We start from the raw sequence: 111191 nt of genomic DNA, 5'->3' as shown, positions 1-111191 counted from the left end.
AACGCCGTGGCAGAGTCCTTCTTTCACAGTCTGAAGAAGGAGCGTATCCGCAAACGGATTTACAAAACCCGCGACTTGGCCAAGTCAGATGTATTCGATTACATCGAAGTTTTTTTACAATCGAATCCGCCGCCATAGTTACCTGGGTGGCATCAGCCCCGAGGCCTTTGAACGGGCTTCGGCGTGAGGCAGAAATTTGTCAACGGTAACGCTCACTTGGAAAGTTTTAAGGTCGGTTCCGGTCGGAATGCTTGAACCAGCATGCCTTCCGCAACCTGCTTGATGTCCGGCTGAAAATTGAAGCTTGGCGCCTGAATTACAACGCCGCCAGGCCGTATAGTGCGCTGGGTTATATGACCCCGGTCGAGTACCGGAAAAAACACCAACCCCAACCGGTCCAGGTCGCTAACTCATGACTGGGATACCAAGCGGGGGAAGGTCAAGAAATTAATAGTATTGCTAATAGTGTCCATACTACGCTAACTTATTGATTTGGAGTTTATAGTATGTATTTCGGGGGACAGTCCTCTGGATTTATTCGACGCGCTCCCCGTGCAGGATCACATCCAGTCCCTCGCGTTCTTCGTCTTCCGCGACGCGCAGTCCAATCGCTACATCGATTAGCTTCAGCAGGATGAAGGTGACGACGGCGCAATAGGCCGCGGTGACGCCCACGCCTAGCGCTTGAGCCGCGAGGCTGCCTTCCGCGCCGCCGATTTCTTTTACCGCGAAGACACCGGTGAGCAAGGCGCCCAGGATGCCGCCGATGCCATGTACGCCGAAGGCGTCCAAAGAGTCGTCATAGCCCAGCATGTGCTTGAGTCCGGTGGCGCCCCAGAAGCACACCACGCCGGCTGCCAGGCCGATAATCAGAGCGCCTTTGACGTCGACGAAGCCGGCCGCGGGCGTGATGGCGACCAAGCCGGCGACAGCGCCCGACGCAATGCCCAGCACCGAAGGCTTTTTCTTGGTAAGCCATTCGGCAAACATCCAGGCCAGCGCGGCGGCGGCGGTGGCTAGCTGGGTAGTGACCATGGCCATGCCGGCGCGGCCGTCCGCAGCCGCGGCGGAACCCGCGTTGAAGCCGAACCAGCCCACCCACAGCATTGATGCCCCCACCAGGGTCAGCACCAGGTTATGGGGGGGCATCGCTTCCTTGCCGAAACCGACGCGCTTGCCCAGTACCAAGGCGGTTACCAAGCCGGCGATACCGGCGTTGATGTGCACTACGGTTCCGCCGGCGAAGTCCAGCACGCCCTTGTCCGCCATCCAGCCACCCGGCGCCCAGACCCAGTGCGCCACCGGCACGTAGACCAGCAAGGACCACAGGGCCATAAAGACCAGCATGGCGGAAAACTTCATTCGCTCGGCGAAGGCCCCGGTGATCAGCGCGGGGGTGATGATGGCGAAAGTCATCTGAAAGGTCATGAACACCGATTCCGGTATGGTCCCGGCCAGCGGATGTACCGCCAATTTGCCGGCGTCTTTCAGGTAAACCATGCCGTCCAGCATCACGCGGCTCAAGTCGCCGAGATAAGGCGTGCCGACGGTGAAGGCCAGGCTGTAGCCGATGACGGCCCACAACACCGTGATCAGCGCGGTGATGGCGAAACTTTGCATCAGCGTCGCCAACACGTTTTTCTTGCGCACCATGCCGCCATAGAACAGCGCCAGGCCGGGAATCGTCATGAACAGCACCAAGGCGGTGGAAATCAGCATCCAGGCGGTGTCGCCGGCGCTGATGCTCTTGGCGTCGGCAATCGCCGGGCCTGCCGGCGCGGCGGCGAACGCCAGCGGGGCCATTAGGCCCAAGCCGGCGAGCTGAATGGTTGCGAGCAGTTTTTTCATTGTCGTTTCCCCTAAGTCTCTATTGCGGTTCAGACCGCGTCGGCGCCGGTTTCGCCGGTGCGGATGCGCACCACTTGCTCCAGGTCGTAGACGAAGATCTTGCCGTCGCCGATCTTGCCGGTGCGGGCGGATTTTTCGATGGCTTCCACGACCTGATCGAGCAAAGCGTCGTCTATGGCGATCTCCAGTTTGACCTTGGGCAGGAAGTCCACCACGTATTCGGCGCCGCGGTAGAGTTCGGTATGCCCTTTCTGGCGACCGAAGCCTTTGACTTCGGTGACGGTGACGCCTTGCACGCCGATGGCGGACAAGGCTTCGCGGACTTCGTCCAGCTTGAAGGGCTTGATGATGGCAGAAACGAGTTTCATGACTGCTCCTTGGGTCTGATGATCCGGTGTCTTGAGGTGAGCGCTGCTGTCGCGTCAATACGCATGAATCGTGCCAGGCCGGATTGGCGCAAAAGAAAACGCTAAGATCATGTTGCAATGCAAAAAAGGTCTGTACTGGCCTTTTTGGCACTTTCCCGGTGCATGCGGCGCTGAGGTGCCGCACTGATTTGGTGCCGCGAAGGGCGCGGAGTTGGGATGGGGGATGCCAATGGGTACGCGCTGGCGGGTGGCGGACTTGGCTTTTTGCTACACTCTGCTCTGTTATCACTTATTCATTCAAGGAGCCGCGTCATGTTGAGCCAAAAGCTGTTCGAGGAAATCGGCAACAAGATCAGCGAAACTATTGCCGCCAGTCCGGCCAAGGACATCGAGAAAAACGTCAAAGCGATGATGGCCTCCACATTCAGCAAAATGGATCTGGTGACGCGCGAAGAGTTCGACGTGCAGCAGGAAGTGTTGGTGCGGACCCGAGAGAAGCTGGCTCAGCTGGAGCAGAAGCTAGCGCGCTTAGAGGCGCAGGTGTTCCCGGATGAGGCGCGAGCCACGGTAGAGGCCCAGTCAGAACTCGGTCACTCCTAAGCGACATGGCGCTGGCCGTGGTTGCAAGCCGGGCGCTGGCCGGAGTGGACGCGCCTGAGGTTGCGGTGGAAGTACATTTGGCCAACGGCTTGCCCGCTTTCACCATTGTCGGCTTGCCTGACCTGGAGGTGAAGGAAAGCCGGGAGCGGGTCCGCGCGGCAATCTTGACCTCTGGTTTTGAGTTCCCGGCCCGGCGCATCACCGTCAACCTTGCCCCGGCCGATCTTCCCAAAGACTCCGGCCGTTTTGACCTGCCCATCGCCATTGGCATTCTTGTTGCCAGCGGACAGGTACGTTGTCCCAAGTTGGCGGAATATGAAATTGCCGGAGAGCTGGCCTTGACCGGGGCTTTGCGGCCGGTGCGCGGGGCCTTGGCGATGGCGTGCAAGACGAGGGAAGCGGGGCGCGCCTTCATCTTGCCGGTAGCCAGCGCCAGGGAGGCTGCCGTGCTTGAGGGCATGCCTTTATATGGCGTGAGCAGCCTGGTTGAGGCCTGCGCCTTTCTCAACGGTCTCTCCGAGCTGGAGCCGTATCGACAAGAGGGTGGCCCATCCCGCTCGCTGCCTGATTACCTTGATCTGTTGGATATCAAAGGCCAGTCCTTGGCGCGCCATGCGTTGGAAGTGGCTGCGGCCGGGCGGCATAGCCTCTTGTTGATCGGGCCACCCGGCACCGGTAAATCCATGTTGGCCGCCCGCCTGCCCGGCATCTTGCCGGGCATGCCGGACGAAGAGGCGCTGGAAAGCGCGGCCGTGCGTTCTTTGGGGACCGATGGCTTCGCCCTGGACGATTGGGGCGTAAGGCCTTTCCGTGCCCCGCACCATACCGCGTCCGCGGTGGCGTTGGTGGGTGGAGGCAGTGACCCCCGGCCAGGGGAAATTAGCCTGGCGCATCATGGCGTTTTGTTTCTGGACGAATTGCCGGAGTTCGATCGCAAAGTGCTGGAGGTCTTGCGCGAGCCGCTGGAGGCCGGCGTGATCCACATCTCGCGCGCCGCGCGCCAAGCCAGTTTTCCCGCGCGATTTCAGCTGATTGCGGCAATGAATCCCTGCCCGTGTGGCTATCTTGGGCATTTCAGCGGAAAATGCCGGTGCACGCCCGAGCAAGTGGGGCGCTATCGAGGTAAAATCTCCGGTCCCTTGTTGGATCGCATCGATTTGCATGTTGAAGTGCAGTCCTTGCCTGCCGAGGCCTTGGTGGATGGGGCCGCCGGCGAGCCCAGCGCTTTGGTGCGTGAACGGGTGGAGTCGGCGTATCGTCGACAATTGGCTAGGCAAGGAAAGGCGAATGCGGGCTTGAGCGGGGCGGAGCTGGAGGCGCTTGGCGATTTTCACGCCGAAGGGCTGGCATTATTGCGGCAAGTTTTGGACAAGATCGGCTTGTCGGCGCGCAGTTATCATCGGATACTTCGGGTTTCCAGAACCATTGCCGATTTACAGGGTCAGGCTATGGTCATGCGGGAGCATGTGTTGCAGGCGATTCAATTACGACGCGCGGCAATGCCTAATGGCTAACAATAAATAAAGAATTGATCAATCCAGATAGTTTGTTGAACTATTTGATTAGTTAAAAGCGTAAGTGCTGCATGGCAAATCGAGATTTAAAAAATTCCTCCCGTAGTTCCCGTGGCCGTTCATCCAGCTCCAAAAGCGGAGGCGGCGGCATGGTGGCGGGCATCGTCATCGGTCTGATCGTCGGCGTTGCCGTCGCGGTTGGCCTCGCCATGTATCTGAATAAGTCCTCTACGCCGTTCAGCAACTTGGAAAAGTTGGATCGCAAAGCGGCCGGCGCTTCCGCGCCGCCGACGGAGCTGCTGGCCCCGGGCACGCGTATTGCGGACGCCGCTTCGGAAACCGTTACCGCGCCGGCCCCGGTGGCCAAGCCGGCTCAAGAGCCCCCGTCCGCTCCACCGCCGATGCCGGCGGAAGTTCCCGCCAAGCCGGCCGCCGCGCCGGCGGTCAAGGACGCGGGCAAGGAAGAGCAGCGCTTTGACTTCTACAAAATCTTGCCTGGCCAGGTGGACGCGGTGCCCGGCAAGAACGGCAAGGCGACGGAACCTTCTGCTCAGCAGGCGGCCAAAAAGGTCTACTTGCAGCTGGGGTCCTTCCAGAATCAGGACGAGGCGGACAACCTCAAGGCCAAGCTGGCTTTGTTGGGCGTGGAGGCCAAAATCCAGTCGGTGACTGTGCCGGAAAAGGGGCTGGTGCATCGGGTCAGGGTGGGGCCGTACAACCGTCAGGACGAGGTGGATCGGGTGAAGGCTCAGTTGAAGCAGGATGGCATTGGCGCGACAGTCGTCAAGGCGGAATAAACTCTTCCTCTATTTAGGGAATCGATAATGAAAAAGTGGTTATTGCTTTCGTTGATGCTGTTCAGCGGGCTGGCAAACGCGGCGATTGAGCTGGGCAAGGATTACACCATGCTGGCTACGCCGCAGCCGGTGGCGGATCCGAAAAAGGTGGAGGTCATCGAGTTCTTCTCTTACCACTGCATTCACTGCCTAGAACTTGAGTCGGCGATGAGCGCTTGGGAAAAGAGCAAGCCCGCGGACGTGGCGTTCTCCAAGGAACAGATCGTGTGGCAAAAGTCGATGGAAGGCTTCGTGCGCATGTTCTCCGCTTTCAAAACCACCGGCACCTACGACAAACTGCACCGCCCGGCTTTCGAGGCGGTGGTGAAGTCGCGCGTCAATCTGTCTGACGAGGGCGTGTTCGCCAACTGGCTCAAGCAGCAGAAGGGCGTTGACGCTGCCAAGGTGATGCAGGCGTACAAATCCTTTGGTGTGAACGCACAGGTGGCCAAGGCGGCCAAGATGACTCGCGATTATGCGATTCAGGGTACCCCGACAGTGATTATCAACGGTAAATACGTAGTGACACCGGTGGCGCCGGAGCGCATGGTGCAGGTGATCAACGAGCTGGTGGTCAAGGCGCGAGCCGAGAAAAAATAAGAATCGAGCAAGACGCTTGGTGAAGAAGGCAGCCCCGGGGCTGCCTTTTGCGCATATTAAACCTTGATGGGGGATGGATGGACATGGACTTGATGCTGTTGGCCAAGGCTTTATTGCTGGGCATCGTCGAAGGGGTGACGGAGTTTTTTCCGATTTCCAGCACCGGGCACTTGATTGTGGTGGGGGATCTGATCGGTTTTCAAAACAATGCGGACGTGTTTGAGGTGGTGATTCAGCTGGGAGCAATCCTGGCAGTGGTTTGGGAGTACCGCCAGCGTTTTCTGAGCGTGGCGCAGGGCGCTTTGCAGCGGGATGCCCAGTCGTTGCGCTTCATCAGCAACTTGTTGGTGGCCTTTATGCCGGCGGCGGTCATCGGTTTCTTCGCGATCAAGGCGATCAAGCACTATTTGTTCAACCCGCTGACCGTGGCGCTGGCCTTGGTGGTGGGCGGCATCATCATTCTGCTGGTTGAGCGCAGGCAGCGCGTGCCGCGGGTGAACAGCGTGGATGCGATGAGCTGGCAAGACGCCTTGAAAGTGGGGGTCGCTCAGGTGTTTGCCATGGTGCCCGGCACATCGCGCTCCGGTTCCACCATTATCGGCGGCATGTTGTTTGGCCTGGATCGCAAGGTCGCCACGGAGTTTTCCTTTTTCCTGGCGGTGCCTACCATGTTCGCGGCCACGTTCTACGATGTGTACAAGCATTGGCACCAATTCACCGCCGCGGATGTGCCGGTGATAGGCGTTGGTTTCATCGCGGCGTTCATCAGCGCTTTCTTCGCGGTGCGTGGTTTGATCCGCTATGTGTCCAGCCACAACTTCAATGCGTTCGCCTGGTATCGCATCGTATTCGGCTTGGTGATATTGGCCACATGGCAGTTGGGCTGGGTGGATTGGAGTGTTTGAATTGGCTCAAGATAGAAATATCTTGACAGCCAGGAGTGGCTTGTATAATATGCAACCTCTCTGACGCGGGGTGGAGCAGTCTGGTAGCTCGTCGGGCTCATAACCCGAAGGTCGTAGGTTCAAATCCTGCCCCCGCAACCAAATTCAAAAACCCAGCTTTCTTTTGAAAGCTGGGTTTTTTGTTTTCCTTCCAGTGGTCTGTCCGATCAATGGCCGCTGAATTAAAAAAACCGCCGGGTAACGGCGGTTTTTTTATTGCTCGAGCAGGCGTGATTAAATGCGCTTGGCCAGTTCCGATGCCTTGCCGATATAGCTGGCCGGGGTTAATTCCAGCAGGCGGGCTTTTTCCGTTTCCGGTAGTTCCAGGTTTTTGATGAAGGCATGCAAGGTTTCACGGGTGATGCCGCCCTTGCCGCGCGTCAATTCCTTCAACTGTTCGTACGGATTGGGCACGCCGTGGCGCCGCATTACGGTTTGCACCGGCTCCGCCAACAGTTCCCAACTGTTGTCCAGATCGGCGGCAATCGCCTGCGGATTGATTTCCAGCTTGCTCAAGCCCTTCAGGCAGGCTTTGAGGCCAAGAAGGGTGTAGCCGAAGCCCACGCCCATATTGCGCAGAACCGTGGAGTCGGTCAGGTCGCGCTGCCAGCGCGATACCGGCAGTTTTTCCGCCAAGTGGCCCAGGATGGCGTTGGCCATGCCCAGATTGCCCTCGGCGTTTTCGAAGTCGATCGGGTTGACCTTGTGCGGCATGGTGGAGCTGCCGACTTCGTCCTTCTTCACCTTCTGCTTGAAATAGCCAAGCGAGATATAGCCCCAGATATCGCGGTTCAGGTCGACCAGGATAGTGTTGACCCGCGCCAGAACCTGATACAGCTCGGCCATATAGTCGTGCGGTTCGATCTGGATGGTGTAAGGGTTGAAGGTCAGACCCAGGCCGGTGACGAAGCGGCCGCAGAAGCTTTCCCAGTCGATGTCGGGGTAAGCGACCAGATGGGCGTTGTAGTTGCCCACCGCGCCGTTGATCTTGCCGAGGATTTCCTGGTGTACCAGTTGTTCGCGTTGGCGTTTCAGGCGGTAGACCGTATTGGCCAGTTCCTTGCCCATGGTGGACGGTGTCGCCGGCTGGCCGTGGGTACGGCACATCATCGCGGTGTCGGCCAGCTCATGCGACAGTTTTTGCAGCTTGTGGATGACTTCGTCGATGGTGGGCAGCACTACGGTGTTGCGCGCGGTTTTCAGCATCAGCGCGTGCGACAGGTTGTTGATGTCTTCGGAGGTGCAGGCGAAGTGGATGAACTCGCTGGCCGCCATGACTTCCGGGTTGCCGGACAGACGTTCCTTCAGCCAGTACTCGATGGCTTTCACGTCGTGATTGGTCCGCGCCTCGATGGCTTTGACCTCTTCGCCGTGCTGTACGTTGAAGTTGGCGATCACGTCGTCGATTTCACGGATGGTGGCTTCCGAGAAGGAAGGCACTTCCTCGATGCCTGGCTCGGCGGCCAGCATCTTCAGCCATTCCAGCTCCACTTTAATGCGGAACTTCATCAGGCCGTACTCGGAAAACAGATTGCGCAAGGCCTCGACTTGGCCGGCGTAGCGGCCATCCAGGGGGCTTAGGGCGGTCAGCGTGGTCAGGTTCATGCTGGGTAGTTCCAAACGTGGGTTGCCGGTGTTTTGGCGGGTTGCGGTACAAAATCCCTTAATGCTCAACGCAGGCGTCGCGCGAGCGCCGCGGCCAACTCCTCCGCGGCTTGCGGCCGGAAGCGGAAAAACAGCTCCGGTTCGATCATTTCCAACTCCATGACCGCCAGGCGGCCATGGTTATCGCGAATCACGTCGACGCGCGCGTAAAGCACGTCGAAAGGCACTGCTTGCACGGCGGCTTCTGCAAAGGCGATTTCTTGCGCGTCGGCCTGATGCGGGTGCACCTGGCCGCCGTGGTCGTCCTGCACGCGGAAGTCGCCGGACTTCGGCGTTTTGCGGATGGCGTGGCTGAAATGACCATCGATGACGATCAGGGACAGCTCCCCCTGGGTCAACACGCTGTGTTGCATGGGTTGCAGCAACATGGCTTCTTGTTGGATCAGCTCGGCATACACACATTCCAGCGTTTCAGCGTTCGCCGGGGCGACGCGATAGGTGTGTCGGGCGGCGCCGGAGACGACCGGCTTCAAGATGGCGTCGTTCCAGCCTCGTTCCGCCAGTAGTTGGCGCAGTGTTTGCGGCGCGCCTTTCTCAATGTAGTGCGTGTCCACCGTATGAACAGCGTTTTGTTGCAGTTCGGCCAGGTAGTGTTTGTCCAGATTCCAGCGAATGAGCCCAATCTCGTTGAATAGCCGCGTTTGGCCGGCCGCGCGCGCCAGCCAGTCGGAAAACACGGGCAGGCGCTCGAAGTAATCCCAAGTGGTGCGGAACAGCGCGCAGCGCGCGCCGGCCCAGTCCATGTCTGGGTCGTCCCAGGCCAGACGACGAACAAGCAAACCCTGGCGCTGTAGCGCTGCCAGGACCAAGCCGTCCTCATGATGAACCTGGCGGCGATACCAGTCGCGGTCGTCCGGCAGCAGCAGGCGCGAATCGGTCAGAACGGCAACATCGAGCGACATCGAAATCCTTTTACATCAAGAAAAACGGGTGCCAGGCACCCGTTTCAGCTTACATGCCGGGCATCATGCCCTTCATGCCGCGAAGCATTTTCATCATGCCTCCCTTGGAGGAGAACTGCTTCATCATTTTCTGCGTCTGCTCGAACTGGTTCAGCAGCTTGTTGACTTCCTGCACCGTCACGCCGGCGCCGGCGGCGATGCGTCGCTTGCGGCTGGCTTTGAGCAACTCTGGTTTGTGGCGTTCTTGCGGCGTCATCGAGTTGATGATGCCTTCAATGCGGCGCATGGCTTTTTCCGCCTCCGCGCCCTGCACGCCTTTGGCCATCTGGCCCAGTTGCCCCGGCATTTTCTCCAGCAGATTGCTCATGCCGCCCATTTTCTTCATCTGCTGCATCTGGGCCTTGAAGTCCTCAAGGTCGAAACCCTTGCCGGATTTCAACTTCTTGGCCATGGCGGCGGCTTCGTCCTGATCGATGCCTTTTTGCACTTCCTCGATCAGTGACAGCACATCGCCCATGCCCAGAATGCGGCTGGCGATGCGGTCCGGGTGGAAGGGTTCCAGGCCGGACACCTTTTCGCCGACGCCGATGAATTTGATTGGCTTGCCGGTGATGTGGCGGACCGACAGCGCCGCGCCGCCGCGCGAGTCGCCGTCCATCTTGGTGAGGATGACGCCAGTCAGAGGCAGCGCTTCATTGAAAGCCTGGGCAGTGTTGACCGCGTCTTGGCCCTGCATCGCATCGACGACGAACAGGGTTTCCACCGGATTCAGCGCCGCGTGCAGCGCCTTGATCTCGGCCATCATCGCCTCGTCGATGGCCAAGCGGCCGGCGGTGTCGACCATCAGGACATCGAAGAAATGGCGCTTGGCGTGATCCACCGCGGCGCGGGCGATGTCGACGGGATTCTGGTCGCCGGAAGAGGGGAACCATTCGACTTCGACCTGCTGGGCCAGCAGTTTCAACTGTTCGATCGCGGCGGGACGGTAGACGTCGGCGGAGACGACCAGCACTTTTTTCTTCTGGGTCTCTTTCAGCAGCTTGGCGAGTTTGCCCACCGTGGTGGTTTTACCGGCGCCCTGCAGGCCGGCCATCAGTACGATGGCAGGGGGCACGGCCGCCAGATTGAGGGCGTCGTTCTTCTCGCCCATCAGTTTGGTCAATTCTTCATTGACCACGCCCACCAGGGCCTGGCCCGGAGTCAGGCTGCCGGCCACGTCCTGGCCCAGGGCGCGTTCCTTGACCTGGGCGATAAAGGTTTTGACCACGGGGAGGGCGACGTCGGCCTCCAGCAGGGCCATGCGCACTTCTCGCATCGCGTCCTGGATATTGGCCTCGGTCAAGCGCGCATTGCCGCGCAGATTTTTCATCACGCCGGACAGGCGGCTGGTCAGGTTGTCTAGCATGGTGCGTCCTTACTTCTGCCAACGGCTTGCCGGTTGGTGTAGACTCTCAAACTACTGATTTTACCACGAGCGGCCGGGCTGCACCCGGTTTTGATAAAACACCCGCCATGACCAGCTTCCTGCTCATACTTTCTATTGCGCTGATCCTCTCTTACGGGGTCTTCACCTGGCATTACTTCGCCAACTGGCGCGGCTTGGCTTGCTGGCCGCGCAAGCCGCGGCTGGAACACAGCCTATTGGGCGTGCTGCTGCTGCTGCAGGCGATTGCCGTGCTGTTGCCGCTGACTCAGGGGCCTTTGCTGTCTCTTGGCGTGGGCCGCGCGCTGTCGGTCATGGTGTGGATCATGCTGCTGATTTACTGGACCTGCAGTTTTTTCTATCGCGTGGAAGGTTTGCAGCTGTTCATGATGCCGCTGGCGATGGCAGCGCTGGGCTTCGCCTTGCTGTTTCCCGGCCAACACGTGGTTCAGGATCTGAGCAATCCGGCTTTTGTGCTGCATATTCTGGTGTCCTTGTTCGCCTATAGCCTGTTCGCCATCGGCGCCCTGATCGCCACTTTGATGCTGTTTTTGGAAAAGGCCCTGCATGATAAACGGGCGTCTCCGCTGCTTAGACAATTGCCGCCTTTGCTTTCCCTTGAAAAAATGATGTTCCAAGTGATTGGCGTGGGCTTTTTGTTGTTGACGGTTTCTTTGTTGACCGGGGTGGTGTTTTCCGAGGAAGTGCTGGGGCACGCCGCGGCGCTGACGCACAAGACCGTTTTCGCCGTGTTGTCCTGGCTGCTGTTTGGCGGCTTGTTGATCGGCCGTAAGTTGCAAGGCTGGCGTGGTCGGGTGGCGATTCGTTGGACTTTGGCTGGTTTCCTGTCCTTGGCGCTGGCTTACATTGGCAGCAAGGTCGTCATAGAATTGATCCTGCAACGCGGTTGAGGTTGCTCAGTCCTGTCTCACAAGGAGATCAATGATGAAAAAATTGTTAGCCCTGTTTGCCGCCCTGATGCTGATTTGCGGCACCGCTTTTGCCGCCGTCAATATCAACACCGCTAACCAGCAGGAGTTGGAGGCGTTGAACGGCATCGGCCCGGTCAAGGCCAAGGCCATTGTGGAATACCGCGCCAAACACGGAGCGTTCAAGAGTGTCGACGACCTGAAGAATGTCAGTGGGATCGGCGACAAGACCTTGGAAAAACTGCGCAGCGAGATCGCGGTCAGCGGAGCGTCCAGCGCTGCTCCGAAAGCGGCGGCCAAGCCCGGTGCCGCCGCCAAACCGGCTGCAGCGGCTGCCAAGCCGGTGACCGGCGCCAAGAAAGAAGCTTCTAAGCCGGCGGCCAAGAAAAAGTCCTGATGCTTGTCTGGCAACGGTTTGCAGGAAACAACGCCCGCTGATGCGGGCGTTTTTCATTGCTTGCCGAAGAGTGCCAACGCCAGCTGCCGCTGCTCGGCGTGGTCGACGATGGGAAGCGGATAGTCTCGGCCCAGTTTGAAGCCTTCCGGCAGCGCCTTGGCTTGCCAGGGGGCGTGAATCGCCTGATCGTTTAGCGCCGCCAGCTCCGGTACGTATCGGCGGATGAAGCGCCCATCCGGGTCGAATTTCTGCGATTGAGTGACCGGGTTGAAGATGCGGAAATAGGGCTGTGCGTCACAGCCGGTGGAAGCGGCCCATTGCCAGCCGCCGTTGTTCGACGCCAGATCGAAATCCAGCAGTTTCTCCGCGAAATAGCGTTCTCCCAGGCGCCAGTCAATCAGCAGATCCTTGACCAGAAAGCTGGCGGCGATCATGCGCAGCCGGTTGTGCATATAGCCGGTTTGGTTCAGTTGTCGCATGGCCGCATCAATCAGCGGATAACCGCTTAGTCCTTTCTGCCAGCTTTCCAACCAGTCCAAGCGATTGGGAAAGGGCAGGTCGCGGTATTGCGGCTTGAAGCTGTGAGTGGCCGCATCCGGGAAGTGCCACAGCAGTTGCTGATAAAACTCCCGCCAGATCAACTCCTTCAGCCAGCACATTGCGCCTTCGCCGCCGTCGAAGTTGGCGAATTGCACCAATTGGCGAATCGAGATGGTGCCGAAACGCAAGTGGGTGGAGAGGTAGGACACGCCCTTTACGCCTGGATAGTCTCTCTGTTGATGGTAGCGTTGGATGCGTTGCTGGCAAAAATCGGCAAACAGTTCTTTTGCACCGGATGCGCCCGCTGCCAGCAAGCAAGGCTCGGTCTGGGCAAATCCTAGTTCTTCAAGGCTGGGCATGGCCGGCGTACCCGCTGGGGAGCGTAGTCGGCCGGTCAGCGACGGCACCGTCAGCGCTTGGCTGTGCTGTGGGCTCAGCTTCTTGAGCCAGGCATTGCAATACGGGGTAAACACGGTGAATGGCTTTCCGCTGGCCGTGAGCAACTCGTCCCGGGCGAAAATGACCTGGTCCTTGTAGGCGTGAAAGGTCTTGCCCATCGTCGCCAAGGTTTGGGCAACCATGGTGTCTCGCCGGCGCGCATAAGGCTCGTAATCCTCGTTCGCGTAAACGGCATCGGCACCTAGCTGCGCTGCCAGCCTGGGGATAATGTCCTCGGCGGGTCCCGTTTCGCACCACAGATCGCCGCCCGCCGCGCGCAGGGTATCCTGAATCTCCCGCAAGGACTGCCAGATGAAGCCGAGGCGTCGATCGGTGGGGGGGAGTGTGTTGAGAATATTGCTATCGAAAACAAAGACGCATTGAACCGGCTGCCCCGAGGCAAGCGCTTGCCGCAACGCGTGGTTGTCTTCCAGGCGCAAATCGCGTCTGAGCCAGTAAAGCACGGCGTTGCTGGCAGGGGGATTTTTTTCGGTTTGATTGTCTGACAATGTGTGGTCCATTTGTATGCCTGATAGTTTGTTGCTTTTTTGCACCAAGTTACCGCTTGTGTTGCATAATTGCATCTGAATGGTTGCGGTGTTTAGGGGGTAGGTTCATGTAAAACAATGCCTTGTGATGATGGTGTTGTTTTTTTGAGTGATTTTTTGTCGAAAGTACATGCTGTTTTTGTTTTTTCGCAACGTCGGTCTTATATTGAGGCTAGCGATCACCGAAGCATATCGGTGGCACATAAATGTCCGGGTTCTCTGGCTTTAGAACAGCGAAATCAACAGGACAACATCAACTGACTTGAAAGGAACTGCAATGAACAAGACGCATATCGCTCTTGCAATCGCCGCCCTGATGCCGGCCGCCGCCGCGATGGCCGACGTCACCATCTACGGTGAAATCCGTGGTGGTTACGAGTACAACAAGACCTACAGCTCCACAATCAGCTTGGATGGCAACAACAAGCTGCAAGGCGGCTCTGAGATCAACGACTGGACTTCCCGCATTGGTTTCAAGGGCAACGAGGACTTGGGCAACGGTTTGAAAGCCATCTGGCAGGTCGAGAACCGCGTGCATATCGATGGAGCCTCCAATAGCGGCGATACTTTCGCGACGCGCGACAGTTTCATCGGCTTGGCCGGCGACAGCTGGGGTAAGGTTCGCTTGGGCCGCCTCTCCAACTACGCCAACGATATGATGGAGCAAGTTGACCCTGGCTACTACAGCAACCAGAGCGTTGGCGGTTTGGGTTACTTCACCCGCTTGGATGATCGTGTTAATAACGCAGTGCGTTATGATAGCCCGAACTGGAATGGCTTCAGCTTTGCCTTGCTGTATGGCACCGATGAAAGTCGCAAGGTTGTTAACGGCTCCACTACCAATAACCAGACTTGGAACCTGGGTCTGAGTTATGAAAACTCCGGTTTCTTTGGTAAGTACAACTACCAGAACTGGAACGACGCTGACAAAGTTGGCGGCAACAAAGACTGGCATCGTCTTGAAGCTGGTTATATGGCCAACAACCTCTACGTAGCTTTGGGCTATCAGCAAATTCAGGGTTATGGCTTCGGCAGTTTCTACAATGGTAAAGTCGGCACGGCAGTAAGTGATATCGTTGCTGCGAATTTGGTCGCGAATAATCCTGGCCTGACTTTGGCTCAGGCTAACGCGGCAATCAACTCGCTGAAGTTGAAAACCAAAGAAGCGGCTCTGACCCTCGGTTACACCTTTGGAGCCTTTACCCCGTACTTCTCTTATGTCAAAGGTTACGATGCCAGCTTGAACGGCAATACCATCGACAAGTCCGGCTACGATCAGTTTGTTTTGGCTCTGGACTATGCTTTGTCCAAGCGTACCGAGGTTTACACCTCCTACGGTCACGTGAAGTGGAAAGACGGTACTCTGGACAAGGAAAACTCCTTTGGCCTGGGCCTGATACACCGCTTCTAAGCATATTTGAACTTGAGCTTGAAAGGACTGCTTCGGCAGTCCTTTTTGTTTTGGCGTGGATGCTTGGCGTAATCCGGCCACGCCGGGATTTAAGTCAAAGTAGCCCCCGCATTTTGCATATAATGTTGTAACGGTAGTGCGGTGGTCTTCAAGGTGGCGAGCTCTGACTCAGGAGCGCCGCGCGGTGTTGTCTAATCTGTTCACTGGTGAGTTGCAAGCGTATGGAAGCTTCGGCTGGCATTTCCGGCTTGGGTCGGGCCTTGGTGCAAAACAATATGCTGTTGCAGCAGGATGCGGACGCAATCCTGCGCCAGTCTCAGGCATCGCACATCAGCTTTGTCGAGCAGCTGATTCAGAGCAAGAAGATGACGGCGCAGGATGTGGCGATGTTCGCGTCCAAGACCTTTGGTTACCCTTTGCTGGATATGTCGGCCATTGATCTTGATCAGTTGCCCAAGGGTGTGGTTGATGACGAGCTGATCGCCAGCCGGCGCTTGCTGCCCCTGCTCAAGCGTGGCAACAAGCTGTATGTAGGCACTTCCGACCCCACCCAGACCTCCGCCTATCACGCCATCACCTTCAAGACTGGGATGACGGTGGAAATCGTGGTGGTGGAGGACGATAAGCTGGGCAAGATGCTCGGCAAGTACAGCGAGGATGCCACCGCCGCGATCAAGGCCCTGGAGAACGAGGATTTTGGCGATCTTGAATTCGCCGATCCGGATGCGCCGACCGATGCCGGCCCACAGCCGGATGTCGATGATGCGCCTGTGGTCAAGTTCATCCATAAGGTGTTGTTGGATGCGATCAATGGCGGCGCGTCCGATATTCATTTCGAGCCCTATGAGAAGTTCTATCGCATCCGCTACCGGGTAGACGGGGTGTTGAAGGAGATTTCGCAGCCGCCCCTGGTATTGAAGGAAAAGATCGCCTCCCGGATCAAGGTGATTTCCAAGCTGGATATTTCGGAGAAGCGAGTGCCGCAGGATGGCCGGATGAAGCTGGTCATCTCCAAGGCGCGGGCAATCGACTTCCGGGTCAGCACCTTGCCCACCTTGTACGGCGAGAAGATCGTCATGCGTATTCTGGATTCGTCGGCGGCGAATCTGGATATTGAGCAGTTGGGTTTTGAGCCGGAGCAGAAACGCCTACTGCTGGACGCGATTGCGCGGCCCTACGGCATGGTGCTGGTCACCGGACCTACCGGTAGCGGTAAAACGGTGTCCTTGTACACCTGCCTCAATCTGTTGAACAAGCCGGATATCAATATCGCCACCGCCGAAGACCCTGTGGAAATCAACTTGCCGGGCATCAATCAGGTCAACGTCAACGAGCGTGCCGGGCTGACCTTCGCTTCGGCCTTGAAGGCCTTCCTGCGTCAGGATCCCGACGTGATCATGGTGGGTGAGATCCGGGATTTCGAAACGGCGGACATCGCGATCAAGGCGGCTCAGACCGGCCATATGGTGTTTTCCACTCTACACACCAATAACGCGCCGGCGACTTTGACCCGGATGCTGAATATGGGGGTGGCGCCGTTCAACATCGCCAGCTCGGTGTTGCTGATCATGGCGCAGCGTTTGGCGCGCCGTTTGTGCGCGCATTGCAAGAAACCGGCGGAGATTCCGGAGGAGGCATTGCTGCGGGCGGGATTCAAGCAAGAGGAGTTGGATGGAAGCTGGAAGCCCTACGCGCCGGTGGGTTGCGAGGAGTGTCGCAACACCGGCTACCGTGGCCGTACCGGTATTTACGAAGTGATGCCGATTACCGATGCGATGACGCGTTTGATCATGCAAAACGGCACCGCCATCGATATCGCCGACCTGGCGCGCAAGGAGGGCATGGTGGACTTGCGCCATGCCGGTTTGCTGAAGGTGAAGGCGGGGTTGACGTCGTTGACGGAGATTGAAGCGGTGACTAACGAGTAAGAACCTGTTCACGACCTGCGCGCGTCGGCGATGCGGCGTTGAAAATCGCTTCGAAATGCTCATGTACCACTTGTACACTCCGCTTTCTCAGCCCTTTTCGCCTTGTGTCGCTCTTGCTTTCGAGACTTTGAACAGGGTCTAAGAGCGGTTTTGCGCCTCCGGCGGCCGCCGGAACGCTGACTTAACGGCTTGGAATAAGAAAGAGGCCATGGAATGGCAGTCACGGTAGCAAAAAAAGCGACGCCGGGCTTTGTCTGGGAATGGGAAGGCAAGGACAAGGCGGGTAAGGCGATACGCGGGGAACTGCGAGCGGAGTCCGAGGCGGTGGCCAAGACTCAACTGCGGCGTCAGGGCATCAATGTCGTCAAGATCAAGCGTCGGCGCGGAGGCTTCGGCAAACGCATCACCGAACGGGACATCACCTTGTTCACCCGGCAACTGGCGACCATGATGCGCGCCGGGGTGCCCTTGTTGCAGGCTTTCGATATCGCGGCCAAGGGTCACAGCAATCCAGCCGTGACCAAGATGCTGCTGGAGGTGCGCGCCGACGTTGAAACCGGCTTGTCGCTGGCGGAGTCCTTCCGCAAACGTCCCTTGTACTTTGACAAGCTGTTCTGCAACATCATCGCCGCGGGCGAAACCGGCGGCGTGCTGGACTCCTTGCTGGACAAATTGGCCACTTACAAGGAAAAAGTGATGGCGATCAAGGGCAAGATCAAGTCGGCCCTGATCTACCCGTCTGCCATTGTCGGCACTGCCTTCATCATTACCGCCGTAATCATGATTTACGTGATTCCGGCATTCAAGGATTTGTTCTCTAGTTTCGGCGCCAATTTGCCGGCGCCGACGCTGTTCGTGATCTGGTTGTCGGATGGCTTTGTCCATTACTGGTGGCTGATCTTCGGGGTGATTTTCGGCGGCCTGTTCGGCTTTCTCTACGCCTTCAAGCGAACGCCCAAGTTGCAAGAGCAGATGGATCGCATCCTGCTGCGCCTGCCGGTGATCGGCGATATCATCCGCAAGGCCACTATCGCGCGTTGGGCGCGCACCTTGTCTACCTTGTTCGCCGCCGGGGTGCCCTTGGTGGAAGCGCTGGATTCGGTGGGCGGCGCCTCCGGCAACCAGGTGTACGCGGATGCCACCAAGCGGATTCAGAACGATGTCAGCACCGGTTCCAGCCTCAACTATTCGATGCAGCGGACCGACTTGTTCCCTAATATGGTGCTGCAGATGACCTCGATTGGGGAGGAGTCCGGCTCGCTGGACCAGATGTTGGACAAGGTGGCGGATTTTTACGAAGAAGAAGTCGACAATGCGGTTGCCGCGCTGTCCAGTTTGCTGGAGCCGGCCATCATGGTGATTCTGGGGGTATTGATCGGCGGTTTGATCATTGCGATGTATATGCCGATTTTCAAAATGGGTCAGGTGGTTGGATGATTGAGGAGTGGCGCTGGATCGCCGGCTCGTACCCGCTGGCTTTCGCCGGCGCGGCGCTGGCGCTGGGTTTGTTGGTTGGCAGTTTTTTGAATGTGATCATTCATCGCTTGCCCAAGATGCTGGAGGCCGAGTGGCGGCGCAATTGCGTTGATTGTCTGCAGCTGGAAGAGGGCGAGACGTCCGAGCCCTACAACTTAATGCGGCCTGCCTCGCACTGCCCGCAATGCCGGGCCGCGGTGCGTCCGTGGCAGAATATCCCGGTGTTGAGCTTTGTGTTGCTGCGCGGACGCTGCGGCAGTTGCCGAGCCAAGATCCCTTGGCGCTATCCGGTCGTGGAGCTGTCGACCGGGCTGTTGTTCGCTTTCCTGGCCTGGCGTTTCGGCTGGTCGGAACAGCTGCCGGCCTATATGGGTTTGACCGCGGTGCTGCTGGCCCTGACTTTTATCGACGCGGATACGCAGCTGCTGCCGGACAACCTGACTTTGCCCTTGCTGTGGGGGGGCTTGTTATTCAATTTGCTGACTGGCACCGTGCCGCTGGTGGACGCGGTGATCGGCGCGATGGCGGGTTATCTGTGCCTGTGGTTGCTGTTTCACGGCTTCAAGCTGGCCACCGGCAAGGAGGGCATGGGCTATGGCGACTTCAAGCTGCTGGCCGCTTTGGGCGCGTGGTTGGGGTGGACTTTGCTGCCCTTGGTGATTTTGCTGTCTTCGCTGGTGGGGGCAGTGGTGGGCGTGATCTTGATTTTGCTGTCCAAGCACGGACGCGGTCAGCCGCTGCCGTTTGGCCCTTATCTTGCGGCCGCCGGCTGGATCGCTTTGATCTGGGGGCAGGACATTGTGAATTGGTATTTGCATGCCTATTAAAGTCGTGGGTTTGACCGGCGGCATTGGTTCCGGCAAAAGCGCGGCGGCTGATCGTTTCGCTGAATTGGGCGTGCCGGTGATTGATACCGACGCCATCGCGCATGAGTTGACCGGCCCGTGCGGCGCGGCGATGCCGGCCTTGGAGGCGGAGTTCGGCGCGGAGGCGGTGCGAGCGGATGGTGGTTTGGATCGGGGCTGGATGCGCGAGCGGGTGTTCGCCGACTCAAGCAGCCGGCAGCGGCTTGAGAGCGTGTTGCATCCGCTGATCCGACGGCAGAGCGAAGCCGGGGTGGCCGCTGCGCGCGGGCCGTATTGCGTGCTGGTGGTGCCCTTATTGTTCGAAACCGGGCATTATCTGCCGATGCTGTCGCGTACCTTGCTGGTGGACTGCGACGAGTCGGTGCAACTAGAGCGGGTGATGTGGCGCAACGGCATGGACGAAAAAGCCGTGCGCGCGATCATGGCGGCGCAATGTTCGCGAGCGCAGCGACGTGAACGCGCCGACGATATAATTTGTAATAATGACAGCTTGGCTGCATTGAGGCTTCAAGTCGACGCCAAACACGATTATTATCTTGCCAGCCTAGCCGATAGATCATAACCGGGCTCTCGCGAGCCAAGCAGAAGGGCCGATGCGCCGTGATCAGTTTTGAGTTTCCCGTCACCGAGCGAACCCGCATCCTGCTCCGCCTGGAGCATCTCTACGCACGTCTTGGGTATTTCATCGGCAAGGACCATCCGTATGATCATCATGCGGCCCTGCTGGTGTTGTTCGAGCTGATGGAAACCGCCTCGCGCGCGGATTTGAAGGCGGATCTGCTGCAGGAGCTGGAGCGGCAGAAACAGATGCTGGAAGCGCTGCGCGAGAATCCGCAGGTGGCGGAGGAGACCCTGGAGGGGGTGCTGGAGGACATTGAGCACGCGTCCAGCCGTTTGCTGGCGCTGACCGGCAAGTTTGGTCAACACTTGCGTGAAAACGAGTGGCTGATGGCGATCAAGCAGCGCGCTGGCATTCCCGGCGGCACCTGCCAGTTCGATTTGCCGTCCTATCACCAGTGGCAGCAGAAGTCGGCTGAAGTGCGGCGCCAGGATATCAAGCGCTGGGCGTCGCCATTGATGCCCACCGCCGAGGCGGCGGGCATTCTGTTGACCCTGTTGCGCGATAGCGGCAAGACCCATCATTACGTGGCGCGCCGAGGCGTGTTCCAGCAGATGTCCGGCGGCAAGGTGGTGCAGCTGATCCGCGTGGCCTACGACGGCGGCCTGGAACTGCTGCCCGAGCTGTCCGCCAATAAATATGCGCTCAATATCCGCTTTGTCAGCGCGGTGACCGGGGAGTCCCGGCCGCGGCAGACCGAGCAGGATGTCGAGTTTCACCTGACCAATTGCAAGTTCTGACCGGCGTGCGCTGGTCTTTGCCCCGTTTTGAGAAGCCATGTCTGATTCTGTTCGCGTTGTCGCCTGTCCCACTTGTCGCGCTCCGGTGCGCTGGGAGCCGCAAAGCCAGTTCCGTCCGTTTTGCAGCAAGCGCTGCCGTTTGATTGATTTGGGCGAGTGGGCGTCGGAAAGCTACCGGGTGCCGGCGCAGGAAGAGTCGCCGAGCGAGGCGAGCCGCGGCGAGTGAGCGCCCGGCCTCAATGAAAAACAGGTCCCATCAGGGACCTGTTTCGTTTGGTGGGAGGGAGCGGCTCAGGCTCGGGCGGCCAGCGCCGCGCCTTGCGAAAAATAACCCTTCATGCCGGTGAAGATGGCATTGGCCATTTGCTGCTGGAAGTCGCTGCTGAGCAGGCGCTGTTCTTCTTCCGGGTTGGAGATGAAGGCGGTCTCCACCAGGATGGACGGGATGTCCGGCGCTTTCAGCACCGCGAAGCCGGCTTGCTCCACCGCGCTCTTGTGCAGCTTGTTGAGGCCGCCCAGATGCCCCAGCACGGTCTTGCCCAGTTTCAGGCTGTCGTTGATGGTGGCGGTTTGGGTCAGGTCCAGCAGGGTGTGCGCCAGGTATTTGTCCTTGCTGCCAATCTTGACTCCGCCGATCAGGTCGGCGTCGTTCTGGCTTTGCGCCAGTGCCTTGGCGAAGGCGCTGGTAGCGCCTTTTTCCGACAGCGCGAACACCGAGGATCCGCGCGCGGCGCGGTTGGGCGCGGCGTCGGCATGGATGGACACAAAGAGGTCGGCGTTCAGCTTGCGGGCCTTGGCCACGCGCACGCCCAGCGGGATGAACACGTCTTCCTCGCGGGTCATATAGGCCTTCATATTGCTTTCCGCGTCGACCAGCCGTTTCAACTGTTTACCGATGCGCAGCACCACGTCTTTCTCGCGAGTGCCGTTCAGGCCGACGGCGCCGGGGTCTTCGCCGCCGTGGCCCGGGTCCAGCATCACGATGATGGGGCGGTTGCTGTCTTTTTTCTTGGGCTTGATCTGCGGCCCAGGCTGTTCCAGCTTGCCCTTGTTGTAGTCCTGCAGCAGGGCGAGCAGGGGATCGTCTTGCTGGCCGCCGGCCGGGTAAAGATCCACCACCAGCCGGTGTTTGTATTCGGCCACCGGCGCCAGGGTGAAGGCTTGCGGCTTGACGTCGGCTTTCAACTCCAGCACCAGGCGCACGGTTTCCGGGTCGAACTGGCCGGCGCGGGCGGTCTTGATATAGGGATCGGCGGCGGAAATCTGGCCGCCGATGTCTTTCAGCACGCTGTTGAGCTGCACGCCTTGCAGGTCAATCACCAAGCGGTTGGGGTTGGGGATGGTGAACTGCTTGTACTGAATGGCCTCGCTGGCTTCCAGCGTGATGCGGGTATAGGTCGACGCAGGCCATATGCGCAAGGCGACAACCTGGCTGCCGGAGGCGAAGCCGACGCGGCTCACCGACAGCATGAAGGTGGCGGCCGCGGCGCCGATCAAGCGGCGGCGGATGGGGTCGAAAGTCGAATCAGGCATGACTGTCCGGTTTCTGAGTGGGCAAGTAAACGATAATTGCGACCATTTCCGGCCACGGCTAGTTCCAACACGATGTCGGCGCGCGGCAGCAGGTCCGCGGCCTTGTCCGGCCATTCGACCAGACACAGGCTGTCCGGACCGAAGTATTCGCGGAAGCCGGCATCCTCCCATTCCTCGGGATCGGCGAAACGGTACAGGTCGAAATGGTGCACGCTATAGTGAGGAAAAGAATAGCTCTCCACCAGAGTATAGGTGGGGCTTTTGACCTTGCCGGCATGGCCGAGCGCGGTCAGCAGGCCGCGCGTGAACGTGGTCTTGCCTGCGCCCAGGTCGCCTAATAGATAGACGACGAGGCCGGCTTGCGCCGCTTCGGCGAAGGCTTTGCCCAGCGCCAGAGTGGCGGTTTCATCTTCCAGGTAGCCGCAGCGAACGCTGGTATCATCCATGGCCATGACCGAAAACTCTTTACAAAAAACGGATTATCCCGAATTGGCGCGCCAAATCAAAGCCTGGGCGCGCGAATTGGGTTTCGCCGACGCCAGAATCGGTCGCGCCGGCCTGCCGCCGGAGGCGGAACAGAAGTTGAACGCCTGGCTGGCCGCCGGTTATCACGGCGAGATGGACTATATGGCTCGCCACGGCTCCTTGCGGGTCAAGCCGGCTGATCTGGTGCCCGGCACCCTGTCCGTTATTTCTCTGCGCATGCATTACTGGCCGCAGGCCCGCGCTTCGGCCGAAGTGCTGGCAGACGGCGGCAAAGCCTATTTATCGCGTTACGCGCTGGGACGCGATTATCACAAGGTCTTGCGCAACCGGCTGCAGGCGCTGGCGGAGCGGATCAAGCGGGAAATCGGCGATTTCGGTTACCGGGTGTTCACCGATAGCGCTCCTGTGGCAGAGGTGGCGCTGGCGGCCCAGGCTGGATTGGGCTGGCGAGGCAAACATACTCTGCTGCTGACCAAGAACGAGGGCTCCTTGTTTTTCCTGGGGGAGGTCTTCACCGATCTGCCCTTGCCGGAGGACGAGGCGGAGGACGGTCATTGCGGCCGCTGCACCCGCTGCATCGATGTCTGTCCCACGGCGGCCATCGTCGCGCCCTATACCGTGGACGCGCGGCGCTGCATTTCCTACCTGACGATAGAATTGAAGCGGGCGATTCCGGAGGAGATGCGGCCCTTGATCGGCAACCGTGTTTACGGTTGCGACGATTGTCAGTTGTTCTGTCCGTGGAACCGCTTCGCGGTCGATAGCCGTGAGACGGATTTTGCGGTGCGTCATGGTCTGGACGACGTGAGCTTGCTAGAGTTGTTCGCTTGGAGCGAGGCCGAGTTCAAGGAAAAGATGGCTGGCAGCCCGATTTACCGCATCGGCTACCTTAAGTGGCTGTCTAACTTGGCGGTGGGCCTGGGCAACGCGCCCACCACGCCGGAAGTGGTGGCGGGGCTGCGGGCGCGTTTGGATTTTCCCGACGAAATGGTGGCCGAGCCGGTGCGCTGGGCGCTGGGCCGGCACGGCGTCATCGTCTGAAGCTCAGGGTTTGCTGGGCGCCTTGACCAAGGATTCGCCTTCCAGCACCACCTTGCCGCGGACCGAGCATTGAGTCGCCAATTTGACGAAGTGTTTGTCCGGGTTCAGCTCTATCACGGTGGCGCGGGCGGTCACGGTGTCGCCGATGCGCACCGGCGCTTTGAAACGGGTGGATTGCGATAGATAGATGGTGCCGTGGCCGGGCAATTGGGTGCCCACTACGGTGGAGATCAGGCTGGCGGTCAGCATGCCGTGCGCGATGCGTGTCTCGAACGGCGTTTGTTCCGCGTATTCCTGATTGATGTGCACCGGGTTGTTGTCGCCGGATACGGCGGCGAACATCAGCACGTCGGCTTCGGTGATGGTCTTGCTGAATTCGGCGAAATCGCCGAGCTGAAGATCTTCAAACCAAACAGTCATGACCGCTCCTGACTTGATATGACGATAAAATGCTGCGGTGCATTGTGACAGCTTTTGGCCGAAATGCAAATTGCCGAGAAATCACGTACTATCGGCGATAAGTTGCGTTTTTGCCACGCTGTATGCAATACAAATCAACCAAACGCTCGTTTGAATTTGTCCTTGGGGCATAATCAGGCTTGCTTCGGCAATTGCTGCTTCCGCGTTCGATCAATCCAGACGGCGGCATTTCTGAAACGGCCGCGCTTGGCGGCGCGGCGGCAGCTATAAGCCGCTCCAGGTTTCTTTTGAGAGATGTCCAGAGGTTTGTTGGAGGAATATGAAAGTTCTAGTCGCTGTGAAACGCGTTGTGGATTACAACGTGAAGGTTCGGGTCAAGGCCGACGGCACTGACGTGGATATCGCCAACGTCAAGATGTCGATGAACCCGTTTGACGAAATCGCGGTGGAAGAGGCGGTGCGCCTCAAGGAAGCCGGCAAGGTCAGTGAAATCGTGGCGGTGTCGCTGGGCGTGAAGCAATGCGAGGAGACGCTGCGCACCGCGCTGGCGATGGGCGCGGATCGCGCCATCCTGGTGGAAACCGACGTGGAGCTGCAGCCGCTGGCGGTGGCCAAATTGCTGAAAGCCGTGGCGGAAAAAGAACAGCCGCAGCTCTTGATCGTGGGCAAGCAGGCGATTGACGACGACGCCAACCAAACCGGCCAGATGGTGTCCGCGCTGCTGGGCTGGGGCCAGGGCGCTTTCGCCTCCAAGGTGGAACTGTCGGCGGAGACCGTGGACGTGACCCGCGAGATCGACGGCGGTTTGGAAACCGTCAAGCTGCGCCTTCCTGCGGTGGTCACTTCCGACCTGCGCTTGAACGAGCCGCGTTTCATCAAGCTGCCCAACATCATGGCGGCCAAGAAAAAGCCGCTGGACAAGACCACGCCGGCGGAGCTGGGCGTGGACGCCGCTCCCCGTCTGAAGACGTTGAAGGTGGCGGAGCCTTCCAAGCGCAGCGCCGGCATCAAGGTGGCCAACGCCGCCGAGCTGGTCGCCAAACTGAAAACCGAAGCAAAGGTGCTGTAAGCCATGGCCATTCTCGTTATCGCTGAACACGACAACCAGAGCCTGAAAGCAGGCACCCTGAACACCATTACCGCCGCCGCCAAGCTGGGCGAAGTGCACCTGCTGGTGGCCGGCCACAACGCCGCCGCAGCAGCAGAAGCCGCCAAGAGCGTGGCGGGCGTGGCCAAAGTGCTGCTGGCGGATGCCGCGCACTACGCGCACGGCCTGGCCGAGAACCTGGGCGTGCTGGTGTCCGGCCTGGCCACGAGCTACAGCCACGTACTGGCGCCGGCGTCTTCCTTCGGCAAAAACCTGCTGCCGCGCGTAGCCGCGCTGCTGGACGTGGCGCAGATCTCCGAGATCGTCGCCATTGAGTCCGCCGATACCTTCGTGCGGCCCATCTACGCCGGCAACGTGCTGGCCACCGTGCAGTCCGCAGACCCGATCAAGGTCATCACCGTGCGCACCACCGCCTTCGACGCGGCGGGCCAGGGCGGCTCCGCCGCGGTGGAAGCCGTGGCCGCTGCCGCCGACGCGCAGCTGTCCAGCTTTGTGGGTCAGGAACTGACCAAGTCCGATCGTCCGGAACTGGGCTCGGCCAAGGTCATCGTTTCCGGCGGCCGCGCCTTGGGTTCGGAGGAGCAGTTCAAGGCGGTAATCGATCCGCTGGCGGACAAGCTCTCCGCCGCCGTTGGCGCTTCCCGCGCCGCGGTGGACGCCGGCTACGCGCCAAACGACTACCAAGTGGGTCAGACGGGCAAGGTCGTGGCGCCGCAGCTGTACTTCGCAGTCGGCATTTCCGGCGCCATCCAGCACCTGGCCGGCATGAAGGATTCCAAGGTGATCGTCGCCATCAACAAGGACGAGGAAGCGCCTATCTTCCAAGTGGCGGATTACGGCATCGTCGGCGATCTGTTCACTGTTGTTCCGGAGTTGATGGCCGAGTTGTCCAAATAATCCCGCGTCCGCGCCGCGAGCCTCTCGCCGGCGTGGATGGGGTTCGGCGCGCCGCATGGCCGCCGGAACAAGAATATTCAGCCGGCAACGCCCGCGCGCAGTCATCGGCCCGATGCGGGCCGGACCCGTGCGGCGCTTGCCGGCTTTTTCATGTCTGCGAATAGAAACCGATTGCCGGCTGCGGAGGCCATCCCAGCCATCCAAACACGAGGAGAAGGCGATGATTTATCAAGCACCGATCAAGGACATCCAATTCGCGCTTAACGAGTTGGCCGAGCTTCCGGCCATTTGCGGCCTGCCGGGCTATGGCGAGTGCTCGGTGGAACTGGTGGACGCCATTTTGGAAGAGGGCGCCAAGTTTGCCGAGGGCGTATTGGCTCCCATCAACAAGCAAGGCGATCAGGGCGCGAAATGGCGCGACGGCGAAGTCAGCGCCGCACCGGGCTTCAAAGACGCCTGGCAGCAATACGTCGAGTCCGGCTGGGTGGGCCTGCGCGCGCCGGAGGCCTACGGCGGTCAGGGCATGCCGGCCCTGGTGGCCACGGCGGCCGAGGAGATGTGGTGTTCCGCCAATTTGGCCTTCTCGCTGGCGCCGCTGCTGACCTTGGGGGCGATCGAAGCCATTCACCATCACGCATCGGACGAACTCAAGAGCGTCTATCTGCCCCCGATGTCCAGCGGCGCCTGGACCGGCACCATGAATTTGACCGAGCCGCAAGCCGGCTCAGATCTGGCTCAGGTGCGCAGCAAGGCGATGCCGCAGGCCGACGGCAGCTATCGCGTCAGCGGCCAGAAAATCTTCATCACCTGGGGCGAGCACGATATGGCGGACAACATCGTCCATCTGGTGTTGGCCCGCTTGCCGGACGCGCCGGCCGGGGTGAAGGGCATCTCCTTGTTCATTGTGCCCAAATTCCTGGTGAATGCCGACGGTAGCCTGGGCGCGCGCAACGACGTGCGTTGCGTATCGCTGGAGCACAAGCTGGGCATCCACGGCAGTCCCACCGCCGTGATGAGCTTCGGAGATCAGGGCGGCGCGGTCGGTTATCTGGTTGGCGAGGCCAACAAGGGCCTGAACTATATGTTCACCATGATGAACCACGCACGCCTGGGCGTGGGCATCGAAGGTCTGGCGGTATCGGAACGCGCCTACCAGAAGGCGGTGGAGTACGCGCGCGATCGGGTGCAGAGCCGTGCCGTGGGCTCGTCCGATCCGACCGGCGTGGCCATTATTCAGCACCCGGATGTGCGCCGCATGCTGCTGACCATGCGCGCCCAAGTGGAAGCGCAGCGCGCGCTGGCCCTGTATACCGCGGCGGCGCTGGACCGCGCCGCGCGTCATCCGGTGGCGAGCGAAAAAGCGCGCAATCAGGCTCTGGCCAATTTCCTGATCCCTATCGTCAAGGGCTGGAACACGGAGCAGGCCAATGAAATCACCAGTCTGGCGCTGCAGGTGCACGGTGGCATGGGATATATCGAGGAAACCGGGGTTGCGCAGTACTACCGCGACGCGCGCATCACCGCCATCTACGAAGGCACCACCGGCATTCAGGCGCTGGACTTGATTGGCCGCAAGACCGCCGGCGAGAGCGGCGTCACTGCCCGCGCCTTGCTGGAAGAGGCGGCCGGTTGCGCGGTCAAGCTGCGCGCGGCGGGCTTGACCAGCCTGGCGGACAATCTGGATGAGGCGGTCAAGCAGGCGCGCCGCAGCGTCGATTTCATCCTGGCCACCTTCGCGGGGCAACCGCAACGTGCGGCGGCCGGATCGGTGCCCTTCCTCAAGCTGATGGGCATTACCCTGGGCGGCTGGCAGATGGCGCGCGCGGCGCTGATCGCCCAGGCCAAGCTGGGCGAGGCCGATGTGGATCACGACTTCTTCAAAGCCAAGCTGGCCACTGCGCGTTTCTACGGCGAGCACTTGCTGCCGCAGGCGGGTGGTTTGGCGGCCGCGATCGTGGAAGGCGCGGACAGCGTGCTGGAGATGGACGAAGCCTGGTTCTGAGGCGGGGAGAGAGGCCAAGAAGACGCCGCGGGTTCCGCGGCGTTTTTTGTTGCCAGGCCGACGCAAGAGCGATTCTTGCATGAGTTTGTAATCGGCCTTTGAGATAATGAAAAAGACCTTGTTGCGAGATGCTGTGCTGCAATATCAAAAACCGTTTGTCATTAAAAATATTTTGCCGCATAGTGTTTGTTCCGCCCCTAGCTACGGGCAGTGTGCGAAATCGGGCGAAAAAATAGTCCTTAATAGAAGAATTAATCGCATGGCGCGCTGATATTCGCCTGAATATTGCCGGGCTATGCAATTCGGTCTTTTTTTGGATTGACCGTATCCTGATGGCGTGCAAATAATCCGCTGCATGACTCACAGCCATGCTTGAGCCAGACCCTCGCCGATTCCACCAAGACGCGAGCGTTTGCTTGAGTCTGGCCGCAAGGTCCGCGCTTAGATTTCAAGAATGAATACAGAAGCCAGGATGCAATGAAGCAAGTGGTCCATTGGAGTGAAAAGGGGAAGCGATTGTTGCCGTCGGCCGCGATGCTGGGACGTCTGGTCGCTGCTTTGCCTTGGCTGGCGCTGGCCGGCGCCGCCGTGTGGCTGGGTACGGTCGCCGCGCCGTTGCTGGGCCCCGCCGCCAAGCAGTGGCGAGGCTTAAGCGAGCCGGCGCCGCAGTCCGCTGCCGCCAATGTGGCGATGGCGCACTGGTTTGGCGAGCCGGTGGCACAACAAGCCGCGGCTTTGCCGCCGGTCAAGCTAATCGGCGTGTACGCTCCGCAGGCTTCAGGCGCGCCCGGCTTCGCGGTGATAGACGACAATGGCCGTTCGGTGGCCTTGTTGCTGGGCAAAACGACGCCGGATGGCTGGGAGCTGGCCCAGATCACCGCCTCCGGCGTGTTGATGCGTTCCGGTGGCAGCGAGCAGTTTGTACCCTTGGTTGAGCGCGTGCCCGGCGCGGGGGCCGTGGTTGGCGGCAATATCCCGCCGACGATGCCGCCGCCGATTTCTCCTCCTTCCCAGGCCCCCGTTTCTCCCCCCGCCGTGGTCCCTGTGAATCCTGAAACCCCGCCGCAACCTGGGCTGGATTCCGCCAGCATGGTTCGCCAATAAGAAGACTGAATATGCGTATCCACAAACTCGTCGCCATCCTGGCCCTGGTCTACGGTTGCAACGCCGCATTGGCCGCCACCCCGCAGAACGATGGAGTGATGCTCAACTTCGTCAACGCCGACATCGAAACCGTGGTCAAGGCGATAGGCGAGATCACCGGCAAGAACTTCATCATCGACCCGCGAGTGAAGGGCACGGTCAACATCGTGTCCAGCAAGCCGGTGCCGCGTGCTTTGTCCTATCAGATCCTGTTGTCTTCCTTGCGTTTGCAGGGCTTCTCTGCGGTGGAGGGCGGCGGCGTGGTCAAGATCGTGCCGGAGGCCGACGCCAAGCTGCACGCCAAGGCCAGCAAGAACATTCCGCGCGGCGACGGCGATCGATTGATCACCAAGGTGTTCACGCTCAAATACGGCAATGCGAATCAGCTGGTGCCGGTGATCCGTCCCATCGTGTCGCCCAACAACACGATTGCAGCCTATCCGCAGTCCAACGCGCTGATCGTCACCGACTACGCGGACAATATCCAGCGCATCGAGTCCATTATCGACTCGATCGAAAGCGCGGCCGCCGGCGATACCGTGGTGGTCCCGGTGCTGTTCGGCTCCGCGGTGGAATTGGCCGGCAGCCTGAACAAGCTGTTGCAGGACAGCGGCGCCGGCGCCGACGGCGGCAAGACCACCATCATTCCTGACGCGCGCGCCAATGTGCTGATGGTGCGCGCCGACACCCCGGGCAAGATCGGCAAGATCAAAAGCCTGTTAAAGCTCCTGGATCAGCCCAGTCAGGCCGGCGCCAATGTGCGCGTGGTCTACCTGAAAAACGCAGAGGCCGGCAAAGTGGCGCAGACGCTGCGCGCGCTGATGACCGGCGACGCCGGCCCCTTGCAGGGCCGCACCGCGGTGAGTACCAATGGCGGCTCCAGCTCCAGCCTGTTGAATCAGAGCGGTTCGGGCAGCGGTTCCGCGTCCTCGTCCAGCGGCTCCGCCAGCGCCGCTCAGGCGGCCAGTCCGGTGGGAGGCGACAGCGCGTCCAGCAGCGGTAGCGGCGGCGGGGCCGGAGGCGGCGGTTCCATGATCCAGGCCGACCCCACCAACAACGCGCTGATTCTGAATGTGCCGGATTCCATGTACCAGAATCTGCGCAATGTCATTGACCTCTTGGACAAGCGCCGAGCACAAGTGATGGTGGAAGCGCTGGTGGTGGAAGTGGCCGCGCAGCGGGTGATGGAGCTGGGCGTGCAGTGGCAGGCGCTGGGCGCGCTCAACGGCAACGGTGCCGGGGTTTTCGGCGGAACCAACTTCCCCGGCACCTCCAATCCGGGAATCATCGGCCTGTCCGGCGGGGCGCTGGCCGGCGGTACCGGTGCCGCCGCCACGCCTCTCGGCGCTCTGGCCGGCTCCGCCGGCCTCAACATCGGCTGGGTCAAGGGCACCGTCAACATTCCTGGCATCGGCACTGTGTTGAATATGGGCGCGCTGGCTCGGGCGATGGAGACGGAAATGGGCGGCAACATCGTGTCCAGTCCGTCCCTGATGGCGATGGACAATGAGAAGGCCAAGATCCAGATTGGTCAGGAAGTGCCTATCCTGACCGGCCAATACAGCAATACCGGCAGCAATAGCAATGGCTCGGTCAACCCCTTCCAGACCTATGACCGCAAGACCATTGGTTTCAATCTGGAAATCACGCCTCAGATTTCCGAAGGCGGCTCCATCCGCATGAAGATTTTGCAGGAAGCGTCCACCATCGTGCCGGGCACCGATAAAAACCCGCAGGGTCCTACCACCAACAAGCGGATGATAGAAACCATCGCCAATGTCGACGACGGCGGCATCATCGCCATCGGCGGCTTGCTGCAGGAAGTGGTCAGCGACAATGAAAGCAAGGTGCCGCTGCTGGGCGACATCCCATGGCTGGGCGCCTTGTTCCGCTACAGCAACAAGAAGCGCGAAAAGACCAATCTGATGATTTTCATCAAGCCCACCATCGTCCGCGACGATCTGGGCGCGCGTTCCATCGCCACCGATCGCTACAACTACATCATTGGCGAAGGCCATAAGGCGGAGAAGGAAAAACTGCAGATGAACCTGGATTCGGCGCTGAAGTCCCTGCCGGAGAGTGGCATCCGCTCGACGCTGGAACAGAGCCTGAAAGCGCAGCCAAAATGAACAAGCCCAAGCTGTCGCCGGCGCTGGGCTTTCCGTTCGCGCGCGCCAACGGCGTCATCCTGCTGGACGGGGAAAGCGGCCGGCATCTGCTGCTGCGCGAAGACAGCCGGCCCGAGGCCTGGGCCGAAGTGTTGCGCCTGCATGGCCAGGGGCTGGCCAGCGTGGAGACGCTGGAGGCCGCCTTGTTCGACAAGCGGCTGTCCGAGCATTACGCCAACCGCGACGGCGCGGCGGCCGAGGTGGTGGACGACATCGGTCAGGATTTGGACCTGACCCAGATGGTGGAGTCCTTGCCGACGGTGGAGGATCTGCTGGAAAGCGAGGGCGACGCGCCCATCATCCGCATGATCAACGCCTTGCTGACCCAGGCGCTGCGCGACGGCGCCTCGGACATCCATATCGAGGCTTTCGAAGACCGCTCGGTGGTGCGTTTCCGCCTGGACGGCTCGCTGCGCGACGTGGTCAGCCCGCACCGCGCGCTGCATGCGGCCATGGTGTCGCGGATCAAGATCATGGCCAACCTCGATATCGCCGAAAAACGCATTCCGCAGGATGGCCGCATCTCGCTGCGCCTGGGCGGCCGCCCGGTGGACGTGCGGGTATCCACGCTGCCCACCAGTCACGGCGAGCGCGTGGTGCTGCGTCTGCTGGACAAGGAAAACGCCCGCCTGGATCTGGCCACGCTGGGCATGGCGGCGGACACCTTGCAGGCGGTGGACAAGGTGATCCGCCAGCCGCACGGCATCCTGTTGGTCACCGGCCCCACCGGTTCGGGCAAGACCACCACGCTGTACGCGGCTTTGTCGCGGCTGGACGCGCGCCATACCAACATCATGACGGTGGAGGACCCGGTGGAGTACCACCTGGACGGCGTCGGCCAGACCCAGGTCAACCCGCGCATTGACATGAGTTTCGCCAAGGCGCTGCGCGCGATTCTGCGCCAGGATCCGGACGTGGTGATGATAGGGGAGATTCGCGATCTGGAAACCGCGCAGATCGCGGTGCAGGCCTCGCTGACCGGTCACCTGGTGTTGGCCACGCTGCACACCAACGACGCGGCCTCGGCGGTGACGCGGCTGGTGGACATGGGCGTTGAGCCCTTCCTTTTGGCGTCCAGCCTGCTGGGCGTGATGGCGCAACGGCTGGTGCGCCGGCTGTGCCCGCACTGCAAGGCGCCGCATCCGGTGCCGCTGGAAGGTTCGGAGGACACGCCGCATTACCGGCCTGCGGGGTGTCCAAGCTGCGGCCATTCCGGCTACAAGGGGCGCTACGGCGTTTATGAACTGCTCTTGGTCGACGATCAGTTGCAGCGTTTGATCCATGATCGCGCTTCCGAGCAGAAAATGCGCGACTACGCCGCCCGCCACGGCATGCGCTCGCTGCGCGACGATGGCCTGCGTTGGGTCAAGGCCGGCGAAACCTCGCTGGAAGAAATCATGCGGGTGACGAGGAACTGATGGCCGCCTTCCGCTTTACCGCTTTCGACCCCGCCGGCAAGGAGCAAAAGGGCTTGCTGGAGGCGGACTCCGCGCGCGCCGCGCGCAGCCAGCTTCGCGAACGCGGCCTGCTGCCGCTGGAGGTGGAAAGCGTCAGCGCCAAGAACGGGGACGCCGGCAGTTCCGCTCTGCGCCGCGGCTTGCCGCGCGCCGAGCTGGTGATGATCACCGAACAGCTGTCCACCCTGCTCAACGCCGGGCTGCCCTTGGAAAAAGCGCTGACCGCGGTGACCGAACAGTGCGAGCACCCGCGCAGCCGCACCGTGCTGGCCGCTTTACGCAGCGACATTCTGGAAGGCAAGAGCTTCGCCCAGGCGCTGTCCGCCGCGCCGGGCGTGTTCTTCCCCTTGTATCGTTCACTGGTGCAGGCCGGCGAGCAATCCGGTCATCTCGACACGGTGATGGCGCGCTTGGCCGAATACTTGGACAAGCGCCAGAACACCCAGCAAAAAGTGATGCTGGCGATGGCCTATCCCGCCGTGGTCACCGTGGTGGCCATTCTGGTGGTGGCCGGCTTGATGAGCTATGTGGTGCCGCAAGTGGTCAGCGTGTTCGCGCAGACCAAGCAGACCTTGCCTTTCCTGACCCGGGCGCTGGTGGCCGCCAGCGATTTTCTGCGGCAGTGGGGCGTTGCGCTGCTGGCGGGCATTGTCGCCGCGCTCTTTCTGACGGTGCGCGCCTTGCGCGCGCCAGCGCTGAAGCGGCGCTTCCACGCCAAGCTGTTGAAGCTGCCGGTGTTCGGCCGTCTGCTGCGCGCGCTCAACACCGCGCGCATGGCCAGCACGCTGTCCATTCTGGTGGGCAGCGGCGTGCCGCTGCTGACCGCGCTTGAAACCGCGCGCGGCCTGATGACCTTGCTGCCGATGCAGGACGCGGTCAGCGAGGCGATGGCCAAAGTGAGAGAAGGCGTGGCGCTGTCGCGCGCGCTGCACGCCACCCGTCAATTCCCGCCGGTGCTGATCCATCTGATAGGCAGCGGCGAATCCAGCGGCACGCTGGCCCATATGCTGGACCGCGCCGCTCAGCAGCAGGAGCAGGAGGTGGAGCGCAAACTCGCCACCTTCACCACCCTGATGGAGCCGCTGCTGATCCTGTTCATGGGCGGCATGGTCTTGTTGATCGTGCTGGCCATCATGATGCCCATCATCGACATGAACCAGATGGTGCATTGATTTTTTGCGGAAAGAAGCACGGCAATGTCTCACAAGGCAGTTTTACAGCAATGGGTGTTGGAAGCGCTGGCCGCGCACGGCGGCAAGGCGGACCGGCTGACGGTGGCCAAGCACATCTGGCAGGCGCGCGGGCGCGAGCTGGAAGGCACCGAGTTGTTCTACACCTGGCAATACGATATGAGCTGGGCGGCGAGCGAGCTGAGAAAGCTGGGCCAGCTCAAGCCGGCCAATGCCGGACCCGCCGGCGTCTGGGAATTGTCCGGCGAAGGCCCCTCCCTGTTTTGACCCTTTGAAACCTCGGTAGTAGGAGTAGATATGCGACACCTTTCCAAAGCGGCCCAGCGAGGCTTCACCCTGATCGAAATCATGGTGGTGATCGTGATTCTCGGCGTACTCGCGGCGTTGGTGGTGCCCAAGGTGATGAGCCGTCCGGACGAGGCGCGCGCCGTCGCCGCGAAGCAGGACTTGGGCGCATTGAGCCAGGCCCTGAAATTGTATCGTCTGGACAACGGCCGCTACCCCAGCAGCGAGCAAGGCCTGCAGGCGCTGGTGCAAAAGCCGACTTCGGCGCCGGAGCCGAAAAACTGGAAGCCGGGCGGCTATCTGGAGCGTCTGCCCAAGGACCCGTGGGGCAATCCCTACCAGTACGCCAACCCCGGCACGCACGGCGAGATCGACATCTGGAGCTTCGGTGCCGACGGCGAGCCGGGCGGCGAGGGCGTGGACGCCGACATCGGCAACTGGGACGCGGTCAAGTAAGGCCGGAGCCGTTGATGAGCTCCTCCCTTCCGGCACGCGGCTTTACCCTGATTGAGGTGATGGTGGTGATGCTGATCATCGGCGTGCTGGCCACCACGGTGACGCTCAGCATGCGGCCGGATACCCATCGTCAGGCTTCGGATGAGGCCTACCGATTGGCGCGGGTGCTGGAGCAGGCGGCGGACGCCGCCGAAATGGGGGATCCGCTGGCCCTGATGTGGGACGCCAAGGGTTATGGTTTCCGCCGTCGCGGCGACAACGGGGACTGGGGCGGCGCCAACGACGAATTGCTGGCGGACCGGCTGTGGCCGGAAGGTGTGCACGGCGGCGCGCTGTTGCTGGACGGCCAACCCTGGCCGGCGGGGCGGCCGCTGCTCTTGTGGCAGGACGGGCGCGCCAACGCGCTGGCTTTGCAGATCAAGACCGAGACGCGCAGCTTGGCCGTGACCCTATCGCCGTTGGGACGCAGCCGGGTGGACGAAGGCTCATGAAGCGCGAGCGCGGCTTTACCTTGTTTGAAGTGCTGGTGGCGCTGGCCATCATCGCGGTGGCCTTGGGCGCGTTGTTGCGAGCCACCGGTCTGGCCGCCGACAACGGCGAAGGCATGAAGCGCCGGATGCAGGCGGCCTGGGAGGCGCAGAACATGATCGCGCTGATGCAGGCGCGCCGCGAATGGCCGGACGTGGGCGAGCAGGCTGGAGAATTGGACGACGACGACGGCGCGCGCTGGCGCTGGCAGCGCGTGATCAGCCAGACGCCCAACCCCAATTTCCGCAAGGTGGTGGTGCGGGTGTTGGCCCAGGGCGATGGCCGTTATGTGCTGGCCGAGATGACCGGCTACCTGCGCATGAATGTTGGAGGCGGGTCGTGAGGGACGGCCGGCAGGGCGGCATGACCTTGATCGAGATTTTGGTGGCGATGAGCTTGCTCGCCATCTTGTCGGTGCTCGGCTACAAGGCGTTCGGCTCCTTGCTGATCTCGCGCGAACGGCTGATGCAGACCAGTGAGCAATGGGTGGACGCCGCGCGCGCCTTCCGGCGGCTGGAGGGCGATTTGACCGGCCAGATGCCGGCGCCGACGCAAGGGCAGGGGCCGAGCTTGGGCGGTAGCCAACTGTTGCTGCAAAGCGACGGCGACGGACAGACGCTGACCCTGCAGAGTTTTTCCGCCCGCTATCCCGGCGGGCAGGAGCGCATCAGCTACCATGCCGGCGCGCAAGGCCTCAGCTGGGCGGCGGGCGACGCTCAGGGCGCGGCGCCGACCGCCTACGTGCTTTTGGGCAAGGACGCCGCGGTGCGATGGCGCGTGATGTTGGACGACGGCAACTGGCTGGAGAACTGGCCGCCGCGAGAAGCCAGCTCGGCGCGCAGCCCGCGCGCGCTGGAAATGCGCATCCGCATGCCGGGCAATGAATGGGCGAAACGGATATGGGCGCTGCCATGAGGGCGTCGGGGAGCCGGAAGCAGCGCGGCATGGCGGTGATCATGGCCTTGCTGATCGTGGCGCTGGCTACCACCGCCGCCTCGCTGGTGCTATGGCAGCAAGGCCTGTGGTGGCACCAGCTGGACAATGATCGCAATCGCGCCCAACTGCGACTGGTGGCGGACGCCGGCCTGGGCTGGGCGATGGAAATCCTGCGTTTCAACAACGGCGCGGCCGGCAACGGCGTGGTGGCCTTGTCTCAGCTGTGGGCGCAACCTTTGCCGCAGACCGAGGCGCAGGGCGTGACCGTGGCCGGGCAACTGAGCGATCTGCAGGGGCGCTTCAATCTGAATTCACTGGTGCAGAACGGCCAGACCAATGCGCGGCAGCTGGTGTTCTACAAGCGGCTGTTGACCACGCTGGGTCTGCCCACGCGCTTGTCCGAACCGCTGGTCAGGCAGTTGCGCGGCGGCAAGGATTCGGAGGACGCCAGCCAGCCGGCGAGCGAGAGCCGGCCGCCGGAGCCGGGCGCGGCGGCGCCGGGCCATCCGCTGCTTCGCGTGGAGATGTTGCGCTGGTTGCCGGGCTACACCCCTGAAGTGTTGGACAAGCTGCTGCCGCACGTGGCGGCCTTGCCGGCGGACGTTAGCCAGATCAACGTCAATACCGCCACGCCGGCGGTGATGAAAACGCTGTTGCCCGGCGTGGGCGACGGCAATCTGCTGGTTTTGCTCAACCAGCGCAAGGTCAATTACTACAAGGACGCCAACGATTTCAAGGCGCGGTTGCCGGCGCCGGGCATCGTCGCCGACACCGATATCGGGGCGGCGTCCAATTACTTCATGCTGGACAGTTCGGCCCGGTTGGAGCGGGCGCGGCTGGAAATGCGGGCGCTGATCTACAGCAATATGAATGTGGTGAAGGCGTTGTGGCGGCAAGACGGCGCGGTCCGCCCGCCGCCGGCCAGGGGAAACGGAAATCAGAATGACAACGCTTAGACTCTATTTGCGGGCCGGTTGGCCCGATAGCGAACCGGGGTTGCCCTGGGCCTTGCTGGGCGCGCGCGGCGAGCCGAGCGCTCAGGGCGACAGCGCGCCGGCCGGCTGGCCGCGCGCCGATCGTTGCGAACTGATCCTGCCCGCCGGCCGCACTCTGTTCACCCAGGCGCGGCTGCCGGCCGCGGTCAAGCAGCCGACGGCGGCGATGATGGGTTTCGCTCTGGAGGAGGGGCTGATCAATGATCCCTCCGCCAATCTTTACGCTCTTGGCGGGGAGTTGCCGGATGGCAGCAGGGCAGTGGCGGTGACCGAAGCGTTTCCGGTGCGCCGGGCCGTGGCCATGCTCAAGAGCGCGGGGCGGCTCTGCGACCGCATCCTGCCGGAGGAAAGCCTGTTGCCGTCGCCTGCGCGCGACGGCTGGAGCGTGGCGCGCGGTAGCGAGGGCTGGCTGCTGCGGCTGAGCGCCACGCGCGCGGCCTGGCTGCCCTATTGCGGCGAAACCACCGAGCAACTGTTGTTTGCACGGCTGGCGACTCAGCTGCCGCCGGCCAGCCTGATTGTGTGCGGGGCTGAAGCGGCCGGTCTGATCGGCTCGCGCCTGCCCGCGTGGCAAGGCGAGCCCAAGCAATTGGCCGCGCATGATTGGCGGCATGGCCAGGCACAACAGGCTTTCGATTTCGCCAACGGCGAATTGGCGGTCAATCGCCGCTGGCGCGACTGGGGGCCGGCGCTGAGACGGACCGGGCTGGTGCTGGGCGGCTTGCTGGCGGCGCAGCTGGCGTTGACCCTGGGTCAGGCCGGCTGGTACGCCTGGCAGAAACAAAGCCTGTCGGCCGACATTCGCGCCGCCGCCAAACCTTGGATAGGCGGTCAGGCGATGCCGGGCAGCAGCGCGCTGGCAATGACGCGGGCGGTGGACAAGCTGCGGCTGAGCCACGGCCTGCCGGCTCGCGACGACGCCTTGGAACTGATGGGCGCGCTGGCCGCGCTCAGCGGCCGCGATTTGCAGACCCGCACGCTTAGCTACGAAGGCGGGCGGCTCAAGCTGCAAGTGGCGGACGTGCCGGGGGAAACCTTGCAGCGCTGGCGCAGTCAACTGGCGGCTAAGCAAATCCGCTTGGACGTGACCGCCACCCAGCAAGGGACCAAAGAACTCAGCTTGTCCCGGGAGCCTTGAAATGAAGCAATACCGTGAACAATTCGTCGCCTACTGGCGGCAGCGCAGCCGCCGGGAACAAGGGCTGCTGCTGGCGATGGCCGTCGTGCTCGGCGTCGGCGTGCTCTACGCCGGCGTCTGGGAGCCGGCGGGCAAATCGGTGGAGCGCAACCGCGCCGCGGCGGCGCGCCTTCAAGCCGAACTAAGCCATGTGCAGTCTTTGGCTCGCGAGGCAGAGCAACTGAAGCGCCAGCCCGCGCAAGCGGCGCTGCCCGCCAAGGAGCTATTGCCGGTGATTCGTCAGGTGGCGCAGAGCCAAGGCTTGTCCGAGGCTGGCTGGCACTTGAGCCCAGAGGGCGAGTCCGGCGTGGCGATGGAGGGGACGATGGCGTTCGACGCCTGGGTCAAGTTGGCCGGCGTGCTGGCGGCTCAGCACCAGGTGCGCGTGCTCAGCGTGAGGGCGGAGGCGCAGCCGATGCCGGGCCAAGTGCATATCAAGGCGCTGCTGGCGCATGCCGGAGGCGGCGCATGAAACGAAAGATTCTGATTGGCGCGCTATTGGGCGCGTTGTTTCTGACCGGCCTGGTCGCCGCCTTGCCGGCGACCTTGCTGTCGTTGCCGCTGTTGCGAGCCACCGGCGACCGCTGGCAGTTCAGCGGCGCGCAAGGCACGGTGTGGCAGGGCAAGACGCAGTTGGTCTATGTAGGGGACAAGGGCGAGGTGTTGCCCATGAGCAGGATTGGCTGGAATTTCCAGCCCAAGGCCCTGTTGTCCGGCCGGGCGATCTGGTTGCTGGAGAGCGACGGCCAGGATGGCAAGTTGGAATGGGGCTGGAGCGGCGTGGAGGTGAACGGCGTGAACCTGACGCTGCCGGTGGCGGCGCTGGCGAATCTGTCCAAGACTTGGCAGGCGGCGCGGCTGGGCGGCGATCTGCAGCTCAAGGTCGGCCAGTTCAGCCGCAAGGGCGGCCAATTGGCCGGCAATCTCCAGCTCAGCTGGCTGGGCGCGGCCTCGCCGTTGAGCCCATTGTCTCCGTTTGGCTCTTACCAGATGGACGTCAACGGCGCCGGCGCGGGCGTGGCGTTGAACGTGGCGACGCTGGATGGGCCGCTGAATCTGAGCGGGCAGGGGCAGTGGCAGCCGGGAGCGGCCTTCGCGCTGAGCGGCAGCGCCGACAGCCCTCCGGAGAAATACGACGCCTTGAAGCCGTTGATGTTGATGCTGGGTAAACCGAGCGGACCGACCAGCGTGCAATGGCAGATTCGTCCCGGGGCTTGATGCCCGTTCATTTGTCATTTTATGGAATTTTCTTGTGATTTTTCCTGTCTGGCGTTACTATAGAAAGGTTTAACCAAACGGGACTGATGCGCCAGGCATCGAGTCCCGTTCTTCACATAAAGCAATTCGAAAAGGGTAGGGACAGATCCCATCTGTCGCGGCCAGGGTCTTGCGCGAGCAAGGCGGCCAGGCGGGCGGACGGGGTCAAACAAACCGGCGCAGCCGGTTTTTCCTTACCCGCCGCAAACGCAATAGGAGCAGCTTGTGTCAACCGTACCCGCAATCCTTGTCTTGGCCGACGGCACCGTGTTCAAGGGCAGTGCTACCGGGGCCGCCGGACATACGGTGGGCGAGGTGGTGTTCAATACCGCCATCACCGGCTATCAGGAGATTTTGACCGACCCCTCCTATACCAAACAGATCGTCACCCTGACTTATCCCCATATCGGCAACGTCGGCGCGAATTCGGAAGACACCGAATCTCGCGCCGTTTTTGCATCCGGCCTGATCATTCGCGATCTGCCGCTGTTGCACAGCAACTTCCGCGCCGAAGATTCCTTGTCCGCTTATCTGAAGCGGCACAATGTCGTCGCCATCGCAGACATCGATACCCGCCGCCTGACCCGCATCCTGCGCGAAAAGGGCGCCCAGGCGGGCTGCGTCATGGCCGGGGATGTCGATGAGGCGCGCGCGCTGGAACTGGCGCGGGGCTTCGGCTCCATGGCCGGCCAGGATCTGGCCCAGGTGGTCAGCTGCGACAAGCCGTACGCCTGGACCGAGCGCGAGTGGACATTGGGCGCCGGCTATCAAGTGCAGTCGTCTACCCGCTTCCACGTGGTCGCCTACGACTTCGGCGTCAAGCACAATATTCTGCGCATGCTGGCCGAACGCGGCTGTCAGTTGACGGTGGTGCCGGCCAAGACCCCGGCCGCCGAGGTGCTGGCGCTGAATCCGCACGGCGTCTTCCTGTCCAACGGCCCTGGCGATCCGGAACCGTGCGATTACGCCATCGCCGCCATCCGGGACATCCTGAACGCCAAGCTCGCGGTATTCGGCATTTGCCTCGGCCATCAACTGTTGGGCCTGGCTAGCGGCGGCAAGACGTCCAAGATGAAGTTCGGCCACCACGGCGCCAACCATCCGGTGCAGGACCTGGACAGCGGCCGGGTGATGATCACCAGCCAGAACCATGGTTTCCAGGTGGATGAAACCAGCCTGCCGGCCAACGTGCGCGTGACTCACCGTTCCTTGTTCGACGGCACGGTGCAGGGCATCGCATTGACCGACCGTCCGGCCTTCTCCTTCCAGGGCCACCCGGAAGCCAGCCCGGGGCCGGAAGACGTCGCTTATCTGTTCGACCGTTTCATCGCCTCGATGGCGGAACGCGTTTAAGCGGGGAGCGGGGACATGCTGGGGATTACCGATCTCACCACCTATCTGCTGGGCGCCGTTCTCATTGTGCTGTTGCCGGGGCCCAACTCCATGTATGTGCTGTCGGTGGCCGCGCAGCGCGGCACGCGCGCCGGCTTTGCCGGCGCCGGCGGTATCATCATCGGCGACTTTATCCTGATGACGCTGGCGGCGACTGGCGCGGCCGGTCTGCTGAAGGCCAACCCGATGCTGTTCGCCGTGGTCAAGTATCTGGGCGGCGGCTATCTGGCCTGGCTGGGCTTCAATATGCTGCGCGGCGCGCTGACGGCCTGGCGCCGCTCCGCCCGCGGCGAAGCGGCCGAGGCCAAGTCGGTGCTGGTGGGAGAGGAAAATCCTTTTGTCAAAGCCTTGCTGATCAGCTTGATGAATCCGAAGGCCATCCTGTTTTTCGTGTCCTTCTTTGTTCAATTCGTTGATCCCGCTTACCCGCATCCTGCGCTGACCTTCGTCGCGCTGGGGCTGATCGTGGAAGCGTGCAGCACGCTGTATCTGACCGCGCTGATCGTTGCCGGCCACCGGCTGGCCCAGGCCTTCCGCCGGCGTCGCAAGTTGAGCGCGGCGCTGGGCGGCTCGGTGGGCGCGCTGTTCGTCGGCTTCGGCGCCAAGCTGGCCGCGGCCAGCTTGTAACGCAGAGATTTAATATTCGCCGTGAAGCGGTTGGGCGCCCCAGGCGTCCGGGCTTCGCGGCAAACAAAATGCAATCATAAAGAGTAGAACCATGCCAAAGCGTAGCGACCTCAAAAGCATTCTGATCATCGGAGCCGGCCCCATCGTCATCGGCCAGGCCTGCGAATTCGACTACTCCGGCGCGCAAGCGTGCAAGGCCCTGCGCGAAGAGGGCTACAAAGTCATCCTGGTGAACTCCAACCCGGCCACCATCATGACCGATCCGGACATGGCCGATGTCACCTACATCGAGCCCATCACTTGGAAAGTGGTGGAAAAGATCATCGCCAAGGAGCGCCCGGACGCCATCCTGCCGACCATGGGCGGCCAGACCGCGCTGAACTGCGCGCTGGACCTGGCCAAGAACGGGGTGTTGGAAAAATACAAGGTGGAGCTGATCGGCGCCACCGAGGACGCCATCGACAAGGCCGAAGACCGCGGCCGTTTCAAGGAAGCGATGGCCAAGATCGGCCTGTCCTGCCCGCTGTCCTTTGTTTGCCACACCATGGAAGCGGCGCTGGACGCGCAGTCCAAGGTGGGCTTCCCGACACTGATCCGCCCGTCCTTCACCATGGGCGGTTCCGGCGGCGGCATCGCCTACAACCGCGAAGAATTCCTGGCCATCTGCGAGCGTGGTTTCGAAGCCTCTCCCACCCATGAGCTGCTGATCGAACAATCGGTGCTGGGCTGGAAAGAGTACGAAATGGAGGTGGTGCGCGACAAGAACGACAACTGCATCATCATTTGCTCGATCGAGAACTTCGACCCGATGGGCGTGCACACTGGCGACTCCATCACCGTGGCGCCGGCGCAAACGCTGACCGACAAGGAATACCAGATCATGCGCAACGCCAGCCTGGCGGTGCTGCGCGAGATCGGCGTGGACACCGGCGGCTCCAATGTGCAGTTCGCCACCAATCCGGCCACCGGCGAAATGATCGTCATCGAAATGAACCCGCGCGTCAGCCGTTCCTCGGCCTTGGCGTCCAAGGCCACCGGCTTCCCCATCGCCAAGATCGCCGCCAAGCTGGCGGTGGGCTTCACGCTGGACGAATTGAAGAACGACATCACCGGCGGCGCCACCCCGGCCTCCTTCGAACCGTCCATCGACTACGTGGTCACCAAGATTCCGCGTTTCGCCTTTGAAAAATTCCCGCAGGCCGACGACCGCCTGACCACCCAGATGAAGTCGGTGGGCGAGGTGATGGCGATGGGCCGCACCTTGCAGGAATCGATGCAGAAAGCGCTGCGCGGCCTGGAAACCGGCCTGGCCGGCTTCGACCCGGTCACGAGCGACGAAGCGGCTATCCGCCATGAACTGGGCACGCCGGGACCGGAGCGCATCCTGTACGTGGCCGACGCTTTCCGCATCGGCATGAGCCGCGACGATATCCACGCGGTCAGCAAGATCGACCCCTGGTTCCTGGCGCAGATCGAAGACCTGATTGGCGAAGAGCAAGCGCTGGCCGGCCGCAAGATCGAAGAACTGGACTACGCAGAACTGCGCCGCTTGAAGCGCAAGGGCTTCTCCGACCGTCGTCTGGGCGAGCTCTTGGGCTCGGACCAGGCCGCGGTGCGCGCCAAGCGCTGGAGCCTGAACCTGCACCCGGTGTACAAGCGCGTGGACACCTGCGCCGCCGAATTCGCCACCAACACCGCCTATATGTACTCCAGCTACGAGGAGGAGTGCGAGTCCAACCCGTCCGACCGCAAGAAGGTGATGGTGCTGGGCGGCGGGCCGAACCGCATCGGTCAGGGCATCGAGTTCGACTACTGCTGCGTGCACGCTGCGCTGGCGCTGCGCGAATCCGGTTTCGAGACCATCATGGTCAATTGCAACCCGGAAACCGTATCCACCGACTACGACACCTCCGACCGCCTGTACTTCGAACCGTTGACGCTGGAAGACGTGCTGGAAATCTGCCGTATCGAAAAACCGTTCGGCGTCATCGTCCAGTACGGCGGCCAGACCCCGCTGAAACTGGCGCGCGCGCTGGAAGCCAACGGCGTGCCCATCATCGGCACCACCCCGGATATGATCGACGCCGCCGAGGACCGCGAGCGCTTCCAGAAGCTGCTGCACGAGCTGGGCCTGAAGCAGCCGCCCAACCGCACCGCGCGCGCGCCGGCCGAAGCGATGAAGCTGGCCGAGGAAATCGGCTATCCGCTGGTGGTGCGCCCGTCCTACGTGCTGGGCGGCCGCGCGATGGAAATCGTCCACGAGCCGGCCGATCTGGAGCGTTATATGCGCGAGGCGGTGAAGGTGTCCAATGACAGCCCGGTGCTGCTGGACCGCTTCCTCAACGATGCCATCGAAGTCGACGTCGACTGCGTGTCCGACGGCGAGAACGTGGTGATCGGCGGCATCATGCAGCACGTGGAGCAGGCCGGGGTTCACTCCGGCGATTCCGCCTGCTCGTTGCCGCCGTACAGCCTGTTCCCGGCGGTGCAGGATGAAATCCGCCGCCAGACAGTGGCCATGGCCCGCGCTTTGAACGTGGTTGGCCTGATGAACGTGCAGTTCGCCATTCAGGGCGACACCATCTACGTGCTGGAAGTGAATCCGCGCGCCAGCCGCACCGTGCCCTTCGTCTCCAAAGTGACTTCCGCGCCGCTGGCCAAGATCGCGGCGCGCGCGATGGCCGGCATCGGCCTCAACGAGCAGGGCTTCACCAAGGAGGTGATTCCGCCGTTCTACGCGGTGAAGGAAGCGGTATTCCCCTTCATCAAGTTCCCCGGCGTGGACACCATCCTGGGGCCGGAAATGAAGTCCACCGGCGAGGTGATGGGCGTGGGCAAAACCTTTGCCGAAGCCTATGTGAAGGGCCAGCTGGGCGCAGGCGACCGTCTGCCCAAGACCGGCAAGGTGTTCTTGTCCGTGCGCGACAGCGACAAGAACGGCGCGGTGGAAGTGGCGCGCGAACTGCAGCGGTTAGGCTTTGGCGTCTGCGCGACGCGCGGCACCGCCAAGCATTTGTCCGCGGCTGGCATCGTGGTGCAGGTGGTCAACAAGGTTAATGAAGGCCGCCCGCACATCGTCGACATGATCAAAAACTCGGAAATCGATCTGCTGATCAACACCGTCGACGAAAAGCGCCAGGCGATTCAAGACAGTCACTCCATCCGCCGTTCGGCCTTGCAGGCGCGGATTCCGCAGTACACCACCCTGGCCGGTGCCAAGGCGGTGTGCGTGGGCATGGCCCACGCCGAGGAGTTCGACGTCTACAGCGTGCAGGAACTGCACAGCCAGATTCAGGGCTGAGTCCTGACGCGGGGGCTTGGAAGCGGGAGGGGTTTGCCGTTACAATCCCTCCCATAACCCGCTACTTCAAGCCGCCGTCCAGTACGGCGGCTTGTGCTTTTGATGAAGGCGGATGCCGCCTCTGGAGAGAATTCTGAAATGATCAAAGTCCCGTTGACCGTGCGCGGTGCCGAGCTGCTGAAAGAAGAGCTGCAACGCCTCAAGAGCGTGGAACGTCCGGCAGTGATCGAGGCGATTGCCGAGGCTCGCTCGCATGGCGACCTGTCCGAGAACGCCGAATACGACGCCGCCAAGGAGCGTCAGGGTTTTGTCGAAGGCCGCATCGCCGAACTGGAAGGCAAGATTTCCAACGCGCTGATCGTGAACCCGGCTGAACTGGACGCCGACGGCCGCGTGGTGTTCGGCGCCACCGTCGAACTGATGGACCTGGAGACGGAGGAAAACGTCACCTACCAGATCGTTGGCGACGACGAGGCCGATATCAAGGTATGCAAGGTGTCGGTGAACTCCCCGATCGCGCGCGCGCTGATCGGCAAGGAAGCCGGCGACGTGGCCGAGGTGGTGGCTCCGGGCGGCATCCGCGAATACGAAGTGCTCGACGTCAAATACATCTGAGTCCCGCCGACGAGCGGGCCGGACGGTCCGCGCGCGGCGCGGCGTGGGAGAGGGACTGAGACATGGATGGATTGCGTTCCATCGCCAAGACGTTCTGGATTGGCGGCTTATGGGTAATCGGCATCATCGTGGCGCCGGTGCTGTTCGCCATGCTGGACCGGGTCACCGCCGGCATGGTGGCTGGTAAGCTGTTCGCCAGCATCGCCTGGGTAGGGCTGGTGTGCGGGGCGATTCTGCTGGTGGACCATATCCGCCGCAACGGCGCGGCCGGGGTCAAGGAAAGCGGCTTCTGGCTGGTGATGGGCATGCTGGCCTGCACGCTGATCAATCATTTCGCCGTCACTCCCATCATCGCCAACCTCAAAGCGCAGATGAATCATGCGGCCGAAGGCCTGTTCGGCGGCGGCTTCGCCACCTGGCATGCGATTTCCAGCCTGATCTATCTGATGCAGAGCTTGATGGGTTTGGTTTACGTCTGGCGCAACGACTAAGAACCTGTTCACGATCTGCTGCGCGTTGTGAGAGGTTGCACGGTGAGTACCGCTTCGAAATGCTGATGTGCCACTTGACCATTCCGCTTTTTCGCTCGTTTTCGCCTTGTCTCGCTCTTGCTCGCGAGATCTTGGACACGTTCTAAGGCGCCGTTCACGGTTCGTGAATATCCCGTTTGGAGCGGACAAAACAAAAGCGGTGGCATGCCACCGCTTTTCTTCAAGCGCGATCGCCGTGAACGGCGTTCAGCCTTTCAGCGCCTGCTTGTTCTTGGGCAGAATGATGCGTTGTTTATCGCTTGGACGCCACAGCACCAGCAACTTGCCGATGTGCTGGACCGGGGCGGCGCCCAGGTCTTCGCAGATCTGCTCGAACATGGCGACGCGCGCTTCGCGGTCGTCGCCCTGCACGCGGACCTTGATCAGTTCGTGTGCGTCCAGATTGATGGCGATTTCGCGGATCACCGCTTCGGTCAGGCCGTTGTTGCCTATCATCACCACCGGGTTGAGGTCGTGCGCCAGTCCCTGCAGATACTTGCGCTGGAACGGCTTGAGTTCAATTTTCATGAGAAATACGGATTTACAAAGCAAAAGCCGATTCTACTCGAGTTGGACGCTTTCCCAAAGTCCGGACCTAAAATAAATGAAAAACAACAGGATAGCGCGGCTGACCTGTTGCCCACCTTTTTAAGAGCACAGCGCAATGGCTAGAAGCAAGAGCAGCAACCACTGGTTGCAGGAACACGTCAACGATCCCTATGTCAACCAAGCGCAGAAAGACGGCTACCGCGCGCGGGCCGCTTACAAGCTGCTGGAAATCAACGACAAGGACAAGCTGATCCGTCCCGGCACGGTATTGGCCGATCTGGGGTCCACCCCCGGCAGTTGGTCGCAGGTGGCGGCGCGCATCGTCGGCGACAGCGGCAAGGTGTTCGCGCTCGACATTCTGGACATGGACCCGGTGCCCGGCGTCGACTTCATCCAGGGCGACTTCCGCGAGGAAGAAGTGCTGGCGCAATTCGTGCAATTGCTCGGCGGCCGCGAATTGGACCTTGTAATTTCCGATATGGCGCCCAATATGTCAGGCATGAGCGCCATTGACCAGGCCAGAAGTTTTCTGTTGTGCGAGCTGGCGTTGGAATTTGCGCGAGATCATTTGAAACCTGGCGGCCATTTTCTCGTCAAAGTGTTCCAGGGCAGCGATTTCCAAGCCTATCTCAAGTCCATGCGCGAGCTGTTCGACGAGGTAGTCACCCGCAAGCCGAAAGCGTCGCGCGACCGTTCCAGCGAAATTTACCTGCTGGGCAAAGGCCGACGCTGACATAAAGTGGCTCGCGGCGTACAATCAAAGCAAATATCTAGACAAGCAACCAAAAAGTCAGGGCACAGAGGAGTCCGCTACTCGTGAACAATATCGGCAAAAACATCGCGATATGGGTCATCATCGGTTTGGTACTGATGACGGTATTCAATCAGTTCAACAAGCGTCAGGATACCCAGAATCAGCTTGAATATTCGCAGTTCATCAGCGATGTCGAGTCCGGCAAGGTCCAGTCCCTGGCCATAGAAGGCCACCCGCTGCGCGGGCAATGGCTGAAAGGCAAGCTGACCGACGGCTCCGCGTTCAGCACCTACGCGCCTTACGACCCGCAACTGGTCGACGACCTGATCAAGAACAACGTTCGTTTCTCCGCCAAGCCGGAAGAGGAACCGTCGATGCTGATGAATATTTTCATCAGCTGGTTCCCGATGCTGCTGCTGATAGGCGTATGGGTGTTCTTCATGCGCCAGATGCAGGGGGGCGGCAAGGGCGGCGCGTTCTCCTTCGGCAAGAGCAAGGCCAGAATGTTGGATCAGGACGCCAATACCGTTACTTTCGCTGACGTCGCCGGTTGCGACGAGGCTAAGGAAGAAGTGAAGGAGATCGTCGATTATCTGCGTGACCCTTCCCGCTACCAGAGCTTGGGCGGCCGCATTCCGCGCGGCATCTTGCTGGCCGGCTCGCCTGGTACCGGCAAGACCTTGCTGGCCAAGGCCATCGCCGGCGAAGCCAAGGTGCCGTTCTTCAGCATTTCCGGTTCCGATTTCGTTGAAATGTTCGTCGGCGTGGGCGCGGCTCGCGTGCGCGACATGTTCGAGCAGGCCAAGAAGAACTCGCCGTGCATCATCTTCATCGACGAGATCGACGCGGTTGGTCGCCAACGCGGCGCCGGTCTGGGCGGCGGCAACGACGAGCGTGAACAGACGCTGAACCAGCTTCTGGTGGAAATGGACGGTTTCGACACCAATTCCACCGTGATCGTGATCGCCGCGACCAACCGTCCGGACGTGCTGGACCCTGCGCTGCAGCGTCCGGGCCGTTTCGACCGTCAGGTGGTGGTTCCGCTGCCCGATATCCGCGGCCGTGAACAGATTCTGGGCGTGCACATGCGCAAGGTGCCGATTGCCGCCGACGTCAATGCCGAGGTGATCGCGCGCGGCACGCCGGGTTTCTCCGGCGCCGACCTCGCCAACCTGATCAACGAAGCCGCCTTGTTCGCAGCGCGTCGCAACAAGCGCCTGGTGGACATGGAGGACCTCGAGTCCGCCAAGGACAAGATCATGATGGGCGCAGAGCGCCGCAGCATGGTGATGACCGACGAAGAGAAGCGCAACACCGCTTACCACGAGTCCGGCCACGCCGTCGTCGCCAAGCTCTTGCCCAAGGCGGACCCGGTGCACAAGGTCACCATCATCCCGCGCGGCCGCGCGCTGGGCGTGACCATGCAGTTGCCGGAGCAGGACCGCTTCGCCTATGACCGAGGTTATCTGCTGGACCGCATCGCCATCTTGTTCGGCGGCCGCATCGCGGAAGAGCTGTTCATGAATCAGATGACCACCGGCGCTTCCAACGACTTCGAGCGCGCCACGCAAATGGCGCGCGACATGGTGACCCGCTACGGCATGAGCGACAAGCTGGGCCCGATGGTGTACGGCGAGAACGAGGGCGAAGTCTTCCTCGGCCGCTCCATCACTACCCACAAAAATCTGTCTGAAGCCACCATGCAGCAGGTGGACGCTGAAATTCGCCGCATTATCGACGAGCAATACGCGCTGGCGCGCCGCTTGCTGGAAGAGAACCGCGACAAAGTCGAGGCGATGACCGCCGCGCTGCTGGAATGGGAAACCATCGATGCGGATCAGATCAACGACCTGATGGACGGCAAGCCGCCGCGTCCGCCCAAGCCTGGCGCTGGTTTCGCGACCAAGCCGCAGGAAGACAAACCGACGCCGCCGGCCGCCGAGCCGACCGCCGATCCGGCCCAGGAAGTCTGAGTCCCTCGGTCATCAAGCCGGGCAAGCCTTGACAGGCTTGCCCGGCTTTTTTGCGACAACACCCCTCCATCCATGAGTGTAGTTCAGATCATGAAACCCTCTTTGCAATGCGGGCGCTTCACGCTCGATCTGTCCCGTCCCCTGGTGATGGGCATTCTGAACGTCACCCCGGACTCCTTTTCCGACGGCGGGCGTTTCAACGCCTTGGACCAGGCGCTGAGCCACTCCGAGCAAATGCTGGCGGACGGCGCGGCCATTCTCGATATCGGCGGCGAATCGACACGACCGAACGCGCCTCATGTCACCCCTGAACAGGAAATGGAGCGGGTGCTGCCGGTGTTGGAGCGTTTGCGAGAGCTAGGCGCGCCGCTGTCGCTGGACACGCGGCGCACTGTGGTCATGCGCGAGGCGCTGGCCATGGGCGCGGTGGATCTGGTCAACGATGTGTCTGCGTTGGAAGACGCGGGCGCGTTGGAGTTGGTGGCGGCTTCGGATGCCGCAATTTGTCTGATGCACAAGCAGGGCAACCCGGACACGATGCAGGATCGGCCGGAATACGCGGACGTGGTGGCTGAAGTGGCCGGCTATCTGGCGCGCCGTGTCCAGCTTTGTCTGGATGTTGGCATCGCCCGCGGCAGGCTGCTGGTTGACCCCGGCTTTGGTTTCGGCAAGACGCTGGAACACAATCTGGCCTTGCTGCGCGGACTGCCGGAGATTGAACGCGCCGCCGGCGCGCCGTTACTGGTGGGTTTGAGCCGCAAATCCATGCTGGGCGCGATCACTGGCGAAGCGACACCGGCGGAGCGGCTGGGCGCCAGCGTGGCAGTGGCGCTGGAGTCGGCGCGGCGCGGCGCGCGCATCATTCGCGTGCATGACGTGAAGGCCACGCGCCAGGCCTTGCAAGTGCTGGATGCCTTGAAAGTTTGAACTGAAAGGGGTGTCTGGCGCACAATAGCCGGCGTAGCGATTACAGCGGTTGGCCAGAAGCCGGCCGGATTCGAGAGAGAAACATGAGCCGTAAATACTTTGGCACCGATGGCGTGCGCGGCGAGGTCGGTCAATTCCCGATTACGCCTGAATTCGTGATGAAACTGGGCTATGCCGCCGGCCGCGTTTTGGTCGACCACGACAAGGCGCATCGTCCTACGGTCTTGATCGGCAAGGACACCCGAATTTCCGGCTATATGCTGGAAGCGGCGCTGCAAGCCGGCTTTTCCGCCGCCGGCGTCAATGTGCTGCTGACCGGCCCGTTGCCGACGCCGGGCATCGCCTACCTGACCCGCGCGCTGCGTCTCGAGGCCGGGGTGATGATCTCCGCTTCGCATAATCCCTTCCAGGATAACGGCATCAAGTTCTTCGCCGAAGGCGGCAAGAAGCTGGACGATGCCGTTGAGTTGGAAATCGAGGCGATGCTGGAGCAGCCGATGGCGACCAATCCGTCCGAACAATTGGGCCGGGTGCGTCGCATCGAGGGCGCGGTGGAGCGCTACATCGAGTTCTGCAAGAGCAGCTTTCCCAACGATCGCGATCTCAAGGGCTTGAAGCTGGTGGTGGATTGCGCCCACGGCGCCACTTACCACGTAGCGCCCAAGGTGTTCCATGAACTGGGCGCGGAGGTGGTCACCATCGGCGGCGAGCCGGACGGCTACAACATCAACGAGAAGGTGGGCGCCACCTATCCCAAGACTTTGCAGGTAGCGGTGCTGGAGCACCACGCCGACTACGGCATCGCGCTGGACGGCGACGGCGACCGGCTGATCATGGTGGACCGCGAAGGCACCGTGTACGACGGCGATCAGCTGATCTACGTGATCGCCAAGGCGCGCGCGGCCAGGGGCGAGCTCAAGGGCGGCGTGGTCGGCACGGTGATGACCAATCTGGCGATGGAACTGGCGCTAAACAAATTGGGCGTGGAGTTTGGCCGCGCCAAGGTGGGCGACCGCTATGTGCTGGAAATGCTGCATGGCAAAGGTTGGCAGGTGGGCGGCGAAGCTTCCGGCCATATCTTGTGCCTGGACTGCCACTCTACCGGCGACGGCATCATTTCCAGCTTGCAAGTCCTGGCTAGCCTGACGGATCTGGGCATGAGCCTGGCCGACGCCTGCAGCGACTGGCAGCCGTATCCGCAGACGCTGATCAATGTTCGCCATAACGGCTGCGATTGGAAGAGCGCCTCCGCGGCGTCGCTGGCCGCCGCCGAGCAGGCTTTGCAAGGCCGCGGCCGCGTGGTGTTGCGTCCGTCCGGCACTGAGCCGGTGGTGAGGGTGATGGTGGAAGCCGACGACAAGGCTCTGGCCGATCAGTGGGCGCAGTCCATTGCGGCGGCGATCCAGAGCGTCGCCTGATTGCCACAGCCGGCAAGTGCCGGCATCAGCATGAAAACGCCATACATTGTTTGTTTGGCGTTTTTTTATTGCCTGGATTTGGAAAGATGCGGAGCTTACTGTTTTCAGGAAAAACATACAGATAGCGACTTTGCGTGCAACTGTATCTAATGACATCTTTTTGTCATTGCGCTCTGGTTAGAATCAGCGCTCCTTACGCTCGTGATGAACCCAGACCATGAAAACAGCAACAGCATTCAGGACCTTGAGCCCTATCGCCATGGCAGTGGCGTTGGCGACTCCGGTCTTGGCCCAGGCCGCTTGCGGCGCCGCCGGCGCCACTTTAATCCATGATGTGCAGGGCCGCGTCGTCGGAAGCCCCATGCAGGGCAAGACCGTCACTGTGGAAGGCGTCGTCAGCGGTGCCTTCACCGGGGCCGGGCAATTGCGAGGCTTCTACCTGCAAGAAGAGGTGCGGGATCAGGATGCCGACCCGACCACCTCGGAAGGCATCTTCGTGTTTCTCGGCAATCTGGCGGCGCCGACGCTTAAACCCGGCGATGTGGTGCGCGTCACTGGCAAAGTGTCCGAGTACAGCCGCAAGGGCGACGCCGCCAGCGAAACCCAGATCACCCCGGCCACGATCGCCGCGGTGGAGCAGTGCGCTTACAGCGAGCCCTTGAGCTACGCCACGTTGCGGCTGCCCTTGCAATCCAGCGCTCAGCTGGAGGCGCTGGCCGGCATGGCCGTGCGCCTGGAAGGACCGGTCTACGTCGCCGCCAATTACGACTATGGCCGCTACGGCGAGCTGACGCTGTCCAGCCAGCCGCGGCTGTGGACCGCCACCCAGCGTTTTCTGCCCGGCAGCGCCGAAGCCAAGGCGCTGACCGAGGCCAATCAATTGGACAAGCTGACCCTGGACGACGGCCTGCAGATCCAAAACGCCAATGCCTGGCTGCCGGCGCCCGGCGGCTTGTCCGCCAGCCAGACCTTGCGCAGCGGCGACCGTCTGGACGGCGTGACCGGCGTGGTCAGCTACGCCTTTGGCAAATATCGGCTGCAACCGCTGGCCGCGCCGAGCGTGGTGGCCAGTAATCCGCGCCCCGGCGCGCCCAAGCGTAAGCCGGAGAGCGTGCGCTTCGCCAGCTTCAATGTGCTCAACTTCTTCAATGGCGACGGCCAAGGCAAGGGGTTTCCGACGCCGCGCGGCGCCAAGACTCAGCAGGATTTCGAGCGCCAACGCGCCAAGATCGTGGCCGCGATTCGTCAATTGGACGCTGATGTAGTGGGCCTGATGGAAATCGAGAATGATGGCTTCGACCGCTACTCGGCGATTCAGGACTTGGTGAATGCGCTAAATCAGGGCCAACCCCAGCCCAAGCAATATCAATTCGCCAACCCCGGCCTGCCGCAAGTGGGCAGCGACGCGATCACCACCGGCCTGATCTACCGTCCGACCGTGGTGACGGCGGAGGGCAAGGCCGAGGTGAGGGTGGTAGGCAATCCGCAGAAGAACCGGCCGGCCTTGTTGCAGACTTTTGTGCTGGACGCCAAGAGCAAGACCCGGGTCACCGTGGCGGTCAACCATCTGAAGTCCAAGGGCAGCAGCTGCGCGGACATGGTAGTGGACGGGCAGGCCGACGTGGATAAGGGCGACGGTCAGGGCAATTGCAATCTGACCCGGGTGCAGGCGGTGCGCGATCTGATGGCGTGGTACGCCACCCGTCCGCAGCCCGGCCCTAACGACGGCATGCTATTGCTGGGCGATATGAATTCCTACGCCAAGGAAGATCCGATCCGTGCCTTTGAAAACGCGGGCTTCAACAACCTGCTGACGCGTTGGAGCCGCGATGCCTATTCCTATGTATTCAACGGTGAATCCGGCAACCTGGACCATGCCTTGGCCGATAAGCCGCTGAGCTCCATGGTGCTGGCCGCCGGGGAGTGGCACATCAACGCCGATGAGCCGACGGCGCTGGAGTACAGCAGCGAGTTCAGGAGCGCGGAGCAGCAGCAGAAATACTACGCGGCGGACGCTTACCGTTCTTCGGATCATGATCCCTTGTACGTCGACGTGGCGCGTCGCGGCAACGCGGTGGCGGCAGCGGACGAAGGCGGCCTGGCGTTGCTGCTGGGCTTGGGCGCATTAGGAGCGACGGCGCTGTGGCGCCGCAAGCGCTGAAGACCCTGGCCGGCCGGCTGCAGCTGGGTTTATGCCTCGTCGTCCTGCTGCCGCTGGCCGCGCCTTGGGGCGCGGGGGCGCTGGCGTGGCGTTTCGAGCCTTGGAACGCCGAGGAGTGGTGGCGGGCGCTGAGCGGCGGCTGGGTGCATGCCGACGCGCGCCACGCCTGCTTAAACAGCGCGGCGCTGGCTGTGCTGGCCTGCTTGGGGCAGGGACGGGCGTCGCTGCTGCTGGGGTTGGCGCTGGCGGCGCCGCCGCTAATCGCCGTCATGCAGTGGCTGTGGCCGACGCCGCAGGCTTTTGTCGGCGCATCCGGCCTGGTGTATTGCTGGTGGGCGGCGCTGGCACTGACGCAGCCGCGCTGGCGCGGCTTATGGCTGGCCGCCCTGCTGGCCCGGCTGGTGTGGCAAAGCCTGTTTCCAGGCAATTGGAGCGGCGGCGAGCCGGTCTTGACGTCGGCGCATTGGAGCGGCGCGGTCTTGGGTATGTTGGCCGCCTGCGGCTGGCTGCGCCGGGCTCAGTTATTGACGACGCGCGGCACTCTCGGCGCCACTGCGCACATCAGTTCGTAGCCCAAAGTGCCCGCGCCGGCGGCGACTTGTTCTATCGGCACTTGAGGGCCCCACAGTTCAACCCGGCTGCCAATGCCGGCTTGAGGCAGTGCGCTCAGGTCCACCGCCAGCATGTCCATGGATACCCGGCCGACGATGCCGCTGGGCAGGCCATCCACCGCGACCGGCGTGCCGTTGTCGGCGATGCGCGGATAGCCGTCGGCGTAGCCGCAAGCGACGATGCCGACGCGCATGTCGCGTTCGGCCACTAGGCGTCGACCGTAGCCGACGGCGTCGCCGGCTGGCACCTTTTGCTCCGCGATGACCCGGCTGCTCAGCGTCATCGCCGCCTGTAGGCCCAAGCCGGCGGCGTCGATGTCGGCGAAGGGAGAACAGCCGTAGAGCGCGATGCCGGGGCGCACGATGGCGCCGTGGGTATGCGGGTGGCGGAACAGCGCGGCGGAGTTGGCGGCGCTGACTGGCAGCGCGCTGGGCGCGATCAAGGGCTGGAAGCGCCCCCATTGTTCGGCGACGCCGTAGTCGTCGTCGGCGGTGGCGAAGTGGGTCATCAGCGCATCGACGCGCGCGCCGGGTTGAGCGCGCAATTGCGCGAGCGCGGCGGGGGCCTCCGCCGGGGTGAAGCCCAGCCGGTTCATGCCGCTATTGATCTTCAGCCAAACGGAAACCGGCTGTTTGGCGGAACCTTTGGCCAGCCAGCTTATCTGTTGTTGGGAATGTACCGCGCCGCCTAGCCGGTAATGCGCCATCGCCGCGGCTTCCTCGGCGTCGAAAGCGCCTTCCAGCAGTACGATGTCCTGTTGGATGCCCGCTTCGCGCAAGCGGACGGCGTCCTCGATATTGAGCAGGGCGAAGCCGTCGGCGACATCGGCCAAGGCTTGGACCGCATCCAGCAGTCCATGGCCGTAGGCATTGGCCTTGAGCACGGCGTATGCCTTGGCTTGAGGGGCCTGGGCGCGGGAAAGCAGGTAGTTGTGGCGGATGGCGGCGCGGTGGATTTCCACCTGGATAGGGCGAGTCATGTCAAGAAAGTCTGCGTTGGAGGTGTGCTATTATAAGCCCCTGGTGATGTACCCCGATAACGCAGCCGCGCCAGGATCGTCCTGAACGGAGACATGGCGGCAAGCGGAACAAAATGGACACTCTGCAAATACTTCTCGATTTTTTCACTGGCTACGGCTATGTCGCCGTATTCACCGTGTTGCTGGTATGCGGCTTCGGCGTGCCGATTCCCGAAGACATCACCTTGGTGGCCGGCGGTATTATTTCCGGCCTAGGCTACACCAATGTGCATTGGATGTTTCTCGTCGGCATGGCCGGGGTGCTGGCAGGCGACGGCATCATGTTCACCGCCGGGCGAGTGTTTGGCAACCGGGTGCTGAAGTTCCGGCCCATCGCGCGGATCCTGACTCAAGAGCGTTTTGAAGCGGTGCAGGAGAAGTTCGAAAAGTACGGCAATTGGGTACTGTTCGTTGCCCGTTTTCTACCCGGACTGCGCTCTCCCATTTTCATTACCGCCGGCATGACTCGCCGCGTTTCCTACTGGCGTTTCTTGCTGATGGACGGCTTCGCCGCCCTGATCTCGGTGCCGGTATGGGTGTATCTGGGCTATTACGGCGCCGCCAACCGCGAGTGGTTGATGACCATGGTGCATCGCGGGCAGGCCGGCATTCTGGCGGTGGTGGCCGCCTTGCTGCTGGGCGTGGCTTTCGTCTGGATGCGCCGCCGTCGTCAGCATCAGTGCGTGAAGAAATAAGCCCGCGCCATCCAATGAAAAAAGCTTCCCTGGGGAAGCTTTTTTTACGTCCTTGCACAGCAGGGGTTCAACCCACTTGCAAGAGCTCCACCTCGAACACCAGAGTGGCGTTGGGAGGAATCACGCCGCCGGCGCCGCGCGCGCCGTAGCCCAGCTCGGCCGGGATGGTCAGCTTGCGTTTGCCGCCCACTTTCATGCCGGCCACGCCTTGGTCCCAGCCCTTGATCACATAGCCGGCGCCCAGCGGGAAGCTGAACGGCTGGAAACGGTCCTTGCTGGAATCGAACTTGGTGCCGTCGGTCAGCCAGCCAGTGTAGTGCACGGTGACTTCCTGGCCGCTGACGGCTTCGGCGCCGTCGCCGATCGCCAGTTCTTCGATAATCAGTTCGCTCATGAGATGTCCTTTCGCGCAAGCGCGGGATGAGGCCCGGCCCGGCGGCGCGAAGCGCGGCGCGCGTCAAGGGCCGTGGCAATCGCGGGATTATAGCAGCCGGACGGCCAGCTTGTGTTTTGCGACGCGTGGCGTATAACGGTAAGGATGCGGGGGCTGCCTCGCATCGTATCCTTGAGGGGGACTTGTCATGGACGCGACTCACGATATCCCGCGCGATCGCCCGGTTGCGCGCAGGGTGGAAACCTCCCGGCCGTTGCAATGGCTGAAAAAAGGCTTCCGCGATTTTCAAAAAGCCCCGGCCGACTGCCTGTTTTACGGCGCGGTATTCGTATTGATGGGGTATTTGCTGACCTTGTACTCCGAACACTCTCCTGAGCTGATCATCACCTTCGCCACCATTTTCCTGTTGGCCGGCCCCTTTCTGGCGATAGGTCTGTACGACATCGCCAAGCAGATGGAGGCTTTCGACGGTCATGGACGGGTCAAGCTGGCGCACAGCATGGCGGCCTGGCGCGTCAACTTGCCGGCTTTCACCTTGTACGCGGCCTTGCTGGCGGTGCTGGTGTTCGGCTGGTTCAGAGTGTCTTTGCTGATGTTCGCGCTGTTCTACGACACCGCCGCCTTGCCATCCTTGAATGACATTGTGGTCAATGCCTTCAATCCGGACAATCTCGCTTTCCTGGTGGCTTACTTCGCGGTGGGCTTCCTGTTTGCTCAGGTGGTATTTTCGGTCAGCGTGGTCTCTATCCCCTTGATGCTGGATAAGGAGGTGGACACCGTCACCGCCATGATCGCCAGCGTGCAGGCGGTGCTGAAGAATCTGCTGACGATGGGCATATGGGCGGCTATCATTGTGACGCTGAGCGCGGTGGGCTTTGCGACTTATTTCCTGGGCCTGATCATCATCATGCCGGTTCTGGCGCTGGCCAGCTGGCATGCTTACCGCGATTTGATCACTTTCGAGAGATGACTGAATAGCCGATGACCCACTCCGTCGTGTTTCTTGACCGGGACAGCTTGCCTGTCCCGGTTCCGCTTTTGCCGTTCCCGTCCGAATATCACGAGTTCCCCTCCACCAGCGTCGAAGACGCGGCGATGAATTGCTCGGGGGCGGACATCGTCATCACCAACAAGGTGCCGTTGCGTCGGGAAACCCTGGAGCAATTGCCCGGGCTTAAGCTGGTGGCGGTGGCCGCCACGGGCTACAACCATATCGACCTGGACGCCTGTCGCGAGCTGGGCATCGCGGTCTGCAATATCCGTCATTATGGCGACGACACCGTGGCCGAACACGCGCTGACCCTGATGCTGGCCCTGGCCAAGAACCTGCCGGCTTATCAGCGCGACGTCGCCGCAGGGGTGTGGCAGCAATCCAGACAGTTCTGCCATTTCGGCGCGCCGATCCGCGATTTGCGCGGCGCGACCCTGGGGATTGTCGGCGCGGGCGGTATTGGCCTGCGCCTGGCGGAGATGGCCGGCGCGCTTGGCATGGAAGTGTTGTTCGTCGAGCGCAAAGGCGCGAAGGCGTTGCGCTCCGGTCATGTGGCTTTTGCCGAGGCCTTGGCGCAGGCCGATGTGATTTCGCTGCATTGCCCGCTGACCGAGGAAACCCGGGACTTGATCGCCCAGCCGGAGCTGATGCTGATGAAGCCCGGCGCCTTGTTGATCAACACCGCGCGTGGGGGCCTGGTTAACGAGGAGGACCTGGTGGCTGCGCTGAAATACGGGCAGCTGGGCGGCGCGGGTTTCGACGTGCTGAGCGAAGAGCCGCCGGTACATGGCAACCCTCTGTTGAAAACCCGCTTGCCCAATTTGATTGTCACCCCTCATGTGGGCTGGGCCAGCCGGCAGGCGATGGAGCGTCTGGCCGCGCAGCTGGTGGACAATATCGCGGCCTTTGTAGCGGGCATAGAGCGCAATCGTTTGTTGTGAGACGCGTTCGTTTCAGGCTTCAAGCCGGCTAAGGCCGGCTTTTTTTAATGATTCATTTTAAATATTATATTTATATAAATGATTCAATATTTTATTTGTTGTTAACTGTTGAAAAACTATTTGCATTTTGTTTATTGTGGGAATAGCATGAAGCTGCTCTTCTGGCTTTGCCAGTACGAGCTGCCCCGCTTGATCGCCGTGGAGGGTTTCCCCCCACGGCTCTTTTTTTGCCTGTCGCCGGGCAATGCAAAACGCCCGGCTGAGCCGGGCGTTGGTCATGAGCAAGCGCTTGTCGGGCGTGCGGCGTCAGTCTGGGATGTCATTTGGGTTGATGCGGGGCTGCTCCTCCGCTCCCATGCCCAACTTGCCGCGAATACAGCCTATGTAGCGGTTCACGTCCGGTCCGCCGCCATGGCGCTGAGCGTGCCAGATCATTTCGCCGAGACAATCCATCATCGCGTGCTGAGCCAGATGTTCGCTGCCGTGGCGCAGCGCTAGCTGGGCGTACAAGGAGCGGATGCCGAAGGGCTGGTCGATGGAGCGTTGTTCCTCAATAGCCACATGCAGGCCCAGGTGCAGGAAGGGATTGCTCTGGCCCATTTCCGGAGTCCACTCCTGTTCCATATACTGTTCCGGCCGATCCAGAATGGCGTGATACTCCGGGTGGTCTATAAGAATGGGGAGCACCATTTTTTCCAGATCGGACAAGTCCGTCCCGGATTTGGATTTCTGCCAGGTGTCGAAGAAGAAGCGCCGGGCGTCCTGCCGGCTGGGATTGAACAACATCGGATAGTGCCTGAGTGGATTCTCGGGAGCGCTCATTATACGAGACGGAGGTGGCCATGACCACGCTTTACGACTTCACCGCCGCGCGCATAGACGGCAGCGAACAGCCGCTGTCGGCGTACACCGGTCAAGTGACGTTGGTGGTGAATACCGCCAGCGAGTGCGGCTACACCCGGCAGTACGCCGGCTTGCAGGATTTGCAGCAAGGCTTGGGCGGCCGCGGGCTGGTTGTGCTGGGATTCCCCTGCAATCAGTTCGGCGGCCAGGAGCCGGGCGACGAGGCCGAGATCGAGCGTTTTTGCCGGACGCGCTTCGAGGTGGATTTCCCCATGTTCGCGAAGGTGGAGGTTAACGGGCCGCGGGCTCATCCGCTGTGGCGCTGGCTGACTCAAGCAGACTCCACCCATCCACACCCGGTGAAGTGGAACTTCACCAAATTCCTGATCGATGCGAAGGGAAGGGTGGTCAAGCGTTACGAGCCGGCGGTGGAGCCGCACGAGTTGCTGGAGGATATCGAGGCTTTATTGCCGCGAGCCGGCTGAGAGCCTGTTCAAAGACTACCGCGCTGCGTGATGCGTGGCCCGGCGGGTACGTGCTCAGAACGTGTTCATGATCTCTCTCTGGCCGGAGAGCTTTTGAACAGGCGCTGACGCCCGCCGCTTGCGACGGGCGTGAGAGGGGATCAGAGGCGGCGGAAAATGACGTCCCACACGCCGTGGCCCAGTTTGATGCCGCGGGCCTCGAACTTGGTCAGCGGGCGGTAGTCCGGGCGTGGCGCGTAGCCATCGGCGGTATTGACCAGCTGCGGCTGGCTGCTGAACACGTCCATGATTTGCAAGGCGTAGTCTTCCCAATCGGTGGCGGCGTGCAGGTAGCCGCCCGGCTTGAGCTTGGTGATCAGCTTCTCCACCAGCGGCGCCTGGATCAAGCGCCGTTTGTTGTGGCGTTTCTTGTGCCAGGGGTCGGGGAAGAAAATATGCACTCCATCCAGGCTGCCGTCGGCCAGCATGTGATCCAGCACTTCCACCGCGTCGTGTCGGATGATGCGCAGATTGCTCAATTCTTTTTCCGCGATCAGCTTGCACAGATTGCCGACGCCGGGAGAGTGCACTTCCACGCCCAGGTAGTCTTGATCCGGATTGGCGGCGGCGATTTCGGCGGTGGCGCCGCCCATGCCAAAGCCGATCTCCAGAATTTTGGGCGCGGCGCGGCCGAAGGCCTGCTCCAGATCGATGCGCTCGGGGCGGTATTCTATGCCCCAGCGCGGCATGCCTTCGTCCATCGCGCGTTGCTGGCCGGGGGACAGATGGCCTTGGCGCAGGACGAAGCTGCGGATGGCGCGTTGAAATGCCGGATTTTCCATAGAGAAGCCTGCTGAAAACTCAAAAAAACCGCGATGTTACCGAATCTTGGCCGCCGAGGCGAGCGCGACGGCGATGCGTTCCGGCGCTTGGGCCAGCGCCGCCAGGTAGACGGCAGTGTCGGGCCAGCGGAGTACCGGCAGCAATTCCCGGCGCAAACGCCTGTTGTCCAACTGCCTGGACTCCATCATATACGACCATAGACCAGCGGAGACCTGGGCGCGGACTTCCTCGCGCGGCAGCAAGGGCGGCAAGACCAGGTCAAGCGTGGCGGCGAGCCGGCGGTACCATTCGCTGATTGGAAGCGGCTGATCGTCGCTGGCGTTGTATACGCGAGGGCCGCCGCGGCATTGCCGCAATGCCGCCACGCAGGCGGCGGCAAGGTCGTCGGCGTGGATGTGATTGCTCCAGCTGTCCTCTTCTGGGCGGATCAGCGGCGTTTGCGAGGCGAAACGGCTCAGCGGAAGGCGGTTGTCGGCGTAGATGCCCGGCGCGCGCAACACGGTCAGTTGACTGCCGTGGGCTGCGGCAAAGCTTCGCAATTGGGTTTCGGCGTCCAAGCGTCGGAAGGCGCGATCGTTGTGCGGGCGAGGACGGGCACCTTCATCCAGCAAAGCGCCATCGGCATTGCCGTACACGCCGCTGGTGCTGATATAGACTAGGCGCTGTGGTATCCTGCAACCTTTTGCCAACGCAGACAACAACTTGCGCATGCGCAAGTCCTTGCGGCCGGTTTCCTGGGGGGGAGCGGTCAGCAGCAGATCGTCGGCCAGGCCGGCCAATCGGCGCAAAGTGACGGGGTTGTCCAGATCGCCCCGGATGGGCGTGACGCCCTGCCGGCGCAGCGCTTCGGCGCTCGCGCTTGAGCGGCATAGCGCCAGCACTCGCCAGCGGCGGGTCAGTTCCGGCAAAGTGCGGCGTGCGACATCGCCGGCGCCGATGATCATCAGGGTTCGCATGATGCGCATTTTAGCCAGATATTGAGTAGAGGAAACAGATGACAGCGCAGGTGAAAGTGCTCCCCAGCGGGCATACATTTGGCGTCGAGCCGCATGAAACCGTATTGGAAGCGGCTTTGCGTCAGGGAGTGGGCCTGCCCTACGGCTGCCGCGACGGGGCATGCGGCGCCTGCAAAGGCAAGGTAGTGGATGGAGAAGTGAGCCAGGATGGTTTCCAGGAAAAAGCCCTGACCGAGGCCGAACGCGCCCAGGGGCTGGCTCTGTTCTGTTGTGCCCGCCCTCAGGGCGACATCACCATCGAGGCTCGCGAAGTGGCTGGAGCGGGCGATATCCAGATCAAGACCTTGCCGTGCCGTGTAGAGAAAATCGAGAAAATCCACGACGTGGCGGTGCTCAAGCTCAAGTTGCCGGTATCGGAGCGCCTGCAGTTCAAGGCTGGTCAATACATCGACATCCTGATGAAGGATGGAAAGAAGCGCAGCTTCTCCATCGCCAACGCGCCGCATGACGACGCTTTTCTAGAGTTGCACATCCGTCATCAACCTGGCGGTTCGTTCTCCGACTACGTGTTCAGTCAGATGAAGGAACGCGAAATCATGCGCTTCAAGGGCCCGCTGGGCTCCTTCTTCCTGCGCGAGGATTCCGACAAGCCCATCCTCTTCGTGGCCAGCGGCACCGGCTTCGCCCCGGTCAAGGGCATTATCGAGCATGCGATCCACAGCGGAATCCAGCGCGAGATGGTGTTCTATTGGGGCGCGCGGACCAAGGCCGACCTCTATATGGCGGAACTGGCCGGGGCCTGGCAGGCGCAGAACCCCAACATCACCTTCATACCGGTATTGTCCGACGCGCTGCCGACAGACGAGTGGGCGGGCCGTACCGGCTTCGTTCATCAGGCGGTGCTGGAGGATTTCGAAAATTTGTCCGGCTATCAGGTTTACGCTTGCGGCGCGCCGCTGATGGTAGAGGCCGCGCACGGCAGCTTCACGCGCGAACGCGGCTTGCCGGAGGATGAATTCTTTTCCGACGCGTTTTTCCTGTCCAAGGATATGGGCGGCAGCAAGTGAGCGCATCGGCTCGACGTGGATGACGAGCGCTAATTTTTGAGATGGAACGGATCCGGACTGTATCGCTTTTCGAGCAACTGTAATGATATAAGTTGCTGATTTTTAGGAAATGAGCCCCTGGCTAGAGCCAGGGGCTTTTTATTTGTCTTGCATCAAATTTGTGAGGCATGCCATTTGATTTGGGTCAATGGGCGGGCGCCCCAACTGGCTAAGATGAGGGTCAAGAAACCTATATGGGGCGTGGCCCCGGAAAAGGAGTGGCGATGGAACTTCTGACTCTGCTTCTCTCCGACGATGTCGGCATTTTAAGCTTGGTGACCATTGTGGTGACTACCCTGGTGGTGCTAGGCGCTCTGGTGGCGATTTTCAAGAACGTGAAAAAGCCGGAGTGAGCGTCCGAGCAAACAGCATGTGTTTATCCTCTTGATGTGTGTGTTGGTGGGTGCGGTGGTGGGCCGCATCCACTTTTTTTTACGTTTTACGCCTTGTTCTTGATCCCGCGTTCTTTTATCGCTTATCACGTCGATAGGCGCTTGTCTTGATTTCTGCTTGCCGGAATATCCCCTTTCTGAATTGTCTCCCGCAATATTTCACGCAGCAATAATTAATAATTATTTAAAAGAAAAGTAAGCAAATATTTTGTGCGCTGCACATTTTATTATTTTGTCATTCTTATGGGTGAGTTCTATAAAGCTTTTGTTCTATTGCCATAGTGGGTGAGATAGGGCAGGGGAAGCTATTTGATGCAGGTCAAACGGATGTTCGACTGTTCTGGCGATCACTAAATCCGAGGTATACCATTGTCTCAGATGATAAGAATTTAATTATATAACAACAGATTTGCAGGTTAATGTACTCTCACGGAGAACGAAAATGTCTACGGAAACTGAAACCCAAGGCGGCGCTCCCAAGCTCAAGCTTGGCGCGCTGACCGCTCTGGTGGTGGGCTCCATGATCGGTGGCGGCATCTTCTCGCTGCCTCAGAACATGGCGGCGGGTGCCGGAGCCGGCGCTATCTTGATCGGTTGGGTGATTACCTTCTTCGGGATGTTGACTCTGGCATTTGCCTTCCAGATGCTGGCCAACCGCAAGCCGGAAGTTGAAGGCGGCGTTTATGGCTACGCCAAGGCGGGTTTTGGCAACTACATGGGCTTCAACTCGGCCTGGGGTTACTGGATTTCAGCCTGGATCGGCAACGTATCCTATTTTGTGGTGATGTTCTCGGCGCTGGCCTTCTGGTTCCCTGTGTTCGGCGAGGGCAATACCACCACCGCCATCGTCTGCGCATCCATCCTGTTGTGGGCCTTGCACTTCCTAGTGCTGCGCGGCGTGCACGGCGCTGCCTTCATCAACACCATCACCACCGTAGCCAAACTGGTCCCGCTGGCGTTGTTCATCCTGTTGGTTATCTTCGCCTTCAAAGTGGATACCTTTAACCTGGATTTCTGGGGCTCGACCAAACTCGGCTCGGTTGTCGACCAAGTGAAGAGCACCATGTTGGTGACGGTATGGGTGTTCATCGGCATCGAAGGCGCATCGATGTTCTCCAGCCGTGCGGAAAACATGAAAGAAGTGGGCAAGGCCACTGTGATTGGTTTCCTGCTGACCATCGCCTTGCTGGTTGCGGTGTCTGTGCTGTCGCTGGGCGTCATGACCCAGGCTGAACTGGCCGCGCTGAAAAACCCGTCCACCGCCTATGTGCTGGAAAAAGCCATCGGTCCCTGGGGCGCCAACTTGATGAACGCCGGTCTGGTGATCTCCGTGGGCGGCGCGTTGTTGGCTTGGACGCTGCTGGCTTCCGAAGCACCCTACCTGGCAGGCAAGGACGGCGTGATGCCCAAGGTATTCGGTACCACCAACGCCAATGGTTCTCCGGCCGCCTCGCTGTGGCTGACCAACGGTCTGATCCAACTGTTCCTGATCATCACGCTGTTCAGTTCCGCGGGTTACCTGGCGCTGCTGTCGCTGGCCACCTCGATGATTCTGATTCCCTACCTGCTGTGCGCCGGCTATGCCTTGCTGGTGGCCAAGCGCGGCGAGGGCTACGCCCAGGGCGAGTCCAGCGGCAAAGAGTTCGGCATCGCCACCATCGCTTCGGTCTACGGCATCTGGCTGATCTACGCCGCCGGCCTGAAGTATCTGTTCCTGTCGATGGTGCTGTACGCCCCGGGTCTGCTGTTCTACCTGTGGGCTCGCAAGGAACGCGGCGAGAAAGCGTTCACCGGTCCGGAAGCGGTACTGGCTGCGCTGATCGTGGTGGCGGGTTTGTTCGCCGGCTACGAGTTGCTCACCGGAGCGCTGACGCTCTAAGTCGGATTTAGAAGTAAGAAGATTACCGGAGGCGCGCGAGATCCTCGGGCCTCCACCAGCTCCCCCAATATCATTAAGGAGTTTGTCATGACCAAGTTTGGTGTTCATTCCGAGTGTGGCAAGTTGCGAACTGTGATGGTGTGCCGTCCCGGCCTGGCGCATAAGCGCCTGACCCCGGACAACTGCCACGGCCTGCTGTTCGACGACGTCATCTGGGTAGAGCGCGCACAGAAAGACCACGCCTACATGGTTGAGCAAATGCGCTCCCGCGGCATCGAAGTGGTGGAAGTGCACGATGCGCTGGCCAAAGTATTGGACGACAAGGCCTCCCGCGCCTGGATTCTGGATCGCAAGGTCAAGGCCGACAACGTAGGTATCGGCATGTTGCGCGACCTGCGCAGCTGGCTGGACGAAATGCCTTCGTCGCAACTGGCCGAGCATCTGGTGGGCGGTATCGCCAAGTTCGAACTGCCGTTTGATCCGAAAGGCCTGTTCGGCGGCTATCTGGACCAGTCTGAATTCGTACTGCCGCCGGTGCCTAACAGCCTGTTCCAGCGTGACCCGTCTTGCTGGATCTATGAAGGCGTCACGTTGAACCCGATGTACTGGCCGGCGCGCCGTCAGGAAACGCTGATCCTGCAATCCATCTACAAATTCCACCCGATGTTCGCCGGCAAGGTGAAAGTATGGTGGGGCGATTGTGACCAGGAGCATGGCCCGGCCACGCTGGAAGGCGGCGACGTGATGCCTATCGGCAACGGCGTGGTCCTGATCGGCATGGGGGAACGCACCAGCCCGCAGGCTGTGGTGCAAGTGGCCAAGCGCGTGCTGGGCAAGGAAGGCGGCGCCACTCGCGTGATCGCATGCCAGATGCCGAAGTCCCGCGCGGCGATGCACCTGGATACGGTGTTCAGCTTCCTGGACATCGATCTGCTGTCGCTGTTCCCGGACGTGGTGGACGACATCACATGCACCAGCATGTACGTGGGCGACCGCGAAGGCGAAATCCGTTTCGAACGCCATGAAGGCGTGCATCTGGTGGAAGTGGTGCGCCAGGCGCTGGGTCTCAAGGAAATCCGCGTGATCCAGACCGGCGGCGACGCCTACCAGCGCGAACGCGAGCAGTGGGACGACGGCAATAACGTGGTGGCGCTGGATCGCCGCGTGGTGGTGGCCTACGACCGCAACACCTACACCAACCGCCTGATGCGCGAGCACGGGGTGGAAGTGATCGAGATTCCGGCTTCCGAATTGGGCCGCGGCCGCGGCGGCGGTCACTGCATGACCTGCCCGATCACTCGCGACGAAGTGAAACTGTAATTCAGCTGTAGTGTCCCGGCCGCGGGCGCGGCCGGGAGGAAAATCCAAGATTCATGTGCAAAAAGACAGGTTGACCGCCGGTTTCCCCGGAAACGACGGCCGGCTTGCCCAGACTCTAATCAGGAGCAATATCATGGCTTTCAATCTGCGCAACCGTAACTTCCTCCGCATGCTGGACTTCACCCCGCGCGAAATCCGCTACATGCTCGACCTGGCCCGCGACCTGAAGCGCGCCAAGTACACCGGCACCGAACAGCAGCACCTGAAGGGCAAGAACATCGCCCTGATCTTTGAAAAAACCTCGACCCGCACCCGCTGCGCTTTCGAAGTGGCCTGCTACGACCAGGGTGCCAACGTGACTTACCTTGGGCCGTCCGGTTCGCAAATCGGCATCAAGGAATCGATGAAGGACACCGCCCGCGTGTTGGGCCGCATGTACGACGCGATCGAATACCGCGGCTTCGACCAGCACATGGTGGAAACCGAGCTGGCCAAGTTCGCCGGCGTGCCGGTATACAACGGCCTGACCGATGAATGGCACCCGACCCAGATGCTGGCCGACGTGCTGACCATGTGGGAAAACAGCGACAAGCCCATCTCCCAGATCAGCTACACCTACCTGGGCGACGCCCGCAACAATATGGGCAACTCCCTGCTGGTGATCGGCGCCAAGCTGGGCATGGACGTGCGCATCGGCGCGCCCAAGCACCTGTGGCCGACCGACGAGCTGGTGGCTCAGTGCCGCGAAATCGCCGTCAAGACCGGCGCGCGCATCACTTTGACCGAAGATGCCAAAGCCGCGGTCAAGGGCACCGACTTCGTCCACACCGACGTATGGGTGTCCATGGGCGAGCCGGCCGAAGTCTGGGCCGAACGCATCAAGCTGCTGAAGCCTTACCAAGTGAATGCCGCGCTGATGGCAGCCGCCGAAAATCCGCAGGTGAAGTTCATGCACTGCCTGCCGGCCTACCACAACAGCGAAACCAAGGTGGGCAAGGAAATCGCCGCGCAATACCCGGACCTGGCCAACGGCATCGAAGTGACCGAAGACGTGTTCGAGTCCGAAGCTTGCATCGCTTTCGAGCAGGCCGAGAACCGCATGCACACCATCAAGGCCATCCTGGTGGCCACGCTGGGCGACTGATAGCCGCTTAGCATCATCCAGATGATCCGCCGGCCAAGGCTCCCCTGACCGGGAACCTTGGCCGGTTTCGTTTTCAAGCGCGCACGCTGTATCAGACGGTGGGCGCGGGAGTAAAAAGGAACTGAATATGCGAGTCGTCGTAGCTCTGGGCGGCAATGCCCTGCAACGTCGCGGCGAGGCCATGACCGCCGACAACCAACGCGCCAACGTTAAAGTGGCCGCGGAACAACTGGCCAGCGTGACCCGGCTGGGTCACAACCTGGTGATGTGCCACGGCAACGGGCCGCAAGTGGGCCTGCTGGGCCTGCAGAACGATGCTTATGCCCGCCATGTGGACGAAAAAGTGACGCCCTATCCGCTGGATGTGCTGGGCGCGCAGACCGAAGGCATGATCGGCTACATGGTTGAGCAGGAACTCGGCAATGTGTTGCCGTTCGAAGTGCCCATCGCCACCATCCTGACCCAGACCGAAGTGGACGCCAACGACCCGGCGTTCAAGAACCCGACCAAGTTTGTCGGCCCGGTCTACAGCAAGGAAGAAGCCGACAAGCTGGCGGCGGAAAAAGGCTGGACGGTGAAGGCCGACGGCGAATATTTCCGCCGCGTGGTGCCCAGCCCGAAACCGAAGCGCATCTTCGAAATGCGCCCGATCAAATGGCTGATCGAAAAAGGCGTGGTGGTGATTGCGGCCGGCGGCGGCGGCATTCCCACCATGTACGAGGGCGACAAGCTGGTGGGCGTGGAAGCGGTGATCGATAAGGATCTGGCCTCTGCCTTGCTGGCGCGCGAAATCGACGCTGACTACTTCGTGATCGCCACCGACGTGAAGAGCGTGTTTGTCGGTTGGGGCACGCCGGAAGCCAAAGCGATCAAGCAGGCGCATCCGGACGAAATGGACAAGCTGGGCTTCGCCGCCGGATCGATGGGCCCGAAAGTGGAGGCTGCTTGCGAATTCGCCCGCCTGACCGGCAAGAAAGCGGTGATCGGCGCGCTGGAAGACATCGAGAAAATCGTCAAGGGCGAGGCCGGCACCGTGATTTCCACCGAGAAGGCCGGCATCAGCTGGTATTGATGCCGTCTGCGCTTAACCAAGCGTCAAGGGCTGCCGTCAGGCAGCCCTTTTTTATTGCCTCGCCTGGCTCTAGCCCAGCAGCTTGGCGCGGTGTTGGCGGAGCAGGTCCTGCCCGGCTTGATAGCCGATCTCATAGAGTTGAGACAGATTGGAGTGCGACCAGTCCAACTCCTCCGCGCGGCGTTTCGGGTCGATCAGCTTGTCGAACTGGATCTTCAGCACCTCGGTGCGCGGCCGGCCTTGGTCGTCCTTATTGTGCAGTGCCTCGAACAGCTTCAGGTCGTCGCGCGCGATTTCGGTCAGCGGGGTGATGATGGATTGCACCCAGGCGTCGTATAAGCCGCGTGGCGGGTGCAATAGTCTGTCGCTGCCCAGCACGTCGAACACCAGGGTGTAGTCGATGTGCGGGTGATCGCGGAACAACTGCTTGAAGTTCAGCGTGTCTATGGCCGCGCCTTCGATGTAGTCGCCGTCGGCCAGGGGATAAGGCGGGTAGATGAAGGGAAAGGACAGCGCGGCCAGGAAATGCTCGTGGCCGATCTCGCTCTTGTCCCAGCAGCGCATCTCGCCGCGGGTGATGTTGTACGCGTTCAGGTAAAACTGCGGCGCAATGGTCTTGAGGCGGTCGAAATCCACGATTTCTTCGATGAAGGGCACGTGCGCGCACAGGCCTTGGCTGTTGGGGCCCAGATCGCTGGGGCAGAGCGTGGCCAGCAGCAGCGATGTCCAATCGGCCAGCAGGCGTTGCCAGGGGCCTTGGTCGGCTTGCTGCTGAATGGATTGCAGCAGCGGATTTTGGCTTTGCCAGCTACGCCACATGTCGGCGGCCGGGCCGGGTTTGTTGAACACCTTGTAGTTGATCGGCAGCAGCCGGTAAATCGGATCGGATACGCCTAGATCGGCCAGCCGGCGTAAATTGTCCAGCGGCGAGCCCTTGCGCGGCGCCGCGTACAAGAGGCCGACAATAGCGCCGGCGCCGGAGGTGGAGATGATGTCGAATTCGACGCCGGCCTCCATCAGCGCGACCAGCGCGCCGGCCATCAAAGTTGCGTTGGGCGCGCCGCCGCCCAAGACCAGCGCAATGCTGGGCCTGCTTGCTTTTGCCATCGAAATCCCCATTGAGAGAGTGGCCGGTTGGTGGATACCGGGCTGGTACACGGTTAGTTCAATGTCATTATTGTTGTTGAATTATGGATGGCAAGATGTATTTTGCAATGCAATATGATGTCAGTGATGACTATATGACGTGTTGCGAGAAAGCCGCAGCAAGAACTATTTGTCATTGTGTAATGAAAGATACCTTGCGGTACAAGGTAGTGGTTTGTATAGTGCAACCACAAGCAGATTGATGCCTTGGTCCAATTAGCTATCTTGTAATGCAAGGTAGTGGGGCGGGTGGGACCGGGCGGTTTCAAGGAAGGCAAGATGAAAACCCAGTTGAAGAAGGGGACCCTGGACATGTGCGTATTGGCGGTATTGGCTCAGTCCGATAGCTATGCCTACGAATTGGTCAGCACCTTGTCGCGCACGATGGAAATCAGCGAAGGGACGATCTACCCGCTGATGCGCCGGCTACAGAACGAGTCCTGGGTCAGCACCTATCTGGTGGAATCCGCGTCTGGACCGTCGCGCAAGTATTACGCGCTGACCGAGGCGGGAAAGCGGGAACTGGAGCTGATGCGACGCGAGTGGCAGGAGTTCGTCAGCGAAGTGGACAGCGTGCTGAGTCGCCTGCCGGCGGCCGGCCAGCCAGGAGAACGACAAGCATGAATCGCAAAGTGTTTTTGGAGCAGTTGGAACAGGCTCTGGCCGGCATGCCGGCGGAGGAGATCCGTGAAATCGTCGCCGACTACCAAGAGTATTTCAGCGACGCGCAAGAAGCCGGCCGCGCCGAGGATGACGTGGTTGCCGCTTTGGGCAGCCCGCAGAAGCTGGCCAAGGAGCTAAAAGCGCAGGCGCATTACCGCCAATGGGAGAACCATCGTTCCTTCGGCAATTTGATGAGGGTGGTGGCCTCGGTTGCCGGCCTGGGCGTGCTGAATTTCTTCCTGGCGCTGCCGTTCATGCTCTACCTGCTATGCCTGTCCATAGGCTACATGGTGTCCGGCAGCCTGTTGATAGCCGGTGTGGCGCTGGTGGCGGCTTGGGGGGGCAATAGCCTGTTCGGCTGGCCGGAACTGGAGCCGAGCCTTTCGCCGGAGAACGGCAAGATCGAGTTCAAAGTTCAAGCCGAAGGGAAGCCGGTGCATGGCGTGACCCTGAAACAGGGGAGGCTGTTGCTGACGCTGGAAGAAGACGAAACCGCCAGCCTGCAATTGCGAACCGGCGATCCGGTGCGAGTGAGCTACGACGGCGGGGAGATGAAAGTGGATGCCAGCAATCCGGCGGCCAGGCAGTCGATCAAGCGAGAGGGCGAACGCTCCGTCAGCTTGGAGCGCGGGCAACTGCGCGCGCTGACGCTGACATCTGACGGCGGAGAGAGCATGGTGCTGGCCCAGGACGGGGATGGCCGCTCGCTGCGCTGGCGGATGATCTCGGAGGAAGCTTCCGCCGCCGCCGGCGAAGCCGGACAAGCCGCCGATCTGGTGTTGAGCGACGGAGAGAGCTCGCTGGTGATCAAGGATAACCGGTTGTCGCTGAAAGACGGCAAAGATCATATCGAGATCGATGGCATTCCGGGCTTGTCGCTGCAGAGTTCGGCGGCGGTCAGCGGATTCGTGTTGTTGCTGGTTGGGGGATTGGGGCTGGTGTTTTGCGTATGGCTGACGCGGCTGACTTGGCTCGGGCTGGTGCGCTACGTCCGCTACCAGATCGACTTGGTGGCGGGCAGAAGTCCGAGCGGCAAAGCGGTGTGACGAGTGTTGTTTTGACTGGATTTGGGAGAGAAACATGAAACACGATGCATGCATTCAACAATTGCAACTGACCATGGAGCGCTTGCCCGAATCCGAGCTGCGCAAGATTCTGAGCGACTATCGCGAATACATTCGCGACGCGGTGGCAGACCAGCGCAATGAGAGCCGCCTGATCGCCGCGCTGGCGGACTCCCGGAGGCGCACCGTTTCGGCCTTTGCGCGCCAAGGGGGGGCGAGCGCTCAGTGGGCGCGGCTAGCCCGCCATGCGGTGGGCGGGATGGCGGCGGCTTGCGGCGTTATCGCGATGTACTGGCTGTTCATGCAGTGACGAAAACAAGCGCCGCCGGCCGCGGCGGCGGTTTCAACTTGAGAAAGGGGAACGTGATGATGCGTGAGGCAATGCGGTTGCTGATGTTGACGGGCATGGCGTGTGGCGGGGCGGTTCACGCGGCGGAAGCGCCGATTGAAAAGCTGGTGATCAAGGGAGACGCCGCCGTGCTCAAACTGAGTGTGGACGACAAACGGCCGTATCAGCTTGATCTGAACAAAAGCAATTGGGACGCGAAGCAGTGCAGTGCCCAAGTGCGGCGCGAAGGCGGCGTGGTCACGATCACGGTCAAGCTCAACAACAAACTGCTGGACGCCGGCTGCGGGCTGGAGATCGCGGGCAATCTGAAACCGGGCAAGCAGGTGGAGTTGGGGCTGGCCGCGGTCAAGGGTTCGATCCGCGGCGCTTATTCTGCGATCCGGGTGGACAGCAAAGCGGTGGATCTGACTCTGGAGGGCAAGGCTGCCAGCCTCTCCATGTCCGCCGACGCGATCAGGGCGCAGGCCAAGGGCGCTTACGACAAGCTGGCGTTCAAGGGGCAGGCGTTGACGCTGGCTTTCGAGGGCAGCAGCCGCGACATGGCCTTAGATGGCCAGGCGGTGAAGGCGAAAGTGAGGCTGACCGACGCCAAGCCCAGCGGTTCCTTGTCGTTGGACGCCACCACCGGCAAGTTGGCGCTGACGCTGCCGAAGTCCGCAACGCTGCAGTACGAAGTGCGCGGCGCGGCGGCCTCGGTGGATAGCAAGTTGCCCAGCACCGCCGGCGCGCCGCTGAAGCTGAGTGCGCGCGGCCAGGCCTTGAAGGTGTCGGTGGAGGCGGATTAAGGACCTATTTACGATCTCGCGAGCAAGGGCGAGGCAAGGCGAAAACGGCTCAAAAGCGGAGTGTACACACGGTACATGAGTATTTTGAAGGTGCGCTCACCGAGCCACGTTTCACGACGGGTATTCGATCGTAAACAGGTCTAGGTCGCGGCCAAACAAAAACGGAGCCCAAGGGCTCCGTTCGCATGACGGGCGAACCCGGCTCAGTAAGCGCAGACGGTGAACAACTCCAAGCCGCCGTCGCGCACCAGCTTGCCGCCGCCCAGCTCGGGCAACTCAATGATGGCGGCGGCTTCCAACACGTCGGCGCCCATGCGCTTGAGCAGCTTGTAGCCGGCCATCATGGTGCCGCCGGTGGCCACCAGGTCGTCGATCAGGATTACGCGGTCGCCCGGCTTGCAGGCGTCGGTGTGCATTTCCACCGCGGCGTTGCCGTATTCCAGCTCGTATTCCTCTTCCACCGTGGTGAAAGGCAGCTTGCCGCGCTTGCGGATAGGCACAAAGCCTACGTTCAACTCGTAAGCCAGCACCGAGCCGATGATGAAGCCGCGCGCGTCCAGGCCGGCCACCAGGTCCACCTTCTCCATCATGTAGCGGTGCACATAGATGTCGATCAGCATGCGGAAGGTTTTGGGGTTCTGCAGCAGCGGGGTGATGTCGCGGAACATCACGCCTTGTTGCGGCCAGTTGGGCACAGTGCGGATCCAGCCTTTCAGATAGCTGGAGTAGTCGAGATTGCTAAGGTTTTCCATGGCCTTATTGTACTTCTAAATGAAGAGAATCGCCGCGCGGCCCACAAGAAAAAGCCCGCCGCGCAGCGCGGCAGGCTAGGAGTCCGCATCAATTATTGACGTTTCAGTGGAAGAAAGCCAGCTTGAAGATCCACAGCGCGGCGATGACCAACACCGGCAGTTTCAGGTCGGAGAAACGACCGGCCAGGATCTTGATCACCGTATAGCTGATGAAGCCGAAGGCGATGCCGTCGGCGATGGAGAAAGTGAACGGCATCGCCAGCGCGGTCATCACCGCCGGCGCGGATTCGGTCAGATTGCTCCAGTCGATCTCGGCCAGGCCGCGAGCCATCAGCACCGCCACGTAGCACAGCGCCGGCGCGGTGGCGTAGGCGGGTACGGTGGCGGCCAAAGGCGACAGCCACAGCGAGGCCAGGAACAGCAGCGCCACCACCATGGCGGTCAGGCCGGTGCGGCCGCCCACGGCGGTGCCGGCGGCGGATTCCACATAGGCGGTGGTGGACGAAGTGCCCATCACCGCGCCGGCGGTGATCGCCACCGAATCAGCCAACAGCGCGCGCTTCAGGCGCGGCAATTTGCCGTCCTTGAGCAGGCCGGCGCGATGGGATACGCCCACCAAAGTGCCGGTGGTGTCGAACAGATCCACGAAGAAGAACACGAAGATCACGCCGATCAGACCGGCTTGCAGCGCGCCGGCGATATCCATCTTCATGAAGGTGGGCGCCATGCTGGGCACCGGCGCCACCACGCCCTTGAACGGAGACAAGCCCATGGCGATGGACAGCACCGTCACCACCAGGATGCCGATGATGATGGAGCCCGGCACCTTGCGGTATTCCAGCGCCACGATCAGGAAGAAGCCCAGGACGGCCAGCAGGGTGGTGGGTTTGTGGATGTCGCCCAGGGTCAGATAGGTTTCCGGGTGCGGCGCGATCACGCCGGCGTTCTTCAGCGCGATGATGGCCAGGAACATGCCTACGCCGGCGGAAATGGCGAATTTCAGCGATTGCGGGATGGCGTTGACGATGGCCTCGCGCACGCGGAACAGGCTCACCGCCAGGAACACGATGCCGGAGATGAACACCGCGCCCAGCCCGGTTTCCCAAGAGAGCCCCATGCCCTTGACCACGCTGAAGGTGAAGTAGGCGTTCAGACCCATGCCCGGCGCCAGCGCGATTGGGTAATTGGCCACCAGGCCCATGATGGAGGTGCCGAGGGCGGCGGCCAGACAGGTGGCCACGAAGACGGCGTTCAAGTCCATGCCGGTGCTCGACAGGATCAGCGGGTTGACCAGGATGATGTAAGCCATGGTCAAGAAGGTGGTAAAGCCGGCGATGACTTCGGTCTTCACCGTGGTGCCGTGTTCTTTCAGCTTGAAGAAGCTGTCAAGGAATTGCATGGCGAAACGCGCTCCAAGGGAGATAGGTAGGAAAAAAACGAGCCATTTTATTCAGCCTGAAGAGATTTACCTAAATCTTGATGTGAAAATAACTTGGCGATTAACAGCAACAGCCCGCTTATGGTATTCTGGAGAATTACTCATTTGGCAGGAAAGCGCCTTTTCATGAGCCAGCCAACCGGTAATATCTTTATCGTGGTCGCTCCTTCCGGCGCGGGGAAAACCTCGCTGGTCACGGCCTTGCTCCAGGCGGAGCCATCCGTGGAGCTGTCCATTTCTTATAGCACGCGCGCGCCGCGCAAGGGCGAGGTGGACGGCAAGCATTACCATTTCGTCGATCAGGCCACGTTCAAGTCCATGATAGAGCGCGGCGATTTCCTCGAGTACGCGGAAGTCTACGGCAACTATTACGGCACCAGCGCGCCGTGGATACGCAGCCGCCTGGACGTGGGGCAGGACATCCTGCTGGAAATCGATTGGCAGGGCGCCGAGCAGGTGCGCAAGGTCTTTCCCGAGGCGATCGGCATTTTCATCGCGCCGCCGTCTATCGAAGAACTGGAGCGCCGGCTGCGCGGCCGCGCCACCGACAGCGAGGATGTGATCCGCCGCCGGCTGGCCTCCGCTCGCGCCGAGATCGACAAGATCGCCGAGTACGACTACATCGTGGTCAACGACGATTTCGAACGCGCTCGCCTCGATTTGATCAGCGTCGTGCGCGCCAATCGGCTGCGCAGCGCCATCCAGCGCCGCAAGCTGGCGGCGATGCTGGCGCGGATGGGACAGGCCGGCTGATCCGTCCGTTTGTTGGTGAGTCGACTAAAATTTAGATATAGTGATCCCTCTGGGCGTTGTTGCCGCCGCAAGAACGGCGACCGACAATGCCCTTGGCAACTTTGAGAAAGAAAGCATATGGCCCGTATTACTGTTGACGATTGCCTGGACCGCATCCAGAACCGTTTCGACCTGACCCTGGCCGCAGCCTACCGCGCGCGTCAAGTGGCTTCCGGCGCCAGCCCCTTCGTTGAAGCCGGCCGCCATAAGCCCACCGTTGTCGCGCTGCGTGAAATCGCCGCCGGCCATGTTGGCAAGGAAGTTCTGAGCCGCGGCAAAGCCTGATTGCAAGTGGGTGGTGGGTTATGGCAACCGGCATCGAGGATGAAATCGACTATAACGCCCTGATCGACAGCGAAGCGCAAGCGTTTTTCGAGTCTGTCGCGCGTTATCTCAAGCCGGAGGACGTCCAGCTGTTGCGGCAGGCTTTCGAGGTCAGCCGCGCGGCGCACGAAGGGCAAACCCGCAAGAGCGGCGAACCTTACATCACCCACCCGCTGGCGGTGGCCGGCATGCTGGCCGAGTGGCGGCTGGACGTGCAGGGGCTCGCCGCCGCATTGCTCCACGATGTGCTGGAAGACACCGGCGTCACCAAGCCGACGCTGATCGAAAAGTTCGGCAAGATCATCGCCGATCTGGTGGACGGCCTTTCCAAGTTGGAGAGGCTGGAATACCAGACCAAGGAAACCGCGCAAGCGGAAAGCTTCCGCAAAATGGTGCTGGCGATGGCGCGCGATATCCGCGTCATCATCGTCAAGCTGGCGGACCGCCTGCACAATATGCGCACGCTGGACTCGATGCGCGAAGACAAGCGGCGACGCATCGCGCTGGAAACCCTGGAGATCTACGCGCCGATCGCCAATCGCATCGGCCTCAACAAGGTTTATCGCGAACTCCAGGACCTGGCGTTCAAGCACCTGCATCCGCATCGCTACGGCGTGCTGTCCAAGGCGGTGCGCGCCGCGCGCGGCAACCGCCGCGAAGTGGTGACCAAGATTTTGCAGTCCGTCAGTCAGAAGCTGGTGCAAAGCAATATCGAAGCCACGATCAAGGGGCGGGAGAAAAACCTCTACAGCATCTACAAGAAAATGCAGGAAAAACACCTGTCGTTTTCCGAGGTGCTGGACATTTACGGCTTCCGCGTCGTCGTCAACGACATCCCGGGCTGTTACCTGGCGCTGGGCGCCTTGCACAGTCTGTACAAGCCGATTCCCGGCAAATTCAAGGATTACATCGCCATTCCCAAGGGCAATGGCTACCAGAGCCTGCACACCACCTTGTTCGGCCCCTATGGCACGCCGGTGGAGATGCAGATCCGCACCCGCGAGATGAATAGCGTGGCCGAGGCCGGCGTGGCCTCGCACTGGATGTACAAGAGCGGCGATGGTGTTAACACCGCCCAGCAGCGCACCCATCAGTGGCTGCAGAAAATCATGGACATGCAGGAGGAGAGCGACGATCCGGTCGAATTCCTCGAGCATATCAAGATCGACCTGTTCCCGGACGAGGTCTACGTATTCACGCCCAAGGGCAAGATCATGGTGATGCCTCAGGGCGCGACGCCGGTGGACTTCGCCTACGCGGTGCACACCGACATCGGCCATCGCTGCATCGCCGCGCGCGTCAATCACGCGTTGGTGCCTTTGCGCACCGTGCTACGCAACGGCGATACCGTGGAAATCATTACCTCCACCCAGGCCAAGCCCAATCCGTCCTGGCTGACCTTCGTGCAGAGCGGGCGGGCGCGTTCAGGCATTCGCAACTATCTGAAGAGCCTGCAGCAGGAAGAGGCGGTGGGCTTGGGCGAGAAGCTGCTCAAGCAAGCGATAGGGGCGCTGGCGGTGACGCCGTTGGCGCTGAGCGATGAGCTGTGGGTGGAGTATCTGGCCGCTTTCGGCGAGAAGCTCGCTTCTCATCAAGACGTGCTGGCCGATATCGGGGCCGGCAAGCTGATGCCCATCGTGGTGGCGCGGCGCTTGCTGGAGCTGGCTGGCGAACGGCTGGGCGAGGAAGTGAAAGTAGGCCCCGTGACCATACGCGGCAACGAGGGCGGAATGGTGCAGCTGTCGCCCTGCTGCAACCCGCTGCCGGGCGACGAGATTCTGGGCGTGATCACGAAGGGCCAAGGCCTGGTTATCCACCGCAAGGGGTGTCCGAACGCGCGGCGGGCGGATCACGACAAGCTTCTTGACGTCAATTGGGAGGCGCAACGCGACCGTATGTTCGGCGTTACCGTTGGCGTGTTGTCCCGCAACGAGCGCGGCGCGCTGGCGGATATCGCCACCGCGATCTCGCAGGCTTCGGCCAATATCGAAAGCGCCGACACCCAGGACAGTAGCCGCGATGGCGACGGTCTGTTCAATATCCACTTCCGCTTGCAGGTGGAGGGCGTCGAGCACCTAGAGCGGGTGCTGAGCGCTATTCGCGTGCTGCCGGTGGTGCAGCGCGTGCAACGGAGATGAGATGCTGAAACTCAAGATCAACGGCGAGGGCCGCGAACTGGCCGACGTGGCCAACGTGGCCGAGCTGGTGGCGGCGCTGGACCTTGCCGGCAAGCGCGTGGCGCTGGAAAAGAATGGCGAGATCGTGCCGCGCAGCCAGTATCCGACCACCGGGCTGGCCGACGGCGACGAACTCGAAATCGTGGTGGCCGTCGGCGGAGGCTGAGCGGCAAAGCTGATAGAGGTGCAGGAGTGGCGGATCAACTGATCATCGCAGGCAAGGCTTACAATTCGCGTTTGCTGGTGGGGACCGGCAAGTATCGGGATTTTGAGGAGACGGCGCAGGCGCTCGACGCGTCGGGAACGGAAATCGTCACCGTCGCCATTCGCCGAGTCAACCTGGGGCAGAACGCCGGCGAACCCAATTTGCTGGACTTTTTGCCCAAAAACCGGTATAACCTTCTCCCCAACACGGCGGGATGTTATTCCGCCGTCGATGCCATTCGCACTTTGCGCCTGGCCAGAGAGCTTTTGGACGACCATCGTTTTGTCAAGCTGGAAGTGCTGGGCGATCCGAATACCTTGTTCCCCAACGTCAAGGAAACCCTTAAAGCGGCTGAAGTATTGGTGGCCGAGGGGTTCGACGTCATGGTGTATACCTCGGATGATCCCATTATCGCCCGCGAGTTGGAGCAAATAGGCTGCTGCGCCATCATGCCGCTGGCCAGCCTGATTGGCTCCGGGATGGGGATTCTGAATCCGTGGAATTTGAAGTTGATTATTGAGCAGTCCAAGGTTCCCGTGCTGGTTGACGCCGGCGTCGGCACCGCGTCCGACGCGGCAATCGCGATGGAACTGGGCTGCGATGGCGTGCTGATGAACACCGCGATTGCCGCCGCGCAACAACCGGTGTTGATGGCGCACGCCATGAAACAGGCTGTAGAAGCAGGCCGCTCGGCATATCTTGCCGGCCGGATGCCGAAACGTTTTTATAGTGCAGTACCTAGTTCTCCTAGTGAGGGGGTGATTTCTTCCGTCAAGCCGTGATGCGTAAAGCGCCACAGATTGCTTGGTCGGAACGCTTCAGACTTTTCCAAACCGCGTAACGTTGTTAAAATGCTGTTTTTTATAGCCCCAGTCACGTCTGGGCGCTAGGAACTAAGGATACTAGATTCAATGCCGAACATTCGTGTTAAAGAGAACGAGCCGTTTGAAGTTGCAATGCGTCGCTTCAAGCGCGCGGTGGAAAAAACCGGTCTGCTGACCGAACTGCGCGCCCGCGAGTTCTACGAAAAACCGACTGCCGAGCGCAAGCGCAAGCACGCCGCTGCTGTTAAGCGCCACTACAAGCGCATCCGCAGCCAAATGCTGCCGCCGAAACTCTACTAAGAGTTCGTCTGGTCAGTAAGCAGGACCGCAGGCCTAGCCTGCGGTTTTGCCATTTGTAGTTCCCCGTTAGCAGACTCTGACGGCATGGGTTTTGAGCTTTTCAAAACCAATGTCATCAGGGTTTGACTCTCTCTCAAGTGCGCACTCGCCGCCCGCGACGGGTGGCGGTCATCTTCCGGAAAGCAAGCAATGAGCCTCAAGCAGCGAATCAGCGACGACATGAAATCTGCAATGAAAGCGCGGGAAAGCGACAAACTGGCGGCCATCCGCCTGTTGCTGGCGGCCATCAAGCAGAAGGAAGTGGACGAGCGGGTGGAGCTGGACGACGCCGGCGTTGTGGCCGTCATCGACAAGATGCTCAAGCAGCGCCGAGATTCGATCAGCCAGTACGAGGCGGCTCAGCGCCAGGACCTGGCCGACAAGGAAAAATTCGAGATGGACGTGCTGATGGCCTATATGCCGCAGCAACTGTCCGCCGAGGAGATTGACGTTCTGGTGGCCAAGGCCGTCGCCGACAGCGGCGCCGCCGGCATGCAGGACATGGGCAAGGTGATGGGGCTGCTGCGGCCGCAATTGGCCGGCCGTGCCGACATGGCGCAGGTGTCCGCCTGCATCAAGGCCAAGCTGGCCGGTTGAGCCCGCTTCGGGCCGCTTTGTCGGCCCGAGCCAACGGTGACCTTGCTTGATCCCTCAGGATTTTGTTGATCAGTTGTTGTCCCGCGTCGATATCGTCGACGTGGTGGATCGTTACGTCCCTTTGAAAAAGGGGGGCCAGAACTATCTGGCCTGCTGCCCGTTTCATAAGGAAAAGTCGCCGTCGTTCACGGTGAGCCCGTCCAAGCAGTTTTATCACTGCTTTGGCTGCGGCGCTCACGGTTCGGCCATCGGCTTCGTGATGGAATACCAAGGGCTGGGCTTCGTCGACGCCGTGAAGCTGCTGGCGGAAGGCATCGGCATGCAGGTGCCGGACAGCCGCGCTCACGCCAATCCAGAGGCCAGCCGCGCCGCACGCGAACGCAAACTGTCGCTGGAGCAGATGATGCAAATGGCGGCAGGCTACTACAAACAGCAGCTGAAGTCCGCGCCCAACGCCATTTCCTATCTGAAAGGCCGGGGTTTGAGCGGCGAAGTGGCCGGTCGCTTCGGCCTTGGCTTCGCCCCGGACGGCTGGCAGAACCTGGAAACGGTTTTTCCGGATTACCAGGACGACAAGCTGGTCGATACCGGCTTGGTCATCGTCAACGAAGAGAAGGGCCAGCGTTACGACCGATTCCGCGATCGGGTGATGTTCCCGATCCGCAACCAGCGCGGCGCCATCATCGGCTTTGGCGGCCGGGTGATGGGCAAGGGCGAGCCCAAGTACCTGAACTCGCCGGAAACGCCCTTGTTCGAGAAGGGCCGGGAACTGTACGGCCTCTACGAGGCGCGCCAGGCGATACGGGATAAAAACCGCGTGCTGGTGGTCGAAGGCTATATGGATGTGGTGGCGCTGGCTCAATTTGGAGTCGGCTATGCGGTGGCCACGCTGGGTACCGCCACCACCGGCGAACACGTGCGCAAGTTGATGCGCCACGCCGACCAAGTTTACTTCTGTTTCGATGGCGATAAGGCTGGCCAAAAGGCCGCCTGGCGAGCGCTGGAAAACAGCCTGCCGCAATTGCAGGACGGCAAGGCGCTGAATTTTCTGTTCCTGCCGCAGGAACATGACCCGGACAGCTATATCCGCGAGTTCGGCGCCGAGGCCTTTGAAAAAGTATTGGAAGAGCAGAGCTTGCCTCTGTCCGTTTATTTCACCCGCGAATTGTGTCGCGAGGTGAACCTGACCACGCCGGAAGGCAAGGCCGATCTGATCCGTCAGGCCGCGCCCCTTCTGGCGCAGATTGCCGCTCCGGCCCTGGGCTTCATCATCAAGAAAAGACTGGCGGAACTCGCCGGTGTGGATGTCGACGAATTCGACATGTTGACGACGGGCCAACGGAAGTCGGAGCGCAAAGGCAAGCGGGAGCACCGTTTGCCGGAGGTATCGCATCGCCCGCCACAGTCCTCCATGGTGACGCGCCTGATCAAATGGCTGCTATTGAACCCTGGTTGGGCCGGCGATGTGCGTTTGCCGGACAGTATGGCACTGTCCGACGAGCTTGCCTGTTTTGCCATGTTGGCCGAATGCGTGCAAGGGCACGACCAGCCGCCGAATACGGCGCAATTGATGGAAAGCCTGCGCGGCACTCCATACGAAGGGCTGGTGGATAGTGTTCTGCAGCAGGCCATGCAGGACCCGGACGAGTTCGCCGATCCCAGCGAGGAAGATAGACAGCAGTTTCAGGACGGCGCTGCCAAGCTCCTGAAAATGCTGCATCAAACTCAGGTGGAACGGCTAAAACAAAAGGACCGGAACGAAGGCCTGACTCCGGAAGAAGTCAGATTGCTAGGGGAATTGCTGCGGGATTTGCTGGCGCCAAACGCTTGACGATGTCGCCGCCCCGGCAGATTGCCGAAAGCGATGCCGTGGCTTTAAAAGCGCCCCGCAGGGCTACACAAACAGCGTTGTTTGCTTGTGTTATTATCAACTGTTTTTTTCGGCTTATTTCAAGCAGGAAGCGAAATGGCGGCCTCTCCCGAAAATCAAAAAGACGTGCAGGAAAACGAAACCGAAGTGATGAGCCTGGAAGAGCAGCGTAAACGCCTGCGCCAGCTGATCGCCTTGGGTAAAGAGCGTGGGTATCTGACCTACGCGGAAATCAACGACCACCTGCCGGAAGACGTGTCCGACGCAGAGCAGATCGAAAACATCATCACGATGATTTCCGGTCTGGGCATCCAGGTTTACGACGAAGCGCCGGATGCGGACACCCTGCTGATGTCCGACGCCACTCCGCCGGTGGCCGATGAAGACGCCGTGGAAGAAGCCGAAGCGGCGCTGTCCTCGGTGGATTCCGAATTTGGCCGCACCACGGATCCGGTGCGCATGTATATGCGCGAAATGGGTTCGGTGGAGTTGCTGACCCGCGAAGGCGAGATCGAAATCGCCAAGCGGATCGAAGACGGCCTGAAGTACATGATCCAGGCGATTTCAGCTTGTCCGGGCACCATCGCCGAAGTGTTGGAGCTGGTGGAACGCGTCGGCCGCGACGAAGTGCGCGTGGACGAGGTGGTTGACGGCTTCATCGATCTGAACGCTCCGTCCGAGGAGGAGGCCGCGTTCGCCGCGCAGGCGGACGAGGACGAGTTGCTCGACGCCGAGGCCGAAGAGGAAGAGGAAGAAGAGGAGGAGGAAGGCGACGCCGCCGACGCCGCCGGTATCAACCTCGAAGAGCTGAAGCAGCATGCACTGGAGCACTTCGCCGGCGTGCGCATGTTGTTTGACAAGATGGTCAAGGTGCTCTCCGCCAAGGGTGCGCAGAGCAAGGAATACCTGGAGCTGCAAGACGCGATCACCACTGAGTTCATGCTGGTGCGCTTCTCCACCCGCCAAGTGGAAAGCCTGTGCGACTCGCTGCGCAGCCGCGTCAACGAAATCCGCACTTACGAGCGCGACATCCAGGATATCTGTGTCAGCCGCGTGCGCATGGAGCGTGCTCACTTCATCAAGGTGTTCCCTGGCAACGAGACCAATCTTGATTGGGTGGAAAACGAGATCCATTCGGGCAAGGGCTGGGCGGAGGCGTTGACCCGCTTCAAACACGCGATCATCGAGAAGCAGACCAAGCTGTCCGAGTTGCAGGATCGCGCGATGCTGCCGATCAAGGCGCTTAAGGAAATCAATCGCCAGATGTCGGCGGGCGAATCCAAGGCGCGCCGCGCCAAGAAAGAGATGATCGAGGCCAACCTGCGTCTGGTGATCTCCATCGCCAAGAAGTACACCAACCGCGGCCTGCAGTTCCTCGATCTGATCCAGGAAGGCAATATCGGTTTGATGAAGGCGGTGGACAAGTTCGAATACCGCCGCGGCTACAAGTTCTCGACCTACGCCACCTGGTGGATTCGCCAGGCGATCACCCGCTCCATCGCGGACCAGGCGCGCACCATTCGTATTCCGGTGCACATGATCGAGACCATCAACAAGATGAATCGCATCAGCCGTCAGATTCTGCAGGAAACCGGCCATGAGCCGGACCCGGCCGAGCTGGCGGAAAAGATGGAGATGCCGGAAGAGAAGATTCGCAAGATCATGAAGATTTCCAAGGAGCCCATCTCCATGGAAACCCCGATCGGCGACGACGACGATTCCCATCTTGGCGATTTCATCGAAGACCAGAACAACCTGGCGCCGTCCGACGCTGCGATGTATTCCAGCCTGAAGGACGCCACCAAGGAAGTGCTGGACACGCTGACCCCGCGTGAGGCCAAGGTGTTGCGCATGCGTTTCGGCATCGACATGAACACCGACCACACGCTGGAAGAGGTGGGCAAGCAGTTTGACGTGACTCGCGAGCGCATCCGCCAGATCGAAGCCAAGGCTCTGCGCAAGCTGCGTCACCCGACCCGTTCGGAACGTCTGCGCAGCTTCCTGGACAACGAGCCGGGCGGTCAGTGATTCGATGTGACGCCGGTTTAGGCTAACAGCCTGCGCTGGACGAAAACCCCAAGCCGTCGGTATTAGACGCTTGGGGTTTTGCTTTTGGGCTGGTATAATGCGCAGCTCTGGGCCTCTAGCTCATGCTTGGTTAGAGCAGCGGACTCATAATCCGTTGGTGCGGGGTTCGACTCCCCGGGGGCCCACCAGACAATCAAGGGGTTGCGCGCAAGCGCAACCCCTTTTGCTTTGTCGGGTTCAACAAAGGTTCAACGCGCGTAGCGGGTTCAGCTCGCGAGTTTCGCTCAAATGGTCGGGTGAAAGATGGGCGTACCGCATGGTCATGGTGAGGTTGTGGTGGCCCAGCGCCCTTTGCAGCACCAGGATGTTGCCGCCGTTCATCATGAAGTGACTGGCAAAGCTGTGGCGAAGGACGTGGGTCAGCTGTCCCGCCGGCAGCGTCAGGCTGGCGCGCTCCACCCCTTCTCGAAATGCTGAGAAGGCGGTTTCAAACAGCCTCTCTCCATTGCCGTGTTCCCGATGGTGATCGCACAGTTCTTTCTCTAGTTCCGATGTAATAGGTATGGCTCTCGCCTTGGATGATTTGGTTTGTACAAACTGGATCACCCCATTCCTGACTTGCGATCTGCGAAGGGCCTCAGCCTCTCCCCAGCGCGCGCCAGTTGCCAAGCACACCTTGGCGATGAGCTGGACGTGCTGGTTACGGCCGGTTTGCAATGCTTGGAGCAGAGCTTGTATCTGCTCTGCGGTTAGGTATGAGAGTTCCCGCTCTTGTATCTTGAAGGAGCGTAACTTCTGGAGCGGATTTTCCTTTTTCCATAAGCCAAGCCTGGTTAGCTCGTTAAAAACGGCTCTCATGTAGGCATGCTCACGATTCATGTTGCTGGCGGAGATTCCATCCGCGAGCCGGTTTGCCCTGTAGGCCGCAAATAGGTCTGCGGAAAAAGTCTCGGCGCGTGGATTGCCCATCGCTTGGCACATGAGCAGTAGCCTTTGGTACGTGCCCTGTCCAGATCGTAAGCCTGAACCATGGTGCTGAAACCAGAGGTCAACAAGTTCGGAGAGTGAGCGAGGGTCTTTCTTGGCAGGAGCCCACTCGGGCTCCTGCTGGACCTTTGCCCTTACATATCGTTCCCACGCTATAGCTTCTGCTTTCGTGGGAAATGTCTTCTTAAGCCTCTTGGCCCCCCTTCCTCCTGGCTGGATGTTGACCTGCCAGCCTGTCTTCACCGGTTTGATTGCCATTTGATACTTTGTTATTCCTTTCCTGCATTGAATTTCTCCATCGCGTCTCTGACCTGCGCCTCATGTGCTTGCCTGAGCTCTTCAAGCCTGCGATGTTCATCTGTCTTCTTCTGGATATCCTCTTTGATTTCTTGCAGCCAGTTTTGAACCAGCTTGATATCGATACTTCCTCCTTCTTGTGGGATGCCCAATAGAAACCGCTCTGTGAAATGTCTCGCGAAGTAATCGGCTACCGGAGACGACATGCCCATCACGTGCAAGATGTTCATAGCCAGTTCGCGCGGGCCACTACCGTCATAACCCCACTCAAATGCAGGTGGGGTGCCTTTGCCGTACTGGGATACTGCGTGGGGAATATTTGTTACAGATTGCCCTTGATCGTTTCGACCAAGCACTATCTCGTCGATCCCATCCATATGCGGGCTTGGCTTTGTCCCAGCACCAGTTGCTATCCAACTTGCCATCTCCGGCCAGCCAGTCAGGAATGCTTCCAGCATCTCGACTGAGAGGCTTTGTCTCCTGTTAACCCAGTTCACCCACTTGTGTCTTGCAATCCTGGTCGCTGTGCTCAGCAGGTCATAACGAGCTGTTTGGTTGGGCGCGATCTGTTCAATGGCGGCACGCAGCCGTTCCTCGATTTTTGTCTCGTTGCTCATTGCGTATTCTTACCGTTGATGGTAATTTCGCACCATGCAGATTTTGCATGGAGCTAAATTTACACTATGTCCCAAATTACATCCAGTCATAGTACATGGCCGCATGCCGCACAACCACCTTCGCCGTTGATGGGCGTGACTTCCGTTGCAGCCTCGTCGCACAACTATGCTCCTCCGTTGGTGACTAGAGAGCGCTTTGCAGAGCTAGTAGGGCTCCCTATCGGGGTCGTAGTTGGCTTTGTCAACAAGGGCTACCTACCCGTTGTTTCTGTTGGCAAGTACTCCTTGGTCAATTTGGAGCTTCTGCGAAAGCGCTGCCTGGAAAAAGAATTCTCTTAAGCCCCACGTACATATGAATCTTTAAGGAAGGAATCGAAATGAGCACCCCTCAAGAAGCCATCAAGCTGAATTTGAAGCCCAATCAGTCTGTTCTGCGCGGACGGGTGAATACGATCCGTAAGTCGGAGGAATTTTTCTACACCGAAGTCACTCTGCCGGCACCAGATGAATACAGCCCGCCGGCTACTGTTGAAGTTCGTTCGAAAAAGCGGATAGGCCAATCGGGAGAGACTATCGAATGCCTTGTGAGCTGCGGTGGCTATCGTGGCAAATCGTTTGTCTACACCGACAAGGAAACTGGCGAGCGCTTTTCTCGCCGGCCAGTTGTGAATAGCTACTACGCCATCGAGGACTAATCATGCTGCATCCGCTGTCACTCGAATACCGCCGCGCCTGCCTCGTGGAAGATCGTGAGTGGGTGGATAGCTGGCTCCGTGCCGTTCCCACCCAGTTCGCCAAGCGGATTCGGCGGCAGCATAACAAGCTGCTTTTTTCCGAGGAGTTCCGGTACGACGGCGATGCCCGTCGTGCCGCCAACCTGTACGTGCAAGACTGCCGTGATCACCTCGTGGAAATCGGCGGCGCTCTCAAGCTGGGGGCCAGCGATGCGGAACTATGCCAGGCCGCAAAGGAAACCGTGCAGCACATTCTCTCCGTGCAGCGCCTGTGCAATGGCTCCGACTACATATCACTTTTCCAGCGCCTGGCCGACTACCTGGCAGAGCGCGATGTTTTCTTCTTCGATGATGGAGATGCGCCAGAGGGCTGCACGAGGCTACCACAGCCAGGCAAGCGGAGCGTGACTTACGAAAGCATTTTCAAGCGCCTGATTGATGAAGGTTTCTGGCGGAAGGTGTTCCGGCGTGGCGTGGCCCGCAAGGTAGAGGCGGAAGCTATCCGTACCGGCCTGGTCAATCAGCGAACCGGGCTATATGTGTCTGATGACACTTTGACCCGCTTCCGCTCGCAACGCTGCCGCAACCGCTCGTTGCTGGAAAGCCTCGTGGCTTTCAATGAACTGGGCGACGAGTTCACGTTGGCCGAGTTGGCCGACCTGTCTGTCTCGAATCCAGATGTTCGTCGGGCGGAGTTGATGACCCGCATTGTGGGTTTCGAGGCGATTGCCCGTTCCCTGGGGCACGCAGCGCTTTTTCTGACGATTACCTGCCCATCCCGCTTTCATGCTTTCCGCAAGCTCGATAAGGGCAGAGTAATCAAGAATCCAAAATATAACGGCAGCACCCCACGGCAAGCCCAGCAATACCTATCCCGCGTCTATTCCTACATCCGTTCGAAGCTACATCGCCGCGAGATTTCCCCCTACGGTTTCAGAATCGCAGAACCGCACCATGATGGCTGCCCGCATTGGCATCTGCTGCTGTTCATTCCGGCAAATCAGGCCGACGAATTGGCCGCGATCTTCCGCGAATACGCCACTCGTGAAGACCGCGAGGAGCTGGCCGGCAATGTCGAGGCCCGCTTCAAGTGCATCGAAATCGATTGGGCGCGCGGTTCGGCCGCCGGCTACGTTGCCAAGTATGTCTGCAAGAACGTGGATGGCAAGAAAAGCGATGGCGAGCCGGTGGGCGTCAACTTTGACGGCATGGATACGGTCACTGCGGCCGAGCGTGTGCAGGGTTGGGCGTGGTGCTGGAGAAATCGCCAGTTCCAGCAAGTTGGTGTCGCGCCCGTCACGCTCTGGCGCGAGCTGCGCCGAATCGCCACTAATGATGATATCGAAATAGACAGCGAAGTGATCCGCCGCGCAGCGGAAGCCGCCGACGCCGGAGATTGGGCAGGCTTCGTGCGGGTACTAGGTGGAACCGGACTGAAGCTGGGTGATTTGCCCATCCGGCTGAGCCGCGAAACCGGCCGCACTAACCGCTATGGCGAGGATATCGGTGTCCGCATCCTGGGCGTAGCCGATTGCGAGGATGGCGTCCTCATCAAATCCAGACTCCATGACTGGACGGTCGAGTTTGTACCAAACCGCGAGCACAGCGAGCCTTGGACTAGTGTCAATAACTGTACGGAACCCACTTTTGTCGAAGCTAGGGCCGATGTGAGAGGAGGGGCAAACAGCCCACAGCTGCCCGGCCTCGTGAATCGATCGGATAGCGTTGGGCTGGATTTCAGTTCAGACCCAACTTTCCCCCGGTTATCCAATTCTGCGACGCACCCGCGAAGGCCACCCCATGGCTCAGTGCGTCCGCTCTGATGAGTCCGGCTTGCTGCATCTGGATACGATCCAGATCGAGCAATGCCAGACCCTCGTACTGCTTTCGCCGCAGGAGTATGCCGCGATGCAGAAATCCCAATCGGTCAACTGGCAAACAGCTGGCGTTTTCTGGGCGTTCGCCTTTGCCATGGTTGTATCGAGCTGGGTTATTGCCCGCTATGGGGCCTTCTTGTTCAAACCGTTCAAAACCCGTGTTTAAAAGGAAAACGCAATGCACACCAATGCTCATATCAAAAAACTCGCTCTGGTTGCCATCTTGGCCGTCCCGGCGCTCGCCTTTGCTGCTGACCCAGCTCCGGCTACTAGCGGCGTGGATACTGCGGCGCTCATCGACAGTTTCGTGGCTGCATTCCCTGTCGCTAAGGTAGCCCAAGCCGTTGCCTCGATCTGCATCAGCATGATCGGCCTGGTTGCCATCGGCTTCGCTTTCGATGCTGTACGTAAGCGCATGAAGGGCTAAGCGCTCGGCCCCGGACTTTCGCATGCGAAAGTCCGGGCATTTCGACTGATCAATCTGTTGAAGGAATGCACATGGCTGCTGAATGGTGGTATTTGGCTGCTTTCGCACTGGGAGTCTCTTGCGGGAACGCTGTGGTCCAAGGGTTCAAATCCATATGAAGCGTTTACTATGTGGCGCTGCCATTGTGCTGTCTCAGTGCGCTTTAGCCGGCTCTGCTCTGGTGAATGGAATGCCGTCCTCATCTGTTGCTGTCAACGCAGCAATGGGCGCTGCATTGGCTGACAAACTGGCCACGCTCAAAGTGAATACCCAGCTTGGCGCACAGATCATGCGAACGGTTGCCCGTTCGTCAGCTGTCCGATACTTGGGGAAGTCAGTAGTGCTAGCGGCGCCGCTGATGATGGCCGTGAATACCGGGGTATTCGATGAGCAAACGCCAGGGGTATTGGTACATGGTGACGGTGCCAGCGTTACATTCTCTGGTCCGAGTATGGACCTGTCGCAGATGCCAACACGTGCCTTACCTTCATCCAGCCTGGTGGATGCTCTGATGGTGATGGGCTACCCCAACGATGCAGTCTTTGCTAATCGTCCCAATGGTGACACCGCGATCTTCCTGCGTACCAAGCAATATGCTTGTCCAACGCCGGACACTGTTTGCAACTGCCCCCGTGGCACTCTGGATGCTTCTGGCTATAGCGTTTCAGCCTGCACAGGACTTGGCTATGTCGGTGATAACCATATCTACCAACTGGTCCTTATCATGGAGAAGACCCCTCCCAAGCTGTTGAAGGACCTACGCTATCAACCTCGGCCAATCACTAGCAATACTCTTGCAGCATCAGACTTGCCGGACTCTCGTGCCAATGATCAAGTGAACCCTGCACTCATTGCCGCCGCGCTTTCTTCAGCAATAGATGATGCGCGACAGCGTGCGCCAGGTCTTGCATGGCCTCCGGAGTTATCTCGTCCCAATTCGATCAGCGCATCCGATATCAAGGCTACTGGTGTATCTACTCCGCTGAGCGGGGCATTAGCTCCTATTGCGGTTGGCTCTAATGATCAGGCTCCGGCCGGCTGGGCCGATGCCCGCCCCGGGACGCCATATTGGGACCCATCAATTACTCTGCCTGGAACATGGGGTGGTACTGGCGCTACTACCAATACGGGCACCGGTAGCCAAGGCGCAACCGTCGATCTTGGAACTGCGCCGACGGTAGCTGAACCGCAGTTGGAAGAGACGCCTACCGGTTTACAGATCATGCAGCCCGTCATTGATGCCTTGAACCCATTGAAGGGTGTGACCTTGCCCTCCGGCGATGGTCAATGCCCTTCAGTTGATCTGGATTTGTCCTTTTTCCGAGAAGGAGCGGTGCATCACTTGGATGAGCAATGCGCCATGCTCGAGAAGGTTCGTCCCATTCTGGAGCCTGTCTTTGCTGCCTGCTGGGGGCTGGTGGCGTTTTTTATCGTATTGAGGGCATAGCCATGTGGGCATTTCTGCAATCGGCAATCTGGACCGCCTTGGGATGGGTTTTCCGCTCGGTCCTGGTCAAGTTCGTGGTCGCCTTTGGCATGTTCTTCGTAGTGAAAATCTTGGCCGAAGTCATCAGCTATGCACTACCCAATGCGTTAAATCTGTCCGGCTTGATTCGGGCTGTGCCGGCAGGCGTCTGGTACTACGCCAGTCTCCTGCAACTTCAATATGGTTTGCCGCTGATCGTTAGCGCCTCTATCAGCCGTTTTCTCATCCGGCGCTTGCCAGTCATCGGCTAAGGAACTCCATCATGGCCATGTACGTTTATTGCGGCTTGCAAGGCTCTGGCAAGTCATTCGAAGCGGTCAAATCGGTGATCGTCCCCGCCATCGCCCAGGGGCGGCGGGTGCTCACCAATATCCGCAACATCCGGCAGGACAAGATTCACGACCTGATCGAGCGGAAGGCGCTTGCCAAACTAGAGGCGACACTCGGAGAAATCATCCCGCTCACACCGGATATCATCCTGGCACCGAATTTTTTCTTTGATCCCGAGTTGCTGCTGGCCACCAATGGCGAGGTCGATAGCTTCGTCAGACCCGGCGATCTAGTGGTGATCGATGAGGCCTGGGAAACCCATGGCCCGGATCGCAAGCTATCCGAAGAGCACAAGAAGTTCTTCCGCATGCATCGGCACTATGCCCACCCGGTCACGGGTGTGACCTGCGATCTGGTCTTTCTCTGCCAGGACATCGATACATCGCTGAACCGCTTTGTCAAAGCTACGATTCAGCAGACTTTCCACATGAAAAAACATACCGCGCTCGCGGCCATCCCGTATTGGAAGAATCGCTATGTGATCACCATTTACGAAGGCCACAAGATGCGCATCAAAGATGTCATCAGCCAGTATCAGGCCAAGTACGACAAAGATTACTTCGGGCTGTATGACTCGCATGTCGGCGGCGTCGGTAAAGAGGTCAAGGTAGATGGGCGTGCCACACTCTTTACCAAGAAAAACGCGCTGGTTTTCAGCTGCGCGCTGCTTGCGCCAGCTGCTGGCCTTTACGGCTTATACAGTGTGTTTGCTCCCTATCTGCTGGGTGATTCCCACAAGCCGGCGGCACCGCAAACCAAGCAAACAGCCAATGCTTCATCCTCCGGCTTGCTGGAGGACAAGCTATCTGTCGGTAAGCCTTCTTCGCGGAAAAACAGGGTAGCCCTCGTGGGCTACTTGTCTTCCGGGGAGAGCATACGTGTGCTGGTCAGAACCCCGGAAGGCATCCAAACGGTGACGCCGACTAGATTCGTGCCTGACGGATTTGCCACCTCTGCCGAGGTAGATGGCCAGGCAGTCTCGTTTTCGTCTGGTTCGGCCAAGAGTGATTCATCGTTGCTCGGGGAGGCGTTGCCCAAATGAATGTTTCGCGCCCGCTGGCTGCTCTGTCCTTGCTGGGTTCCATTGTGCCGGGCTTATGCCTAGCCACGCTGTTACCGCCCGCCGCAGCATTTGGTAAACCGATTTCCGCCATTTCGATGACCTTTGACCGTATCCCGGTCAGCGACTTCGTGATGGCCTATTACACCCAAATCCAGAAGTCGCCATTCGTCATTGATCCTAAGGCAGCCAAGTCGGATGCGGTATTCACCATGTCGCTAGAGCGCATCCCGCCTGCACAGGCAAAGAGCATGTTCCTGGAGGCGATGCGTAGCGCCGGTTTCGTCGTGGAGCGGCGTAGCGGCGTGGACTTCATTCGATTGCGCGAAGACGGTGAAAAGCCCATTGCCGACCAAGTGTTCATTTATCACCCGCGTTATCGTGATGCCAACTACCTGGGCGACTTGATCGGCGGTTTGTTCGCTACCGGCCACTTCGTACAAAACCGCCCGGCTCCGCGTAGCGACGGTACCCCCAAGGCCAGTAACGACAAAGGTGACTCCCCGTTGAGCTTGCAAAGCCGGCCGACCGATACGCTGGTTTTCAACGGCACCGAAGAGGAAGTAGCCAAGCTGAAAGGCTATCTCGCCAGCCTGGATACGCCGGCCAAGCAAGTGCGTGTCCGGGCGGTCGTTTACGAGGTCAGTGGCGGCAGCACCGAGGGATTCAACCTGGGGGCCGTCATTCGCAGTGCTTCGCAAAAGCTGTCGCTACATATCGGAGCGGCTGACGCGGCTGTGGCCGGCTCGTCGGTATTCCGCTTGCAGTCCACATCGCTGGATGTTCTGGCCGAGCTGTTCGCCACGGATAGCCGGTTCAATGTCGTCACGCGCCCGGATGTGTTGGCCGCAGATGGCCAGCAAACTCGCTTCCAGTCCGGGGAGAACGTTCCCGTTCTTGGCCAGGTCAGCTACGACAACAAGGGCAACCCGCTCCAATCCGTCGATTACAAGCCGTCAGGGATCGTGATCGAGGCCCGGCCGCAGATTCGTGGTGAAGTGGTCAGCCTGCAACTTAACCAGGAGGTCTCCAACTTCGTTCCCACCAAGACTGGGGTCAATAGCTCGCCCACGCTTATGACGCGCAACCTGACCACGACTTTTGATGCCAAGCCCGGCGACGTATACGTCATCGGCGGCCTCAAGACACAGAAGGAGACACAAGACCGCAGCTTCTTCCCCTTCACATCCTGGGCTGTGAGCAACGCGAAGCAATTGAGCAACAGCGAAATAGTGGTGTTGGTGCAAGTCGAGGATGCCACGCCGATTTGATCCCCTCCGCTGTTGCCGCCGTGGCAGCTCCCGCAGCGGAGCGAGGACAGCATGCCACGGCGGCAACAGCGCAGGACCGAGCACGATGCCGTGAAGCATCGACAACTGAAAGGAACCATCATGCTTTTGAACTGGATTTTGGTGGCATGGGACGAACGCCACCGCAGCATCTTCTGGCAAACCCGCTACTTCTGGCTGGCCTTGGCAACTGTGCTCTGGCTGATTCGTCGTTTGATTCTGGAGGCATGACATGTCAGACCACAAGCGAGAGCCGATTATCATGCCGACGCCGGATGGTCCTCTGAACTTGACCGAGTACACCTACGCCACCTATGCCTACCTCGTGACGACACCTGAAGGACATCGGCTCATGATGGTTCGTGACAATAAGGCGAATGCGCAGTTTCTTGCGGAAAAACGCCCTATATGGGAAAAAGAGGGATACCAGATCGAGTACTTGCCGTTGACAGAGGCCCGATGCAAGTTGTTGCAACGAGACGAGTAGGTGGCCTGTATGGTGTTTTTGATACGAGAACGCTGCTTGCTTTGTACAGACAGTCATAGCGTACCGTGCAAGCCGATCTAGGCCGCTAGCTGTACGAGGCGAAAACGGCTAGCCGCTGGGTTGGGAATTGCAAACGATCTGGCTGGGGAGCAGGAGTTTCGCATGCGAAACTCCTGTGGGCTTCAAGAAAGGAGAGTGGTATGGCAGCGGAGTCGCTTGTAGGACTCATTGTCGTTGTCGTTGTGTTTGCGTTGATTGCATTGTGTGCAGGGAGGCAGAGGGTCTCCAAGAGAGCGGGTAAACGTCCCAAGATATCGAGTGAGCAAGAGTCGGGAGATTGATGGGGTGTGTGGTATTTCGGGTGTCTAGGGGACATTTCTCATACGTATTTCCATAACATTTTCTTGAAAACGCAAGAAAATGTGTAGATAATCCAATTATCGCAACGTGATGGGGGTATGGTATGAAGCTGGACCTCTTGGACTACATTGTCCATAACACACCTGAGCAATTTTTCAAGGAGTCTGTCGAACGGCTTGAGTCGGCATATTTCCAAGCGCATGTTGACTCTGAGCGTGGTTGTGATACTCCTGAGCGTGGGCGGGTGAGGGGGCAGCTTCGACACTATTACCAAAATCGAGCGTTGCGAGAAGCTGCACAAGCTGTTGGGTTACAGAGTGTCGCTGCACATACCGATCCGAAAGGTGAGCGCTATTCATTGATTAGCTCAGCTGAAATCCGATACGGAAGAATTAGTGTTGGGTTTAAGAACAAAATTCCACGCCCTGCAAAGCATCGGAAGCTGATTGCTGCTTTGAATGGTTATCTAGAACCAATGAATATGGACCTTTTTTCTTCTTCCACTCAAAAACCTGCTGATGGTTTAGGAGCTCTGGTGGTTACCATTAACCCTGAGCGGGAAGAAGCTCAGACCGTCCCAAAAGATATTTACATTGGTGTTCCTTATACTAATCTAAAGGGATGGCATTTCTTTGATTCGGTTTCTCAGGTTTTGGCGGGATTCCATGGTGCAGTTGAAATGGATGTGCCAGATATGGCTTGGGTTACATTAAAGAAAAATCTCCGCGACAACGAGTAATTAGAGGTACAAAAATGCGTTCTGGCATTGAAACTTTCCAGCCTGAACGATTGAAGCAGGCTAGAGCAACCCGTGGGCTTACGCTTACTGCGCTCGCTCAAATTTCTTCTGTATCGGCACCTACATTAAGTAGATGGGAGGCCGGGCTGCAAAAGCCCGAAACATTATCTTTGGAAAGTGTTTCGGAGGCCCTTAATTTCCCTCTTAATTTCTTTATGAAACCTGTGCCTGAATATGGGGATCAACCAGCTTTTTTTCGTAGTAATTGTGCTGCAACAAAAACAGCTAGGGAAGTTGCATTAACAAAGCTGAAATGGTTAAATGAGATTTCTCTAGAAATACAAGATTATATTAACTTCCCAGAGGTTAAGGTTAAGCCTATTGGTGAGCGTGATTATTTAAAAATTTCTGATGAAGATATAGAGGAAATAGCTTTGGAGTGTAGAAGGCTATTTGCTCTTGGTCTTGGCCCCATCTCCGATACTACATTGTTCATGGAGAATGCAGGCGTGATAATGGTTCGAGATTGTCTGGGCCATATAAAAATGGATGGGGTTTCCAAATGGTTTTCATCCGATCAGCGGCCATATGTTTACTTGGCCGCCGATAAAGCTAATAGTATTCGGTCGCGGTTTGATGCTGCACATGAGCTTGGTCATATTGTTCTGCATCGATACGTGAGTGAAATTGACTTCAATAAAAGACACAAGATTATAGAGGCACAGGCTGATAGATTCGCAGGTGCTTTCTTGTTGCCTGCTGAAAGTTTTTCGAACGAAGTATACAATCCATCGCTGGATACTTTTCTAGCGTTGAAAAGGCGTTGGAAAGTTTCTATTGCGGCAATGATTTTTAGAAGCAAACAGCTTGGAATTATTGACGAGAGCTATGCATTAAGACTTTGGAAAAGTTATAGTGCGAGGGGATGGCGAAGAGGGGAGCCTCTTGATCAAGATATTCCCTTTGAGAAAATACGACTGGTGCCAAGAGCTGTAAGTATGCTCATTGAAAATTCTATTTATAGCAAAGCTTCATTTTTGGATGTGGCTGCTCTTTCCGCTGATGATTGCGCTGATATTTGTAGTTTGCCTAAAGGGTATTTTTCAGATGCTCCATCGAACATTCTCAGTCTTGAGTTGCTAAAGCTGAATGAGAAAAAAGTAAAAGATAGTAAAGTAAATGAGTTGAAAAATAATATTGTTGCCTTTCCAAATGCGCGAAGTGGTAACGCATAGCATTATGCTGAACTCAAATTGTTAATTTGATGTGTAGCAGTAAAACGATCAGGGGCGGCTTTGGCCGCCCCTGATTCGCTTAAATGACATTTCTTCAGGATTACAGACCACATGAGGTGGGTAAGGTCTGCCTAGATGAATCTTTGCTAAATGGTGGTACGATGGCTAGCTCCTCACCCATTGTGGTTGTTTGTCAAGGGTGGCCGTAGGCCACTTGTCTTGCCCTTGACAAGCACTGGTTCTATACGCTCAGTAAGGGGCTGGGGTACTTACCCCAGCCCCCGAGGATCAAACGCGGTCGTTTGTCGGGTGTGGGGCAAGGCCCCACGGTCTTATGCTGGGGGAGCCGATTGCGTTATACGCTGGCAAGCATTGAGCGCCACTCAAGAAGAATCAAAAACGACCCAAACACTGTGCAGGCCTTGTTGGCAATGACAAATAGTTGTTGTCGTGAGGAGCTTTAGTTCAGAACAGGTAAAAAATTTTACATTTAAATTGTAAAGCCATTATATATTTTAAAAGTCAAAGCACAAAGAACGCAAACATAGCGGCACAAAAAAATGAATATATACCACAACAAGCTCCGAAAATATTTAAGCAATAAAAATATGTATCTATGCCTGATAAAAATATGGCATGCCACGTCAAAAATTGGTGATGAGAAGCCAATAAACACTGGCAACAAAATAGCAAGTCAAGCATTCCCATGGGAGATCGACATCCTTGCGCGCGAAATAATATTAAACTGCGTAGGAACTATACAGCTCCCTGAAAAAAGACATTCAAAACAAAAATTTGACTTGGAATTATGCATAAAATACATTAGAAAAGCATCAGCACTAACGTCGGAAAAAACCGTAAAATCCACAGGTGACGCATTCAAAAAGTTGCATGCGATTTCTCACCAACAAATACCATGGCAAGATGACAACTTTATCCTTAGATTTGTTCGTTACGCTAAAATCATGGAGCACGGTCCTCTAAAAGAAATTGTCGAAAATAGACTAAAAATATCCATCCAAGATTTATACAAAATTGGATTGGCTGTTGCGGGGTCTATTCGTGGTTCCGCTCACATACTGTCGTCTAATTACTCACAAACGCCAGGAATAAAACCTGGAGCTGATATTTCTTTTTTCAAAATAACAGCGGATTCGATTGAGGACATAAAAGAACGTGCAGCGGCGAATCAAATAAATGAAGAGGAATGGCAATTTGCGTTCAACCCACTAAGGGAAAAGCCATTAATTTTCGACAAGGGGTATCCTGAAAAAATTTTAGGGATAAGTCAGCAGTTCTTGATTTGGAGAATTACAAGCGGTATATATTACGACATACGTCAAGAGAAAAAATTCTCAGAGGCATGGGGCGATGCATTTGAAAATTACATTGGTGATGTGCTAAAGGAGACCCTCCCACATGAATCGTTTAAGATAATACATGAAGCACAATATAAAATATCAAAAGGCAAAGAACACCTTGGTGTCGACTGGAAGTTGATTGACGCGACTGGCCTCGCATTCATCGAATGCAAAACAAAGCGTTTGACCATTAAGTCTCAAATCAACTTTGATGGTGAAACATTATCATTCGATATAAATAAACTAGCTGATGCAGTAATTCAAAACTACAAAAATATCAATGATGCAAAAGAAGGCAAGATTCCAGATTTTGAAGTTGGGGAACTTCCAATATGTAATGTAGTTGTTACATTAGAGAATTGGCGCATAGAAAATCCAGCCTTCAAAAAAATGCTGAATGACATGGTAGTGGAGAGGCTAACCAAAGAACGTCTAGACAAATCTCTGTTGGAAACGTGTCCATATCGAATATATGGCAGTCAACAGTTTGAAATGATCATGCAAGACGTATCAAGAAATGGAGTTTTTAAAACCTTGATACAGAATGAAGGATTTAACAAAGGCCCATACAGACCGCTATTCAAAGGAACTCTTACAAGACTTATTCCAGAACTTGACCCCATGCCCGATGGAACTTTGCTTTGAAGACACATCGATGTCGAATGAAACGGCCCTTGTCAAGGGTGGCCAGAGGCCACTTGCCTCGCCCTTGACAAGCATACGGCCCCATACGCTGAATGAGGGGCTGGGGTAGTTCACCCCAGCCCCCGAGGATCAAACGCGGTCGTTTGTGGGGTGTGGGGCAAGGCTCGACGGTCTTATGCTCGGGGAGCCGACAATGCCCAATAGAAAACGAGTAGATGTGTACTATTCGCCGCTTACTCAGGAAGAGCGAGAATGGCTTGATGCAGCGCAAGTTGGGATGGAGTGGGGAAGCGAGGAGTGGGACAAGAAGTACAACGAAGGATCAACGCTATTGTCGGCCGATGAAGCTGTAAAGTTAGATGATAGTGACTAAGCCTTTGTAAAGTTATGCATTGTGAGGCAAAGTTGCCTGTTGGTATGGACTCATAATCCGTTGGTGCGGGGTTCGACTCCCCGGGGGCCCACCAAGACTTCCTCGCTAAACACGGCGGTTCTTGGCGATTCAAATCAGAAGCCGACGCTTAGGTCGGCTTTTTTGTTTTGGTCGGCCGCCCCGTTATTGCCATCTCGCCCGTCTCTTCGTTGAATGCTTCCCTGATTGCGGATTTCCGTGCCGGATAGACGTAGCTTTTAGCTATTTCCCCCCTGTTCCGATGGGGAAAATCAATATGCGACGTCGTTTTCAGTTACTATCTAGCGTTTCGCGCGTTATTGCGCGCTCTCATGTGGAAAAAACCGAATGCCACAGAAGGAAAAAAAAGCGGCAAGCAGTAACGCCACATTGGCCGACAAGGTATTCCAGGAGTTGCGACGGGACATTCTGTTGGGCGTATACCGCCCGTCGCAGAAATTGCTGTTGCATGACCTCAAGGCGCGTTACGACGCCGGAGGCTCTCCGATCCGGGAGGCGCTGTTGCGCCTGAGCTGGTGCAAATACGTGGTGATGGAGCCGCAGCGCGGTTTTTGGGTGGCGCCGATTTCCCGCCATGAGCTTTACGACATTCTGCTGGTGCGCCGAGTGCTGGCGGAGGAGGCGGTGCGCCGCTCGCTGGAGCAGGGAGACGAGGCATGGGAACTGGAGGTGTTGGCCAGCTACCACCGTTTGAGCCGAATAGATCTGAACGACGCGGATGTGGATCTTCAGGACTGGGCGGACCGCCACATGGCGTTCCACCTGGCCATTATCAGCGGCAGCCACTCGCCGGTGATTGTGGAGGTGATGGAGTCCTTGTACAACCGCTTGGAGCGCTATCGGCATATCTGGTTTGATCCGGCTTTGCCGTCCTCCAAGCGTTACAGCGACGAGGGCGAGCATCAGGCCATCATGCAGGCCGTGTTGGCCAGGGATGCGGACCGGACCTTGCAATTGCTGGATCAGCACTATTCCCACGTGATGCAGGTGGTGGAAGGATTGAGCACGGAAGCCTTCCAGCCCCGCTAGTTCGTTGGCCGATTCGAGGCCAGCAGCCCCGCCCGTTCGCCGTCAGGCTTGGGGCGGGGCGAGCCCGGCGCTTCAGCGTCCGGGCCGTTTCACGCGGTTTCTCGCGTTTATTCCCAAATCAACAGACAGTACTGTTTCTTGCCGCGCCGCAACAAGGTATAGCGTTGATGGCGGCGATCGGCCTGTTCCAGCCGAGCTTCCAGCGCTTCCGTTCTGGCGCCGTTAACGCTGACCGCGCCGCTTTGCAGCAGCGTGCGGGCCTCGCTTTTGGACGCGGCCAGGCCGCTGGCCGCCAAGGCGTCGATCAGCGGGGTGGATTGCGGTGGCAGGGCCAGCCGCGGCATGCCGTCCTGGGCCAGTTGAGCAAAGTCCGCGGCGCTGAGGCCTTCCACGTCGTTGTCGAACAGACTAAGCGTGATCCGCTGAGCGGCGGCGAGCGCGGCCGGCCCGTGCACCAGCTCGGTGACTTGCTCGGCCAGGATGCGCTGAGCCCGCGGCTTGCCGCCGGAGGCGCGGTCTTCGGCCTCGATGGCCTGGATCTCTTCATTGGACAAAAAGGTGAAGTAGCGCAGAAAGCGGTAGACGTCGGCATCGGCCGCGCCCAGCCAGAACTGGTAGAAGGCGTAGGGCGAGCACTTGTTCGGGTCCAGCCAGACCGCGTTGCCTTCGCTCTTGCCGAACTTGGTGCCATCGCTATTAGTGATCAAGGGCATGGTCAGGCCGAAGGCCTGCTGCTGGTTCACCCGTCTGACCAGGTCGACGCCGGCGGTGATGTTGCCCCATTGGTCGGAGCCGCCGATCTGCAGCTTGCAGCCGAAACGGCGGTTCAGCTCAACGTAGTCGTGGCTCTGGAGCAGGCTGTAGGCGAACTCGGTGAAGGAGATGCCGACATCGTCGCGGTGGATCCGCTGCTGTACGGACTCCTTCTTGATCATGGCGTTGACTGAGAAATGCTTGCCGACATCGCGGAGGAAATCCAGCGCGCTCATGCTGGCGAACCATTCGTGGTTGTTGGCCATCAGGGCGGCATTGTCGCCTTCGAAGCTGAGGAAGGGCTCCACCTGACGGCGGATTTTGTCCACCCAGCCGGCCACCACCTCCGAGGTGTTGAGCTTGCGCTCGCTGGCCTTGAAGCTGGGGTCGCCTATCATGCCGGTGGCGCCGCCCACCAGGGCGATGGGGCGGTGCCCGGCCATCTGGAAGCGCTTGAGCAGCAGCAGCGGTACCAGGTGGCCCAGGTGCAGGCTATCGGCTGTGGGGTCGAAACCGCAGTACAGGGTGACCGTTTCCCGGGACAGCAGCGCGTCGAGCGCGTCCGCGTCGGTGACCTGCGAGATCAGGCCGCGTTGCTGCAGATCCCGGATCAGGGTCGATTGCTTCATTTCGTTTACCTCCATGATTGCGGCGCGCGGCCGTGTTGGCCGCGCGTCCGGACGACGGCGCGGAGGCGCCGTCAGAACACGGGCAGCAGTCCTTGCATCACCAAGATCTGGAACAGGATGATGGCGAGGCCTGAACCGCCTATCGCCCAGTGCAGGGTGCCGCCGCCGCTGACTTGGTAGTCGGGTTGGTAGTTGTCCTGGCTACGCAGCTTGATCAGGGCCAGCGCCGGGAACAGGATGGCGAGCACCACCAGGAAAATGGCGGCGGCGCCCAGCGCGGCGACGAAGCCGCCGGGGAAGAACAGCGCGAAGCCCAGCGGCGGCAGATAAGTGATCAGCGCGGTTTGCAGCCGCTGCCGCAGGCTGTCGCCGCGTTTCAGAGTGCTGGCCATGGCGTCGAACAAGCCGAGCGATACGCAAAGATAGGAGGTGAACAGCGCGATGGACGAGAAGGCGGACAGCAGGGATGGCACTTGCGGCGTGGGCACCAGCGCGTGGAATTCGTCCAGAAACATGCCCACCGATCCATTATGAGCGGAGATCGCCTGGAAGCTGTGGCTGCCATAGCGCGGCAGCGTGCCCAGGGTGTTGAACACCCACAGCAGGTAGACGCCCATGGGGATCAGGCTGCCGGCGATGAAGACGTTGCGCAGCGTGCGAGGCTGGTCGCGGCCCAGGTATTTGACCATGCTGGGCACGCTGCCGTGAAACCCGAAGGCGGTCAGAAACATGGGGATGGCGGCCAGCATGTATTTGGCGGAATCCGTGCTTTCCGACAGATTGCCGGTGTCGACGTAGGGCTGGATGACCGCGCTTAGCGCCAGAAAGATCAGGATGTTCAGGCTGAACAGCAGCCGGTTGACCTTGTCCACCGCCGTGGTGCTGGCGAAGACGATGCCGCCGATCAGGACGGTGAAGACCAGCGAGACCTGGGCGGGAGACAGGCTTAGGCCCAGGTACTGGTGCAGGCTGGATTGATAGGTGGAGCCGCCGCCGGAGATATAGGCGGAGGAGAGCGCGTAGAGCAAGAGCAGCAGGCTGGCGTTGATCAGATAGCTGCCCTTGGCCTTGAACAGCGAGCGGGCGATGGCGTCGAAGCCGTAGCCTTCGGGAAAGGACAGGCAGACCTCCAGCAGCATCAGGCCGGTGTAGGTCATCAACGCCCAGATCAGAAACAGGGTCAGGCAGGCGTAGCCGAAACCCATGCCGGCGGACACCAGCGGCAGCGCCAGCATGCCGGCGCCCAGCATTGTGCCGGAAATCAGCAAGGTGGCCCCTATGGCCTTGAAATTGACTTGCATGTGGAATCCTCAACCATCCTTGATGAAGAGAAGGATGCGTTCGTAAAAACCGGACAAACTCATAGTCGGTATTGGGTCTGGTGATGAAAAAAACGCTCCCGGCCAAGCCGGGAGCGGAGGTGGATCAGGCCGCGATCAGGGTGTCGGCGCCGGTTTTGTCTTCCATGTCCACGATCTGGGCCAGCTTGGCGGCGAAGACCTCGCGCAACTGTTCCCAGTAGGCGTCGAAATCCTCTGCTTTGCGCAGGAAGTGGGTCATCACGGCGGCGCGCAGGATGTAGACGCTTTCCACCTTGTCCCATTCGGCCCGGCTGAAGCCGCGGCTAGCCACGTAGTGCCAAGGGGTGTCGCCGTACTCTTCCACGGACAAGGAGGTGGAGGAGGTCAGGAAATCGTTGGTGTAGGTGCGGCCTGAAGCGTAGGAGCAGATCTCGTACATCTTCTTGTTCAGCCGGTTGTGGTCTTCCAGGCTGTCGTTGCCGATTTCCTTGAAGGTGAAGTTCACCATGTGGAAGTCCGGGTGCATGATGGGGCGCACTTCGAAACGGCGGCGGCCAATGGTCAGCGGCTTGGCGGAGGCCAGGCGCTGGGCGAACCAGTCCGCGGTCACGATGCCGCGGCCAATCACTTTGCCGTAGCCGCCGATGTTCAGCGGCACCAGGCGGTGGGCCGCCCATACCGCGGCGGCGGTGGCGCCGGCCTTGGAGCCTTCCATGATGGAGGAGCCCAGCACCACCTTGGTGTCGGCGCCTTCGGCTTCGTCCACTTCTTCGAACACATAGGCCGCGTGGTAGGAGATCAGGTCGACGATGCGCTTGTCCTTCATACAGACGGCGCCGGCCGCGTACTGGATGTAGCCCACCTTGTGCGGATCCACGGTGATGGAGTCCGCTTCCGCCATCGCTTTGAAGCCTTCGTAAACTTCGCGCTTGGGCCAGGTGACGCCGGCCGGGATGATGTCTTCGGCGCGGTAGCGGGCCAGCAGCGCGTCGTAGTCCATGAAGCGGTTGTCCTCATCGAGGAACATCGCGCGCACATAGCCGCCGTAGGCCGCGTCCACGTGCACGTAGAAGGAGGCGCCGTATTTCCGTTCGCATTCGGCGCGCAGCTTGATCACCTCGTCGACATGGTCGATCGAGCCTTCCTCCGTGGTGCCCACCACGGACACCATGGCCAGGATGGGATGGCCTTCCTCGATCAGGCGGAAGGTGATCTCGCGCATCTTGGCGACGTCGGTGCGGTAGTTTTCGTCCACAGGCAGCGGCACGATGTGTTCCTGGCCGATGCCCAGCACGTCCATCGCCTTCATCCACGAGTAGTGCTTGGATTGCGGCACCAGGATCTTGCCCAGCGAACCTTGCTTGATGCCGACGCCGCGGCAGGACAAGGCGCGCACTTCTTCAAACAGGCCGCGCTTTTTCAATTCGTCGGTCAGGTCCAGCACAGCGCTGGGCGATAGGTTCAACAGTTCCTTCTCGCTCTTGCCGGCGACCAGATCGCGGGCTTTTTCATGCTGGGCGATGGCCAGCGGAATGGTCTTCAGATTACGCGCCACCCACATGCCTTCGTAGTTGGCCACGGTGCCGCCGGACGTGATGTGGCCCCAGCTGCGTTTGGGGTCGTAGCCGAACATCCGGCACAGGTCGAGGCCGGCCTCCACTTCCAGTTCGGTGGTGGTGGGCGAGGCTTCGTGCGCGCAGTTGTTGGGGTTGTACATCATGGTCATCACGTAGGCCAGGTTGGACACCATCAGCGTGTCCGCATTCATGTGGCCCAGATAGCGCGGGGAGAACCAGGGCACCGAGGTGTTTTTCAGCTTGGAGGACAGCTGACGCAGGATGCCTTCGGTTCGGTACAGGGTCTGGCGGAAATCGCCGGCGTGCTGCTCCACCGGGGTGACCAGCGCCGGGTCTTCCGGATGGAAGTCCGCGCGCCAGTGCAGGTGTTCAGACACGGCGTATTCCATCATTTCCTTGAAGAACACGCGGTTTTCGGATTTGGGGCCGATGAACAGGGCATCGACGTTAAGCGGGGAGGCGTTCGGAGTGTTCATAACAGATTAACCTTGTAATTTAGGGGCATAAGCGGCTCATTTGCCTTCGGCGGGACGCGCTTTGCTGGCGGGAGAGGTGCGCGGCGCAACGCCGGCGGAGCGGGCGTGCTTGGCTTTTTGGCCATAGGCGTACACCAGGAAGGGAATCACCAGCATGATGGCGAGCCCGATGAGCTGGAATTGCAGGTATTCGTGGGAGGAGCCATGGAAGCTGCCCGGCGGGATGAAACCCAGGTAGCCGGCCAGCAGCGAGATGACGATGCCCAGGCCGGAGCAGACCCACATGCCCGCGTTGCCTCCGGGCACTCGGAAACTGCGTTCCACGTCCGGACGCTTGTAACGCAGGTAGATGGCGGCGGAGAACATGAACAGATAGGCCACCAGATAGACGAGCCCGGTCAGGCCCATCAGCATGAAGTAGAAGTTATCCACGTTCGGCATCACGGTGATCAGCACGCCGACGACGGTAATGGCCGCTGCCTGGATCAGCACCAGAGTGACCGGCACGCCGTGGCGGTTGGTCGTCTGCAGGAATTTGGGCAGTGCGCCGGAGTCCGCGGTGGCTTGCAAGCCGCGCACCGGGCCCAGCACCCAGGAGTTCACCTGGCCCACCAGACCCAGGCCGATGCACAGGCCTATGACAGGAGCCAGCCAGCCCATGCCCCATTGATTGAAGTAGAGCTCGAAGGCCTGCATCAAGCCGGCGGTCATCGAGATTTTTTCCTTGGGAATGGCGATGAAGATCGCCGCGGAGCCGATCACGGACAGCAATACCATGATCACCGACACCAGAATGATGGCAATGGGATAATTGCGCCGGGCGTCTTTGATGGAGGAGACGTTGGACGCGGACACCTCCATGCCCATCACCACGAAAATGAAGCCGATGAAGAGGCCGAGCGTGCCGCTGTCGCTAAAGCTGGGGACCAGGTTGTTCCAGCTCCAGGACACGTCGGTCATGATGGGATGGCCGCCGGCCAGATAGGCGATGCCGCAACCGATCAGCACCACGCCGGGCATGAAGACGCCCAGGCTCACGCAGATGGTGGACACCCAGCCCAGGGTTTTCACGCCGCGCATGTTCACCAAGGTGCAGGCCCACCAGATGCCCACGATCATCGCCAGCATGTAGAACTTGTTGCTGGCGAGGGCAGGGTCGAACACATAGGCGAAAGTGGCGGCGATGATCATGATGATGGAGGTCATGCCGAACACCATCTGTATCCACTGCATCCACACTGCGACAAAGCCCATGCGCTCGCCAAAGGCTTCGCGAACCCAGATGAACAGGCCGCCATCCTGCGGCCAGGCGGTGGCCAGTTCAGCGGACACCAGGGCGGTGGGCACCAGAAACAGCAGCGCGGCCGCCAAGGTCAGGAAAATCGTCATCATCCCCGGTTGAGCCGTCATTGGCAGCGTGCGGACGCTGACGACCACGGCGGCGGTGATCATGACAAAGGCAAAGACGCTGATCTTGGGAGGCGTCTTATCTATTGTCGTCATTTTCATCTCCATCGAACAAAACAATAAAAACGTAAAAATATAAAATTTCGAAAATCTTATTTATTTCGTGTTGTTCGACGTTTGATTAAAGTCAATATTAGGAAAATTCAATAAAAGATAATTTGAATGGAATAATGCTTTGGATGCAGGAAAGCCTTGCCTGAAAAGGGTTCTATGGGACTGTGACTGCAAGGGGCCATTACAGACGCGCTTGCGCAGGGGAAGAGCGAGAGGGTTCTTCGTACGGATTCGTAGCCGCATAGACGACGCGCAGCAGGCTTTGAACCGGCTCTAATGCGGAGAGGCTAGGTGGCAAGACGCTCGCCGCGTCAGCTTGGACGAAGCGTCGCCCATGCCGCGGGCGGAGAGAACAAAGAGGGTGGATCGCCGGAGGAGGGCGAGGTTTGCGGCTGTTGGGAACGGAAGAAGGCGGCGGCGCTGGCACGCGCGCGCCGCCGGGAGCTTAACAGCTTACAGGGCCTGGGACGGGTTCATGCCTTTGGGCAGCAGCATCCACAGATTGCCTTGCTGCTTCATTCTGCCGGCGTACATGCCGGCTTCGGTGCCGTAACCCCAGAAGAAATCGGCGCGCACCGCGCCCTTGATCGCGCTGCCGGTATCCTGTGCGTGCACCAGCCGCGTCAACGGCTGGGTGGAGTGAGGCCAAGTGGTGACCAGGTAGACCGGCGCGCCCAGCGGGATGTAGCGCGGGTCTACCGCGATGCTGTAGCCCCCGGTCAGCGGTACGCCCAGCGCGCCCATTGGCCCGCCGTTGTCGCCCGGCAAGCTTTTGAAGAACACATAGCTGGGGTTCACCGCGAACAGCTCCTGCCGGCGTTGCGGGTTGCGGGCCAGCCAGTCCTTGATGCCCTGCATCGATGCGTCGCCCAGGGTCAACTCCCCCTTGTCCACCAGCCATTTGCCGATCGATTGGTAGCCGTAACCGTTTTGTTCGGCGTAGCCGACGTGGATGAAGCTGCCGTCGTCCAACTGGATGCGGCCCGAACCTTGCACTTGCAGGAAGAACAACTCCACCGGATCTTCGACCCAGGCGAGGATGGGCGCGTTGGCCACACCCTTGCCCTGGTTGATTTCGGCGCGGGTGTAATAAGGCAGCAGGCGCTTGCCATCCAGCCTGCCTTTCAGCCGCGTGCCGCGGCTGTCGGCGGGAAAGTCGGCAGGGCGGATCTCAATGTCGCCGGCCGCGCTCAGCGCCAGTCGGTTGGGACCGCTGCGGCGCGCAGTCAGGCTGGATTTGCCGCGGAGGGAGGCCGGAACGTCCACGCTGTAGAAGTCCGCTGGAATGCCATACACCGGCCAGGGAGTGCGTTCGCTGCGCGTCCGGCTGCCGCTGAGCAGCGGCTCGTAATAACCGGTGATCAAACCGCTGTCGCGGCTGCCGTCGTTGACCTTCCAGGCGGCAAAGCGATTTTCAAAGAATTGGCGCACAGCCTGAGCGTTGTCGGCGGCAATGCCGTTGGCTTGCCTGCACACTTCGGACCAGCCCGGCTTTCTGGCAATGGCTTTACAGCTTTGCTTCAGCGCGACGAGGGTATCGCCCAGTTCTTGCTGGCTCCAGGCCGGCAGCGAGGTGGGCGCGTCGCTTTCACGCGCCGCGCCGCCTGGCTTGCCCGGCGGGCTGGAGGTAGAGCAGGCGGCCAGGCCAACGACGAGCAGTAACAACAGCCATTTTCTAAACATGCGGTAGGTTCTCTGAAACAGGGCTAAGGCAGCGACGCGCTGCAAATTCGGTCTGATTTTACGCTGGGACGCACATGACGGGGCAATGATGCCCGCGGCGAATGTTGCGGCGGCGCCAACGGCCGGAAGCGTCATGCCGCGTTGTCATGGACCGGCAACAAAATTGAAAAGTTTCCTCGCTAGTATGCGGTAAAACATTCGCGCTGAAGCTTGGGCTTGAGCCATATCACTGGAGAATCTGATGAAACGTTTTTGCATCCGCGCCTTGCTGTTGACCACCTTGCTGTCCGCCGGCCTGCCGGCTTACGCCGAACAGACCCCGCCGACGGATGAGGAGCTGGCCGCCAGCGTGCAGCAGGCCTTGAACGGCGATGCCGAATTGCAGGGGCTTGGTTTGAAGGTGAGCAGCAAGAAGAGCGAGGTGACGATTGAAGGTGGCATGACCGACGACCAGCAAATGTTCAAAGCAGGGCAAATTGCCGAAAAAGTGCCGGGTGTGAAGTTCGTCATCAACAATATGGTACTGAAAAACTAGGCGAGAACGGCCTGGATCAGCAGCATCAGGGGGCGCTTCGGCGCCCTTTTGTCATTTGTGCCGACCAGCGTTTTCGCCAGAAATTTAAGATTAATCCGATTGTGGCGTATTCCCTTATTGAGAAAAATTTACGGTGTTGCCGGCTAACTGCCTTCCTAAAGGCTGGGGCCGGCAAGGTTTTTCCAATCAGCAGTAAGGATCGCACGCCGGCCCACTGCGAAGCACCGGACATGACTCATGGAATATGCATCCGCACTTGGCAAGAGGCTCTCCCACCGCATGATGCTGCAACCGGCGGAGCAGGTGGACAAATTGATTTCACGGCTTGAAGGCGCGGACGAAGCCAAGCTGGTGTATTGGGACGAGCGCAGCCAGCGGCTGCGGGCTCTGAGCCCGCGTTCGCGCCGCGGCCGGCAACTGCTGGCGCGCGGCTTGCAATCGCCCCAGGTGGTGGGGGTGTTCAACGGCTACGCCAGTTATCAGGATATTTATCAGGCCTTCCAGCAGACGCTGGACGACCTGAAGCTTAGTTGACCCTGGCCTAGACTCGCTCCAGCTCCAACAATTCCGCCATGGTTTGGCGGCGGCGGATCAGGCGGCTGGAAGACCCGTCGATCAAGGCTTCGGCCAGCAACGGCCGGCTATTGTAGTTAGACGACATGGTGGCGCCGTAGGCGCCGGCGTCGTGAAATACCAGCAGGTCCCCTACCTGCGCGTCCGGCAGCGGGCGGCTTTCCACCACGCCGCCTTCCTGTTGGGTGAAGACGTCCCCCGATTCGCACAAGGGTCCGGCCACCACGCAGGGCGCGCGCGCGCCTGATTTTTCCGTTCCGTCCGGGCCCAGGACGGAAATATCGTGATGGCTGCCGTACATGGCGGGTCGCATCAAATCGTTGAATCCCGCGTCCACCAACACGAAACGTCGACTGCCCATGGTCTTGACCGCTCTCACCTCGGAGATCAGGGCTCCGGATTCCGCTACTAGGAAACGGCCCGGCTCGATTTCCAGCCGCACCGGATGCCCCAGATGCGCGGCGATCCGCCGCCGCGCCTCGTCCCATAGTTCGAAGTAATGCGTGGTATCGATGCGTGCGTCGCCGTCGCGGTAAGGAATGGACAGGCCGCCGCCGGCGGAGATCGCTTCGATGTCGTGCCCCAGTCCAGTCGCCAGCTTGACCATGGCGCCGCAGACCTGCTGCAGGTGGCCGTAATCAACGCCCGAACCAATGTGCATGTGCAGGCCCACCAGATGAAGGCCGAACTGACGGATCACGTCCAGCGCGTCGGACACTTGCTCATGCCAGATGCCGTGCTTGCTGTTCTCGCCGCCGGTATTGGTTTTCTGGCTATGGCCGTGGCCAAAACCGGGGTTGATGCGCAGCCAGACCCTATGGCCGGGCGAGGCCGCGCCCAGCTGACGCAGCATGTCGATGGAACCGGCGTTGACCGCGATGCCCGCGGCCGCCACGCGTTCCAGCGTGGCGCGGTCCAGCACGTCGGCGGTGAAGACGATGTCGGAGGGCTCGGCGGAGTCGGCCTTGTAGCCGGCGGCGAGCGCGCGCTCGATTTCGCCCAGCGACACCGCGTCCACTTTCACGCCCTGTTCTCGCATCAAGCTGAGGATATGGATATTGGAGTTGGCTTTTTGCGCATAGCGGATCACGTCGAAGCGCTTCAGTTCGGCGATGCGCCGGCGAATGGTGTCGGCGTGGTAAACCCAGAGCGGGCTGCCGTACTGGCGGGCGAGTTCTGTCAGTTGGCGGGCGTCAAAGCATTTCATGGCGTGGCGTTGGCTAGGGGTGGCAGACAGAAGCATCATGGCGCGTGGCCCGGCAAAAATAAAATATCAAATTATCGCTACCTCTTTCATTTATGATATGGATCGCCAAGTTGCTTTAAAGAGGAGGCGGAATGGACATCAGCCTGCGCCATATCGAAGTGTTTCGCGCGGTGATGACCACCGGCAGTGTTACCGAGGCGGCCGTTTTGCTGCGCACTTCGCAGCCCACGGTCAGCCGCGAACTGGCGCGCTGCGAACAATTGCTGGGCATGGCCTTGTTCGAGCGCAGCCGCGGCCGCTTGCGGCCTAGCGCGCAGGGGCTGCTGTTGTTCGAGGAAGTGCAGCGCAGTTATCAGGGCCTGGAGCGCATCGTCAGCAGCGCGGCGGCGATTCGCCAGTTCGAACAAGGGCAATTGTCGATTGTCTGTTTGCCTGTTTTCGCTCAATCGCTATTGCCGGCGGTGTGTCGGCGTTTTTTGTCGCAAGCGCCGGGCATCAGCCTGAACATCGCGCCGCAGGAATCGCCGTTGCTGGAGGAGTGGCTGGCGGCGCAACGCCATGACCTGGGTTTGAGCGAGAGCGCGCACGCGCCGGCGGGAACCAGGGTGGAGCCCCTGCTGCAGGCGGACGAGTTGTGCGTGTTGCCGGAAGGGCATCGCTTATTGAGCAAGACGGTGCTGGCGCCAGAAGACTTCGAGGGCGAAGCCTTCATCAGCCTGGCGGCGACTGATAGCTATCGGCAACAGCTGGATCAGGTGTTCTCCGAGAGGGGGGTCAAGCGGCGCATGGTGGTGGAGACGCATAGCGCCGCCTCGGTATGCGCCATGGCGCGGCAGGGCATTGGCGTGGCCGTGGTTAATCCGTTGACCGCGCTGGATTACGCAGGCGCGGGCCTCGCCATGAGGCGCTTCAGCGTGTCCATTCCGTTCGCGGTCAACCTTGTGCGACCGTTGCACCGTCCCGTCTCTCCTTTGCTGGAGCGCTTCGTCGACAGTCTGAAGGCCGAACTGGGCGTGATTAGCCAACGGCTGGCCGCGCCGGCAGGGGTTTAGAACCTGTTTACGATCCGCTGTGCGTCGTGGGGCGTTACACGGTGAGTACGGCTTCGAAATGCTCATGTACCGTGTGTACACTCCGTTTTCTCAGCCGTTTTCGCCTTGTCTCACCTTAGCTCGCGAGAACGTGAACAGGCTTTAAAAGCCTGCTCAAGTCTCGCGAGCCAGAGCGAGACTTTGAACAGGTTCTTAGAACCTGTTTACGATCTCCGGAGCAATAGAGCCAGGAAAGCCAAGTGGATGAACTGCAAGCTGGTATTGAGTTTCCGCTCACAGTTCTTCCACAGCCTTCTGCTCTTTTCCAACCAAGCGAAGCTGCGCTCCACAATCCATCGTTTTGGCATCACCTTGAACGTATGCAGCTCGCTTCTCTTCGCGATCTGTACCGTCACATACCCGCCCAGAATCTCCCGCACTCCCTGCGCGAAGGGCTGGCCCACGTAACCGCTGTCGCACAGCAGGCTTTGCACCCGCTTGAGCCCACTCTGGCAGCGCGCCAGCGCTGTGAGGGCTCCTTTGCGATCAGTCA

Annotated in this window: 111 protein-coding genes, 2 tRNA genes and 2 pseudogenes; 87 read left to right on the top strand and 28 right to left on the bottom strand. The window is 60.0% G+C overall.

Features of this window, described 5'->3' with window-relative positions; all coding sequences use genetic code 11:
* Together BR71_RS23600 and BR71_RS25140 are read left to right on the top strand one after the other, a co-directional pair.
* Positions 1 to 187, top strand: a pseudogene (locus BR71_RS23600) (IS3 family transposase); the annotation flags it as partial.
* Positions 188 to 242: 55 nt separating this feature from the next.
* A pseudogene (locus tag BR71_RS25140) lies at positions 243 to 416 on the top strand (integrase core domain-containing protein); the annotation flags it as partial.
* A gap of 118 nt (positions 417 to 534) precedes the next feature.
* Here the strand turns inward: BR71_RS25140 and BR71_RS12970 are convergent.
* Both BR71_RS12970 and glnK read right to left on the bottom strand, forming a co-directional pair.
* Entirely contained in the window at positions 535 to 1803 is a 1269-nt protein-coding gene (locus BR71_RS12970) for an ammonium transporter (RefSeq protein ID WP_370624293.1), read from the bottom strand.
* Positions 1804 to 1877: 74 nt separating this feature from the next.
* On the bottom strand, positions 1878 to 2216 hold the full coding sequence (gene glnK, locus BR71_RS12965) for a P-II family nitrogen regulator (RefSeq protein ID WP_043591378.1): 339 nt from the start codon (positions 2214 to 2216) through the stop codon (positions 1878 to 1880).
* A gap of 312 nt (positions 2217 to 2528) precedes the next feature.
* Here glnK and BR71_RS12960 point away from each other — a divergent pair, with 312 nt between their 5' ends.
* The 6 genes from BR71_RS12960 to BR71_RS12935 all read left to right on the top strand — a co-directional run bounded on the left by BR71_RS12960 (position 2529) and on the right by BR71_RS12935 (position 6812).
* A complete protein-coding gene (locus tag BR71_RS12960) occupies positions 2529 to 2816 on the top strand; it encodes an accessory factor UbiK family protein (RefSeq protein WP_043637957.1) in 288 nt (95 codons plus the stop codon).
* 5 nt (positions 2817 to 2821) lie between these two features.
* On the top strand, positions 2822 to 4330 hold the full coding sequence (locus BR71_RS12955; protein ID WP_043637954.1) for a YifB family Mg chelatase-like AAA ATPase: 1509 nt from the start codon (positions 2822 to 2824) through the stop codon (positions 4328 to 4330).
* Positions 4331 to 4479: 149 nt separating this feature from the next.
* A complete protein-coding gene (locus BR71_RS12950; protein ID WP_244269626.1) occupies positions 4480 to 5127 on the top strand; it encodes an SPOR domain-containing protein in 648 nt (215 codons plus the stop codon).
* Between the two features lie 27 nt (positions 5128 to 5154).
* A complete protein-coding gene (locus BR71_RS12945) occupies positions 5155 to 5766 on the top strand; it encodes a thiol:disulfide interchange protein DsbA/DsbL (RefSeq protein ID WP_043637948.1) in 612 nt (203 codons plus the stop codon).
* Between the two features lie 83 nt (positions 5767 to 5849).
* Entirely contained in the window at positions 5850 to 6671 is an 822-nt protein-coding gene (locus BR71_RS12940) for an undecaprenyl-diphosphate phosphatase (RefSeq protein ID WP_043637980.1), read from the top strand.
* Between the two features lie 64 nt (positions 6672 to 6735).
* Positions 6736 to 6812 (top strand) — tRNA-Met (locus BR71_RS12935).
* A gap of 132 nt (positions 6813 to 6944) precedes the next feature.
* Here the strand turns inward: BR71_RS12935 and purB are convergent.
* From purB to ffh, 3 genes are all read right to left on the bottom strand, one after another.
* Entirely contained in the window at positions 6945 to 8315 is a 1371-nt protein-coding gene (gene purB / locus BR71_RS12930) for an adenylosuccinate lyase (RefSeq protein ID WP_043637946.1), read from the bottom strand.
* A 65-nt stretch (positions 8316 to 8380) separates the two neighbouring features.
* Positions 8381 to 9277, bottom strand: coding sequence for an ATP-grasp domain-containing protein (locus BR71_RS12925; protein WP_043637942.1), 897 nt, complete (start codon positions 9275 to 9277; stop codon positions 8381 to 8383).
* Between the two features lie 49 nt (positions 9278 to 9326).
* Positions 9327 to 10682 carry a signal recognition particle protein gene (gene ffh, locus BR71_RS12920; protein WP_043591367.1) on the bottom strand — a complete coding sequence of 452 codons (1356 nt, stop codon included), beginning with the start codon at positions 10680 to 10682 and terminating at the stop codon, positions 9327 to 9329.
* A 107-nt stretch (positions 10683 to 10789) separates the two neighbouring features.
* Here ffh and BR71_RS12915 point away from each other — a divergent pair, with 107 nt between their 5' ends.
* Together BR71_RS12915 and BR71_RS12910 are read left to right on the top strand one after the other, a co-directional pair.
* Positions 10790 to 11611 (top strand): cytochrome C assembly family protein, encoded by an 822-nt coding sequence (locus BR71_RS12915; protein ID WP_043637940.1) that lies wholly within the window; start codon positions 10790 to 10792, stop codon positions 11609 to 11611.
* A 34-nt stretch (positions 11612 to 11645) separates the two neighbouring features.
* Entirely contained in the window at positions 11646 to 12026 is a 381-nt protein-coding gene (locus BR71_RS12910) for a ComEA family DNA-binding protein (RefSeq protein WP_043637938.1), read from the top strand.
* Between the two features lie 53 nt (positions 12027 to 12079).
* On the opposite strand, the gene BR71_RS12905 is transcribed toward BR71_RS12910, so the two are convergent.
* Entirely contained in the window at positions 12080 to 13525 is a 1446-nt protein-coding gene (locus BR71_RS12905; protein WP_052370543.1) for a cryptochrome/photolyase family protein, read from the bottom strand.
* 304 nt (positions 13526 to 13829) lie between these two features.
* Between BR71_RS12905 and BR71_RS12900 the strand changes: the two genes are divergently transcribed.
* The 7 genes from BR71_RS12900 (at position 13830) to yacG (ending at position 20818) form a co-directional block, all read left to right on the top strand.
* Positions 13830 to 14963 carry a porin gene (locus tag BR71_RS12900; protein WP_043637934.1) on the top strand — a complete coding sequence of 378 codons (1134 nt, stop codon included), beginning with the start codon at positions 13830 to 13832 and terminating at the stop codon, positions 14961 to 14963.
* Positions 14964 to 15184: 221 nt separating this feature from the next.
* Positions 15185 to 16891, top strand: coding sequence for a type IV-A pilus assembly ATPase PilB (pilB, locus tag BR71_RS12895; RefSeq protein WP_043637931.1), 1707 nt, complete (start codon positions 15185 to 15187; stop codon positions 16889 to 16891).
* A gap of 213 nt (positions 16892 to 17104) precedes the next feature.
* On the top strand, positions 17105 to 18328 hold the full coding sequence (locus tag BR71_RS12890; protein WP_043637928.1) for a type II secretion system F family protein: 1224 nt from the start codon (positions 17105 to 17107) through the stop codon (positions 18326 to 18328).
* The gene (locus tag BR71_RS12885; RefSeq protein WP_043637925.1) at positions 18325 to 19194 is read left to right on the top strand and encodes a prepilin peptidase; all 870 of its coding nucleotides are present in this window, start codon (positions 18325 to 18327) and stop codon (positions 19192 to 19194) included. Before BR71_RS12890 ends, BR71_RS12885 begins: the two co-directional genes overlap by 4 nt.
* A complete protein-coding gene (coaE, locus tag BR71_RS12880) occupies positions 19184 to 19795 on the top strand; it encodes a dephospho-CoA kinase (RefSeq protein ID WP_043637922.1) in 612 nt (203 codons plus the stop codon). Before BR71_RS12885 ends, coaE begins: the two co-directional genes overlap by 11 nt.
* A gap of 38 nt (positions 19796 to 19833) precedes the next feature.
* Positions 19834 to 20592: a cell division protein ZapD gene (gene zapD / locus BR71_RS12875; protein WP_019100891.1), complete on the top strand. Its 759-nt coding sequence runs from the start codon at positions 19834 to 19836 to the stop codon at positions 20590 to 20592.
* A 37-nt stretch (positions 20593 to 20629) separates the two neighbouring features.
* Positions 20630 to 20818: a DNA gyrase inhibitor YacG gene (gene yacG, locus BR71_RS12870; protein ID WP_043591348.1), complete on the top strand. Its 189-nt coding sequence runs from the start codon at positions 20630 to 20632 to the stop codon at positions 20816 to 20818.
* A 65-nt stretch (positions 20819 to 20883) separates the two neighbouring features.
* Here the strand turns inward: yacG and BR71_RS12865 are convergent, their stop codons facing one another.
* Entirely contained in the window at positions 20884 to 22125 is a 1242-nt protein-coding gene (locus tag BR71_RS12865) for an N-acetylmuramoyl-L-alanine amidase (protein ID WP_043637921.1), read from the bottom strand.
* Positions 22086 to 22571, bottom strand: a complete 486-nt coding sequence (gene tsaE / locus BR71_RS12860) for a tRNA (adenosine(37)-N6)-threonylcarbamoyltransferase complex ATPase subunit type 1 TsaE (protein ID WP_370551756.1) — start codon at positions 22569 to 22571, stop codon at positions 22086 to 22088. The genes BR71_RS12865 and tsaE overlap by 40 nt, the downstream gene beginning before the upstream one ends.
* On the opposite strand from tsaE, the gene queG reads away from it, so the two are divergent.
* Positions 22570 to 23652, top strand: a complete 1083-nt coding sequence (gene queG, locus BR71_RS12855) for a tRNA epoxyqueuosine(34) reductase QueG (RefSeq protein WP_324606831.1) — start codon at positions 22570 to 22572, stop codon at positions 23650 to 23652. The genes tsaE and queG overlap by 2 nt on opposite strands.
* 3 nt (positions 23653 to 23655) lie before the next feature.
* Here the strand turns inward: queG and BR71_RS12850 are convergent, their stop codons facing one another.
* On the bottom strand, positions 23656 to 24072 hold the full coding sequence (locus BR71_RS12850) for a MaoC family dehydratase (protein WP_019100896.1): 417 nt from the start codon (positions 24070 to 24072) through the stop codon (positions 23656 to 23658).
* Positions 24073 to 24391: 319 nt separating this feature from the next.
* On the opposite strand from BR71_RS12850, the gene BR71_RS12845 reads away from it, so the two are divergent.
* The 21 genes from BR71_RS12845 to BR71_RS12745 all read left to right on the top strand — a co-directional run bounded on the left by BR71_RS12845 (position 24392) and on the right by BR71_RS12745 (position 46097).
* The gene (locus BR71_RS12845; RefSeq protein WP_043637914.1) at positions 24392 to 25141 is read left to right on the top strand and encodes an electron transfer flavoprotein subunit beta/FixA family protein; all 750 of its coding nucleotides are present in this window, start codon (positions 24392 to 24394) and stop codon (positions 25139 to 25141) included.
* A 3-nt stretch (positions 25142 to 25144) separates the two neighbouring features.
* Entirely contained in the window at positions 25145 to 26077 is a 933-nt protein-coding gene (locus BR71_RS12840; protein WP_043591345.1) for an electron transfer flavoprotein subunit alpha/FixB family protein, read from the top strand.
* Positions 26078 to 26297: 220 nt separating this feature from the next.
* Positions 26298 to 28079 carry an acyl-CoA dehydrogenase C-terminal domain-containing protein gene (locus BR71_RS12835; RefSeq protein ID WP_043637909.1) on the top strand — a complete coding sequence of 594 codons (1782 nt, stop codon included), beginning with the start codon at positions 26298 to 26300 and terminating at the stop codon, positions 28077 to 28079.
* 516 nt (positions 28080 to 28595) lie between these two features.
* A complete protein-coding gene (locus tag BR71_RS12830; protein WP_162179215.1) occupies positions 28596 to 29183 on the top strand; it encodes a hypothetical protein in 588 nt (195 codons plus the stop codon).
* Positions 29184 to 29194: 11 nt separating this feature from the next.
* Entirely contained in the window at positions 29195 to 31351 is a 2157-nt protein-coding gene (gene gspD, locus BR71_RS12825) for a type II secretion system secretin GspD (protein ID WP_043637905.1), read from the top strand.
* Positions 31348 to 32808 carry a type II secretion system ATPase GspE gene (gene gspE, locus BR71_RS12820; RefSeq protein WP_043637902.1) on the top strand — a complete coding sequence of 487 codons (1461 nt, stop codon included), beginning with the start codon at positions 31348 to 31350 and terminating at the stop codon, positions 32806 to 32808. The genes gspD and gspE overlap by 4 nt, the downstream gene beginning before the upstream one ends.
* On the top strand, positions 32808 to 34019 hold the full coding sequence (gene gspF, locus BR71_RS12815; protein WP_043637899.1) for a type II secretion system inner membrane protein GspF: 1212 nt from the start codon (positions 32808 to 32810) through the stop codon (positions 34017 to 34019). Before gspE ends, gspF begins: the two co-directional genes overlap by 1 nt.
* A gap of 24 nt (positions 34020 to 34043) precedes the next feature.
* Positions 34044 to 34304, top strand: coding sequence for a hypothetical protein (locus BR71_RS12810; protein ID WP_019100904.1), 261 nt, complete (start codon positions 34044 to 34046; stop codon positions 34302 to 34304).
* A 30-nt stretch (positions 34305 to 34334) separates the two neighbouring features.
* Entirely contained in the window at positions 34335 to 34778 is a 444-nt protein-coding gene (gene gspG / locus BR71_RS12805) for a type II secretion system major pseudopilin GspG (RefSeq protein ID WP_019100905.1), read from the top strand.
* Between the two features lie 14 nt (positions 34779 to 34792).
* Positions 34793 to 35269 (top strand): prepilin-type N-terminal cleavage/methylation domain-containing protein, encoded by a 477-nt coding sequence (locus BR71_RS12800; protein ID WP_043637897.1) that lies wholly within the window; start codon positions 34793 to 34795, stop codon positions 35267 to 35269.
* Positions 35266 to 35649, top strand: coding sequence for a type II secretion system minor pseudopilin GspI (gspI, locus tag BR71_RS12795; RefSeq protein WP_043637895.1), 384 nt, complete (start codon positions 35266 to 35268; stop codon positions 35647 to 35649). Before BR71_RS12800 ends, gspI begins: the two co-directional genes overlap by 4 nt.
* On the top strand, positions 35646 to 36221 hold the full coding sequence (locus BR71_RS12790) for a type II secretion system protein GspJ (protein ID WP_043637878.1): 576 nt from the start codon (positions 35646 to 35648) through the stop codon (positions 36219 to 36221). The genes gspI and BR71_RS12790 overlap by 4 nt, the downstream gene beginning before the upstream one ends.
* 29 nt (positions 36222 to 36250) lie before the next feature.
* Positions 36251 to 37198 carry a type II secretion system minor pseudopilin GspK gene (gene gspK / locus BR71_RS12785; protein ID WP_162179214.1) on the top strand — a complete coding sequence of 316 codons (948 nt, stop codon included), beginning with the start codon at positions 36251 to 36253 and terminating at the stop codon, positions 37196 to 37198.
* Entirely contained in the window at positions 37185 to 38375 is a 1191-nt protein-coding gene (gspL, locus tag BR71_RS12780) for a type II secretion system protein GspL (RefSeq protein ID WP_081862647.1), read from the top strand. Before gspK ends, gspL begins: the two co-directional genes overlap by 14 nt.
* Before the next feature lies 1 nt (position 38376).
* A complete protein-coding gene (gspM, locus tag BR71_RS22995; RefSeq protein ID WP_019100911.1) occupies positions 38377 to 38886 on the top strand; it encodes a type II secretion system protein GspM in 510 nt (169 codons plus the stop codon).
* Positions 38883 to 39632: a type II secretion system protein N gene (locus BR71_RS12770; protein ID WP_043637871.1), complete on the top strand. Its 750-nt coding sequence runs from the start codon at positions 38883 to 38885 to the stop codon at positions 39630 to 39632. The genes gspM and BR71_RS12770 overlap by 4 nt, the downstream gene beginning before the upstream one ends.
* Before the next feature lie 264 nt (positions 39633 to 39896).
* Complete coding sequence (carA, locus tag BR71_RS12765) at positions 39897 to 41024, top strand: glutamine-hydrolyzing carbamoyl-phosphate synthase small subunit (RefSeq protein ID WP_043637869.1); 1128 nt, start codon at positions 39897 to 39899, stop codon at positions 41022 to 41024.
* 15 nt (positions 41025 to 41039) lie between these two features.
* Positions 41040 to 41690 (top strand): leucine efflux protein LeuE, encoded by a 651-nt coding sequence (gene leuE, locus BR71_RS12760; RefSeq protein WP_019100914.1) that lies wholly within the window; start codon positions 41040 to 41042, stop codon positions 41688 to 41690.
* Between the two features lie 91 nt (positions 41691 to 41781).
* Complete coding sequence (gene carB, locus BR71_RS12755) at positions 41782 to 44991, top strand: carbamoyl-phosphate synthase large subunit (protein WP_019100915.1); 3210 nt, start codon at positions 41782 to 41784, stop codon at positions 44989 to 44991.
* Between the two features lie 138 nt (positions 44992 to 45129).
* The gene (greA, locus tag BR71_RS12750; protein ID WP_019100916.1) at positions 45130 to 45606 is read left to right on the top strand and encodes a transcription elongation factor GreA; all 477 of its coding nucleotides are present in this window, start codon (positions 45130 to 45132) and stop codon (positions 45604 to 45606) included.
* A gap of 62 nt (positions 45607 to 45668) precedes the next feature.
* Positions 45669 to 46097 carry a DUF4149 domain-containing protein gene (locus tag BR71_RS12745; RefSeq protein WP_043637865.1) on the top strand — a complete coding sequence of 143 codons (429 nt, stop codon included), beginning with the start codon at positions 45669 to 45671 and terminating at the stop codon, positions 46095 to 46097.
* Positions 46098 to 46343: 246 nt separating this feature from the next.
* Here BR71_RS12745 and yhbY read toward each other — a convergent pair whose 3' ends face one another.
* Positions 46344 to 46664: a ribosome assembly RNA-binding protein YhbY gene (gene yhbY, locus BR71_RS12740; protein ID WP_019103533.1), complete on the bottom strand. Its 321-nt coding sequence runs from the start codon at positions 46662 to 46664 to the stop codon at positions 46344 to 46346.
* Positions 46665 to 46800: 136 nt separating this feature from the next.
* Between yhbY and rlmE the strand changes: the two genes are divergently transcribed.
* The 6 genes from rlmE (at position 46801) to BR71_RS12710 (ending at position 54490) form a co-directional block, all read left to right on the top strand.
* On the top strand, positions 46801 to 47418 hold the full coding sequence (rlmE, locus tag BR71_RS12735; RefSeq protein WP_043591324.1) for a 23S rRNA (uridine(2552)-2'-O)-methyltransferase RlmE: 618 nt from the start codon (positions 46801 to 46803) through the stop codon (positions 47416 to 47418).
* Between the two features lie 83 nt (positions 47419 to 47501).
* Positions 47502 to 49412 carry an ATP-dependent zinc metalloprotease FtsH gene (ftsH, locus tag BR71_RS12730; protein WP_043637863.1) on the top strand — a complete coding sequence of 637 codons (1911 nt, stop codon included), beginning with the start codon at positions 47502 to 47504 and terminating at the stop codon, positions 49410 to 49412.
* A gap of 90 nt (positions 49413 to 49502) precedes the next feature.
* The gene (gene folP, locus BR71_RS12725) at positions 49503 to 50339 is read left to right on the top strand and encodes a dihydropteroate synthase (RefSeq protein ID WP_043637859.1); all 837 of its coding nucleotides are present in this window, start codon (positions 49503 to 49505) and stop codon (positions 50337 to 50339) included.
* Between the two features lie 83 nt (positions 50340 to 50422).
* Positions 50423 to 51757 carry a phosphoglucosamine mutase gene (gene glmM / locus BR71_RS12720; protein WP_043637857.1) on the top strand — a complete coding sequence of 445 codons (1335 nt, stop codon included), beginning with the start codon at positions 50423 to 50425 and terminating at the stop codon, positions 51755 to 51757.
* A gap of 217 nt (positions 51758 to 51974) precedes the next feature.
* Positions 51975 to 53918 carry an ExeM/NucH family extracellular endonuclease gene (locus tag BR71_RS12715; protein ID WP_156038978.1) on the top strand — a complete coding sequence of 648 codons (1944 nt, stop codon included), beginning with the start codon at positions 51975 to 51977 and terminating at the stop codon, positions 53916 to 53918.
* Entirely contained in the window at positions 53900 to 54490 is a 591-nt protein-coding gene (locus tag BR71_RS12710) for a rhomboid family intramembrane serine protease (RefSeq protein WP_043591318.1), read from the top strand. The genes BR71_RS12715 and BR71_RS12710 overlap by 19 nt, the downstream gene beginning before the upstream one ends.
* Here BR71_RS12710 and alr read toward each other — a convergent pair.
* Positions 54436 to 55509, bottom strand: a complete 1074-nt coding sequence (gene alr, locus BR71_RS12705; RefSeq protein ID WP_043637855.1) for an alanine racemase — start codon at positions 55507 to 55509, stop codon at positions 54436 to 54438. The two genes, BR71_RS12710 and alr, sit on opposite strands and share 55 nt — an antisense overlap.
* Before the next feature lie 113 nt (positions 55510 to 55622).
* On the opposite strand from alr, the gene BR71_RS12700 reads away from it, so the two are divergent.
* Positions 55623 to 56243 (top strand): DedA family protein, encoded by a 621-nt coding sequence (locus BR71_RS12700; RefSeq protein WP_043637851.1) that lies wholly within the window; start codon positions 55623 to 55625, stop codon positions 56241 to 56243.
* Positions 56244 to 56310: 67 nt separating this feature from the next.
* Here the strand turns inward: BR71_RS12700 and BR71_RS12695 are convergent, their stop codons facing one another.
* Complete coding sequence (locus BR71_RS12695) at positions 56311 to 56637, bottom strand: FKBP-type peptidyl-prolyl cis-trans isomerase (RefSeq protein WP_019101992.1); 327 nt, start codon at positions 56635 to 56637, stop codon at positions 56311 to 56313.
* 187 nt (positions 56638 to 56824) lie between these two features.
* Between BR71_RS12695 and BR71_RS12690 the strand changes: the two genes are divergently transcribed.
* Positions 56825 to 57607 carry a DUF2189 domain-containing protein gene (locus BR71_RS12690; RefSeq protein WP_043591313.1) on the top strand — a complete coding sequence of 261 codons (783 nt, stop codon included), beginning with the start codon at positions 56825 to 56827 and terminating at the stop codon, positions 57605 to 57607.
* 11 nt (positions 57608 to 57618) lie between these two features.
* Positions 57619 to 58569, top strand: coding sequence for a D-2-hydroxyacid dehydrogenase (locus tag BR71_RS12685; protein WP_043637850.1), 951 nt, complete (start codon positions 57619 to 57621; stop codon positions 58567 to 58569).
* 57 nt (positions 58570 to 58626) lie between these two features.
* On the opposite strand, the gene BR71_RS24200 is transcribed toward BR71_RS12685, so the two are convergent.
* Entirely contained in the window at positions 58627 to 58848 is a 222-nt protein-coding gene (locus BR71_RS24200) for a hypothetical protein (RefSeq protein ID WP_141113091.1), read from the bottom strand.
* 27 nt (positions 58849 to 58875) lie between these two features.
* Positions 58876 to 59355: a DUF1841 family protein gene (locus BR71_RS12680; protein ID WP_043591312.1), complete on the bottom strand. Its 480-nt coding sequence runs from the start codon at positions 59353 to 59355 to the stop codon at positions 58876 to 58878.
* Between the two features lie 56 nt (positions 59356 to 59411).
* Between BR71_RS12680 and BR71_RS12675 the strand changes: the two genes are divergently transcribed.
* Complete coding sequence (locus BR71_RS12675) at positions 59412 to 59897, top strand: glutathione peroxidase (RefSeq protein ID WP_019103852.1); 486 nt, start codon at positions 59412 to 59414, stop codon at positions 59895 to 59897.
* 140 nt (positions 59898 to 60037) lie between these two features.
* On the opposite strand, the gene trmB is transcribed toward BR71_RS12675, so the two are convergent.
* The gene (gene trmB, locus BR71_RS12670; RefSeq protein ID WP_043637849.1) at positions 60038 to 60718 is read right to left on the bottom strand and encodes a tRNA (guanosine(46)-N7)-methyltransferase TrmB; all 681 of its coding nucleotides are present in this window, start codon (positions 60716 to 60718) and stop codon (positions 60038 to 60040) included.
* A 36-nt stretch (positions 60719 to 60754) separates the two neighbouring features.
* Positions 60755 to 61675: an NAD-dependent epimerase/dehydratase family protein gene (locus BR71_RS12665; RefSeq protein ID WP_043637973.1), complete on the bottom strand. Its 921-nt coding sequence runs from the start codon at positions 61673 to 61675 to the stop codon at positions 60755 to 60757.
* Positions 61676 to 61713: 38 nt separating this feature from the next.
* On the opposite strand from BR71_RS12665, the gene BR71_RS12660 reads away from it, so the two are divergent.
* The 6 genes from BR71_RS12660 to arcC all read left to right on the top strand — a co-directional run bounded on the left by BR71_RS12660 (position 61714) and on the right by arcC (position 68588).
* Positions 61714 to 62742, top strand: a complete 1029-nt coding sequence (locus BR71_RS12660; protein ID WP_043637847.1) for a CDP-6-deoxy-delta-3,4-glucoseen reductase — start codon at positions 61714 to 61716, stop codon at positions 62740 to 62742.
* A gap of 263 nt (positions 62743 to 63005) precedes the next feature.
* Positions 63006 to 63134: a DUF3149 domain-containing protein gene (locus BR71_RS23590; protein ID WP_019103856.1), complete on the top strand. Its 129-nt coding sequence runs from the start codon at positions 63006 to 63008 to the stop codon at positions 63132 to 63134.
* 481 nt (positions 63135 to 63615) lie between these two features.
* Positions 63616 to 65052, top strand: coding sequence for an arginine-ornithine antiporter (gene arcD / locus BR71_RS12655; protein WP_043637846.1), 1437 nt, complete (start codon positions 63616 to 63618; stop codon positions 65050 to 65052).
* An 87-nt stretch (positions 65053 to 65139) separates the two neighbouring features.
* On the top strand, positions 65140 to 66372 hold the full coding sequence (locus BR71_RS12650; RefSeq protein WP_043637845.1) for an arginine deiminase: 1233 nt from the start codon (positions 65140 to 65142) through the stop codon (positions 66370 to 66372).
* 133 nt (positions 66373 to 66505) lie between these two features.
* The gene (locus BR71_RS12645) at positions 66506 to 67516 is read left to right on the top strand and encodes an ornithine carbamoyltransferase (protein ID WP_043637842.1); all 1011 of its coding nucleotides are present in this window, start codon (positions 66506 to 66508) and stop codon (positions 67514 to 67516) included.
* Positions 67517 to 67643: 127 nt separating this feature from the next.
* On the top strand, positions 67644 to 68588 hold the full coding sequence (gene arcC, locus BR71_RS12640) for a carbamate kinase (RefSeq protein WP_043637840.1): 945 nt from the start codon (positions 67644 to 67646) through the stop codon (positions 68586 to 68588).
* 69 nt (positions 68589 to 68657) lie between these two features.
* On the opposite strand, the gene BR71_RS12635 is transcribed toward arcC, so the two are convergent.
* A complete protein-coding gene (locus tag BR71_RS12635; RefSeq protein WP_043637837.1) occupies positions 68658 to 69695 on the bottom strand; it encodes a patatin-like phospholipase family protein in 1038 nt (345 codons plus the stop codon).
* A 318-nt stretch (positions 69696 to 70013) separates the two neighbouring features.
* On the opposite strand from BR71_RS12635, the gene BR71_RS12630 reads away from it, so the two are divergent.
* Genes BR71_RS12630 through BR71_RS12615 form a run of 4 tightly spaced genes read left to right on the top strand, consistent with a single transcriptional unit; the run spans position 70014 to position 72595 of the window.
* Positions 70014 to 70358: a PadR family transcriptional regulator gene (locus BR71_RS12630; protein WP_019103862.1), complete on the top strand. Its 345-nt coding sequence runs from the start codon at positions 70014 to 70016 to the stop codon at positions 70356 to 70358.
* The gene (locus BR71_RS22990) at positions 70355 to 71443 is read left to right on the top strand and encodes a DUF1700 domain-containing protein (RefSeq protein ID WP_052370541.1); all 1089 of its coding nucleotides are present in this window, start codon (positions 70355 to 70357) and stop codon (positions 71441 to 71443) included. Before BR71_RS12630 ends, BR71_RS22990 begins: the two co-directional genes overlap by 4 nt.
* 34 nt (positions 71444 to 71477) lie before the next feature.
* A complete protein-coding gene (locus BR71_RS12620; protein WP_043591303.1) occupies positions 71478 to 71771 on the top strand; it encodes a DUF1700 domain-containing protein in 294 nt (97 codons plus the stop codon).
* Between the two features lie 56 nt (positions 71772 to 71827).
* A complete protein-coding gene (locus tag BR71_RS12615) occupies positions 71828 to 72595 on the top strand; it encodes a hypothetical protein (protein ID WP_156038977.1) in 768 nt (255 codons plus the stop codon).
* A 203-nt stretch (positions 72596 to 72798) separates the two neighbouring features.
* Here BR71_RS12615 and BR71_RS12610 read toward each other — a convergent pair whose 3' ends face one another.
* Both BR71_RS12610 and BR71_RS12605 read right to left on the bottom strand, forming a co-directional pair.
* Positions 72799 to 73347, bottom strand: a complete 549-nt coding sequence (locus tag BR71_RS12610) for an adenine phosphoribosyltransferase (protein ID WP_019103866.1) — start codon at positions 73345 to 73347, stop codon at positions 72799 to 72801.
* A 103-nt stretch (positions 73348 to 73450) separates the two neighbouring features.
* Positions 73451 to 74746, bottom strand: a complete 1296-nt coding sequence (locus tag BR71_RS12605; RefSeq protein WP_043637832.1) for an NCS2 family permease — start codon at positions 74744 to 74746, stop codon at positions 73451 to 73453.
* Positions 74747 to 74911: 165 nt separating this feature from the next.
* Between BR71_RS12605 and gmk the strand changes: the two genes are divergently transcribed.
* The 10 genes from gmk (at position 74912) to BR71_RS12555 (ending at position 84129) form a co-directional block, all read left to right on the top strand.
* Entirely contained in the window at positions 74912 to 75538 is a 627-nt protein-coding gene (gene gmk, locus BR71_RS12600) for a guanylate kinase (protein WP_043637831.1), read from the top strand.
* Positions 75539 to 75655: 117 nt separating this feature from the next.
* A complete protein-coding gene (gene rpoZ, locus BR71_RS12595) occupies positions 75656 to 75862 on the top strand; it encodes a DNA-directed RNA polymerase subunit omega (protein ID WP_019103869.1) in 207 nt (68 codons plus the stop codon).
* Positions 75863 to 75882: 20 nt separating this feature from the next.
* Positions 75883 to 78039, top strand: coding sequence for a RelA/SpoT family protein (locus tag BR71_RS12590; protein ID WP_019103870.1), 2157 nt, complete (start codon positions 75883 to 75885; stop codon positions 78037 to 78039).
* A 1-nt stretch (position 78040) separates the two neighbouring features.
* On the top strand, positions 78041 to 78244 hold the full coding sequence (gene thiS, locus BR71_RS12585; RefSeq protein WP_043637830.1) for a sulfur carrier protein ThiS: 204 nt from the start codon (positions 78041 to 78043) through the stop codon (positions 78242 to 78244).
* 26 nt (positions 78245 to 78270) lie between these two features.
* Positions 78271 to 79065: a thiazole synthase gene (locus BR71_RS12580; RefSeq protein ID WP_019103872.1), complete on the top strand. Its 795-nt coding sequence runs from the start codon at positions 78271 to 78273 to the stop codon at positions 79063 to 79065.
* 129 nt (positions 79066 to 79194) lie between these two features.
* Positions 79195 to 79407 (top strand): 30S ribosomal protein S21, encoded by a 213-nt coding sequence (gene rpsU / locus BR71_RS12575; protein WP_039756346.1) that lies wholly within the window; start codon positions 79195 to 79197, stop codon positions 79405 to 79407.
* Between the two features lie 189 nt (positions 79408 to 79596).
* Positions 79597 to 80043 carry a GatB/YqeY domain-containing protein gene (locus tag BR71_RS12570; RefSeq protein ID WP_043637828.1) on the top strand — a complete coding sequence of 149 codons (447 nt, stop codon included), beginning with the start codon at positions 79597 to 79599 and terminating at the stop codon, positions 80041 to 80043.
* A 46-nt stretch (positions 80044 to 80089) separates the two neighbouring features.
* Complete coding sequence (gene dnaG, locus BR71_RS12565; RefSeq protein ID WP_043637825.1) at positions 80090 to 81874, top strand: DNA primase; 1785 nt, start codon at positions 80090 to 80092, stop codon at positions 81872 to 81874.
* Between the two features lie 135 nt (positions 81875 to 82009).
* On the top strand, positions 82010 to 83941 hold the full coding sequence (rpoD, locus tag BR71_RS12560) for an RNA polymerase sigma factor RpoD (protein WP_043591289.1): 1932 nt from the start codon (positions 82010 to 82012) through the stop codon (positions 83939 to 83941).
* 109 nt (positions 83942 to 84050) lie between these two features.
* Positions 84051 to 84129, top strand: a tRNA-Ile gene (locus tag BR71_RS12555).
* A gap of 49 nt (positions 84130 to 84178) precedes the next feature.
* On the opposite strand, the gene BR71_RS12550 is transcribed toward BR71_RS12555, so the two are convergent.
* Positions 84179 to 85186, bottom strand: a complete 1008-nt coding sequence (locus BR71_RS12550; RefSeq protein WP_043637822.1) for a phage integrase — start codon at positions 85184 to 85186, stop codon at positions 84179 to 84181.
* A gap of 11 nt (positions 85187 to 85197) precedes the next feature.
* Positions 85198 to 85842: a DUF6166 domain-containing protein gene (locus tag BR71_RS22985; RefSeq protein WP_052370540.1), complete on the bottom strand. Its 645-nt coding sequence runs from the start codon at positions 85840 to 85842 to the stop codon at positions 85198 to 85200.
* A gap of 377 nt (positions 85843 to 86219) precedes the next feature.
* Between BR71_RS22985 and BR71_RS12540 the strand changes: the two genes are divergently transcribed.
* From BR71_RS12540 to BR71_RS12490, 15 genes are all read left to right on the top strand, one after another.
* Entirely contained in the window at positions 86220 to 86537 is a 318-nt protein-coding gene (locus BR71_RS12540) for a hypothetical protein (protein ID WP_043637819.1), read from the top strand.
* Between the two features lie 2 nt (positions 86538 to 86539).
* Entirely contained in the window at positions 86540 to 88399 is a 1860-nt protein-coding gene (locus BR71_RS12535) for a replication endonuclease (RefSeq protein WP_052370539.1), read from the top strand.
* Between the two features lie 10 nt (positions 88400 to 88409).
* Positions 88410 to 88619, top strand: coding sequence for a hypothetical protein (locus BR71_RS12530; protein WP_043637817.1), 210 nt, complete (start codon positions 88410 to 88412; stop codon positions 88617 to 88619).
* 12 nt (positions 88620 to 88631) lie between these two features.
* Positions 88632 to 88880: a hypothetical protein gene (locus tag BR71_RS12525; RefSeq protein ID WP_043578785.1), complete on the top strand. Its 249-nt coding sequence runs from the start codon at positions 88632 to 88634 to the stop codon at positions 88878 to 88880.
* A gap of 154 nt (positions 88881 to 89034) precedes the next feature.
* Positions 89035 to 90366, top strand: a complete 1332-nt coding sequence (locus BR71_RS24190; protein WP_156038975.1) for a hypothetical protein — start codon at positions 89035 to 89037, stop codon at positions 90364 to 90366.
* A gap of 2 nt (positions 90367 to 90368) precedes the next feature.
* Positions 90369 to 90656, top strand: a complete 288-nt coding sequence (locus BR71_RS12515; protein WP_043578799.1) for a DUF2523 family protein — start codon at positions 90369 to 90371, stop codon at positions 90654 to 90656.
* A gap of 11 nt (positions 90657 to 90667) precedes the next feature.
* Entirely contained in the window at positions 90668 to 91777 is a 1110-nt protein-coding gene (locus BR71_RS22980; protein ID WP_052370538.1) for a zonular occludens toxin domain-containing protein, read from the top strand.
* Positions 91774 to 93066: a type II secretion system protein GspD gene (locus tag BR71_RS12505; protein ID WP_043637811.1), complete on the top strand. Its 1293-nt coding sequence runs from the start codon at positions 91774 to 91776 to the stop codon at positions 93064 to 93066. Before BR71_RS22980 ends, BR71_RS12505 begins: the two co-directional genes overlap by 4 nt.
* Positions 93067 to 93186: 120 nt before the next feature.
* Complete coding sequence (locus BR71_RS25000) at positions 93187 to 93315, top strand: hypothetical protein (protein WP_279625739.1); 129 nt, start codon at positions 93187 to 93189, stop codon at positions 93313 to 93315.
* A gap of 1 nt (position 93316) precedes the next feature.
* Positions 93317 to 93571: a hypothetical protein gene (locus BR71_RS12500; protein ID WP_043637808.1), complete on the top strand. Its 255-nt coding sequence runs from the start codon at positions 93317 to 93319 to the stop codon at positions 93569 to 93571.
* A gap of 463 nt (positions 93572 to 94034) precedes the next feature.
* Positions 94035 to 94670 (top strand): hypothetical protein, encoded by a 636-nt coding sequence (locus tag BR71_RS24185; RefSeq protein ID WP_156038973.1) that lies wholly within the window; start codon positions 94035 to 94037, stop codon positions 94668 to 94670.
* 14 nt (positions 94671 to 94684) lie between these two features.
* On the top strand, positions 94685 to 95905 hold the full coding sequence (locus tag BR71_RS23580) for a helix-turn-helix domain-containing protein (protein WP_081862646.1): 1221 nt from the start codon (positions 94685 to 94687) through the stop codon (positions 95903 to 95905).
* A gap of 560 nt (positions 95906 to 96465) precedes the next feature.
* Complete coding sequence (locus BR71_RS24180) at positions 96466 to 97911, top strand: hypothetical protein (RefSeq protein WP_156038972.1); 1446 nt, start codon at positions 96466 to 96468, stop codon at positions 97909 to 97911.
* A gap of 193 nt (positions 97912 to 98104) precedes the next feature.
* The gene (locus BR71_RS24175; RefSeq protein ID WP_156038971.1) at positions 98105 to 98284 is read left to right on the top strand and encodes a hypothetical protein; all 180 of its coding nucleotides are present in this window, start codon (positions 98105 to 98107) and stop codon (positions 98282 to 98284) included.
* A 366-nt stretch (positions 98285 to 98650) separates the two neighbouring features.
* Complete coding sequence (locus BR71_RS12490; protein ID WP_019100596.1) at positions 98651 to 99352, top strand: FCD domain-containing protein; 702 nt, start codon at positions 98651 to 98653, stop codon at positions 99350 to 99352.
* A 107-nt stretch (positions 99353 to 99459) separates the two neighbouring features.
* Here BR71_RS12490 and tyrS read toward each other — a convergent pair whose 3' ends face one another.
* The 5 genes from tyrS to mltA all read right to left on the bottom strand — a co-directional run bounded on the left by tyrS (position 99460) and on the right by mltA (position 107292).
* A complete protein-coding gene (gene tyrS / locus BR71_RS12485; RefSeq protein WP_043637804.1) occupies positions 99460 to 100734 on the bottom strand; it encodes a tyrosine--tRNA ligase in 1275 nt (424 codons plus the stop codon).
* Between the two features lie 71 nt (positions 100735 to 100805).
* A complete protein-coding gene (locus BR71_RS12480; RefSeq protein ID WP_043637802.1) occupies positions 100806 to 102035 on the bottom strand; it encodes an aromatic amino acid transport family protein in 1230 nt (409 codons plus the stop codon).
* Between the two features lie 124 nt (positions 102036 to 102159).
* A complete protein-coding gene (locus tag BR71_RS12475; protein WP_043637798.1) occupies positions 102160 to 104088 on the bottom strand; it encodes a pyridoxal phosphate-dependent decarboxylase family protein in 1929 nt (642 codons plus the stop codon).
* 36 nt (positions 104089 to 104124) lie between these two features.
* Complete coding sequence (locus BR71_RS12470) at positions 104125 to 105591, bottom strand: amino acid permease (protein ID WP_052370537.1); 1467 nt, start codon at positions 105589 to 105591, stop codon at positions 104125 to 104127.
* 471 nt (positions 105592 to 106062) lie between these two features.
* Complete coding sequence (mltA, locus tag BR71_RS12465; protein WP_043637796.1) at positions 106063 to 107292, bottom strand: murein transglycosylase A; 1230 nt, start codon at positions 107290 to 107292, stop codon at positions 106063 to 106065.
* A gap of 241 nt (positions 107293 to 107533) precedes the next feature.
* Between mltA and BR71_RS12460 the strand changes: the two genes are divergently transcribed.
* Both BR71_RS12460 and BR71_RS12455 read left to right on the top strand, forming a co-directional pair.
* Positions 107534 to 107827, top strand: a complete 294-nt coding sequence (locus tag BR71_RS12460; protein ID WP_043637793.1) for a BON domain-containing protein — start codon at positions 107534 to 107536, stop codon at positions 107825 to 107827.
* A 237-nt stretch (positions 107828 to 108064) separates the two neighbouring features.
* A complete protein-coding gene (locus BR71_RS12455) occupies positions 108065 to 108361 on the top strand; it encodes a hypothetical protein (protein ID WP_143330252.1) in 297 nt (98 codons plus the stop codon).
* Positions 108362 to 108368: 7 nt separating this feature from the next.
* Here BR71_RS12455 and lysA read toward each other — a convergent pair whose 3' ends face one another.
* Entirely contained in the window at positions 108369 to 109646 is a 1278-nt protein-coding gene (lysA, locus tag BR71_RS12450; protein ID WP_244269624.1) for a diaminopimelate decarboxylase, read from the bottom strand.
* A 92-nt stretch (positions 109647 to 109738) separates the two neighbouring features.
* On the opposite strand from lysA, the gene BR71_RS12445 reads away from it, so the two are divergent.
* Entirely contained in the window at positions 109739 to 110659 is a 921-nt protein-coding gene (locus tag BR71_RS12445; protein WP_043637787.1) for a LysR family transcriptional regulator, read from the top strand.
* A 203-nt stretch (positions 110660 to 110862) separates the two neighbouring features.
* On the opposite strand, the gene BR71_RS12440 is transcribed toward BR71_RS12445, so the two are convergent.
* On the bottom strand, positions 110863 to 111191 hold a 329-nt coding region (locus tag BR71_RS12440; protein ID WP_043637785.1), incomplete at its 5' end, for a transposase.

This window comes from Chromobacterium haemolyticum DSM 19808 (assembly GCF_000711885.1).
GTDB classification, from domain to species: Bacteria; Pseudomonadota; Gammaproteobacteria; order Burkholderiales; family Chromobacteriaceae; genus Chromobacterium; species Chromobacterium haemolyticum.
This window is presented reverse-complemented; position numbering and strand designations above follow the sequence as displayed.

What these genes read in the sequence shown, in the direction of transcription:
- BR71_RS12970 (WP_370624293.1), bottom strand. Translation starts at nt 1,803, where the DNA reads ATGGCCCCGCTGGCGTTCGCCGCCGCGCCGGCAGGCCCGGCGATTGCC.
- glnK (WP_043591378.1), bottom strand. Translation starts at nt 2,216, where the DNA reads ATGAAACTCGTTTCTGCCATCATCAAGCCCTTCAAGCTGGACGAAGTC.
- BR71_RS12960 (WP_043637957.1), top strand. Translation starts at nt 2,529, where the DNA reads ATGTTGAGCCAAAAGCTGTTCGAGGAAATCGGCAACAAGATCAGCGAA.
- BR71_RS12955 (WP_043637954.1), top strand. Translation starts at nt 2,822, where the DNA reads ATGGCGCTGGCCGTGGTTGCAAGCCGGGCGCTGGCCGGAGTGGACGCG.
- BR71_RS12950 (WP_244269626.1), top strand. Translation starts at nt 4,480, where the DNA reads ATGGTGGCGGGCATCGTCATCGGTCTGATCGTCGGCGTTGCCGTCGCG.
- BR71_RS12945 (WP_043637948.1), top strand. Translation starts at nt 5,155, where the DNA reads ATGAAAAAGTGGTTATTGCTTTCGTTGATGCTGTTCAGCGGGCTGGCA.
- BR71_RS12940 (WP_043637980.1), top strand. Translation starts at nt 5,850, where the DNA reads ATGGACTTGATGCTGTTGGCCAAGGCTTTATTGCTGGGCATCGTCGAA.
- purB (WP_043637946.1), bottom strand. Translation starts at nt 8,315, where the DNA reads ATGAACCTGACCACGCTGACCGCCCTAAGCCCCCTGGATGGCCGCTAC.
- BR71_RS12925 (WP_043637942.1), bottom strand. Translation starts at nt 9,277, where the DNA reads ATGTCGCTCGATGTTGCCGTTCTGACCGATTCGCGCCTGCTGCTGCCG.
- ffh (WP_043591367.1), bottom strand. Translation starts at nt 10,682, where the DNA reads ATGCTAGACAACCTGACCAGCCGCCTGTCCGGCGTGATGAAAAATCTG.
- BR71_RS12915 (WP_043637940.1), top strand. Translation starts at nt 10,790, where the DNA reads ATGACCAGCTTCCTGCTCATACTTTCTATTGCGCTGATCCTCTCTTAC.
- BR71_RS12910 (WP_043637938.1), top strand. Translation starts at nt 11,646, where the DNA reads ATGAAAAAATTGTTAGCCCTGTTTGCCGCCCTGATGCTGATTTGCGGC.
- BR71_RS12905 (WP_052370543.1), bottom strand. Translation starts at nt 13,525, where the DNA reads ATGGACCACACATTGTCAGACAATCAAACCGAAAAAAATCCCCCTGCC.
- BR71_RS12900 (WP_043637934.1), top strand. Translation starts at nt 13,830, where the DNA reads ATGAACAAGACGCATATCGCTCTTGCAATCGCCGCCCTGATGCCGGCC.
- pilB (WP_043637931.1), top strand. Translation starts at nt 15,185, where the DNA reads ATGGAAGCTTCGGCTGGCATTTCCGGCTTGGGTCGGGCCTTGGTGCAA.
- BR71_RS12890 (WP_043637928.1), top strand. Translation starts at nt 17,105, where the DNA reads ATGGCAGTCACGGTAGCAAAAAAAGCGACGCCGGGCTTTGTCTGGGAA.
- BR71_RS12885 (WP_043637925.1), top strand. Translation starts at nt 18,325, where the DNA reads ATGATTGAGGAGTGGCGCTGGATCGCCGGCTCGTACCCGCTGGCTTTC.
- coaE (WP_043637922.1), top strand. Translation starts at nt 19,184, where the DNA reads ATGCCTATTAAAGTCGTGGGTTTGACCGGCGGCATTGGTTCCGGCAAA.
- yacG (WP_043591348.1), top strand. Translation starts at nt 20,630, where the DNA reads ATGTCTGATTCTGTTCGCGTTGTCGCCTGTCCCACTTGTCGCGCTCCG.
- BR71_RS12865 (WP_043637921.1), bottom strand. Translation starts at nt 22,125, where the DNA reads ATGCCTGATTCGACTTTCGACCCCATCCGCCGCCGCTTGATCGGCGCC.
- queG (WP_324606831.1), top strand. Translation starts at nt 22,570, where the DNA reads ATGGCCATGACCGAAAACTCTTTACAAAAAACGGATTATCCCGAATTG.
- tsaE (WP_370551756.1), bottom strand. Translation starts at nt 22,571, where the DNA reads ATGGATGATACCAGCGTTCGCTGCGGCTACCTGGAAGATGAAACCGCC.
- BR71_RS12850 (WP_019100896.1), bottom strand. Translation starts at nt 24,072, where the DNA reads ATGACTGTTTGGTTTGAAGATCTTCAGCTCGGCGATTTCGCCGAATTC.
- BR71_RS12845 (WP_043637914.1), top strand. Translation starts at nt 24,392, where the DNA reads ATGAAAGTTCTAGTCGCTGTGAAACGCGTTGTGGATTACAACGTGAAG.
- BR71_RS12840 (WP_043591345.1), top strand. Translation starts at nt 25,145, where the DNA reads ATGGCCATTCTCGTTATCGCTGAACACGACAACCAGAGCCTGAAAGCA.
- BR71_RS12835 (WP_043637909.1), top strand. Translation starts at nt 26,298, where the DNA reads ATGATTTATCAAGCACCGATCAAGGACATCCAATTCGCGCTTAACGAG.
- gspD (WP_043637905.1), top strand. Translation starts at nt 29,195, where the DNA reads ATGCGTATCCACAAACTCGTCGCCATCCTGGCCCTGGTCTACGGTTGC.
- gspE (WP_043637902.1), top strand. Translation starts at nt 31,348, where the DNA reads ATGAACAAGCCCAAGCTGTCGCCGGCGCTGGGCTTTCCGTTCGCGCGC.
- gspF (WP_043637899.1), top strand. Translation starts at nt 32,808, where the DNA reads ATGGCCGCCTTCCGCTTTACCGCTTTCGACCCCGCCGGCAAGGAGCAA.
- BR71_RS12810 (WP_019100904.1), top strand. Translation starts at nt 34,044, where the DNA reads ATGTCTCACAAGGCAGTTTTACAGCAATGGGTGTTGGAAGCGCTGGCC.
- gspG (WP_019100905.1), top strand. Translation starts at nt 34,335, where the DNA reads ATGCGACACCTTTCCAAAGCGGCCCAGCGAGGCTTCACCCTGATCGAA.
- BR71_RS12800 (WP_043637897.1), top strand. Translation starts at nt 34,793, where the DNA reads ATGAGCTCCTCCCTTCCGGCACGCGGCTTTACCCTGATTGAGGTGATG.
- gspI (WP_043637895.1), top strand. Translation starts at nt 35,266, where the DNA reads ATGAAGCGCGAGCGCGGCTTTACCTTGTTTGAAGTGCTGGTGGCGCTG.
- gspK (WP_162179214.1), top strand. Translation starts at nt 36,251, where the DNA reads ATGGCGGTGATCATGGCCTTGCTGATCGTGGCGCTGGCTACCACCGCC.
- gspL (WP_081862647.1), top strand. Translation starts at nt 37,185, where the DNA reads ATGACAACGCTTAGACTCTATTTGCGGGCCGGTTGGCCCGATAGCGAA.
- gspM (WP_019100911.1), top strand. Translation starts at nt 38,377, where the DNA reads ATGAAGCAATACCGTGAACAATTCGTCGCCTACTGGCGGCAGCGCAGC.
- BR71_RS12770 (WP_043637871.1), top strand. Translation starts at nt 38,883, where the DNA reads ATGAAACGAAAGATTCTGATTGGCGCGCTATTGGGCGCGTTGTTTCTG.
- leuE (WP_019100914.1), top strand. Translation starts at nt 41,040, where the DNA reads ATGCTGGGGATTACCGATCTCACCACCTATCTGCTGGGCGCCGTTCTC.
- carB (WP_019100915.1), top strand. Translation starts at nt 41,782, where the DNA reads ATGCCAAAGCGTAGCGACCTCAAAAGCATTCTGATCATCGGAGCCGGC.
- greA (WP_019100916.1), top strand. Translation starts at nt 45,130, where the DNA reads ATGATCAAAGTCCCGTTGACCGTGCGCGGTGCCGAGCTGCTGAAAGAA.
- BR71_RS12745 (WP_043637865.1), top strand. Translation starts at nt 45,669, where the DNA reads ATGGATGGATTGCGTTCCATCGCCAAGACGTTCTGGATTGGCGGCTTA.
- yhbY (WP_019103533.1), bottom strand. Translation starts at nt 46,664, where the DNA reads ATGAAAATTGAACTCAAGCCGTTCCAGCGCAAGTATCTGCAGGGACTG.
- rlmE (WP_043591324.1), top strand. Translation starts at nt 46,801, where the DNA reads ATGGCTAGAAGCAAGAGCAGCAACCACTGGTTGCAGGAACACGTCAAC.
- folP (WP_043637859.1), top strand. Translation starts at nt 49,503, where the DNA reads ATGAAACCCTCTTTGCAATGCGGGCGCTTCACGCTCGATCTGTCCCGT.
- glmM (WP_043637857.1), top strand. Translation starts at nt 50,423, where the DNA reads ATGAGCCGTAAATACTTTGGCACCGATGGCGTGCGCGGCGAGGTCGGT.
- BR71_RS12715 (WP_156038978.1), top strand. Translation starts at nt 51,975, where the DNA reads ATGAAAACAGCAACAGCATTCAGGACCTTGAGCCCTATCGCCATGGCA.
- alr (WP_043637855.1), bottom strand. Translation starts at nt 55,509, where the DNA reads ATGACTCGCCCTATCCAGGTGGAAATCCACCGCGCCGCCATCCGCCAC.
- BR71_RS12700 (WP_043637851.1), top strand. Translation starts at nt 55,623, where the DNA reads ATGGACACTCTGCAAATACTTCTCGATTTTTTCACTGGCTACGGCTAT.
- BR71_RS12695 (WP_019101992.1), bottom strand. Translation starts at nt 56,637, where the DNA reads ATGAGCGAACTGATTATCGAAGAACTGGCGATCGGCGACGGCGCCGAA.
- BR71_RS12690 (WP_043591313.1), top strand. Translation starts at nt 56,825, where the DNA reads ATGGACGCGACTCACGATATCCCGCGCGATCGCCCGGTTGCGCGCAGG.
- BR71_RS12685 (WP_043637850.1), top strand. Translation starts at nt 57,619, where the DNA reads ATGACCCACTCCGTCGTGTTTCTTGACCGGGACAGCTTGCCTGTCCCG.
- BR71_RS24200 (WP_141113091.1), bottom strand. Translation starts at nt 58,848, where the DNA reads ATGACCAACGCCCGGCTCAGCCGGGCGTTTTGCATTGCCCGGCGACAG.
- BR71_RS12680 (WP_043591312.1), bottom strand. Translation starts at nt 59,355, where the DNA reads ATGTTGTTCAATCCCAGCCGGCAGGACGCCCGGCGCTTCTTCTTCGAC.
- BR71_RS12675 (WP_019103852.1), top strand. Translation starts at nt 59,412, where the DNA reads ATGACCACGCTTTACGACTTCACCGCCGCGCGCATAGACGGCAGCGAA.
- trmB (WP_043637849.1), bottom strand. Translation starts at nt 60,718, where the DNA reads ATGGAAAATCCGGCATTTCAACGCGCCATCCGCAGCTTCGTCCTGCGC.
- BR71_RS12665 (WP_043637973.1), bottom strand. Translation starts at nt 61,675, where the DNA reads ATGCGAACCCTGATGATCATCGGCGCCGGCGATGTCGCACGCCGCACT.
- BR71_RS12660 (WP_043637847.1), top strand. Translation starts at nt 61,714, where the DNA reads ATGACAGCGCAGGTGAAAGTGCTCCCCAGCGGGCATACATTTGGCGTC.
- BR71_RS23590 (WP_019103856.1), top strand. Translation starts at nt 63,006, where the DNA reads ATGGAACTTCTGACTCTGCTTCTCTCCGACGATGTCGGCATTTTAAGC.
- arcD (WP_043637846.1), top strand. Translation starts at nt 63,616, where the DNA reads ATGTCTACGGAAACTGAAACCCAAGGCGGCGCTCCCAAGCTCAAGCTT.
- BR71_RS12650 (WP_043637845.1), top strand. Translation starts at nt 65,140, where the DNA reads ATGACCAAGTTTGGTGTTCATTCCGAGTGTGGCAAGTTGCGAACTGTG.
- BR71_RS12645 (WP_043637842.1), top strand. Translation starts at nt 66,506, where the DNA reads ATGGCTTTCAATCTGCGCAACCGTAACTTCCTCCGCATGCTGGACTTC.
- arcC (WP_043637840.1), top strand. Translation starts at nt 67,644, where the DNA reads ATGCGAGTCGTCGTAGCTCTGGGCGGCAATGCCCTGCAACGTCGCGGC.
- BR71_RS12635 (WP_043637837.1), bottom strand. Translation starts at nt 69,695, where the DNA reads ATGGCAAAAGCAAGCAGGCCCAGCATTGCGCTGGTCTTGGGCGGCGGC.
- BR71_RS12630 (WP_019103862.1), top strand. Translation starts at nt 70,014, where the DNA reads ATGAAAACCCAGTTGAAGAAGGGGACCCTGGACATGTGCGTATTGGCG.
- BR71_RS22990 (WP_052370541.1), top strand. Translation starts at nt 70,355, where the DNA reads ATGAATCGCAAAGTGTTTTTGGAGCAGTTGGAACAGGCTCTGGCCGGC.
- BR71_RS12620 (WP_043591303.1), top strand. Translation starts at nt 71,478, where the DNA reads ATGAAACACGATGCATGCATTCAACAATTGCAACTGACCATGGAGCGC.
- BR71_RS12615 (WP_156038977.1), top strand. Translation starts at nt 71,828, where the DNA reads ATGATGCGTGAGGCAATGCGGTTGCTGATGTTGACGGGCATGGCGTGT.
- BR71_RS12610 (WP_019103866.1), bottom strand. Translation starts at nt 73,347, where the DNA reads ATGGAAAACCTTAGCAATCTCGACTACTCCAGCTATCTGAAAGGCTGG.
- BR71_RS12605 (WP_043637832.1), bottom strand. Translation starts at nt 74,746, where the DNA reads ATGCAATTCCTTGACAGCTTCTTCAAGCTGAAAGAACACGGCACCACG.
- gmk (WP_043637831.1), top strand. Translation starts at nt 74,912, where the DNA reads ATGAGCCAGCCAACCGGTAATATCTTTATCGTGGTCGCTCCTTCCGGC.
- rpoZ (WP_019103869.1), top strand. Translation starts at nt 75,656, where the DNA reads ATGGCCCGTATTACTGTTGACGATTGCCTGGACCGCATCCAGAACCGT.
- BR71_RS12590 (WP_019103870.1), top strand. Translation starts at nt 75,883, where the DNA reads ATGGCAACCGGCATCGAGGATGAAATCGACTATAACGCCCTGATCGAC.
- thiS (WP_043637830.1), top strand. Translation starts at nt 78,041, where the DNA reads ATGCTGAAACTCAAGATCAACGGCGAGGGCCGCGAACTGGCCGACGTG.
- rpsU (WP_039756346.1), top strand. Translation starts at nt 79,195, where the DNA reads ATGCCGAACATTCGTGTTAAAGAGAACGAGCCGTTTGAAGTTGCAATG.
- BR71_RS12570 (WP_043637828.1), top strand. Translation starts at nt 79,597, where the DNA reads ATGAGCCTCAAGCAGCGAATCAGCGACGACATGAAATCTGCAATGAAA.
- rpoD (WP_043591289.1), top strand. Translation starts at nt 82,010, where the DNA reads ATGGCGGCCTCTCCCGAAAATCAAAAAGACGTGCAGGAAAACGAAACC.
- BR71_RS12550 (WP_043637822.1), bottom strand. Translation starts at nt 85,186, where the DNA reads ATGGCAATCAAACCGGTGAAGACAGGCTGGCAGGTCAACATCCAGCCA.
- BR71_RS22985 (WP_052370540.1), bottom strand. Translation starts at nt 85,842, where the DNA reads ATGAGCAACGAGACAAAAATCGAGGAACGGCTGCGTGCCGCCATTGAA.
- BR71_RS12540 (WP_043637819.1), top strand. Translation starts at nt 86,220, where the DNA reads ATGAGCACCCCTCAAGAAGCCATCAAGCTGAATTTGAAGCCCAATCAG.
- BR71_RS12535 (WP_052370539.1), top strand. Translation starts at nt 86,540, where the DNA reads ATGCTGCATCCGCTGTCACTCGAATACCGCCGCGCCTGCCTCGTGGAA.
- BR71_RS12525 (WP_043578785.1), top strand. Translation starts at nt 88,632, where the DNA reads ATGCACACCAATGCTCATATCAAAAAACTCGCTCTGGTTGCCATCTTG.
- BR71_RS24190 (WP_156038975.1), top strand. Translation starts at nt 89,035, where the DNA reads ATGAAGCGTTTACTATGTGGCGCTGCCATTGTGCTGTCTCAGTGCGCT.
- BR71_RS12515 (WP_043578799.1), top strand. Translation starts at nt 90,369, where the DNA reads ATGTGGGCATTTCTGCAATCGGCAATCTGGACCGCCTTGGGATGGGTT.
- BR71_RS22980 (WP_052370538.1), top strand. Translation starts at nt 90,668, where the DNA reads ATGGCCATGTACGTTTATTGCGGCTTGCAAGGCTCTGGCAAGTCATTC.
- BR71_RS12505 (WP_043637811.1), top strand. Translation starts at nt 91,774, where the DNA reads ATGAATGTTTCGCGCCCGCTGGCTGCTCTGTCCTTGCTGGGTTCCATT.
- BR71_RS25000 (WP_279625739.1), top strand. Translation starts at nt 93,187, where the DNA reads ATGCTTTTGAACTGGATTTTGGTGGCATGGGACGAACGCCACCGCAGC.
- BR71_RS12500 (WP_043637808.1), top strand. Translation starts at nt 93,317, where the DNA reads ATGTCAGACCACAAGCGAGAGCCGATTATCATGCCGACGCCGGATGGT.
- BR71_RS24185 (WP_156038973.1), top strand. Translation starts at nt 94,035, where the DNA reads ATGAAGCTGGACCTCTTGGACTACATTGTCCATAACACACCTGAGCAA.
- BR71_RS23580 (WP_081862646.1), top strand. Translation starts at nt 94,685, where the DNA reads ATGCGTTCTGGCATTGAAACTTTCCAGCCTGAACGATTGAAGCAGGCT.
- BR71_RS24180 (WP_156038972.1), top strand. Translation starts at nt 96,466, where the DNA reads ATGAATATATACCACAACAAGCTCCGAAAATATTTAAGCAATAAAAAT.
- BR71_RS24175 (WP_156038971.1), top strand. Translation starts at nt 98,105, where the DNA reads ATGCCCAATAGAAAACGAGTAGATGTGTACTATTCGCCGCTTACTCAG.
- BR71_RS12490 (WP_019100596.1), top strand. Translation starts at nt 98,651, where the DNA reads ATGCCACAGAAGGAAAAAAAAGCGGCAAGCAGTAACGCCACATTGGCC.
- tyrS (WP_043637804.1), bottom strand. Translation starts at nt 100,734, where the DNA reads ATGAAGCAATCGACCCTGATCCGGGATCTGCAGCAACGCGGCCTGATC.
- BR71_RS12480 (WP_043637802.1), bottom strand. Translation starts at nt 102,035, where the DNA reads ATGCAAGTCAATTTCAAGGCCATAGGGGCCACCTTGCTGATTTCCGGC.
- BR71_RS12475 (WP_043637798.1), bottom strand. Translation starts at nt 104,088, where the DNA reads ATGAACACTCCGAACGCCTCCCCGCTTAACGTCGATGCCCTGTTCATC.
- BR71_RS12470 (WP_052370537.1), bottom strand. Translation starts at nt 105,591, where the DNA reads ATGACGACAATAGATAAGACGCCTCCCAAGATCAGCGTCTTTGCCTTT.
- mltA (WP_043637796.1), bottom strand. Translation starts at nt 107,292, where the DNA reads ATGTTTAGAAAATGGCTGTTGTTACTGCTCGTCGTTGGCCTGGCCGCC.
- BR71_RS12460 (WP_043637793.1), top strand. Translation starts at nt 107,534, where the DNA reads ATGAAACGTTTTTGCATCCGCGCCTTGCTGTTGACCACCTTGCTGTCC.
- BR71_RS12455 (WP_143330252.1), top strand. Translation starts at nt 108,065, where the DNA reads ATGGAATATGCATCCGCACTTGGCAAGAGGCTCTCCCACCGCATGATG.
- lysA (WP_244269624.1), bottom strand. Translation starts at nt 109,646, where the DNA reads ATGATGCTTCTGTCTGCCACCCCTAGCCAACGCCACGCCATGAAATGC.
- BR71_RS12445 (WP_043637787.1), top strand. Translation starts at nt 109,739, where the DNA reads ATGGACATCAGCCTGCGCCATATCGAAGTGTTTCGCGCGGTGATGACC.